Source organism: Stenotrophomonas sp. PE591 (assembly GCF_018320795.1).
Lineage (GTDB): Bacteria > Pseudomonadota > Gammaproteobacteria > Xanthomonadales > Xanthomonadaceae > Stenotrophomonas > Stenotrophomonas maltophilia.
In genome coordinates this window covers 111,522-224,056 of record NZ_JAAOKO010000006.1, presented here as the reverse complement: position 1 = coordinate 224,056, position 112,535 = coordinate 111,522, and the positions used below count along the sequence as shown (strand labels likewise).

Annotated in this window: 98 protein-coding genes, 1 other RNA gene and 1 pseudogene (2 of these 100 cut by a window edge); 58 read left to right on the top strand and 42 right to left on the bottom strand. The window is 66.6% G+C overall.

The genetic code is table 11. From position 1 onward, the window contains the following. Window positions 1-511, top strand: the 3' portion of a protein-coding gene (locus tag JLDANKMP_RS15835; protein WP_005409106.1) for an OmpA family lipoprotein. 185 nt of this gene lie to the left of the window's left edge; the window shows 511 of its 696 coding nt (coding positions 186-696); its start codon lies off the left edge, out of view; it ends in the stop codon at window positions 509-511. A 220-nt stretch (window positions 512-731) separates the two neighbouring features. On the opposite strand, the gene JLDANKMP_RS15830 is transcribed toward JLDANKMP_RS15835, so the two are convergent. Then, entirely contained in the window at window positions 732-1,763 is a 1,032-nt protein-coding gene (locus tag JLDANKMP_RS15830; protein WP_005409107.1) for a LysR family transcriptional regulator, read from the bottom strand. A 147-nt stretch (window positions 1,764-1,910) separates the two neighbouring features. Here JLDANKMP_RS15830 and JLDANKMP_RS15825 point away from each other — a divergent pair, with 147 nt between their 5' ends. The 6 genes from JLDANKMP_RS15825 to JLDANKMP_RS15800 all read left to right on the top strand — a co-directional run bounded on the left by JLDANKMP_RS15825 (window position 1,911) and on the right by JLDANKMP_RS15800 (window position 9,720). Then, entirely contained in the window at window positions 1,911-2,138 is a 228-nt protein-coding gene (locus JLDANKMP_RS15825) for a hypothetical protein (protein ID WP_005409108.1), read from the top strand. Beyond that, window positions 2,135-2,905 (top strand): SDR family oxidoreductase, encoded by a 771-nt coding sequence (locus tag JLDANKMP_RS15820; protein ID WP_212561608.1) that lies wholly within the window; start codon window positions 2,135-2,137, stop codon window positions 2,903-2,905. Before JLDANKMP_RS15825 ends, JLDANKMP_RS15820 begins: the two co-directional genes overlap by 4 nt. A gap of 91 nt (window positions 2,906-2,996) precedes the next feature. Further along, complete coding sequence (locus JLDANKMP_RS15815) at window positions 2,997-4,220, top strand: efflux RND transporter periplasmic adaptor subunit (RefSeq protein ID WP_005409110.1); 1,224 nt, start codon at window positions 2,997-2,999, stop codon at window positions 4,218-4,220. A 112-nt stretch (window positions 4,221-4,332) separates the two neighbouring features. Then, window positions 4,333-7,503, top strand: a complete 3,171-nt coding sequence (locus JLDANKMP_RS15810) for a multidrug efflux RND transporter permease subunit (RefSeq protein WP_005409111.1) — start codon at window positions 4,333-4,335, stop codon at window positions 7,501-7,503. 64 nt (window positions 7,504-7,567) lie between these two features. Continuing rightward, entirely contained in the window at window positions 7,568-8,305 is a 738-nt protein-coding gene (locus tag JLDANKMP_RS15805; RefSeq protein ID WP_005409112.1) for an SDR family oxidoreductase, read from the top strand. After that, window positions 8,299-9,720, top strand: a complete 1,422-nt coding sequence (locus JLDANKMP_RS15800) for an efflux transporter outer membrane subunit (protein WP_043035475.1) — start codon at window positions 8,299-8,301, stop codon at window positions 9,718-9,720. The genes JLDANKMP_RS15805 and JLDANKMP_RS15800 overlap by 7 nt, the downstream gene beginning before the upstream one ends. Before the next feature lie 41 nt (window positions 9,721-9,761). Here JLDANKMP_RS15800 and JLDANKMP_RS15795 read toward each other — a convergent pair whose 3' ends face one another. Beyond that, complete coding sequence (locus JLDANKMP_RS15795; protein WP_005409114.1) at window positions 9,762-10,139, bottom strand: VOC family protein; 378 nt, start codon at window positions 10,137-10,139, stop codon at window positions 9,762-9,764. A 139-nt stretch (window positions 10,140-10,278) separates the two neighbouring features. On the opposite strand from JLDANKMP_RS15795, the gene JLDANKMP_RS15790 reads away from it, so the two are divergent. Continuing rightward, window positions 10,279-10,542, top strand: a complete 264-nt coding sequence (locus JLDANKMP_RS15790) for a hypothetical protein (RefSeq protein WP_005409115.1) — start codon at window positions 10,279-10,281, stop codon at window positions 10,540-10,542. A gap of 19 nt (window positions 10,543-10,561) precedes the next feature. On the opposite strand, the gene JLDANKMP_RS15785 is transcribed toward JLDANKMP_RS15790, so the two are convergent. The 6 genes from JLDANKMP_RS15785 to JLDANKMP_RS15760 form a co-directional block, all read right to left on the bottom strand. Then, the gene (locus JLDANKMP_RS15785; RefSeq protein WP_212561607.1) at window positions 10,562-11,416 is read right to left on the bottom strand and encodes an endonuclease/exonuclease/phosphatase family protein; all 855 of its coding nucleotides are present in this window, start codon (window positions 11,414-11,416) and stop codon (window positions 10,562-10,564) included. A gap of 138 nt (window positions 11,417-11,554) precedes the next feature. Further along, window positions 11,555-11,782, bottom strand: a complete 228-nt coding sequence (locus JLDANKMP_RS15780) for a hypothetical protein (protein WP_249336955.1) — start codon at window positions 11,780-11,782, stop codon at window positions 11,555-11,557. 59 nt (window positions 11,783-11,841) lie between these two features. Beyond that, window positions 11,842-12,078, bottom strand: a complete 237-nt coding sequence (locus tag JLDANKMP_RS15775; protein WP_024956430.1) for a hypothetical protein — start codon at window positions 12,076-12,078, stop codon at window positions 11,842-11,844. An 86-nt stretch (window positions 12,079-12,164) separates the two neighbouring features. Continuing rightward, window positions 12,165-12,869: a PA1136 family autoinducer-binding transcriptional regulator gene (locus JLDANKMP_RS15770; protein WP_212561605.1), complete on the bottom strand. Its 705-nt coding sequence runs from the start codon at window positions 12,867-12,869 to the stop codon at window positions 12,165-12,167. Window positions 12,870-12,874: 5 nt separating this feature from the next. After that, the gene (hchA, locus tag JLDANKMP_RS15765; RefSeq protein ID WP_212561604.1) at window positions 12,875-13,747 is read right to left on the bottom strand and encodes a glyoxalase III HchA; all 873 of its coding nucleotides are present in this window, start codon (window positions 13,745-13,747) and stop codon (window positions 12,875-12,877) included. Window positions 13,748-13,831: 84 nt separating this feature from the next. Then, on the bottom strand, window positions 13,832-15,853 hold the full coding sequence (locus JLDANKMP_RS15760; protein WP_049397840.1) for an alpha/beta fold hydrolase: 2,022 nt from the start codon (window positions 15,851-15,853) through the stop codon (window positions 13,832-13,834). A 157-nt stretch (window positions 15,854-16,010) separates the two neighbouring features. Here JLDANKMP_RS15760 and JLDANKMP_RS15755 point away from each other — a divergent pair, with 157 nt between their 5' ends. Continuing rightward, entirely contained in the window at window positions 16,011-16,472 is a 462-nt protein-coding gene (locus JLDANKMP_RS15755; protein WP_043035469.1) for an isoprenylcysteine carboxylmethyltransferase family protein, read from the top strand. 13 nt (window positions 16,473-16,485) lie between these two features. On the opposite strand, the gene JLDANKMP_RS15750 is transcribed toward JLDANKMP_RS15755, so the two are convergent. Further along, a complete protein-coding gene (locus JLDANKMP_RS15750) occupies window positions 16,486-16,968 on the bottom strand; it encodes a hypothetical protein (RefSeq protein WP_212561603.1) in 483 nt (160 codons plus the stop codon). A 154-nt stretch (window positions 16,969-17,122) separates the two neighbouring features. Beyond that, window positions 17,123-17,476, bottom strand: a transfer-messenger RNA (tmRNA) gene (ssrA, locus tag JLDANKMP_RS15745). 219 nt (window positions 17,477-17,695) lie between these two features. Here ssrA and JLDANKMP_RS15740 point away from each other — a divergent pair. Then, window positions 17,696-18,268: a hypothetical protein gene (locus JLDANKMP_RS15740; RefSeq protein ID WP_005409230.1), complete on the top strand. Its 573-nt coding sequence runs from the start codon at window positions 17,696-17,698 to the stop codon at window positions 18,266-18,268. Between the two features lie 125 nt (window positions 18,269-18,393). On the opposite strand, the gene smpB is transcribed toward JLDANKMP_RS15740, so the two are convergent. Further along, window positions 18,394-18,897: an SsrA-binding protein SmpB gene (gene smpB, locus JLDANKMP_RS15735; protein ID WP_005409231.1), complete on the bottom strand. Its 504-nt coding sequence runs from the start codon at window positions 18,895-18,897 to the stop codon at window positions 18,394-18,396. A 57-nt stretch (window positions 18,898-18,954) separates the two neighbouring features. On the opposite strand from smpB, the gene JLDANKMP_RS15730 reads away from it, so the two are divergent. Next, the gene (locus JLDANKMP_RS15730; RefSeq protein ID WP_005409232.1) at window positions 18,955-19,380 is read left to right on the top strand and encodes a type II toxin-antitoxin system RatA family toxin; all 426 of its coding nucleotides are present in this window, start codon (window positions 18,955-18,957) and stop codon (window positions 19,378-19,380) included. Window positions 19,381-19,383: 3 nt separating this feature from the next. Then, the gene (locus JLDANKMP_RS15725; RefSeq protein ID WP_005409233.1) at window positions 19,384-19,641 is read left to right on the top strand and encodes an RnfH family protein; all 258 of its coding nucleotides are present in this window, start codon (window positions 19,384-19,386) and stop codon (window positions 19,639-19,641) included. 36 nt (window positions 19,642-19,677) lie between these two features. Here the strand turns inward: JLDANKMP_RS15725 and bamE are convergent, their stop codons facing one another. Beyond that, window positions 19,678-20,070, bottom strand: coding sequence for an outer membrane protein assembly factor BamE (bamE, locus tag JLDANKMP_RS15720; RefSeq protein ID WP_005409234.1), 393 nt, complete (start codon window positions 20,068-20,070; stop codon window positions 19,678-19,680). 103 nt (window positions 20,071-20,173) lie between these two features. Here bamE and fur point away from each other — a divergent pair, with 103 nt between their 5' ends. Beyond that, the gene (gene fur, locus JLDANKMP_RS15715; protein ID WP_005409235.1) at window positions 20,174-20,581 is read left to right on the top strand and encodes a ferric iron uptake transcriptional regulator; all 408 of its coding nucleotides are present in this window, start codon (window positions 20,174-20,176) and stop codon (window positions 20,579-20,581) included. 63 nt (window positions 20,582-20,644) lie between these two features. Here the strand turns inward: fur and JLDANKMP_RS15710 are convergent, their stop codons facing one another. Continuing rightward, a complete protein-coding gene (locus JLDANKMP_RS15710) occupies window positions 20,645-21,910 on the bottom strand; it encodes an SGNH/GDSL hydrolase family protein (RefSeq protein ID WP_212561602.1) in 1,266 nt (421 codons plus the stop codon). 97 nt (window positions 21,911-22,007) lie between these two features. On the opposite strand from JLDANKMP_RS15710, the gene JLDANKMP_RS15705 reads away from it, so the two are divergent. After that, the gene (locus tag JLDANKMP_RS15705; protein ID WP_033834401.1) at window positions 22,008-22,925 is read left to right on the top strand and encodes a LysR family transcriptional regulator; all 918 of its coding nucleotides are present in this window, start codon (window positions 22,008-22,010) and stop codon (window positions 22,923-22,925) included. A 109-nt stretch (window positions 22,926-23,034) separates the two neighbouring features. Here the strand turns inward: JLDANKMP_RS15705 and recN are convergent, their stop codons facing one another. Continuing rightward, window positions 23,035-24,696, bottom strand: coding sequence for a DNA repair protein RecN (gene recN / locus JLDANKMP_RS15700; protein WP_043035463.1), 1,662 nt, complete (start codon window positions 24,694-24,696; stop codon window positions 23,035-23,037). Window positions 24,697-24,811: 115 nt separating this feature from the next. Here recN and hrcA point away from each other — a divergent pair, with 115 nt between their 5' ends. The 4 genes from hrcA to dnaJ all read left to right on the top strand — a co-directional run bounded on the left by hrcA (window position 24,812) and on the right by dnaJ (window position 29,839). Beyond that, a complete protein-coding gene (gene hrcA / locus JLDANKMP_RS15695) occupies window positions 24,812-25,876 on the top strand; it encodes a heat-inducible transcriptional repressor HrcA (protein WP_005409239.1) in 1,065 nt (354 codons plus the stop codon). 63 nt (window positions 25,877-25,939) lie between these two features. Then, window positions 25,940-26,455, top strand: coding sequence for a nucleotide exchange factor GrpE (gene grpE / locus JLDANKMP_RS15690; RefSeq protein ID WP_005409240.1), 516 nt, complete (start codon window positions 25,940-25,942; stop codon window positions 26,453-26,455). A 182-nt stretch (window positions 26,456-26,637) separates the two neighbouring features. Next, the gene (dnaK, locus tag JLDANKMP_RS15685; RefSeq protein ID WP_005409241.1) at window positions 26,638-28,560 is read left to right on the top strand and encodes a molecular chaperone DnaK; all 1,923 of its coding nucleotides are present in this window, start codon (window positions 26,638-26,640) and stop codon (window positions 28,558-28,560) included. 154 nt (window positions 28,561-28,714) lie between these two features. Beyond that, window positions 28,715-29,839 carry a molecular chaperone DnaJ gene (dnaJ, locus tag JLDANKMP_RS15680; RefSeq protein WP_005409242.1) on the top strand — a complete coding sequence of 375 codons (1,125 nt, stop codon included), beginning with the start codon at window positions 28,715-28,717 and terminating at the stop codon, window positions 29,837-29,839. A 60-nt stretch (window positions 29,840-29,899) separates the two neighbouring features. Here dnaJ and JLDANKMP_RS15675 read toward each other — a convergent pair whose 3' ends face one another. After that, window positions 29,900-30,697 carry a helix-turn-helix transcriptional regulator gene (locus JLDANKMP_RS15675; RefSeq protein WP_043035461.1) on the bottom strand — a complete coding sequence of 266 codons (798 nt, stop codon included), beginning with the start codon at window positions 30,695-30,697 and terminating at the stop codon, window positions 29,900-29,902. Window positions 30,698-30,769: 72 nt separating this feature from the next. Here JLDANKMP_RS15675 and JLDANKMP_RS15670 point away from each other — a divergent pair, with 72 nt between their 5' ends. From JLDANKMP_RS15670 to JLDANKMP_RS15660, 3 genes are all read left to right on the top strand, one after another. After that, the gene (locus JLDANKMP_RS15670) at window positions 30,770-31,969 is read left to right on the top strand and encodes an MFS transporter (RefSeq protein WP_032966631.1); all 1,200 of its coding nucleotides are present in this window, start codon (window positions 30,770-30,772) and stop codon (window positions 31,967-31,969) included. Between the two features lie 569 nt (window positions 31,970-32,538). Then, window positions 32,539-33,447, top strand: a complete 909-nt coding sequence (pdxY, locus tag JLDANKMP_RS15665; RefSeq protein WP_212561601.1) for a pyridoxal kinase — start codon at window positions 32,539-32,541, stop codon at window positions 33,445-33,447. Beyond that, window positions 33,444-34,577 carry a prephenate dehydrogenase gene (locus tag JLDANKMP_RS15660; RefSeq protein ID WP_212561600.1) on the top strand — a complete coding sequence of 378 codons (1,134 nt, stop codon included), beginning with the start codon at window positions 33,444-33,446 and terminating at the stop codon, window positions 34,575-34,577. The genes pdxY and JLDANKMP_RS15660 overlap by 4 nt, the downstream gene beginning before the upstream one ends. A 230-nt stretch (window positions 34,578-34,807) precedes the next feature. Here the strand turns inward: JLDANKMP_RS15660 and JLDANKMP_RS15655 are convergent, their stop codons facing one another. The 5 genes from JLDANKMP_RS15655 to JLDANKMP_RS15635 all read right to left on the bottom strand — a co-directional run bounded on the left by JLDANKMP_RS15655 (window position 34,808) and on the right by JLDANKMP_RS15635 (window position 38,994). Next, a complete protein-coding gene (locus JLDANKMP_RS15655) occupies window positions 34,808-35,002 on the bottom strand; it encodes a hypothetical protein (protein WP_212561599.1) in 195 nt (64 codons plus the stop codon). A 70-nt stretch (window positions 35,003-35,072) separates the two neighbouring features. Next, on the bottom strand, window positions 35,073-36,845 hold the full coding sequence (locus tag JLDANKMP_RS15650; RefSeq protein ID WP_212561598.1) for an ABC transporter transmembrane domain-containing protein: 1,773 nt from the start codon (window positions 36,843-36,845) through the stop codon (window positions 35,073-35,075). Further along, entirely contained in the window at window positions 36,838-37,434 is a 597-nt protein-coding gene (locus JLDANKMP_RS15645) for a YigZ family protein (protein ID WP_024958288.1), read from the bottom strand. The genes JLDANKMP_RS15650 and JLDANKMP_RS15645 overlap by 8 nt, the downstream gene beginning before the upstream one ends. A gap of 40 nt (window positions 37,435-37,474) precedes the next feature. Continuing rightward, window positions 37,475-38,479 carry a hypothetical protein gene (locus JLDANKMP_RS15640; protein WP_212561597.1) on the bottom strand — a complete coding sequence of 335 codons (1,005 nt, stop codon included), beginning with the start codon at window positions 38,477-38,479 and terminating at the stop codon, window positions 37,475-37,477. Then, complete coding sequence (locus tag JLDANKMP_RS15635; RefSeq protein ID WP_229295586.1) at window positions 38,476-38,994, bottom strand: RNA polymerase sigma factor; 519 nt, start codon at window positions 38,992-38,994, stop codon at window positions 38,476-38,478. Before JLDANKMP_RS15635 ends, JLDANKMP_RS15640 begins: the two co-directional genes overlap by 4 nt. Before the next feature lie 292 nt (window positions 38,995-39,286). Here JLDANKMP_RS15635 and JLDANKMP_RS15630 point away from each other — a divergent pair, with 292 nt between their 5' ends. Next, entirely contained in the window at window positions 39,287-42,085 is a 2,799-nt protein-coding gene (locus tag JLDANKMP_RS15630; protein ID WP_343237747.1) for an EAL domain-containing protein, read from the top strand. A gap of 19 nt (window positions 42,086-42,104) precedes the next feature. Here the strand turns inward: JLDANKMP_RS15630 and JLDANKMP_RS15625 are convergent, their stop codons facing one another. Beyond that, entirely contained in the window at window positions 42,105-42,698 is a 594-nt protein-coding gene (locus JLDANKMP_RS15625) for a TIGR00730 family Rossman fold protein (RefSeq protein WP_005409253.1), read from the bottom strand. 183 nt (window positions 42,699-42,881) lie between these two features. Next, window positions 42,882-44,378, bottom strand: a complete 1,497-nt coding sequence (locus tag JLDANKMP_RS15620; protein WP_212561595.1) for an aminotransferase class III-fold pyridoxal phosphate-dependent enzyme — start codon at window positions 44,376-44,378, stop codon at window positions 42,882-42,884. 210 nt (window positions 44,379-44,588) lie between these two features. Between JLDANKMP_RS15620 and queA the strand changes: the two genes are divergently transcribed. The 6 genes from queA to fabV all read left to right on the top strand — a co-directional run bounded on the left by queA (window position 44,589) and on the right by fabV (window position 52,395). Continuing rightward, window positions 44,589-45,656, top strand: coding sequence for a tRNA preQ1(34) S-adenosylmethionine ribosyltransferase-isomerase QueA (gene queA, locus JLDANKMP_RS15615; protein WP_212561594.1), 1,068 nt, complete (start codon window positions 44,589-44,591; stop codon window positions 45,654-45,656). Between the two features lie 177 nt (window positions 45,657-45,833). Further along, window positions 45,834-46,964 (top strand): tRNA guanosine(34) transglycosylase Tgt, encoded by a 1,131-nt coding sequence (gene tgt, locus JLDANKMP_RS15610; RefSeq protein WP_111111629.1) that lies wholly within the window; start codon window positions 45,834-45,836, stop codon window positions 46,962-46,964. Window positions 46,965-47,098: 134 nt separating this feature from the next. Continuing rightward, window positions 47,099-47,443, top strand: a complete 345-nt coding sequence (gene yajC, locus JLDANKMP_RS15605) for a preprotein translocase subunit YajC (protein WP_005409257.1) — start codon at window positions 47,099-47,101, stop codon at window positions 47,441-47,443. 61 nt (window positions 47,444-47,504) lie between these two features. Next, window positions 47,505-49,361: a protein translocase subunit SecD gene (secD, locus tag JLDANKMP_RS15600; RefSeq protein ID WP_005409258.1), complete on the top strand. Its 1,857-nt coding sequence runs from the start codon at window positions 47,505-47,507 to the stop codon at window positions 49,359-49,361. A 16-nt stretch (window positions 49,362-49,377) separates the two neighbouring features. Further along, window positions 49,378-50,358 carry a protein translocase subunit SecF gene (gene secF, locus JLDANKMP_RS15595; protein ID WP_005409259.1) on the top strand — a complete coding sequence of 327 codons (981 nt, stop codon included), beginning with the start codon at window positions 49,378-49,380 and terminating at the stop codon, window positions 50,356-50,358. A gap of 777 nt (window positions 50,359-51,135) precedes the next feature. After that, window positions 51,136-52,395 (top strand): enoyl-ACP reductase FabV, encoded by a 1,260-nt coding sequence (fabV, locus tag JLDANKMP_RS15590; RefSeq protein WP_212561593.1) that lies wholly within the window; start codon window positions 51,136-51,138, stop codon window positions 52,393-52,395. Window positions 52,396-52,470: 75 nt separating this feature from the next. Here the strand turns inward: fabV and JLDANKMP_RS15585 are convergent, their stop codons facing one another. From JLDANKMP_RS15585 to JLDANKMP_RS15575, 3 genes are all read right to left on the bottom strand, one after another. Next, window positions 52,471-54,540: an EAL domain-containing protein gene (locus JLDANKMP_RS15585; RefSeq protein WP_212561592.1), complete on the bottom strand. Its 2,070-nt coding sequence runs from the start codon at window positions 54,538-54,540 to the stop codon at window positions 52,471-52,473. 91 nt (window positions 54,541-54,631) lie between these two features. Then, the gene (locus JLDANKMP_RS15580) at window positions 54,632-55,816 is read right to left on the bottom strand and encodes an NAD(P)/FAD-dependent oxidoreductase (protein WP_212561591.1); all 1,185 of its coding nucleotides are present in this window, start codon (window positions 55,814-55,816) and stop codon (window positions 54,632-54,634) included. Then, window positions 55,813-56,361: a YaeQ family protein gene (locus tag JLDANKMP_RS15575; protein WP_212561590.1), complete on the bottom strand. Its 549-nt coding sequence runs from the start codon at window positions 56,359-56,361 to the stop codon at window positions 55,813-55,815. The genes JLDANKMP_RS15580 and JLDANKMP_RS15575 overlap by 4 nt, the downstream gene beginning before the upstream one ends. Window positions 56,362-56,486: 125 nt before the next feature. Here JLDANKMP_RS15575 and JLDANKMP_RS15570 point away from each other — a divergent pair, with 125 nt between their 5' ends. After that, complete coding sequence (locus JLDANKMP_RS15570; RefSeq protein WP_212561589.1) at window positions 56,487-57,365, top strand: pseudouridine synthase; 879 nt, start codon at window positions 56,487-56,489, stop codon at window positions 57,363-57,365. Between the two features lie 6 nt (window positions 57,366-57,371). On the opposite strand, the gene JLDANKMP_RS15565 is transcribed toward JLDANKMP_RS15570, so the two are convergent. Next, complete coding sequence (locus JLDANKMP_RS15565; RefSeq protein ID WP_024958678.1) at window positions 57,372-57,860, bottom strand: YaiI/YqxD family protein; 489 nt, start codon at window positions 57,858-57,860, stop codon at window positions 57,372-57,374. Window positions 57,861-58,161: 301 nt separating this feature from the next. Here JLDANKMP_RS15565 and JLDANKMP_RS15560 point away from each other — a divergent pair, with 301 nt between their 5' ends. From JLDANKMP_RS15560 to JLDANKMP_RS15545, 4 genes are all read left to right on the top strand, one after another. Then, complete coding sequence (locus tag JLDANKMP_RS15560; protein ID WP_004153307.1) at window positions 58,162-58,371, top strand: cold-shock protein; 210 nt, start codon at window positions 58,162-58,164, stop codon at window positions 58,369-58,371. 183 nt (window positions 58,372-58,554) lie between these two features. Beyond that, entirely contained in the window at window positions 58,555-59,244 is a 690-nt protein-coding gene (locus JLDANKMP_RS15555) for a glutathione S-transferase (RefSeq protein WP_212561588.1), read from the top strand. A gap of 32 nt (window positions 59,245-59,276) precedes the next feature. Continuing rightward, window positions 59,277-60,842 carry a YdiU family protein gene (locus JLDANKMP_RS15550; RefSeq protein ID WP_212561587.1) on the top strand — a complete coding sequence of 522 codons (1,566 nt, stop codon included), beginning with the start codon at window positions 59,277-59,279 and terminating at the stop codon, window positions 60,840-60,842. A gap of 591 nt (window positions 60,843-61,433) precedes the next feature. Next, window positions 61,434-61,970, top strand: coding sequence for an adenine phosphoribosyltransferase (locus tag JLDANKMP_RS15545; RefSeq protein ID WP_087803547.1), 537 nt, complete (start codon window positions 61,434-61,436; stop codon window positions 61,968-61,970). A 92-nt stretch (window positions 61,971-62,062) separates the two neighbouring features. Here the strand turns inward: JLDANKMP_RS15545 and dbpA are convergent, their stop codons facing one another. Then, on the bottom strand, window positions 62,063-63,439 hold the full coding sequence (dbpA, locus tag JLDANKMP_RS15540; protein WP_005413029.1) for an ATP-dependent RNA helicase DbpA: 1,377 nt from the start codon (window positions 63,437-63,439) through the stop codon (window positions 62,063-62,065). Window positions 63,440-63,622: 183 nt separating this feature from the next. Next, window positions 63,623-64,702: a YeiH family protein gene (locus tag JLDANKMP_RS15535; protein ID WP_212561586.1), complete on the bottom strand. Its 1,080-nt coding sequence runs from the start codon at window positions 64,700-64,702 to the stop codon at window positions 63,623-63,625. Between the two features lie 102 nt (window positions 64,703-64,804). Here JLDANKMP_RS15535 and JLDANKMP_RS15530 point away from each other — a divergent pair, with 102 nt between their 5' ends. Together JLDANKMP_RS15530 and JLDANKMP_RS15525 are read left to right on the top strand one after the other, a co-directional pair. Next, window positions 64,805-65,680 (top strand): LysR family transcriptional regulator, encoded by an 876-nt coding sequence (locus JLDANKMP_RS15530; protein WP_212561585.1) that lies wholly within the window; start codon window positions 64,805-64,807, stop codon window positions 65,678-65,680. A 285-nt stretch (window positions 65,681-65,965) separates the two neighbouring features. Next, a complete protein-coding gene (locus JLDANKMP_RS15525) occupies window positions 65,966-67,846 on the top strand; it encodes an ATP-binding cassette domain-containing protein (RefSeq protein WP_212561584.1) in 1,881 nt (626 codons plus the stop codon). A 182-nt stretch (window positions 67,847-68,028) separates the two neighbouring features. Here JLDANKMP_RS15525 and JLDANKMP_RS15520 read toward each other — a convergent pair whose 3' ends face one another. Beyond that, complete coding sequence (locus tag JLDANKMP_RS15520; protein WP_212561583.1) at window positions 68,029-68,490, bottom strand: cytochrome c; 462 nt, start codon at window positions 68,488-68,490, stop codon at window positions 68,029-68,031. A gap of 9 nt (window positions 68,491-68,499) precedes the next feature. Further along, window positions 68,500-68,889, bottom strand: coding sequence for a c-type cytochrome (locus tag JLDANKMP_RS15515; protein WP_005413034.1), 390 nt, complete (start codon window positions 68,887-68,889; stop codon window positions 68,500-68,502). Window positions 68,890-69,094: 205 nt separating this feature from the next. Between JLDANKMP_RS15515 and JLDANKMP_RS15510 the strand changes: the two genes are divergently transcribed. The 3 genes and pseudogenes from JLDANKMP_RS15510 (at window position 69,095) to JLDANKMP_RS15500 (ending at window position 76,847) form a co-directional block, all read left to right on the top strand. Beyond that, complete coding sequence (locus JLDANKMP_RS15510; protein WP_021204157.1) at window positions 69,095-70,246, top strand: MexH family multidrug efflux RND transporter periplasmic adaptor subunit; 1,152 nt, start codon at window positions 69,095-69,097, stop codon at window positions 70,244-70,246. Window positions 70,247-70,308: 62 nt separating this feature from the next. Further along, window positions 70,309-73,764: pseudogene (locus JLDANKMP_RS15505) on the top strand (efflux RND transporter permease subunit); the annotation flags it as partial. Continuing rightward, the gene (locus JLDANKMP_RS15500; protein WP_005409277.1) at window positions 73,761-76,847 is read left to right on the top strand and encodes an efflux RND transporter permease subunit; all 3,087 of its coding nucleotides are present in this window, start codon (window positions 73,761-73,763) and stop codon (window positions 76,845-76,847) included. The pseudogene JLDANKMP_RS15505 and the gene JLDANKMP_RS15500, both read left to right, overlap by 4 nt. A gap of 140 nt (window positions 76,848-76,987) precedes the next feature. On the opposite strand, the gene JLDANKMP_RS15495 is transcribed toward JLDANKMP_RS15500, so the two are convergent. From JLDANKMP_RS15495 to ykgO, 6 genes are all read right to left on the bottom strand, one after another. Further along, window positions 76,988-78,220 (bottom strand): TraB/GumN family protein, encoded by a 1,233-nt coding sequence (locus JLDANKMP_RS15495; protein ID WP_010484557.1) that lies wholly within the window; start codon window positions 78,218-78,220, stop codon window positions 76,988-76,990. After that, complete coding sequence (locus tag JLDANKMP_RS15490) at window positions 78,213-78,743, bottom strand: GNAT family N-acetyltransferase (RefSeq protein ID WP_005409279.1); 531 nt, start codon at window positions 78,741-78,743, stop codon at window positions 78,213-78,215. The genes JLDANKMP_RS15495 and JLDANKMP_RS15490 overlap by 8 nt, the downstream gene beginning before the upstream one ends. A gap of 14 nt (window positions 78,744-78,757) precedes the next feature. Then, window positions 78,758-79,645 (bottom strand): carbon-nitrogen hydrolase, encoded by an 888-nt coding sequence (locus JLDANKMP_RS15485; protein ID WP_049397762.1) that lies wholly within the window; start codon window positions 79,643-79,645, stop codon window positions 78,758-78,760. A 161-nt stretch (window positions 79,646-79,806) separates the two neighbouring features. Continuing rightward, window positions 79,807-80,844: an agmatine deiminase family protein gene (locus JLDANKMP_RS15480; protein WP_212561582.1), complete on the bottom strand. Its 1,038-nt coding sequence runs from the start codon at window positions 80,842-80,844 to the stop codon at window positions 79,807-79,809. Window positions 80,845-80,883: 39 nt separating this feature from the next. After that, window positions 80,884-81,213 (bottom strand): hypothetical protein, encoded by a 330-nt coding sequence (locus JLDANKMP_RS15475; protein WP_005416228.1) that lies wholly within the window; start codon window positions 81,211-81,213, stop codon window positions 80,884-80,886. 146 nt (window positions 81,214-81,359) lie between these two features. Beyond that, complete coding sequence (gene ykgO, locus JLDANKMP_RS15470) at window positions 81,360-81,485, bottom strand: type B 50S ribosomal protein L36 (RefSeq protein WP_005409283.1); 126 nt, start codon at window positions 81,483-81,485, stop codon at window positions 81,360-81,362. A 197-nt stretch (window positions 81,486-81,682) separates the two neighbouring features. Between ykgO and cmk the strand changes: the two genes are divergently transcribed. From cmk to galU, 8 genes are all read left to right on the top strand, one after another. Further along, complete coding sequence (gene cmk / locus JLDANKMP_RS15465) at window positions 81,683-82,360, top strand: (d)CMP kinase (protein WP_212561581.1); 678 nt, start codon at window positions 81,683-81,685, stop codon at window positions 82,358-82,360. Window positions 82,361-82,558: 198 nt separating this feature from the next. Further along, window positions 82,559-84,244 (top strand): 30S ribosomal protein S1, encoded by a 1,686-nt coding sequence (gene rpsA / locus JLDANKMP_RS15460; protein ID WP_005409285.1) that lies wholly within the window; start codon window positions 82,559-82,561, stop codon window positions 84,242-84,244. 88 nt (window positions 84,245-84,332) lie between these two features. Further along, window positions 84,333-84,638, top strand: a complete 306-nt coding sequence (locus JLDANKMP_RS15455; protein ID WP_005409286.1) for an integration host factor subunit beta — start codon at window positions 84,333-84,335, stop codon at window positions 84,636-84,638. Window positions 84,639-84,714: 76 nt separating this feature from the next. Further along, window positions 84,715-84,999 carry a lipopolysaccharide assembly protein LapA domain-containing protein gene (locus tag JLDANKMP_RS15450; RefSeq protein WP_005409287.1) on the top strand — a complete coding sequence of 95 codons (285 nt, stop codon included), beginning with the start codon at window positions 84,715-84,717 and terminating at the stop codon, window positions 84,997-84,999. Window positions 85,000-85,005: 6 nt separating this feature from the next. Continuing rightward, complete coding sequence (lapB, locus tag JLDANKMP_RS15445) at window positions 85,006-86,184, top strand: lipopolysaccharide assembly protein LapB (RefSeq protein WP_005409288.1); 1,179 nt, start codon at window positions 85,006-85,008, stop codon at window positions 86,182-86,184. Window positions 86,185-86,187: 3 nt separating this feature from the next. Then, window positions 86,188-87,177 carry a glycosyltransferase family 4 protein gene (locus JLDANKMP_RS15440; protein WP_212561580.1) on the top strand — a complete coding sequence of 330 codons (990 nt, stop codon included), beginning with the start codon at window positions 86,188-86,190 and terminating at the stop codon, window positions 87,175-87,177. Between the two features lie 3 nt (window positions 87,178-87,180). Next, window positions 87,181-89,094: a nucleoside-diphosphate sugar epimerase/dehydratase gene (locus JLDANKMP_RS15435; RefSeq protein ID WP_005413043.1), complete on the top strand. Its 1,914-nt coding sequence runs from the start codon at window positions 87,181-87,183 to the stop codon at window positions 89,092-89,094. Continuing rightward, window positions 89,091-89,969 (top strand): UTP--glucose-1-phosphate uridylyltransferase GalU, encoded by an 879-nt coding sequence (gene galU / locus JLDANKMP_RS15430; RefSeq protein WP_005409291.1) that lies wholly within the window; start codon window positions 89,091-89,093, stop codon window positions 89,967-89,969. Before JLDANKMP_RS15435 ends, galU begins: the two co-directional genes overlap by 4 nt. A 481-nt stretch (window positions 89,970-90,450) precedes the next feature. Here the strand turns inward: galU and JLDANKMP_RS15425 are convergent, their stop codons facing one another. The 3 genes from JLDANKMP_RS15425 to JLDANKMP_RS15415 form a co-directional block, all read right to left on the bottom strand. After that, window positions 90,451-91,659 (bottom strand): acetyl-CoA C-acyltransferase, encoded by a 1,209-nt coding sequence (locus JLDANKMP_RS15425; protein ID WP_005409292.1) that lies wholly within the window; start codon window positions 91,657-91,659, stop codon window positions 90,451-90,453. Window positions 91,660-91,758: 99 nt separating this feature from the next. Next, complete coding sequence (locus JLDANKMP_RS15420) at window positions 91,759-94,131, bottom strand: 3-hydroxyacyl-CoA dehydrogenase/enoyl-CoA hydratase family protein (protein WP_212561579.1); 2,373 nt, start codon at window positions 94,129-94,131, stop codon at window positions 91,759-91,761. A 39-nt stretch (window positions 94,132-94,170) separates the two neighbouring features. Further along, on the bottom strand, window positions 94,171-94,824 hold the full coding sequence (locus JLDANKMP_RS15415) for a TetR family transcriptional regulator (RefSeq protein ID WP_005409294.1): 654 nt from the start codon (window positions 94,822-94,824) through the stop codon (window positions 94,171-94,173). Window positions 94,825-95,137: 313 nt separating this feature from the next. On the opposite strand from JLDANKMP_RS15415, the gene ndk reads away from it, so the two are divergent. The 7 genes from ndk to der all read left to right on the top strand — a co-directional run bounded on the left by ndk (window position 95,138) and on the right by der (window position 101,769). Further along, window positions 95,138-95,563 (top strand): nucleoside-diphosphate kinase, encoded by a 426-nt coding sequence (ndk, locus tag JLDANKMP_RS15410; RefSeq protein ID WP_005409295.1) that lies wholly within the window; start codon window positions 95,138-95,140, stop codon window positions 95,561-95,563. 10 nt (window positions 95,564-95,573) lie between these two features. Further along, window positions 95,574-96,779 (top strand): 23S rRNA (adenine(2503)-C(2))-methyltransferase RlmN, encoded by a 1,206-nt coding sequence (gene rlmN, locus JLDANKMP_RS15405; protein ID WP_005409296.1) that lies wholly within the window; start codon window positions 95,574-95,576, stop codon window positions 96,777-96,779. Then, entirely contained in the window at window positions 96,766-97,551 is a 786-nt protein-coding gene (locus JLDANKMP_RS15400) for a tetratricopeptide repeat protein (protein WP_212561578.1), read from the top strand. Before rlmN ends, JLDANKMP_RS15400 begins: the two co-directional genes overlap by 14 nt. Before the next feature lie 18 nt (window positions 97,552-97,569). Beyond that, on the top strand, window positions 97,570-98,442 hold the full coding sequence (locus JLDANKMP_RS15395) for a RodZ domain-containing protein (RefSeq protein WP_005409298.1): 873 nt from the start codon (window positions 97,570-97,572) through the stop codon (window positions 98,440-98,442). Window positions 98,443-98,507: 65 nt separating this feature from the next. Continuing rightward, the gene (locus tag JLDANKMP_RS15390) at window positions 98,508-99,146 is read left to right on the top strand and encodes a tetratricopeptide repeat protein (protein ID WP_212561577.1); all 639 of its coding nucleotides are present in this window, start codon (window positions 98,508-98,510) and stop codon (window positions 99,144-99,146) included. Next, window positions 99,146-100,354 carry an outer membrane protein assembly factor BamB gene (gene bamB / locus JLDANKMP_RS15385; RefSeq protein WP_005409300.1) on the top strand — a complete coding sequence of 403 codons (1,209 nt, stop codon included), beginning with the start codon at window positions 99,146-99,148 and terminating at the stop codon, window positions 100,352-100,354. Before JLDANKMP_RS15390 ends, bamB begins: the two co-directional genes overlap by 1 nt. A gap of 17 nt (window positions 100,355-100,371) precedes the next feature. Beyond that, window positions 100,372-101,769 (top strand): ribosome biogenesis GTPase Der, encoded by a 1,398-nt coding sequence (gene der, locus JLDANKMP_RS15380; protein WP_005413118.1) that lies wholly within the window; start codon window positions 100,372-100,374, stop codon window positions 101,767-101,769. A gap of 138 nt (window positions 101,770-101,907) precedes the next feature. Here der and JLDANKMP_RS15375 read toward each other — a convergent pair whose 3' ends face one another. The 3 genes from JLDANKMP_RS15375 to JLDANKMP_RS15365 form a co-directional block, all read right to left on the bottom strand. Then, on the bottom strand, window positions 101,908-102,657 hold the full coding sequence (locus JLDANKMP_RS15375; RefSeq protein ID WP_212561576.1) for a lysine transporter LysE: 750 nt from the start codon (window positions 102,655-102,657) through the stop codon (window positions 101,908-101,910). Between the two features lie 94 nt (window positions 102,658-102,751). Next, window positions 102,752-103,387 carry a LysE family transporter gene (locus JLDANKMP_RS15370; RefSeq protein ID WP_212561575.1) on the bottom strand — a complete coding sequence of 212 codons (636 nt, stop codon included), beginning with the start codon at window positions 103,385-103,387 and terminating at the stop codon, window positions 102,752-102,754. Window positions 103,388-103,461: 74 nt separating this feature from the next. Beyond that, window positions 103,462-104,277 carry an AraC family transcriptional regulator gene (locus JLDANKMP_RS15365; protein ID WP_212561574.1) on the bottom strand — a complete coding sequence of 272 codons (816 nt, stop codon included), beginning with the start codon at window positions 104,275-104,277 and terminating at the stop codon, window positions 103,462-103,464. Window positions 104,278-104,366: 89 nt separating this feature from the next. Here JLDANKMP_RS15365 and moeB point away from each other — a divergent pair, with 89 nt between their 5' ends. The 5 genes from moeB to guaA form a co-directional block, all read left to right on the top strand. Then, window positions 104,367-105,503 (top strand): molybdopterin-synthase adenylyltransferase MoeB, encoded by a 1,137-nt coding sequence (gene moeB, locus JLDANKMP_RS15360; RefSeq protein WP_212561573.1) that lies wholly within the window; start codon window positions 104,367-104,369, stop codon window positions 105,501-105,503. Between the two features lie 248 nt (window positions 105,504-105,751). Beyond that, the gene (locus JLDANKMP_RS15355; protein WP_099561356.1) at window positions 105,752-107,584 is read left to right on the top strand and encodes a monovalent cation:proton antiporter-2 (CPA2) family protein; all 1,833 of its coding nucleotides are present in this window, start codon (window positions 105,752-105,754) and stop codon (window positions 107,582-107,584) included. A gap of 482 nt (window positions 107,585-108,066) precedes the next feature. Beyond that, window positions 108,067-108,945, top strand: a complete 879-nt coding sequence (gene folD, locus JLDANKMP_RS15350) for a bifunctional methylenetetrahydrofolate dehydrogenase/methenyltetrahydrofolate cyclohydrolase FolD (RefSeq protein ID WP_005413112.1) — start codon at window positions 108,067-108,069, stop codon at window positions 108,943-108,945. Window positions 108,946-109,436: 491 nt separating this feature from the next. Next, on the top strand, window positions 109,437-110,894 hold the full coding sequence (guaB, locus tag JLDANKMP_RS15345; RefSeq protein ID WP_212561572.1) for an IMP dehydrogenase: 1,458 nt from the start codon (window positions 109,437-109,439) through the stop codon (window positions 110,892-110,894). Between the two features lie 103 nt (window positions 110,895-110,997). Further along, window positions 110,998-112,535: the 5' portion of a glutamine-hydrolyzing GMP synthase gene (gene guaA / locus JLDANKMP_RS15340; protein WP_212561571.1), read on the top strand. 28 nt of this gene lie beyond the right edge of the window; the window shows 1,538 of its 1,566 coding nt (coding positions 1-1,538); its start codon is at window positions 110,998-111,000; the stop codon falls past the right edge of the window.

Sequence of the window (112,535 nt, the reverse complement as noted above, 5' to 3'; positions counted from 1 at the left end):
CGGCGACAGCGCCACCGAGCGCCGCCAGCATGCCCTGATCGGCGCCGGTATCGGTGCGCTCAGCGGCGCCGCCGTCGGCCAGTACCAGGATCGCCAGGAACGCGCACTGCGCGAGCGCACTGCCAACACCGGCATCGATGTGCAGCGCCAGGGCGACAACATCATGCTGAACCTGCCGGACGGCATCACTTTCGACTTCGGCAAGTCGACCCTGAAGCCGCAGTTCTACGGCGCGCTCAATGGCGTGGCAGGCACCCTGCGTGACTACAACCAGACCATGATCGAAGTGGTCGGCCACACCGACAGCATCGGCAGCGATGCGGTCAACAACCGCCTGTCGAAGGAACGTGCCGACTCGGTCGCGCAGTACCTGATCGGCCAGGGCGTGCAGAGCGTGCGCATCGAAACGCTGGGCGCCGGCAAGTCGTACCCGATTGCCGACAACAGCACCGATGCCGGCCGCGCCAAGAACCGCCGCGTCGAGATTCGGGTGATTCCGCTCAAGCAATAACGCGTAGCGTTACTGCTTGAGCCGGTCCGGCCATCGGCCGGAACGAAAATGCCGCCCTTGCAGGCGGCATTTTTGTGGGTGCCGAGCGTTGCTCGGCACGCCGACAGCGTTCCCGTTCGAGGCTTCTCCGAACGGCGCCGACCAAGGTCGGCATCTACCGGAAGCCTTGGTCGGCGTCGTTCCAACCGCAGTCGAGCATGGCTCGACTCTACAAACCCGGCTACGCCGCCGAAGCGGCCACCTTCTCCAGGATCCGCTTGCCGCTGCTTTCCAGAGCGGCGTCTTCCTTTTCCTTCTGCTGCTGCGCCAGCTTCGCACCCGGGCACTGCGCCAGCATGTAATTGGCGTCGAAGTTGAGCTTTTCGACAAGGAAGTCGACGAACGCACGCACCTTTGGCGAGACCAGGCGGCCGCCGGCGAACACGGCGTTGAAGTCCACTTCCGGGCCGGTCCAGCCGGCCAGCACGCGGCGCACCATGCCCGATTCAACGAACGGCTTGGCCATCACGTCGCCGGTCAGCAGCAGGCCTTCACCACAGACCAATGCACCATTCAACGCAGACATGTCGTTGGCGGTCATCAGCGGGGTAACCGGGAAGTCACGCAGCTCGCCGCCGTTCTCGCCCAGCTGCCAGGTGAAGCGCGGCGAATTGCCGGTGTGGTACGGCTTGCGCATCGCCAGGATGCGATGGAACTGCAGCTCCTCCGGATGCAGCGGCTCGCCATAGCGTTCGATGTAGGCCGGGCTGGCGAACACCTGCGTGCGCAGGCTGCCGAGCTTGCGCGCGACCAGGTTCGAATCGGGCAGGGCACCCACGCGCAGCGCAAGGTCCGCTTCACCTGCAATCAGGTCCAGCTTCTCGTTGCCCATGTGCATGTCCAGGCGGATTTCCGGGTACTGCGCATGGAACTGGCCCAGCAGCGGGGCGATCCAGGTGATGCCGATCGAATAGGGCACGGTGAAGCGCAGCCAGCCGCGCGGGCCGGACTGCAGCTGGCTCACCGCGCTCTCGGCCTCTTCCAGTTCGCGCGCGATGCGCTGGCAATGTTCGTGGTAGATCGAACCGGCTTCGGTCAGGCCGAGGCGGCGCGTGGTCCGGTGCAGCAGGCGCGCGCCCAGGCGCGTTTCCAGCTCCTGCACTTTGCGGCTGACCGTGGTCTTGGGCAGGCCGAGCGATTTGGCAGCGGCAATGAAGCTGCCTTGCTCGACCACTTTGACGAAGATCAGCGTCTCGTTGAGATCGTGGGACATGGTCGGGGATCCTGGACGTCGGGGATGGGACAATCGTGACAGAACGATTGGACCGGGAGCGGGATGATTATTCCCCTTAATCAGGACTAATCAAGTAAAGGTTTGAGGTCTATCGTGGCGCCATTCGTTAATTGGAGCCCGTCCGCCATGAGCCTGCGCAACATTCTTGCCCGACTCCGGAACGCCGGCCAGAACACCCTGGACCTGGCGATGACCGTCGAAGCCCGTCCGAGTTCCTTGGTACACAAGGACTTTCGTGAGTTTACCGCGCCCATGCGTCAGCAGCGTGGCGGTGCCATCCGCCTGGCCCCTCACAAGGGTGACCGCCTGCGCCGAATCGGGACTATCCCGGATTTGGGAGGAAATGTCCCGTGAATGGGATGCTGACGCCTGAAGTCCTGGTCCTGGGCGGCACCGGTGCCGTCGGCCAGGGTGTGGTTGGCGCGCTTCTGGAGGCCGGCAGCGCGGTACTGGTTGTCGGCCGCGATCCGGGCCGGCTGGCGGCGCTGCACGAGCAGTTCGCTGACGAGCCGGGCCTGGAGACGCTGCTGGGGTCGCTCAGCGACGACGGATCGGCGCGCGCGCTGGCCGAACGCATCGCGCAGCGCCCGCGCCCGTTGGCGGCGGTGATCGCCGCAATGGGTGGACCGTACCGCCGCGGTCGCGTGGTCGACCGCAACGGTGACGAACTGATGGGCGCGATGCAGGCCGATCTGATGCCGCACGTGCACGCGGTGCGTCACCTGCTGCCGCTGCTGCAGGACAACGTGCATGCGCGCCGCTACGTGATGATCGGCAGCCCGGCCAACGCCAAGCCATGGGCGGGCTACGGCGAGACCTCGATCACCACCGCCGCGCTGCGCATGTACGCGCAGGTCGTGCACCAGGAAGCGCAGGCGCTGGGCGTGCGCGCGCAGATGCTGGAAGTCTGCAGCCCGGTGTGCACCCCGGCCAATGCGGCCAATGCCTGCATCGAGTGGCCCAGCTCGCTGCTGGTGGGGCGCCGCGTTGTGTCGCTGCTGGATGGTTGCCGCGACAACCGTGCCATCGTCCGCTGTGACAGCAGCGATGCCGAACTGCCGCGCGGCCTCCTGCACCTGGAAGTTCCCCCTTTGTGGCGCGATACCGCAGGCGTTGCTTGACCTCGACCATGGTTGAGGTCGCAGGATACGCCGCCGATTTTTGCAACACGTTCTCATATAGCTGTACCACCCCTCCGTACGGATGCATGCCATGACTTCCCCCAATACCACCCCACATCGTTTCGGCCATCGCATTGCGATGGTCGGCGTGTCGATCCTCGCCGCAGCCGTGCTTGCGGCCTGCAGCGGCGGCCACGCCGAAGAAGCCGGTGCACCGCCGCCGCCGCAGGTCAGCGCCGCGCCGGTACTGGTCAAGCAGGTCAGCCAGTGGGACGAGTTCAGCGGCCGCGTCGAAGCGGTGCAGAGCGTTGAACTGCGCCCGCGCGTGTCCGGCTACATCGACAAGGTCAACTACGTCGAAGGCCAGGAAGTGAAGAAGGGCGAAGTGCTCTTCACCATCGACGCGCGCAGCTACCAGGCCGAGTACGATCGAGCGGCTGCCGAGCTGGCCCGCGCCCGCACCCAGGCCACGCTGGCCCGCAGCGAGTCCGAGCGCGCCAAGCGACTGTCCGAGCAGCAGGCGATCTCCACCGAGACCGCCGAACAGCGTCGCGCGGCCGCCGACCAGTCCGGTGCCGCCGTGCAGGCCGCGCAGGCTGCGCTGGACGCGGCCCGGCTCAACCTGGAGTTCACCAAGGTGCGTGCACCGATCGACGGCCGTGCCGGTCGCGCGATGGTCACCGCCGGCAACCTGGTCACCGCCGGCGACAGTGCCAGCGTGCTGACCACGCTGGTCTCGCTGGATACCGTCTTTGTCTACTTCGATGCCGACGAAAGCACCTTCCTGCGCTACGCCCAGATGGCACGCAAGGGCGAGCGCCCGAGCGAGCGTGACAGCGAACTGCCGGTGAAGGTTGGCCTGTCCGGCGAAGAGGGCTACCCGCACTCGGGCAAGGTCGACTTCCTCGACAACCAGGTCGCCCGCAGCACCGGCACCATCCGCGTCCGCGCACTGCTGGACAACGCCGACCGCCAGTTCACGCCGGGCCTGTTCGCCCGCGTGCAGCTGCTCGGCAGCGGCCAGTTCCAGGCGCTGCTGATCGATGACAAGGCCGTGCTGACCGACCAGGACCGCAAGTATGTCTACGTGGTCGACAAGGATGGCAAGGCCCAGCGCCGCGACATCCAGCTCGGTCGCACCGCTGATGGCCTGCGCATTGTCGAACACGGCCTGGCCGCGGGCGACAAGGTGATCATCGACGGCGTGCAGAAGGTCTTCATGCCGGGCATGCCGGTGCAGGCCAAGGCGGTGGCGATGCAGCCACAGCCGGCGCCGGCACCGGGCCGCGATGCCACCGCCGCCCTGAAGCACTGATCCGCGTCCCCGCTTAGCTGCCGGCGCCAGCGGCAGCCTTCCCTGCCTTCGTCATTTCGGCGAGGGGCAGGGTGGCTGTTGCCCGCCGAATGCCTTTCCCAGGAATTCCTCCATGGACTTTTCCCGTTTCTTCATCGACAGGCCGATCTTCGCGGCGGTGCTGTCGATCGTGATCTTTGCCGCAGGCCTGATCACGATTCCAATCCTGCCGATCAGCGAGTACCCGGAAGTGGTGCCGCCGTCGGTGGTCGTGCGCACGGTCTATCCGGGCGCCAACCCCAAGGTCATCGCCGAGACCGTCGCCACGCCGCTTGAAGAAGCCATCAACGGCGTCGAAGGCATGATGTACCTGAAGTCGGTCGCCGGTTCCGACGGCGTGCTGCAGATGACCGTCACCTTCCGCCCGGGCACCGACCCGGACGCAGCGGCGGTGAAGGTGCAGAACCGCGTGGCGCAGGCGCAGGCGCGCCTGCCCGAGGACGTGCGCCGGCAGGGCGTGACCACGCAGAAGCAGTCGCCGACCTTCCTGATGGTGGTGCACCTGACCTCCCCGCAAGGCAAGTACGACACCCTGTACCTGCGCAACTACGCCCGCCTGCACGTCAAGGATGCACTGGCGCGCATTCCGGGCGTCGGTGATGCGCAGATCTTCGGTGGTGGCGACTACGCCATGCGCGCCTGGCTGGATCCGGACAAGGTGGCTTCGCGCGGCCTGACCGCCAGCGACGTGGTGCGCGCCATGCGCGAGCAGAACGTGCAGGTGTCAGCCGGCCAGCTCGGCGCCGAACCGCTGCCGGACAGCAAGTTCCTGACCCTGATCAATGCCCAGGGCCGGCTGAAGACCGAAAAGGAATTCGGCGACATCGTGCTCAAGAGCGGCACCGATGGCGAGATCGTGCGCCTGTCCGACGTGGCCCGCCTGGAACTGGGTGCGGGTGACTACACCCTGCGCTCACAGCTGGACGGCAAGAACGCGGTCGGTATCGGCATCTTCCAGTCGCCGGGTGCGAACGCGCTGGAAATCCGTGACCAGGTCATCTCGACGATGGACGAGATGCAGAAGACCATGCCGGCCGACGTGAAGTACGAAGCGGTGTATGACACCACCATCTTCGTGCGTGACTCGATCAAGGCCGTGGTCTCCACGCTGCTGGAAGCGATCGCGCTGGTGGTGCTGGTGGTGATCCTGTTCCTGCAGACCTGGCGTGCCTCGATCATCCCGTTGATCGCCGTGCCGGTGTCGGTGGTGGGTACCTTCGCCGCGCTGTACCTGCTGGGCTTCTCGATCAATACGCTGAGCCTGTTCGGCCTGGTGCTGGCGATCGGCATCGTGGTCGACGACGCGATCGTGGTGGTGGAGAACGTCGAGCGCAACATCGAGGAAGGCCTGTCGCCCACCGCCGCGGCCCACCAGGCCATGCGCGAAGTGTCCGGCCCGATCGTGGCGATCGCGCTGGTGCTGTGTGCCGTGTTCGTGCCGATGGCGTTCCTGTCCGGTGTCACCGGCCAGTTCTACAAGCAGTTCGCGGTCACCATCGCCATCTCCACGGTGATCTCGGCGATCAACTCGCTGACCCTGTCGCCGGCCCTGGCCGCGCGCCTGCTGAAGGCCCACGGCGCACCGAAGGATGGCCCGAGCCGCCTGATCGACCGCCTGTTCGGCTGGGTGTTCCGCCCGTTCAACCGCTTCTTCAAGTCCAGCTCGGAGAAGTACGAGCGTGGCGTGGCCCGCATCCTCGGCCGTCGTGGCGCGGTGTTCGTGGTCTACGCGATCCTGCTGGTCGGTACCGGCGTGATCTTCAAGCTGGTGCCGCCGGGCTTCATCCCGACCCAGGACAAGCTGTACCTGATCGCCGGTGTGAAGCTGCCGGAAGGTTCGTCGATCGCGCGTACCGATGAAATGCTGCGCAAGGTGGCCAAGATCGCCCAGGAAACCGATGGCGTGGCCCACACCATCTCGTTCCCGGGCCTGAACGCGCTGCAGTTCACCAATACGCCCAATACCGGTGTGGCGTTCATTCCGCTCAAGCCCTTCGCCGAGCGTCATGGCCGTACCGCTGCGCAGATCAATGCCGAGATCAACCAGAAGATCGCCGGCCTGCAGGAAGGCTTCGCCTTCGCGATGATGCCGCCGCCGATCCTCGGCCTGGGCAACGGCAACGGCTACCAGATGTTCATCGAGGACCGCGGCAACCTGGGCTACGGCGCGCTGCAGAATGCGGTGCAGGCGATGCAGGGCACCGTGGCGCAGACGCCGGGCATGGCCTTCCCGATTTCCAGCTACCAGGCCAACGTGCCGCAGCTGGATGCCGAGGTCGACCGCGTCAAGGCCAAGGCACAGGGCGTGCAGCTCACCGAACTGTTCGACACCCTGCAGACCTACCTGGGTTCGGCCTACGTCAACGACTTCAACCAGTTCGGCCGTACCTGGCAGGTGATCGCCCAGGCAGACGGTCCGTTCCGCGAGACGGTCGAGGACATCGGCAAGCTGCGTACCCGCAACGACCGCGGCGAGATGGTGCCGATCGGTTCGATGGTCACCATCAAGCAGACCTTCGGCCCGGACCCGGTGCTGCGCTTCAATGGCTACCCGGCAGCGGACCTGGCCGGTGAAGCCGACCCGCGCCTGCTGTCCTCGGCCGAGGCGATGACCAAGCTGACCGAGATCGCCGGCAAGGTGCTGCCGGTGGGCATGACCACCGAATGGACCGACCTGAGCTACCAGCAGGCGACCCAGGGCAAAGCCGCCTTCATCGTGTTCCCGGTGGCGATCATGCTGGCCTTCCTGGTGCTGGCCGCGCTGTACGAGAGCTGGTCGCTGCCGCTGGCGGTGATCCTGATCGTGCCGATGACCCTGCTGTCCGCGCTGTTCGGCGTCTGGCTGACCGGCGGTGACAACAACGTGTTCGTGCAGGTCGGCCTGGTGGTGCTGATGGGCCTGGCGTGCAAGAACGCGATCCTGATCGTCGAGTTCGCCAGAGAACTGGAGATGGGCGGCAAGGGAATCGTTGAAGCTGCGCTGGAAGCCTGCCGTCTGCGCCTGCGCCCGATCGTGATGACCTCCATCGCGTTCATCGCCGGCACCGTGCCGCTGGTGCTGTCGCACGGTGCAGGTGCCGAGGTGCGCTCGGTGACCGGTATCACCGTGTTCGCCGGCATGCTGGGCGTGACCCTGTTCGGCCTGTTCCTCACCCCGGTGTTCTACGTGGCCCTGCGCAAGTTCGTCACCCGCAACGGTGGTGGCCAGCTGGTGCAGCACGGCGAGCCGACCATCCACCACTGACATGGAACCCCGTCGCCGCCGGTCAATGGCCGGCGGCGGCTTCCCCCTCACAAGGCATGCATCCATGAATACCCATCAGAACAAGATCGCGCTGGTCACCGGCGCCACCCGTGGCATCGGCCTGGAAACCGTGCGCCAGCTGGCCCAGGCGGGCGTGCACACGCTGCTGGCCGGCCGCAAGCGTGAGACCGCCGTGGAGCTGGCGCTGAAGCTGCAGGCTGAAGGCCTGCCGGTTGAAGCCCTGCAACTGGACGTGACCGACGCGGCCAGCATCGCCGAAGCGGTCGAGCAGGTACGCCAGCGCCATGGCCGCCTCGACATCCTGGTCAACAATGCCGGCATCATGATCGAGAATCCCGCACAGGCGCCGTCGGAGCAATCGCTCGAGACCTGGAAGCGCACCTTCGATACCAACGTGTATGCGCTGGTGGCGGTCACCCAGGCATTCCTGCCGCTGGTCAAGCAGGCCAAGTCCGGTCGCATCGTCAATGTGTCCAGCATGCTCGGCTCGCAGACCCTGCACGCGGATCCCTCCTCGGGCATCTATGACTTCAAGATTCCGGCGTACAACGCCTCCAAGGCCGCGGTGAACAGCTGGACCCTGAGTCTGGCCTACGAACTGCGCAACACGCCGATCAAGGTCAATACCGTGCATCCGGGTTACGTGAAGACCGACATGAACGGCGGCAACGGCGAGATCGAAATCAGCGAAGGCGCGCGTTCCAGCGTGGAAATGGCACTCATCGGTGAATCCGGTGCCAGCGGCAGCTTCACCTACCTGGGCGAGGTGCTGCCATGGTGATCCGCACGTTGGCGATGGCCGTCTCCAGCCTGGTGCTGGCGGGCTGTGTCAGCGTCGGCCCGAACTACAAGGCGCCGGTGCAGGAACCGGTGGTGCTGCAGGGGGCGCAGCAGCCGGTGTTCAGCACTACCTCGCCGGTGGCCAGCTGGTGGGCGCAGTTCGATGATCCGGTGCTGGAGGAACTGGTGCACGGTGCACTGTCGGATAACCTGGACCTGCGCGTGGCCGTGGCCCGCGTCAGCCAGGCCCGTGCGGTGTTCGTCGAAAGCCGCTTCGACCAGGCCCCGCACATCACCGCGGGCGGCAGCTACGACCGCCGCAAGCAACCCGATCCGCAGCTGGGTGGGCAGCGGGTGTTCAGTGAAAGCTACCAGCTCGGCTTCGATGCCGGCTGGGAGCTGGATCTGTTCGGCCGCAAGCGCCGTGCAGCAGAAGCCGCGCGCGCCGACCTGGACGCCGAGCAGGCCAACCTGGCCGATGCGCAGGTGCTGGTCGCCGCCGAAGTGGCACGCAACTACTTCGAGCTGCGCGGTACGCAGAAGCGCATCGCGGTGGCCCAGCACACCCTGGTCAACCTGCGCGATACGCAGAAGCTGACCGAGGCGCGCTGGGAGCTGGGCGCCGGCAGCGAGCTGGACGTGCAGAGCAGTCGCGCCCGGCTGAAGGCGATCGAGGCCGATATCCCGCTGCTGGAAGTGGCCGAAACGCAGTCGCGCAATCGCCTGGCGGTTCTGCTGGGCCAGCGTCCGGAAACGCTGACCGCCATGCTTGCGCCGCACGATGTGCCGGCATTTGCCAAGGCGCTGCCGCTGGGCGATACCCGCGAGCTGCTGCGCCAACGCGCCGACGTGCGCGTGGCCGAGCGTCGCCTGGCCGCTGCCACCGCGCGGGTGGGCGTGGCCACTGCGGACCTGTTCCCGCGGCTGTCACTGTCCGGTTTCGTCGGCTTCCTTGGCGGCGACGCCAGTGGCCTGGTCAATGGCAACAACAAGGCCTGGTCGCTGACGCCGTCGCTGAGCTGGGCCGCGTTCGACTTCGGCACCGTGCGTGCACGCCTGCGTGCCAGCAAGGCTGAAGCCGAGGGTGTGGCTGCGCAGTATGAGCAGGCCGTGCTGCTGGCGCTGGAAGACACCGAGAACGCGCTGACCCGCTATTCCAAGCAGCAGGCGCGGCTGGCGATCGTGGTCGAGCAGGCGCAGGCGGCACGCCGGGCTGAGTCGCTGGCGCAGATCCGCTACCGCGAGGGCTCGGAAGACTTCCTGACCCTGCTGGATGCGCAGCGCACGCAGCTGGCGGCCGACGATGCGTTGGCGGCGGCTGAGTCCGAGGTCAATGTCAGCGTGGTGGGCGTGTACAAGGCGCTGGGTGGCTGGGGGCAATCGCCGCAGCAACCCAGCGTGGCGCAGGTGCAGTAAGCGCAAGGGACGGAAGCAGTGGCTTCCGTCCCTTTCTTCTGTCAGGGCCAGTGATTGGCCGGTGTGTCGCGCTCGCGCATGCGCACGATGCAGAAGCGATGGCCGGTGGGTGCTTCCATCACCCACCAGCGTTTGACGAAGCCGATCCGGCGCGCGCCGAGTTTTTCCAGTCGATCTGCCTCGGCATCGATGTCGTCGCTCTCGATGTCCAGGTGCACCCGTGAGGGGTGAGCGACACGTTGCACTTCCACGTTCAGGCCCGCGGGTGCGCCCTGCAGGTCGGCGTACTCGGCGCCATCTTCGCCATACGATGGCTGCGCCTGCAGACCGAGGGCGGCCGCCCAGAAGCGTGCGCCTTCGTCAGCGGGCGTGTCCTGGCAGTCGATGATGAATCCGGCCAGACGGCTCTGGTGCGCCATGACGTCCTCCGCAGATCGGGAATGGAGGGAGGGTAGCGCGTCGCTTGCTGTGGACGTTGTCACAGTCATGACGTTTCTGACTCTGCCAGAACCGGGGCCTGCGGTGTAACTAGTGGGGCAGATTCCGGGAGGGATGGCGATGAGCGACGACAAACGTGATACCCAGCGCATGCTGTTTGGTGATCCGGGACCGCCTGGCGCAGGGCTGTCGGTAGCGGTCGTAGTGCTGATGGTGTTGGCTACCATGGCGGCTGCGATCGGCTTCATGCGCCTGCCGGACCAGATGCTGGGGCTGGGCCTGATCGGCATCTCCGTGTTTCTGGCGGTCGGTGCCCGCATCTGCCAGGCACGCAACCAGCATCAGGCGCTGTACCGGCTGATGTCGCGACAGCCGCCGCCGTAGCTGCGGCTGCCGTACAGGTTCAGTGCTTCGGCCAGTCCAGCTCGACCACCAGCGGGAAATGATCCGACGGCAGCACGCCGTCGATGCGACGGTCATCGGTCAGGAAGCTGCGTGCATGGAAGCCACGCACCAGCACCCAGTCCAGCTGCACGGTGGCCTTGCCGGTGAAATCGTGGAAGGTCAGGCGTGGCCCCTGCGGAACCTTCACCTGGGTACGGGTGTCCTGCAGCAGGCGGGTGAATGCCTTGTAGGTGTCACCACCGGGCTCGCTGTTGAAGTCACCCGTCAGGACCACCGGCAGATCGGCCGGCAGGGCTTCCACGCGCTTGCCGATCAGCTCGGCACCCTTCACCCGGCGCGGTTCATCCTCGTCGCGGTAGGGCAGGTGGGTGTTCATGAAATAGAAACGACGGCCATCGTCCAGGCGGCGGAACAGGGCCCAGGTGAGCATGCGCGGGTACAGGTTGCCCCAGGTGATGCTGCCGGGTACGTCGGGCGTATCGGACAACCAGAAGTTGCCGGACTCCTCGATGGCCAGCACCTTGCTGTCGTAGAACACGCCCATGTGTTCGTCACCGCTGCCACCGCGGCGGCCTTCGCCGAACCAGCGGTAGCCGGGCAGGTGTTCGGACAGGTAGTCGGCCTGCTCCTTCACCAGTTCCTGGGTGCCGATCACAGCCGGGTGCGCATCGAGGATGACCTTGACCATGGCATCGCGGCGGTCGGGCCAGCGCTTGCCCGGTTCGGTATCGGCCGGGGTGCGTACGTTGAAGGACATTACTTTCAGTGGCGCCGGTGCAGCAGCCCAGGCGACGGCAGGCAGCGCAAGCACCAGCAGCGCACACAGCGCGGGGCGACGGAAACGCGACAACATCGTGGAATCCCTCCATTCCATGAAAACGGTTTCATGGAGCATGCCATGGAAGGTGGGGGCAGCGGTATGCCGGGATGGGCGACTGGGAGATGCCGGACGGGCGCTGGACGCTCCGCCCGGCAGATGCCCCTTGCCCGATCAGGGGTCGTAGATCATCCCGTTCTCGTCGCGGTTGTAGTGGTCGCTGACTACGCGGGTGCCGTCGTCATGGACCACGTACAGCGTGCAACGCTGGTGGAACACGTTGCCGCTGATGCGGAAGGGCACGCACTCCTCCTGCAGGGCGACCTCTTCGGCTGCATTCGCCGGCGGCGAGGGCACCAGGGCAGCAAGTGCAACTACTGCAGCGAAAGAAAAAGCGGTCATTCGATTGTGCAGCGTCATTGATCACACTCCTTGGAGTCGTAGTCGGTGTCCGATGCAGATCAGTCTGCCGGGAGGTACCATTGACCGTTCTCGTCTATCCAGTACACCGACGTGAGAACGGTGCCGTCTGCCAGAGTGCGGGTGACGGTGCAGCGCTGATGCACGAGGTTGGGCCCAAGTCTTACGGGCACGCAATCGGTCGTCGATCCGGGGGACCCGGCCGCGTGGCCGGTTGCCGGTACCACACTACCCAATGCCAACATCAATGCAGCCATCGCGGCCAGTTGCAGTTTCATAAGCATCATCCTTGCTTCTGCAATCGCGCACATGCGCATGGCGTGTGTAACACGCGAACCAGGCCGCCGGAAGTGTCTCGCCGTGATCAGTCTTCGATCTCGCCGCGACGGCTGGCAGCACGCACTGCCTGCGCGGTGGTCGCCACACCCAGCCGTTGCCGCGCGTGGCGCAGGTGGTTCTCCACGGTGCGCGTGGAAAGCCCAAGCGTGGCCGTGATCTCAGCTTGGCGACGGCCAGCGGCGACCCAGCGCAGCACTTCGCGCTCGCGGTTGCTCAGTGCGCTTCCCGAAAGCTCGGCAGGCGATTCGGCCAGATGGCGAGCGGCACGGAATGCTGCAGCTGCAGCAGCTTCCAGCTGCAGGCGCGCGCTGGCCGATGCATCGATCGCTGTCCCGGCAAAACTGATCGCGCCTTCCAGGCCGGTGGTGCCGAACACCGGCACCTGCAGACCGTGCAGGCCTTCACCACGTGGCTGCTTCACCACCTGATAGCGTTCGCCGCGAACACCCTGGCGCTTGCTCCAGAAGAACGGCGCGTCACTGTCCAGTACGTGCCGATTGACCGGGCAGGCGTGCAGGTAGCGCGCGAGGTCGGTACTGCCGCCGTCGCCGAACCAGTCGCCCTCGATCCAGTACACGCGCTGTGTACCGCGCTCCAACCCCGTGCCGGTGGCGAACACCAGCACGCGGTCGTAGCCGAGCGGTGCAGAGATGCTGCGTAGTACGGCGCCCACCGCACTCAGTGAGCGGGCGCGTTCCAGTTCCAGCAACGCCTGCACCAATTCGCTCATCCGGGTCAGCGCCCGGCCAGGTCGTCGAGCAGCGTGCGCGCGGCCAGCTTGCCCAGCGCATTACCGGCCAGCGGGCTGTCGCCGGTCAGCAGCAGGCGGTCCCGCAGCACGCTGCCATCGATGCCGTCATTGACGATCTGCACGCCCTGCTGCGCGAGGCGCTCACCGAAGAACCACGGCAGCTGCCCGGGCATGTAGCCGATCTCCGGCGTCTGCCGGTCCATCGCATCGGGGAAGGCACAGATGCGGTAGCCGCGGAACAGCGAACCACCATCGGCCTCGTCAACGCCTGCGGCCAGCAATGCGGCCGGGCCGTGGCAAAGGGTGATGATGTGACGTTGCTCGGCCATCGCCCAGTGCAGGGCCGCCTTTACCGCGCGACTCTGCGGCAGTCCGATAAGTGCGCCATGGCCACCGGGGATGAACACGGCTGCATAATCCGATGCGGCATCGAGGCCTGCCACCACCTCATCCAACTGCAGTGGCTGGCGGAAGCGGGCTTCGTAGCGGTCGTACAGTCCGCCGATCTCCGTGTCCTCACGCGGGAACGCCCACCACTCGAACTTGGCGGCGTTGCCGGACAGCGTGGCCACATCGATGTCGAAGCCGGCCTTGTCCAGGTGGTACATCGGCAGCAGGGTTTCCACCGGATGGTTGCCGGTGGAGAACAGGTGGCCGTTGGCAGTGGGCAGATAGCGCTCGTCCGCAGCGATCATCAACACCTTCCAGCGGCCATCGCGGCGCGCGTCCGGATAGTCGGCACCTGACAGGTTGCTCTTGGGCGATGTGAACTGCGACAGCGAGTAGGGCGACGGGAAGAAGGCATCGCGCTCGGCCGGGTCGGGGCTGGGCTGGCGGCTGGGCTCTTGCGTGTTCATGCGGACCTCCAGTGGGGTGGTGGGATCCAGCATAGAAGGGCTGATGCGTACGTGCGATGAGGGTTTTCCCTCAGCCACGCGCAGCTACTTCACCGTGGCCGAATGCTGCTGCATGTCTTCATGCAGGATCCGCCGCAGTTCGACGATGGCCGGCGTGGCTTCCTGCACGCTGTGCCCGGATACGATCACCTTCTCCGAATCCGCGTGCGGCAGGTGCGAGCTCCAGTAGGGCACCAGCCCGTCGTCGGTCTTTTCCAGCGGACCATCGGCCTTGGCGCGCGCGATGATCGAGTGGTAGTGCACCTTCGGCGACATCGGCAGGTCGGCCACCGCGCGGACGAAGGGATCATCCTTGTCCAGGTTCTGGATGCTGTTCATCTGGTAGCCGTGCTTGCCGTCATTGCGGTCGATCTGACCATCGTTGGCAATGGTGGCCACGTCTTCCAGCACGGTCAGCGGCAACCGCACCAGGCGACCGATCCAGCGGCCCAGGCGGGTGCCCGCCACGTCGGTGCCGCGGTGTGGCGTGGCGATGAATACCACGCGCGATACTTCCGGTTCCGGCAGGAAAGTCAGCACCGGTGCGCCCTTGGTACGCAGCAGTTCACGCTGTGCCGGCGTCATCTGCGCGGTCTCCAGCAGGGTGTCGACCAGATGATCGCCGGAAGAGGAGATCATCAGCCGCGCGATCACGCCACCCATGCTGTGCCCGACCAGCACCATGTCATGCGAAGCCTGCGCCTTGCCGCTGGGGTCGAAATGCTTGAGCACTTCGGACAGTGTATGACGCATCGCATCGTGGCTCATCGCGATGGGCATGTTGGTCGGGTAGTAGAACTGCCAGACCTGGAAGTCCTGGCGGATCTCGTCGTCGCGCATCAGTTCGTTGGCGACGTTCACCCAGGCTTCCGGGCTGCTGGCCAGGCCATGGATCATCAGCAGCACGCGGCGGTTGGGATCGTAGGGCTGCATCATGTACAGGTGCGGCGTGTCGATGCCGCCCTTCCCACCGAACAGCGAGCGCAGTGACTGGTGGCTGAAGTTGGAACGGGCCAGCCACAACGCATAGCCGGCGGTGAAGTTCGCGGCCAGCGGAACCTGTTGGCCATGCAGGGTGACTTCCGTGACCTGGTAGGGATCGTGGATCTCCAGCTCAGGCTCGTCGTCGTGCAGCACTTCCCACAGGTTCTTTCCCGAGAAGCGCAGCAGCACCGTCATTGAAGGGGAGGGCATCTCGCTCCAGCTCTGCGCGGCCGAGGTGCTTGCCTGCGCGGCGGGCGTCGCTGCCGAAGGCGGGGTGGCCGTGCTGCCAGCCGGATCGTTCATCACCGCCACCAGCTCGGCACCGAAGCCATCGCGGCGATGCACGCTGCGCAGCGTGCCAGTGAACGACAGCGAGGCCGCCGGTACCAGTTCGGTAGGGGTACGCGTATCCAGCGGTGATGCTTCGCCTGAAGGGGCCAGCACGAAGGTCCAGCGGCCCAGCTGGAAGTGGCTGGCCTGGCCGTGCACGCGGCCCGTGGCATAGGCGTCGTACAGCTGTACCGAGGCTTCCTGCACGGCCAGGTTGTAATAGTCGCGCACCTGGGTCTGGCGATCTTCGAAGCCGCGCTGGTTGGCAGTGCGCTCGGTGAAGAACAGATAGGCATAGGCCTGGCGCGCGACCTGCATCCACGCATCCAGGCGCGGTTGAAAATCGGCATCCAGCTCGGTGATCGCGCTCTTGGCGCGGCCGGATGCCGAGTACTCACGCTTCGGCGCCGGCAGGGTCATCGCATACTGCAGCCACAACTCGGCCAGGCTGGAGCGTTTGTCTTCCTCGCGCACCACGATGCTGCTTTCCATCGCCTCGATGCAGGGCAGGCCCGGTTTGGCGCATACGCCTTCATCGAGGCCGGCCACCCGCAAGGTCTCCGTGGTCGCCGCGCTGAGCTTGCCGGAAGTGAGGATGTCACCGCGCTTGAGCGCGATGTACTGGCCGGGCGTGACCGAGGCCACCTGCACCGACGGCCCGAACTGGCGCAACGTGGCGCAGCCGCCCAGGGTGAGCAGCACAGTGATGATGAGGGTCGTGCGGCCGATGAAGCCCAAGCCCGTGGTTGCCATACGATCCTCCTGCGCGGTGGCGCCACTCTAGCGGTCGGCCTGTCAAAGCGGAAGATACCGGGCGGTCGGTTTGGGGGGGGGGCTCAGGCGCTGCCATCCAAGCGATTCAGCCGGTTCCGTGTGACACTGGGGTGAATGCAGAGATGCAGAGACTGCGATGACGTGGCTTGAGACCCGGATCCCGCCGCCGCTGGTGATGCTGCTGTGCGCGGGGATCGGCTGGCTGGGGAGCCGACTGTGGCCGGAGGCGGTGTTGCCCCTGCCGATGCGGGCGCTGATGTCAGGCGGGGTGATGGCGATCGGTGTGGCGCTGAACCTGCTGCCGAAGCTTGCGTTCCAGCGGGCGCGCACCACGGTCAATCCGCTGCGCCCTTCGGCATCAAGCGCGCTGGTCACGCGCGGCATGTACCGTTACACGCGCAATCCGATGTATCTGGGCCAGGCAACGATCCTCACTGGCGCAATGTTGTATCTGCAGAACACGATCGCGTTGCTGGCTGTGCCGTTGTTCGTGCTCTACATCACCTGGTTGCAGATCATGCCGGAAGAGCGGGCGTTGCTGGCCCGCTTCCCCGATGTGTATCCGATGTTCCGCCAACGTGTGCGGCGTTGGCTGTAGCGGGCATCACCCGTTATCGCGAGATCTGGCACTTCACGGCAGCGGAATAGCCTTCGTAGTCATCGCCTGCGATCACGTGCAGGGTGTGGCGCTTGTCGATGGTCTTCACGTATGAAGGTTCCTGCGTGTTGGCGTGTTCGTTGACCGTGTTCACTGACCACGCTTTGGCCAGATGCGTGGCGTCAACGCCGTTCAAGTAGACGAAGAGGCTCTTCTCGCCCTCGGCCACGTTCACATCGGCACTGGTGACGGTGCCGCCGAACAGGGCGACCGGCTTGTCCTCCGGCTCGAAGGTGCCACCCGGTTTCCTGGCCAGGCCAGCGGCCTGGAGTGCATCGATGGCGTCGGCCTCGCTGAAGTCCGAGCCGGCCTTGCAGGCCAGCAGGGCTTCCAGCGTGGCGGTGCCGGGGGGCGCGATGGCCGGTGCCGCGGCGTGCGTGGCTGGGGCGGCGGCGAAGGCGGTGAGGAGCACGGAAATCGTGAGGGCAGCTTTCATGGCAGTTCCTTCTGGCGGTCGCGGGGTGGGGCTGCAGTGTGGAGGTGTCATCCCGATTATGCGCCACGCGTCCTGCGCCACGTGCAGGCACAAAAAAGCCGGAACTCCATTGACGGGAGATCCGGCTTCTTGCGGCCTCGACAGGCCATACAGATGGTGGAGGTGGGCGGAATTGAACCGCCGTCCGAAGGCACTCCATCCCCAGCACTACATGCTTAGCTCACCGTTGGATCTCGTCCCCGAACAGCACGGCGTGCAAAGCGCATCCGGGAACCAGCCTGTTGTGTTCTAGTGCCGGACTGACAGGCAGCCACCCAGCGCGATTCCATGATAGTGACTCTACACCGCGAGCATGGACACAAGCGGTTTCGAGGCTTAGGCCTTAAGCGGCCAGAGCGTAGTTGTCGTCGTTGGCAACTAGAGTTTTGCAGCTGGATTTACGAGGAAAGCTACCCCCTCGGCATGCGCCAGGCGACTTCACAACCCCCGTCGAAACCAATGCACCCCCGGTTTCTACAGTGCTGCAAGGTACAGGGCCGATCCCGCGTTGCCACGGTCAGGGCCTGCCCAACGGTTGCAATGCTACGGCAAAACAGCTGAACAGTCACCTTTGCAATCCGCAACACGTTGTAGAGCCACCGTCATAGCGGATTGGTAACGTCATTGGCACGAATTTGCGACACACTGGCGACGACCATCCGAGCCAGGACAGACACGGAGACTGTGGGTGACCGATGCAAGCCAACAACGCAGCCTGCGACAGCTGATCGGGCCGGTCGGTGCCGACTATCAGCGGCGCGCGTTGCCGCCCGGCTGGGTCTGGGCCGTGCTGGCGGTGCTGCTGGCGGCCACCTGGGTGACGGAGTTGCCGGCCACGGCCGCGGCGGCACTGGTCGCCAGCGCGGTGGTGGTGCACTGGTCGCAGCGCGGTCGCATCCATTGGCTCGGCTGGCGCCTACCGGGCCTGGCCGTACTGGCGGCCCTGCTGTGGGGGCCGGAAGTGCTGTCGCAGTGGTTCGAGCACGGGCTGGCCGTCGTCCTGATGTCGCTGGCCAGTCTCAGTATTGGCGTGCACGTGTGGCAGTCGCGGCAGTTGGCGCGCCAGCTGCAGGGCGCCGCCGATGCGCTGGATGATGCCCAGTTGCTGTCGTTGCTGCCCGATGATGCCGCGCAGCTGGCCCAGCAGTGGCGGGAAGGCGATGACCGCTACGCGCCGGAACTGGCGGTGGTGATGCACCTGGCGGTGATGCACGCGGCGCTGGCGCCGCGCATGCGCGGGCAGGGCATGCTGGCGGGGTGACCCGCCTTTTGTAGCGTCGAGCCATGCTCGACTGCTTTTCTTACCGAAGCCGAGCATGGCTCGGCTCTACAGAAAACCAAGGCAGCCGAGCATGGCTCGGCTTTACAGGGTGATGCGCAGCGGCCTTACGCGTCGCGGTTGCCGCGACGCATCACGCGCTGCTTCTCGATCGCCCAGTCGCGGTCCTTGGCGGCATCGCGCTTGTCGTGGGTCTGCTTGCCCTTGGCCAGCGCGACTTCGAGCTTGATCTTGTTCTTGCTCCAGTACATCGCGGTGGGCACGATCGTGTAGCCATCGCGCTCGACCTTGCCGACCAGCTTGTCGATCTCGCTCCGGTGCAGCAGCAGCTTGCGCTCGCGCCGGTCGTTGGCCACCACGTGGGTGGAGGCCTGGATCAACGGGGTGATCTGGGCGCCGATCAGGAAGATCTCGCCGTGCTTCACGTAGGCGTAGGCATCGATGATGTTGCCGCGGCCAGCGCGGATCGACTTCACCTCCCAGCCCTGCAGTGCCAGGCCGGCCTCGAAGCGTTCTTCGATGTGGTACTCGTGGCGGGCACGCTTGTTCAACGCGATGGTCTTGTTGGCCGTCGCGCTCTTTGCTTTATCCTTGCCGCTGTTCTTGCTCATTTCCGTATTGTCTCCGATTCGGGCCCGCCCGGTCGATTGCCGAAACGTCCTGTATTCATGCCTACTATCCGCCGCAGCGCCCTGGTCGAACATTCGTCCGCGCGCATGTTCGACCTGGTCAACGATGTCCAGGCCTATCCGCGCCGCTTCCGCTGGTGCTCGGCTGCCCAGATCCTGGAGCAGGGCGAGGACCGGCTGGTGGCGCGCCTGGACCTGGGCCTGGGTTCGTTCAGCACCTGGTTCCAGACCGAAAACACCCTGCAGCGCCCGCACAGCATCGACATGCAGCTGCGCGATGGCCCGTTCAAGCAGTTGCACGGCCGCTGGGAATTCCATGCGCTGGCCGAGGACGCCTGCAAGGTCACCCTGACCCTGGAGTTCGAGCCCAGCTCACGCCTGCTGGGGCCGGCCCTGGCGATCGGCTTCCAGGGTCTGGCCGATCGGATGGTCAATGATTTCGTCCGCGTCGCCGACGAGGCCTGAGCGATGATCGAGGTCGAGGTGGTGCTGGCCTGGCCGCAGCAGGTGCTGTCGCGCCGGCTGCAGCTGGACGAGGGCGCAACCGTGGCCGATGCCATTGCCGCCGCCGCGCTGGAAGGCAGTGACCGATGCCCGGCCGTGGCCGTGCATGGCGTACTGGCGCGCCCGCAGCAGGTGTTGCTGGAGGGTGACCGCATTGAGCTGCTACGCCCGTTGCTGGCCGACCCCAAGGACAACCGCCGGCGCCGCGCGCTCGGCGGTTGATGCCCGCAACCCGTCCGTGGGGACGGGCAGGGGGCCTCAGCGGCCCTTCTTCTTCTTGTCCTTCGGCAGGTTGCGGCCGAACTGGCGCACGGTCTGCTGGGCCAGGGCCTTGTCGTTGCCCGGGAAGTAATCACCTTCCCAACGGGTCACGGTGTCATTCTCGAAGAACACCACGAAGTTCTTCACTTCAGTACGTCCCAGGCGGTTCACCCGCTGGCTGGAGGTGTAGTCCCAGCGCTGGGCGTGGAACGGATCGGGAATGGACGGGGTGCCCAGCAGCGCGGTGACCTGCTGCTTGCTCTGCCCGACCTGCAGCTTGGCCACGGCATCTTCCCGGATCAGGTTGCCCTGATAGATGGGTTGCTTGTAGATGATGCCGCACCCGGTGGTGGACAGGGCGACGGCGGCGACCAACAGGAGATTGCGCATCGGGACTGGCGGTTGGGGAAATCAAACCGATGATACACTCCCGGCGTGCCACCGCGACCCAATCCGAGGCAGCTGGCGCTAAATCGCCAATGAACGGAGACCTATGGAAACCCACGACCTGCGTAAAGTCGGCCTGAAGGTGACCCATCCGCGGATGCGGATCCTGGCGCTGCTCGAGCAGCGCAATGCCCAGCACCACATGACCGCCGAAGACATCTACCGCCAGCTGCTGGAGCATGGCGACGAGATCGGCCTGGCGACGGTGTACCGGGTGCTGACCCAGTTCGAGGCCGCCGGCCTCGTGCTCAAGCACAATTTCGAGGGCGGCCAGGCGGTCTACGAGCTTGACCGTGGCGGCCATCACGACCACATGGTCGACGTGGACAGCGGCAAGATCATCGAGTTCGAGAGCCATGAGATCGAGGAGCTGCAGCGCAAGATCGCAGCCGACCACGGCTACGAACTGGAAGAGCACTCGCTGGTGCTGTACGTGCGCAAGAAGCGCAAGTAAGCCGATCCAGCCAGCCAGATGCGACGAAACCCCGGGCCTGCCCGGGGTTTTTCGTTGCTGGGGTCAGGGCCTGTTCCCTTCAGGAAAGGGCCCTGACCCCGGGCGACCCAGGAGGATCTCCAGATCCACCGCCTCGGCCATCGCCCGGTTCCCCGCATCACCCGGATGCAGGTGATCGCCGGAGTCGTAGGCAGCGGCCATCCGTGACGGATCGGCCGGATCGCGCAGGGCCGCGTCCAGGTCGATCACCGCGTCGAACGGCCCGTCGGTGCGCAGCCAGGCATTGAGCTGGCGGCGCAGGGCGTCCTTGTCCGGGTGGTAGTAGTCGTCCAGCGGCGTGCCGGGCAGGGCGCCGGCGAACGGCATCAGGGTGGCGCCGAGGATGCGTAGACCCCGCCGATGGGCCTGTTCGGCCAGGGCGCGGTAGCCTGCCTGCAGCTCGGCAAGCGTGGGCCGCGCCTGCTTGCGGGCGAAGGCGGTGCCGGGCCAGCTGATGTCGTTGATGCCGATCAGCACGATCACGCTGGACACGCCAGGCTGATCCAGCACATCGCGTTGGAAGCGCGCCGGCGCGGATTCCCCCATGCCGTCGCGCAAGAGGCGGCCACCCGAGATGCCGGCATTGACCACCGCCGCCCCGTACCGGACCAAACGTGCGGCCAGATGGTCGGTCCAGCGCTGGTCCTGGTCGAGGCTGGCGGTGGCGCCGTCGGTGATCGAATCGCCTATCACCACCACGCTGCGTGCGCTGGTCGGCGCCTCGACCTCGATGCCGGCCAGGAACAGGCGGGCCGTGGTGCTGCTGGCCCCGCTCAGTGCCTGGGCCCGGCTCTGGTCGCCAGGCGCAATCCAACTGGTCTGCCTGCCCTCCCAATGGAACGTCTGTACCGGCATCGGCCCCGGCACGAAGACGCTGACCTGCAGCGCCTGCCGGTCAGCCGTGGCCAGTGGCAGCGGATCGCTCAGCCGTTCCTGCCCGGGGCCGATCAGCACTCCGGGCTGGCCTTCGAAACTGAGCGGCTGCGGGGTGTCCCCCGCCCGGGCGGCCACGCTCGCCGCCCCGATCCGCAGTGGTTGAGTGCCGTAGGCATTGCTCAGCCGCACCCGCAGCCGAGACCCGCCCAGGCTGATACGTGCCGTCTGGCGGAAGGTCTGGTCCTGCAGTGCGGCTGGGACCAGGGTCGGAAACAGGAATTCCGCGCCCCAGACCGGTTGCGGGCTGGCCTGCCAGCTGGCGACCCAGTGCGGCGCAGGGGCGGCGCTGGCGGCGCTGGCGGCACTGGACAGGCCGATCAATGCGGTGGTGACGAGCTGGCTGAAACGATTCATCGGGCAATCCCAGGTGGAGGGAAGGCCATGGTGATTCCGTACTCATCTGTGAACTAGACTGCGCATGGACAATCATCTGTGAACTGGATTCATTGCCATGGCGCGCTCCGACATCAACCGATCCGGCGAACTGGAAGTGTTCGTGCGGGTGATCGAGACCGGGGGCTTTTCCGCAGCCGCCCGAACGTTGGAGATGACCCCGTCGGCGGTCAGCAAGCTGGTGGCGAGGCTGGAACAACGGCTGGGGACGCGCCTGCTGCAGCGTTCCACCCGCCAGCTGCAGCTGACTCCCGAGGGCTGCGCGTTCTACGAGCGCGGCCTGCGCGTGCTGGCCGATCTGGACGAGGCCGAGCGCTGTGCCAGTGCTCACGCCGAGCCGCGTGGACGCCTGCGGGTCAATTCCAACGTGCCGTTCGGCCAGCATTTCCTGTTGCCGTTGCTGCCAGCGTTCCTGCAGCGCAATCCGCAGGTAGGCGTGGACCTGACCCTCAACGACGAGGTGATCGACCTGCTGGAGCAGCGCACCGACGTGGCGGTGCGGGCCGGTCCGCTGAAGAGCTCGAGCCTGGTGGCGCGGCGGCTGGGCGCGACGCGGATGATGATCGTGGCTGCGCCCGCCTACGCGCAGCGGCATGGACTGCCGCGCAACGCCGAGGAGATGCAGTCGCACAACCGGCTGGATATCGGCCATGCGCGCGCGATGCAGGGCTGGCCGTTGCTGCAGGACGGGCGCGAACGCATGCTGCTGCCCAGTGGCAACGCGCGCGCCAGCAACGGCGATGCGCTGCGCCAGCTGGTGCTGGGTGGGTTGGGCATGGCGCGGCTGGCAGCATTCCAGGTGCAGCAGGATATTGCCGCCGGGCGCCTGCTGCCGGTACTGGAAGAGGCCAACCCCGGTGACCTGGAAGAGGTGCACGCGGTGTTCCTGGGGCAGGGCGGCTACCTGCCGCTGCGGGTGCGCGCGTTTCTTGATTTCCTGGTGGAGAACGTCGACCTGACGCAGCCACGGGGGTAGTGCCGGCCGCTGGCCGGCAACCTCACGATCTTCGACCCCTCGCATCGGTTGCCGGCCAGCGGCCGGCACTACCATGCGGAAGCTGGGCCCACGCTCTGCTCTGCCGGCCTCAGGCCTGCAGCAGCTTGCGCGCGGCGGCGCGCGCTTCCTTGCTCACTTCCACGCCGCCGAGCATGCGCGCCAGCTCTTCCTCGCGCGCCTTGCTGTCCAGCTTTTCCACGGCGCTCTGGGTCATGCCTTCCACCGGGGCCTTGCTGACCCGGTAATGGGCATGGCCCTTGGAGGCAACCTGCGGCAGGTGGGTCACGCACAGCACCTGGCGCTTCTCGCCGAGCGCGCGCAGCTTCTGGCCGACGATGTCGGCTACCGCGCCGCCGATGCCGGAGTCGACTTCGTCGAACACCATGGTCGGCACTGCATCCAGGTCCAGCGCGGCCACTTCGATGGCCAGCGAGATGCGTGACAGTTCGCCGCCGGAGGCCACCTTGCGCAGGGCGCGCGGCGGCTGGCCGGCATTGGCTGCGACCAGGAATTCCACGCGCTCGGCACCCTGCGGGTCGGGCTTGGCGGCGTCCTGCGGTTCCAGCTCGATCAGGAACTGGCCGCCGCCCATGCCCAGCTCGGCGATGATGCCAGTGGTGGTGGCCGACAGCTCGGCAGCAGCGCTGCGACGGCTGGCGGTCAGCACTTCGGCCTGTGCGCGCCAGGCGGCGGCGGCCTTGTCGATCTCGCCGGCCAGGCGCTGCAGGCGTTCGTCGGCGCCGCGCAGCTGTTCCACTTCGGCGTGCATGCGCTCGCGCTGCGCACCCAGCTCGTCCATCGGCACGCGGTGCTTGCGGGCCAGGTCGTGCAGACGGCCGAGGCGGCGCTCGTTCTCCTCGAACTGTTCCGGGTCGGCGTCGAGGTCGTCATGCACCCGATCCAGCAGCGACAGGGCTTCGTGCAGCTGGATCGAAGCGTTCTCGATCAGGCCATCCACCTCGCCCAGGCGCGGGTCGTGCTCGATCAGGCGCGACAGCTCGTGGCGCACCTGCTGCAGCAGGTCCAGCGCGGAGCTGCCGTCGTCGCCGTTGAGCTGGTTGCTGGCGGCCTGGCAGGCGCTCAGCAGGGCGCTGGCATGGGCCTGGCGGCGGTGGCTGGCGCCGAGTGCGGCAATCGACTCCGGCTCCAGGTCTTCACGGTCCAGCTCGCGCAGCTGGTGCTCCAGGAAGCCGATCCGGTCACTGACGTCGCCCTGTTGCGACAGCGCCAGCGATTCATCGACCAATGCCTGCCAGGCCGCGGCGGCACGTCGCACCTGGCGGCGTTCGTTCTCGTTGCGCGCATAGGCGTCGAGCAGGGCCAGCTGCGACGGGCGCGTCAGCAGGGCCTGCTGTTCGTGCTGTCCGTGGATCTCCACCAGCAGCGAGGCCAGGTCGCCCAGCTGCGCCAGGGTCACCGGGCGGCCGTTGATCCAGGCCCGCGAACCGCCATCGGCGCGGATGACCCGGCGCAGCTGGCACTGCTCCTCGTCGTCCAGCTCGTTGTCGGCCAGCCACTGGCGTGCAGCCTGCAGCTGCTCCAGCGCAAACTCGGCCGAAAGCTCGGCGCGCGCCGCGCCGTGGCGGACCACGCCGCTGTCGGCGCGCAGGCCGGACAGGAAGCCCAGCGCGTCGACCATCAGCGACTTGCCGGCGCCGGTCTCGCCTGAAACCACGGTCATGCCTGGCCCGAACTCCAGTTCGGTGGCGCGGACGACGGCGAAATCCTTGATCGAAAGATGTCTGAGCATGGGTAAGGGGGTATCAGCAGCCGCGCAACGCTAGCACGCGGGCGAGGGAGGTCCAATGACTTGCCAAGGTGATGCGCCGCCATTATCTAGTGTCCGTGTCTCACAGGTTGATTCCATGCACGGTTCTCCCGACCAGCTTGCCCCGCGTGCGCGCCATCTGCTGCGCACGCTGATCGCGCGTTACATCCAGGACGGCGAGCCGGTCGGCTCGCAGACGCTGGCGCGCGTGGCCGGGCTGGAGGTCAGTCCGGCGACCATACGCAACATCCTGGGTGACCTGGAAGACCTGGGGCTGCTGGCCTCGCCGCACACCTCCGCCGGGCGCGTCCCGACCGCACATGGCTACCGGGTCTTCGTCGACAGCCTGCTGCAGATGCAGCCGCCGGGCGAAGGCGAGCTGGCCCGGTTGCGGCAGGAACTGGCTGGCGGCGGCAGCACCCAGGCCCTGCTCGGCAGCGCCTCGGAGCTGTTGTCGGCGATGAGCCACTTCGTCGGCGTGGTCAGCGCACCACGACGCGAGCAGTTCGCCTTCCGCCAGATCGATTTCGTGGCGCTGGACGGGCGCCGGGTGCTGGCGATCCTGGTGTTTGCCGACAACGAGGTGCAGAACCGCGTCATCGAGACCCGGCAGGAGTTCGCGCCGGGCCAGCTGGAGCAGGTGGCCAACTATCTCAATGCCCATTTCGCCGGCCTGCCGATGGCCGAGATCCGCACCCGACTGCTGCTGGAACTGCGCGATGCCCGCTCCGAGCTGGAACAGCTGCTGGCGCACAGCATCGAGCTGGCCGAACAGGCCCTGCAGCCGGCTGCCGACGACATGCTGGTGGCCGGCCAGACCCGCCTGATGGGGGTGCAGGACCTGTCCGACCTGGAGCGGCTGCGCGAGCTGTTCGAGCTGTTCTCCAGCAAGCGGGAGATCCTGCAGCTGCTGGAGCGGACCATCCAGGCGCCCGGCGTGCGCATCTTCATCGGCGAGGAAACCGGGATGATGCCGCTGCAGGGCGTCTCGCTGGTCACTGCCCCTTACACGGCCAATGGCCAGGTGCTGGGCGTGCTGGGGGTGATCGGCCCCAAGCGGATGGCCTACGACCGCGTGATCCCGCTGGTCCAGGCTACCGCCGATGTACTGGGCGCGGCGTTTTCGCCAGCCGGCCGCCCGCCGGGAACATCCGACGCTTGAAACGCAGCATCCCGCCCACACTAGGGTGGGTGGAGGCGGAGATTGACCGCCAGGGACCCAGACATGAACCACGAACAGCCAGATATCGAATCCCAGCAGAGTGCCGCCGATGCGGCCGCCACCGCCGGCGTCAACGACGAAGTCGAGCGCCTGCGCGCCGAAATCGAACAGGTCAAGGCCGATGCCCTGCGTGAGCGCGCCGACTTGGAGAACCAGCGCAAGCGCGTTGCCCGTGACATCGAACAGGCCCGCAAGTTCGCCAACGAGAAGCTGCTGGGCGATCTGCTCCCCGTGTTCGACAGCCTGGATGCCGGCCTGAAGGCCGCCGGCGACGACCCGCACCCGCTGCGCGAAGGCCTGGAGCTGACCTACAAGCAGCTGCTGAAGGTGGCCGCCGACAACGGACTGGTCCTGCTGGACCCGATCGGCCAGCCGTTCAACCCGGAACACCACCAGGCCATCAGCCAGGTGCCGACGCCGGGCGCCGCCCCGGGCAGCGTGGTGACCGTGTTCCAGAAGGGCTACCTGCTCAACGAGCGCCTGCTGCGGCCGGCGCTGGTGGTGGTGGCCGCCGATTGATGGACCAGGCCGGGCTTTGCCCGGTCCCGGTTGTGCCAGGCCATGCCTGGCAAGGTTTTCCAGGCGCTGAACACAGCGTTCGGGAGATGGCTTGAATGTTCCACGAGCCTCCCCCACATCGTATTCATCCACCGGCCGAACGGCCGGACTGACACCAACAAGTATCCTCAGGAGTCTCCCCCATGGGCAAGATCATTGGTATCGACCTCGGCACCACCAACTCGTGCGTGGCGATCATGGACGGCGGCAAGGCCCGCGTCATCGAGAATTCGGAAGGCGATCGCACCACTCCGTCGATCGTCGCCTACACCAAGGACGGCGAAGTCCTGGTCGGTGCCTCGGCCAAGCGCCAGGCCGTGACCAACCCGAAGAACACCTTCTACGCGGTGAAGCGCCTGATCGGCCGCAAGTTCACCGACGCCGAAGTGCAGAAGGACATCGCGCACGTCCCGTACAGCATCCTGGCCCATGACAATGGCGACGCCTGGGTGGCCACCAGCGACGGCAAGAAGATGGCTCCGCAGGAAATCTCGGCCAAGGTGCTGGAAAAGATGAAGAAGACCGCCGAGGACTTCCTCGGTGAGAAGGTCACCGAAGCGGTCATCACCGTGCCGGCCTACTTCAACGACAGCCAGCGCCAGGCAACCAAGGACGCCGGCCGCATCGCCGGCCTGGACGTCAAGCGCATCATCAACGAGCCGACCGCGGCCGCGCTGGCCTATGGCCTGGACAAGGGCGACAACAAGGATCGCAAGATCGTGGTGTACGACCTGGGCGGCGGCACCTTCGACGTCTCGGTGATCGAGATCGCCAACGTCGACGGTGAAAAGCAGTTCGAAGTGCTGGCCACCAACGGCGACACGTTCCTGGGTGGCGAAGACTTCGACAACCGCGTCATCGAGTACCTGGTTGAAGAGTTCAACAAGGACCAGGGCATCGACCTGCGCAAGGATCCGCTGGCCCTGCAGCGCCTGAAGGATGCTGCCGAGCGCGCCAAGATCGAGCTGTCCAGCGCCCAGCAGACCGAAGTGAACCTGCCGTACGTCACCGCTGACGCGTCGGGTCCGAAGCACCTGAACATCAAGCTGACCCGCGCCAAGCTGGAAGCCCTGGTGGACGACCTGATCAAGAAGTCGATCGAGCCGTGCCGCGTCGCCCTGAACGATGCCGGCCTGCGTTCGAGCGACATCAGCGAAGTGATCCTGGTCGGCGGCCAGACCCGCATGCCGAAGGTGCAGCAGGCGGTGACCGAGTTCTTCGGCAAGGAACCGCGCAAGGACGTCAACCCGGACGAAGCCGTGGCACTGGGTGCGGCGATCCAGGGCGGCGTGCTCGGCGGCGACGTCAAGGACGTGCTGCTGCTGGACGTGACCCCGCTGTCGCTGGGCATCGAGACCATGGGCGGCGTGTTCACCAAGATCATCGAGAAGAACACCACCATCCCGACCAAGGCCTCGCAGGTGTTCTCCACCGCCGAGGACAACCAGTCGGCCGTGACCGTGCACGTGCTGCAGGGTGAGCGCGAACAGGCCCGCTTCAACAAGTCGCTGGCCAAGTTCGACCTGTCCGGCATCGAGCCGGCCCCGCGTGGCCTGCCGCAGGTGGAAGTGTCCTTCGACATCGACGCCAACGGCATCCTGCACGTGTCGGCCAAGGACAAGAAGACCAACAAGGAACAGAAGGTCGAGATCAAGGCCGGTTCGGGCCTGTCCGAGGAAGAGATCGCACGCATGGTCGCCGACGCGGAAGCCAACCGCGAAGAAGACAAGAAGTTCCAGGAACTGGTGCAGGCCCGCAACCAGGCCGACGCCCTGATCCACGGCACCCGCAGCGCCATCACCGAGCACGGCAGCAAGGTCGGTGGCGATGTCATCGGCAAGGTCGAGGCGGCCCTGGCCGACCTGGAAACCGCGATGAAGGGTGACGACAAGGCACAGATCGAAGCCAAGTCGAAGGCGCTGGAAGAAGCTGGCCAGTCGCTGTTCGCCGCTGCTTCGGCCGACCAGGGCGGTGCCCCGGGTGCCGACGCCGGCAATGCCGGCAAGGCGCAGGACGACGTGGTCGACGCCGAGTTCACCGAAGTCAAGGACGACAAGAAGTCCTGATCCGGACCGACACGGGACGCTGGCCACCAGCGTCCCGTTGTCGCATCAGGGTCCTGACCGCCCACCGGCGTGTCGGGGCGCCCGACGCAAGAGCGGACCTGGTTCCGCTCTTCCGCTTTGACGAATCCCGACTTTCCGGAACCAGATCCACGATATGAGCAAGCGCGATTATTACGAAGTGCTGGGCGTTGCCCGCACCGCCACCGACGACGAGCTGAAGAAGGCGTACCGTCGCTGCGCGATGAAGTTCCACCCGGACCGCAACCCGGGTGATGCGGCGGCCGAAGCCTCCTTCAAGGAGTGCAAGGAAGCCTACGAAGTGCTGTCCGACGGCAACAAGCGCCGCATGTACGACAGCCATGGCCACGCGGCGTTCGAGCACGGCATGGGCGGCGGCGGGCCGGGCGGCCCGGACATGAACGATATCTTCGGCGATATCTTCGGCAACATCTTTGGCGGCGGTGGCGGTGGTCCGCGCCAGGCGCGTCGCGGCGCCGATATCGGCTACGTGATGGAGCTGGACCTGGAAGAAGCCGTGCGCGGCGTCGAGCGCCGCATCGAGATTCCGACCCTGGCCGAGTGCGGCGACTGCGATGGCAGTGGCTCGGAAGACGGCAAGGTCGAAACCTGCAATGTGTGCCATGGCCGCGGCCAGGTGCGCATCCAGCGCGGCATCTTCGCCATGCAGCAGGCGTGCCACAACTGCGGCGGCCGTGGCCAGATCATCGCCAAGCCCTGCAAGACCTGCCACGGCAACGGCCGTGTCGAGGAAGACAAGGTGCTGTCGGTGAAGGTGCCGGCCGGCGTCGATACCGGCGACCGCATCCGCCTGCAGGGCGAGGGCGAAGCCGGTCCGGCCGGTACGCCACCGGGCGACCTGTACGTGGAAGTGCGCGTGCGCGAGCATGCGATCTTCCAGCGCGATGGCGACGACCTGCACTGCGAAGTGCCGATCCGCATCTCGCAGGCGGCACTGGGTGACACCGTGCGCGTGGCGACCCTCGGCGGCGAAGCGGAGATCCGCATTCCGGCCGAGACCCAGACCGGCAAGCTGTTCCGCCTGCGCGGCAAGGGCGTGCGTTCGGTGCGCAGCCGCAGCGAGGGCGACCTGTACTGCCGCGTGGTGGTGGAGACTCCGGTCAACCTCACCCCTGAGCAGCGCAAGCTGCTGGAACAGTTCGAAGCCACCTTCGTCGGCGAGGAAGCACGCAAGCATTCGCCGAAGTCGGCCACCTTCATGGATGGCGTGAAGGGCTTCTGGGACCGGATGACGTCCTGAGTCTTTCAACCGAAGCGTTGAGCGGCAGCGCCGGGCCATGCCCGGCGTTTTCGTTTGCGATCAGCGGAAAAACGCCGCCGGCGTCTGCCCCAGCTGGCGCTTGAACATGCTGGTGAACGCGCTGGGGCTGTCGTAGCCCATCGCCAGCGCGACATCGATGACCTTGTCGCCGACCGCCAGCCGCTCCAATGCGGCCAGCAGTCGCGCCTGCTGTCGCCACTGGCCGAAGGTCATGCCCAGCTCGTGGGCGAAGTGGCGCTGGATGGTTTTCACGTCCACTTCCAGCGCCTGTGCCCAGTCCTGCAGCGTGGCGTCGTCGCCGGGGTGCTTCTGGATGTGCTGGCAGATCCGCTGCAGGCGCGGGTCGGTGGGCGAGGGCAGGTGCAGCGGCAGTACGTCCATGCGATGCAGTTCGTCCAGCAGCAGGCGCACCACGCGGCCATCGCGGCTGTCTTCGATGTGCTCGCCCTTGATCAGGGTGGCTGCCTGCAGCAGTTCGCGCAGCAGCGGTGCCACCTGTACCGCGAACGGTTCGGCCGGCAACTGCGGGGCGAACGACGGATCGATGTACAGGCTGCGCATGTGCACGGCGGCAATGCAGTCCACCGCGTGCACCATGCCCGCCGGCATCCAGATCGCACGGGTGGAGGGCACGACCCAGCGACCGACTTCCGAGCGCACCACCATCAGCCCCGAGATGGCATAGACCAGCTGGTGGCGCTGGTGCTTGTGGCCTGCGATATGGGTGCCTGCCGGGTACTGGGTAACCCGGTAGGTGACCGGGCGATGCAGTGGCACATCACGCCACGGCGCAGCCGGGTCGACATCGCCGGCAATGTCCTTTTTGCGATAGGCCATGACCCGAACGCGGCAGAAGGGAGGGGAGGGCAACCGTAGCATGCGTGGCTCGCCCCCAACCTGACTGCGTCCATGTCCGCCTTGGCTTCTCCCGCAACGACCTCACGTCCGGTGGCTCCCGGTGTGCTGGCAGCTATTTCCACCTCGCATGTCGTCAACGACATGATGCAGTCGCTGATCCTGGCCATCTATCCAGTGATCAAGGGCGGCTTCAACCTGAGCTTCACCCAGATCGGCCTGATCACGCTGACCTACCAGCTGACCGCTTCGATCTTCCAGCCACTGGTTGGCGCCGCCACCGACCGTCGCCCGGCGCCGTACTCGCTGCCGATCGGCATGGCCTCGACCCTGTGCGGCATGCTGCTGCTCGGCTTCGCGCCGAACTATGCGGTGGTGCTGATGGCTGCGGCGATGGTCGGCATTGGTTCGGCCATTTTCCATCCGGAAGCATCGCGCATTGCGCGGCTGGCCTCGGGTGGCCGCCATGGCTTCGCGCAGTCGGTGTTCCAGGTGGGTGGCAATTTCGGTACCGCGCTCGGTCCACTGATTGCTGCAGCCGTGATCGTGCCGCATGGCCAGCATGCCGCGTCGTGGTTTGCCGGCGCCGCGCTGATCGGCATTGCACTGCTGACCTATGTCGGCCGCTGGTACGCGCTGCACCTGGGCACCCCGCGCCCGGCCAGCACCGCCTCGATGGCGCCGCGCCATCCCCCGCGCACCGTGGCCAAGGTGCTGGCGATCCTGCTGGTGCTGATCTTCAGCAAATACTTCTACATGGCCAGCATCGGCAGCTACTTCACCTTCTACCTGATCCACCACTTCGGCATTCCGGTGGCACAGGCGCAGCTGCACCTGTTCGCGTTCCTGGTGGCGTCGGCCGCCGGTGGTTTCCTCGGCGGTCCGCTGGGCGATCGCATCGGCCGCAAGCCGATCATCTGGACCTCGATCCTGGGCGTTGCGCCGTTCGCACTGATGCTGCCGCATGCCGATCTGTTCTGGACCACGGTGCTGGCGGTGCTGATCGGTTTCGTGTTGTCGTCGGCGTTCTCGGCGATTGTGGTGTACGCACAGGAAATGATGCCGCATCGCATCGGCATGGTGTCCGGCCTGTTCTTCGGCTTCGCCTTCGGGATGGGCGGGCTGGGTGCTGCCGTGCTCGGCCTGCTGGCGGACAAGACCAGCATCGAGTACGTCTACCAGTTGACTGCGTTCCTGCCGCTGCTCGGCATCGTGGCGGCGTGGCTGCCGCCGTCGCGGCCTGCTGTTCACTGAGGGGTGCTTCTTTTTGCAGGGCTGCGCCCTGCACCCGCAGAGGCAACGGCAAAAGCCAAAGCGCGCTATCCGTGGGTTGGCGGGGTGGGGTCGGTTGAGGGGGACACTGCAAGTACGTCCATGTAGCTCGGTCGCGCCGTTTTCCGCGATCTGTCGGAACAGCGTTCTGCTTTGGTGGGTGCCGACCGTTGGTCGGCACGGGGTCGGATATCGATATTTGACAGACGTGTCGATCAACGGACGACACCTACCAACAGCCGCAGTTGCCAGTAGAGCCACGCCATGCGTGGACGAATTCATTCGGTATCCGACAGATGTGCCGACCAACGGTCGGCACCCACCAGCAGCTGTCGGCCAACTGTCGAAGGCGGGGCGGTGTCGGCGTGCGGGGTGTCAGCGGCATGGATGCCGCTGCCAAGCCTACAAGGACGTACTTGCGGCGTCCCCGCACGCCGACACCGCCCCGCCATCCCACGGATAGCCCGCTCTGGCTTTTGATGTTGACGTTGATTCTGCAGGTGCAGGGCTGCAAGCCCTGCCGAAAACCCCCTTGAGCGTAGAATGCGGCCATGAGCGAATCCCTTGATAACCACCTGGTCCACGGCCGCCGCCAGCGGCCCGACGGCCCGTCGCCGATCGATGTCATCTCGGTCCAGTCGCAACTTGTCTACGGCCACGCCGGCAACAGCGCCGCCGTGCCGCCGATGCGCGCTCTCGGCGTGCGCGTAGCAGAAATTCCGACCGTGTTGCTCAGCAACGCGCCGTTCTACGACACCACGCGCGGTCGCGTGCTGCCCGCCGACTGGTTCGCCGACCTGCTGCTGGGCACCCACGAGCGCGGCCTGCCGCAGCGGGCGAAGATGCTGGTGTCCGGCTACTTCGGCAGCACCGCCAACGGTGCGGCCTTCGCCGACTGGCTGGATGACATCCTGCCGGCCTGCCCGCAGCTGCGTTACTGCCTGGATCCGGTGATTGGTGATACCCACACCGGCCCCTACGTGGAACCGGGCCTGGAAGCGATCTTCGCCGAGCGCCTGCTGCCGCATGCCTGGCTGGTGACCCCGAACGCCTTTGAACTCAATCGCCTCACCGGCATGCCGGCGCTCGCCGAGGCCGATGCCATCGCCGCCGCACGCACGCTGCTGGATCGTGGCCCGCACTGGGTGATCGCGCACAGCGTGGGCGGCACCCCGGGTGAACTGGTGACCCTGGCTGTCGGCCGCGAGGAGACCTGGCGCTGGACCTCGCCCCTGCTGCCGGTGGACGTGGCTGGTACGGGTGATGTGCTGATGTCGCTGGTGGTGTCGTTCCTGCTGCGCGGCGAATCGATGCAGCAGGCGATCTCGCGTGCGATTGCCGGCACCCACGCGGCCCTGGAGGCGACCCTGGACAACGGCTTCGAAGAATTCGACGTGATCGCTGCAGCGCCTGCCGCGTTGGCCGAGGGGACGCGCTTCCGCGCCGAGCGCGTGGTATGAGCGGCCTGCTCGAACGCACGCCGCGCACGCCGCGCACGGTCGGCATCGTCGGCAGTGCCGGCGCCTACGGGCGCTGGCTGACCCGCTTCTTCCAGCAGCACATGCAGCTGCGGGTAATCGGCCATGATCCGGCTGATCCGGGCTCGCATACGTCGGAACAGCTGCTCGCGCAGGCCGACGTGCTGGTGTTCTCGGCGCCGATCCGGCATACGCCGGCGTTGATCGCCGAGTACGTGCGGCAGTCGGCCGGCCGCGAGCAGGACCGCCTGTGGCTGGATGTGACCTCGGTGAAGGAGGCGCCGGTGCAGGCGATGCTGGCCTCGCAGGCCGAGGTGGTCGGGCTGCACCCGATGACCGCGCCACCGAAAGCGCCGACCCTGAAGGGTCGGGTGATGGTGGTCTGCGAAGCGCGGCTGCGGCACTGGCAGCCATGGGTCGATTCGCTGTGCACGGCGCTGCAGGCTGAGTGCGTGCGGGCCACGCCGCAGCATCACGACCAGATGATGGCGCTGGTACAGGCGATGGTGCATGCCACCCACCTGGCCCAGGCCGGCGTGCTGCGCCAGTACCAGCCGCAGCTGGGCGACCTGGCCGCGATGATGCCGTACCGGTCGGCATCGTTCGAACTGGATACGGCGATCATCTCGCGCATCCTGTCGCTGAACCCCGCGATCTACGAGGACATCCAGTTCGGCAATCCGTACGTGGCGCCAATGCTGGAGCGCTTGGTCGGCCAGCTGCAGGCCCTGCAGGCCCAGGTCGGGCAGGGCGACGACACTGCACGCGATGCATTCCGTGAGGGGCTGCTGTCGGCCAACCGCAGTGCCTTCGGCGAGCAGGCACTGGCCGCGGGCAACTACACCTTTGAACGCGTGGGCTATCTGCTGGCTGACCTGACCGAGCGCAATGCGTTGTCGGTGCACCTGCCGGAAGACCGGCCGGGCTCACTGCGTGAGCTGCTGAATGTGTTCGAGCAGCACCGCATCAGCCTGGCCTCGATCCATTCCTCGCGCACGCCTGGCGGCGAAGTGCATTTCCGGATCGGGTTCGTGGCCGGCAGCGATCCGGGGGCGATCAGTCGCGCGGCCGCCGAAGTGGACGCCAGCGGCATCGGGCGGGTGCTGGGCTGAGCACATTCATCCACAGGCGGTGTGGATGGTTTCTGAGCAAAGGTGTGGATAACCTCGCTCAGCCCTTGGTAGTAAAGGCTGTCAAGATGCTTGGTCAAAAATTGATCACGCTTTTTGTAGGGTCGAGTCATGCTCGACCGCCTTTGGCAAAAAGCGTGTCGACCAAGGTCGACACCCACCAGAGCGGAGCGGTACGAAATCCGGTGGCGCCGGGCCATGCCCGGCAAACCTCAGATCGTCAGCCTCAGCTCACCGCCACTGGTGGTGAACTCGCGGCCGTCGCGTACCAGCGGCCGTCCATCATCCAGCTCGTAGCGTGGCGTGGCTTCGGAATGGCGCCCGCTGCCATTCGCCTCGGGCTTGAACTCGATGATGATGTGGCTTTCGCCGTTGCTGTCGACGGCGGGGAACTGACGGAACGACATCGTGCACCTCCTTCAGCGGATGCTGCTGTTGCGCGGCCAGCTTGGCCGCGCCGATGTTAGGCGGACGTCATCAATCGATGAACTGCAGGCTTGCAAGTTCAGCGTACAGTCCGCCTTCGGCCAGCAGCTGCGCGTGCGTGCCCTCGGCGACGATGCGGCCCTGGTCCATCACCACGATGCGGTCGGCCTTGAGCACGGTGGCCAGGCGGTGGGCAATGACCAGCGTGGTGCGGCCCGCCATCAGCCGCTCCAGCGCCTGCTGCACGCTGTGCTCGCTCTGCGCGTCCAACGCGCTGGTGGCTTCGTCCAGCAGCAGGATCGGCGCATCCTTCAGCAGTGCGCGGGCAATCGCCACACGCTGCTGCTGGCCACCGGACAGGCGGGCGCCGCGCTCGCCCAGCTCACTGTCATAGCCCTGCGGCAACGCGCGCAGGAATCCGTCCGCCTCGGCGGCGCGTGCGGCATCTTCCACCTCGCTGTCGCTGGCCTGCAGGCGGCCATAGCGGATGTTGTCGCGCGCGCTGGCGGCAAACAGCGTCGGCTGCTGCGGAACCAGCGCCAGCTGTCCGCGCAGTTCGGCCGGGTCGACCTGGCGCACGTCGATGCCATCCACGCAGATGCGGCCACTGGCCGGATCGTGGAAGCGCAGCAGCATCGACAGCACCGTGCTCTTGCCTGCGCCTGACGGGCCAACCAGGGCCACGGTCTCGCCCGGGCGCACGTGCAGGTTGAAATGGTCCAGCGCCGCCTGGTCTGGCCGCTGCGGGTAATGGAACACCACGTCGTCGAACCGGATCTCGCCCCGCAGCGGCTGCGGCAGCACGTGCGGCTGCGCCGGCGCGCGGATCTCGATGTCTTCCTGCAGCAGTTCGCCGATGCGGCCCATGCCGCCGGCCGCGCGCTGCAGTTCGTTCCAGACTTCGGCCAGCGCACCGACCGAGCCACCACCGATCAGCGCGTACAGCACGAACTGGCCAAGGGTGCCTGCGCTGAGGCGGCCGTCGATGACATCGTGCGCGCCCAGCCACAGCACGCCGACGATGGCGCCGAACACCAGCAGGATGGCGCTGGCGGTGACCAGCGACTGCGCACCGATGCGGCGGCGGGCGGCGTTGATGGCATCGCCCAGTGCATGGTCGAAGCGGCCGCGCTCGTAGGGTTCGCGTGCATGCGCCTGTACCGTCCTTACGGCGCCCAGGGTCTCGCTGGCCAGGCTGTTCGCATCGGCGATGCGGTCCTGGCTGCTGCGCGCGACGGTGCGCAGCTTGCGCGCACCGATGATGATCGGCAGTACCGCAAGCGGAATGCCCAGCAGCGACCACGCCGCCAGCCGCGGGCTGGTGACGAACAGCATCGCCAGGCTGCCGACCACCGTGACGCTGCTGCGCAATGCCACCGACATGGTCGAGCCGACCACGCTGCGCAGCAGCTCACTGTCGGCGGTCAGGCGCGAGACCAGCTCACCGCTGCGGCTGCGGTCATGGAAGCCGGCACCGAGCTGGATGAGGTGTGCGTAGAGGCGGCTGCGCAGGTCAGCCACGACCTTTTCGCCCAGCAGCGACACGAAGTAGAAGCGCGCGGCCGTGGCCAGGGCCAGCACCACGGCCACCAGCATCAGCAGGGCGAAGGCACGGTTGATCTGGCCGCCGCTGCTGAAGCCATGGTCGATCATCTGCTTGACCGCCGGCGGCAGGCTCAGCGTGGCCGCCGAAGACACCGCCAGGGCCATCAGCCAGGCGGTGAACAGGCCACTGTGGCGGCGCACGAACGGCCATAGCGTGCGCAGGCTGCCAAGGCGGCGCAGCGGCGGGGGCGAGGCGGGGGCGCCGTCCTTGTCAGTCATCCTGGTGGTCGTCTTCTATGCGGATACGGTCACGAGTGGCGTCGCGCAGGCGGATTTTCAATGCGTCGACCTGATCGGCCGGCAATTCGACCCGCAGGCACACCCCGTTCGCGTCGAACTGTTCATCGCGCTTCTCCGCGCCGAATGCCGGCAGGGCCGCATGCAGGGTGCCCAGGTCTTCGAAGCCGGCCTGCAGCTGCAGCCGTGCCATGGCGACCAGCGCCAGCCGCGGCGCGGTGCGCAGGCATTCTGCGGCGGCGCCGCCGTACGCCCGGACCAGGCCGCCGGCGCCGAGCTTGATGCCACCGAACCAGCGCGTCACCACCACCATCACCCGGTCGAAGCCCTGCCCGTCGATCGCGGCCAGGATCGGCCGCCCGGCGGTGCCTGCCGGCTCGCCATCATCGCTGGAGCGGTAGTCCTGGCCATGCCGGTAGGCCCAGCAGTTGTGCGTGGCGTCGGCCACGGCAACCTGTTGCAGGAACGCCAGCGCTGCGGGGGCGCCGTCGATCGGCGCGGCATGGGCGATGAAACGGCTGTGTTTGACTTCCAGCGTGTGGCTGACGGGCTGGGCGAGGGTATCGAGCATTCCCGCCATTCTACGGTGTTGCCGGGTACCCCCGCCCGTTTCAGTCGTGCAGCAGCGGGCGCAGGTCGCGCGGCAGGCGCGCTTCCGGATACTGCTGGATGTAGCGTTCCAGGCTGGCGCGGGCGAGGTCGCGCTGGTCCTGGTCACGGCGCTCGCGGATTTTCTGCAGCCACTGCCGGCGTGGCAGGCGCGCGTCGGCGTCCACCTCGGCCTGCACGGTATCCGCGCTCAGGCCCGCATCGCTGCCGCGGCGCATGATGCCCGGAGCCGAACGGCTGGGAGCCTCACGCTTCATCGAGGTGATCTCCACCCGATCCAGCGCCTCCGCCCGCTCGACCTCGGCGGCATTGGCTGCTGGTGCCGGTGCAGGTGCCGCGGCCGTGCGTGCTTTCAGTGCCCCGGACGCTGCCGGCGCGAATGCCGGTGCCGGTGCCGAGTAGGCGGCGGGTGCCGGTGGCGCAGGCGGCGCTGCTGCCGTCGGCGCTGGCGGGAGGGCCGCAAAGGAGGTATCGGCGGCCGCATCCGCAGCCATCGATCGTGCAGCCTGGGCCGGCGCTTCAGCGGTTAAGGCCGGCGCCGGCTCGGGCGCGCGTGCGATGGCCGGTGCCGGGGCAGCGGCAACAGGGGCGGCCTCGGGTGCTGCGGGCGCAGCGCTTGGTTGGGCGGCCGCCACAGCGCTGTCGGCTGCACTGCGGTCAGCGGCCTGATCGGCAGCCGCAACGTCTTCTGCCGCTGCCGGTGCCGCAGCAACAGCGGCCTCACCGGCCGGAACCGGCGGCGGTTCCGGACGCAGCTGCCAGGCGACGCCGATGGCAAACACCATCGAGGCGGCGATGCCGAACACCGCCGGCCAACGCGGACGTGTGCGCTGCGTGCGCGGCGCCTCGGGAGAGGCGACCGCATCGGCGGCCGGCGCGTCCACGGCAGCGCGGGCCGCGGCCAGGATGGCAGCGTCCAGTGCGGCGGGCGGAGCCTGCTCGGCGCGACGGCCGAGCAGCCGGGCCAGCTCGCGTTCTTCCGGCGTCAGCGGTTCGTCTCGGTTCATGCGTTCAATCCCGCACGCAGCTTGTCCATCGCATAGCGCAGCCGCGATTTCACGGTTTCCCGGCCTACGCCGGTGATCTGGCCGATCTCCTCCAGGCTCAGTTCCTGATCCAGCCGCAGTTGCAGCACTTCGCGCTGCTCAGGCGGCAGTTGTTCCATCGCCAGCTGGATGCGGCGACGTTGTTCGAATTCGGAAAGCTCGCCTTCCGGGGTCTGCCCATCCTCGATCGCGGCCAGGCGCAGATCGGCATCGGCCGGGGCAGCCGGGCGGTGGCGGGCGGCGCGCCAATGGTCGTTCAGGCGGTTGTGGGCGATGCGGAACAGCCAGGTGCTGAACGCCGCGTCCGGTTGCCACCCGGCACGGGCGCTGATCACCCGCTGCCAGACGTCCTGGAAGATCTCCTCGGCCAGCGCGGTGTCGCGCAGTTGTCGCAGCAGGAAGCCGAACAGGCGCTTGCGGTGGCGCCCATACAGGCTTTCGAACGCGCGCAGGTCGCCACCGGCCCAGGCCAGCATCAAGGCTTCATCGGTTGGCAGTGCGCTGGCTTCCACGGCGTACAGGGTAAGGCCTGCAGGCGGTGGCGCATAGCCGGTGGCAGGGGCGGGCAGGGCGAGGTTCATGGCATGGAAGCAGCTACGGACAGCACGAAAAACGTACGGGCGCACGATTCGGGGTTTACGGGCTTCCATTGCCCCCCGGGTGGCGCGCTATGCTCGGCGGCTCAGGGGAGGCGACGCACAGACGGCGCCAAGAGATTGTCATTTGTCCACGCATGCTGAATCGGCGGAAGAGCCACTACACGAGGCCGTGTTGAGCACGGCGCTGGTGCGCGCGTTGCATGCGCTTTTGCCGGAAACGGCCGTGGTCCGCGTTGGCTGGGACGACCCGCAGCTGGGGAGTGGCCGAGGGGGCTGGCCCTTGCCTGCGATTGACAGCGCTGCGTCCGTGGAGCCCGCCACCGGCGATGGCCAGCACGGCTGGGAGTATGACGGTGCGCGGCTGCTGCTGTCGGTTGCGGGCGCGGTGCCTTCACCCGCGTGGTGGGGGCTGGCCCGGCAGGCGATGGAGCTGGCGCTGCAGCGCGGCCGCCAGGCCGGCCAGATCAAGGCACTGGAAGAGGCCGAACGGCTGCAGCAGGCCCTGTTCCAGATTGCAGATCTGGCCGGTGCCGACCTGGAAATGCCCGAGATGCTGCGCCACGTGCATGGTGTGCTGGGCACGCTGATGTATGCCGAGAACTGCTACATCGTGGAATACGACGATGTGCGCGACCAGATCCGCTTCCTGTACTTCGCCGATCAGCTCGATGACTTCGTCGCCGATCCCGCGCAGAGCCATGACGCCAGCGAGATGCCGCGCAGCCTGACCGTGGCGCTGTTGCGCCATGGCAAGCCGCTCAGTGGTCCCTCGCGCAGACTGCTGGCGCAGGTGATGGAACAGGAGCACGACCCGCAGCGTGGGCCCGAAAGCCTGGACTGGCTGGGCGTGCCGATGCTGCGCGACGGCCGCGTCTGCGGCGCCATCGTGGTTCAGAGCTATGAACAGGCGGCCCGCTATGGCGAGGCCGAGCGCGCATTGCTGGGCTTCGTTGCGCAGCACGTACAGACCGCGATGGACCGGCGCCAGGCGCAGGTGCGGCTGGAGCAGCAGGTGGCGCGGCGCACCCAGGAACTGCAGCGCGCCAACCGCAGCCTGCAGGATGAGGTGGCCGAGCGTCGCCGTGCCGAACAGTTGCAGATCGCGCTGTACAACATCGCCGAGATGGCGATGTCAGCCGACAGCCTGGACCAGTTCTATGGTCAGGTGCATGGGGTGGTCGGGCGCCTGCTCGACGCACGCAATTTCTACATCGCCCTGGTCAACCCGGCCGGCAACGGCCTGGACTTCGTGTATTCGGTGGACGAGCACAATGCCAGCCGCGCGCCACGGCCGTTCAGCCGGGGCCTGACCGAATACGTGGTGCGCAACCGGCGCCCGCTGCTGGCGTCACGCGCGCAGATCGATGCGCTGCTCGCCAGTGGTGAAGTGCGCGAGTCCGGCGCGCGCTCGCATTGCTGGCTGGGCGTGCCGTTGCTGCGCGACGATGAGGTGGTGGGTGCGATCGTGGTGCAGAGCTACAGCGAGAACAGCACGTTCAGCGTGCACGATCAGCGGCTGCTGACCTTCGTTGCGCAGAACATCGGAACCGGGCTTGCGCGCCAGCGCGACCAGCAGCGGCTGCGTTCGGCACATGCCGAGCTGGAAAAGCGCGTTGAGGAACGCACCCGCGAACTGGCCGAGGTCAACGAAAAGCTGCTTGGGCAGATCGGTGAGCGCCTGCGTGCCGAGCAGCGCCTGACCCACCAGGCCATGCACGATGCGCTGACCGGCCTGCCCAACCGCCTGCACCTGCTGGATCGCCTGCAGGATTCACTGGCGCTGGCCAAGCGTGAGGGCGGACCGGTGTTCGCCGTGCTGTTCCTCGATCTGGACCGCTTCAAGCTGGTCAACGACAGCATCGGCCATGCCGCCGGCGACCGCATGCTGGTGGAAGTGGCCAAGCGCATCGTGTCGATGGCAGGTACCGAAGATGTGGTGGCACGGCTCGGCGGTGATGAGTTTGCTGTTCTGCTGCAGTGCCCGCAGGGCTTGGCGCAGGCACTGGATTTCGGCCAGCGGCTGCTGCTGGCGTTGCAGGAATCGATGTGGATTGCCGGGCGCGAACTGTTTCCGTCCGGCAGCCTGGGCATTGCCCTGTGGAATCCGCGCTACCGCACCGGAGAAGAGCTGCTGCGCGATGCGGATGCGGCCATGTACCGGGCCAAGGCGCAGGGCCATGACCGCTGTGCGATCTTCGACGAGGACATGCGCGAAGAAGCCATGCGCAGCCTGGACCTGGAAGCCGATCTGCGCCGTGCGATCAACAACCGCGATTTCGTACCGTTCTACCAGCCGATCGTGCGCTTGTCCGACGGCGAAGTGGTCGGTCACGAGGCGCTGCTGCGCTGGCAGCATGAGCGCCGTGGCCTGCTGCTGCCCGGCGCGTTCCTGGAGCTGGGTGAAGAGAGCGGCCTGATCGAACAGGTGGACTGGCTGATCTACGAGCAGGTCATCGCGGGGCTGGCACGGGGAGGCGAAGGCTACGTCTCGGTGAACGTATCGCCCCGGCATTTCCGCTCGGCAGAGTTCAGTGATCGCCTGTTCGGCCTGCTCGACAGCTGTGGTGCCGATCCGCGCCGGCTGCGCCTGGAAATCACCGAGGTGGCGTTGCTGGACGACGGCCCGCACACGCTGCGCATCCTGCAGGGCCTGCGCGAGCGCGGCATCCAGGTACAGCTGGACGATTTCGGTACCGGGTTCTCCGCGCTGTCCTACCTGCACCGTTTCCCGATCAGCACGCTGAAGATCGACCAGAGCTTCATCGCCGGCCTGCACGGCCCGGAAGTGCAGAGTACGCGGGCGCTGGTGGAAGGCGTGCTGTCGCTGGCGCGCACGCTGGGCATTGAGACCATCGGCGAAGGCATCGAGACCGACGCGCAGCGGCAGACCCTGCGTGAACTGGGCTGCGACTACGGCCAGGGCTACCTGCTGGGGCGGCCCGCGCCGTGGGCGCACGCGGCGGACTGAGCCACCGCGTGCAGCTGCATCATCGCAGGGCGGCGCGGCGCTTCTCGTCGATCCACTTCGAGGCCTGGGCCGGCTGGTAGTTCTTCATCCACTCCAGCATCTCCTCGATGTCCGAGCCGTACCACAGGTCCTGGCGCTGGTCCGGATGCAGGAAGCGTTCTTCCACCATGCGATCGATCATGCCGATCAGCGGGGCGTAGAAGCCGTCCACATCGAGGAATGCGCATGGCTTGTTGCCGATGCCCAGCTGGCGCCAGGTCAGCATCTCGAAGATCTCTTCCATGGTGCCGAAGCCGCCGGGCAGGGCGACGAAACCGTCGGCAAGATCGAACATGCGCGACTTGCGCTCATGCATCGAACCGACGATCTCCAGTTCGGTCAGGCCACGGTGGGCCACTTCCCAGTCGGCCAGCTGGCGCGGGATCACGCCGGTCACCTCGCCGCCAGCGGCGAGCACGGCATTGGCCACGGTTCCCATCAGGCCGACGTTGCCGCCGCCATACACCAGGCGCAGGCCGTCGCGGGCGATGCGGTCACCCAGGGCAATGGCGCGTTCGGTGTAGGCCGGCTTGCTGCCAGCGTTGGAACCACAGTACACACAGATCGATTTCATGGATCTTCCTGTCTCTTGGCCGGAAACGAAAACGCCCCGTCGCCAACCGCAGGGCGGTCGGGGACGGGGTGTCCTTGGATTATGAGCCCTTCTGTAGAGCCGAGCCATGCTCGGCTGCTCTTCGTTCAGATCGCGGCAAAGGCCGAGTCGAGCACGGCTCGACTCTACAAACGCCAAGCAGGCTTACGCGGCAGCGGCCTGCTCGCGGCGCGGGCCTTCACGCAGGGCGCGGCCGACCATGCCCACCAGCAGGTCCAGCTCCTCGCTGTCCATGCCGAAGTGCGGGGTGAAGCGCAGCGAGTTCTCGCCGCCGTGGATCACGTTGATGCCGTGCTGGCGCAGCCATTCCTCGGTGGAGTTGGCGCCGTAGCACTTGAACTGCGGGGCCAGCTCGCAGGAGAACAGCAGACCGGTGCCCTGCACCTTGGTGATCAGCCCGCCCAGCTCGTTCTTCAGCTGTTCAAGCTTGCGCACGGCCTCGGCACCACGCTCGGCGATGTTGGCGCGAACCTGCGGGGTCAGCTGGGCCAGGGTGGCGCAGGCCACATCCAGCGCACGCGGGTTGCTGGTCATGGTGTTGCCATAGATGCCCTTGCGGTACAGCTGCGCGGCATGCTCGGTCACCGCCAGCACCGACAGCGGGTACTGCGCGGCGTTGAGGGCCTTGGAATAGGTCTCCATGTCCGGCGGGTCGAGGCCTTCGAAGCCCGGGTAATCGACCACCGACAGCACGCCATGCGCGCGCAGGCCGGCCTGGATCGAGTCGAGCAGCAGCAGGCTGCCGTGGGCACGGGTCAGTTCGCGGGCCACGGCATAGAACGACGGCGGCACCGAACGCCCCGGATCGCCTTCGCCCATCACCGGTTCCAGGAACACCGCTTCGATGAACCACTGGTTGCGTGCGGCGTCCTCGAACACCTTGCGCAGGCCGGCTTCGTCGTACGGCGCCACGGTGATCACCGAGTCCTCGCCACGGTAGCTGGCCAGGTGCTGCATGTAGCTCTTGCGGCTGGAATCGGAATACAGGGCAGGGCGGTCGGTACGGCCATGGAAGCTGCCCTTGACCACCACGCGCTTGATCGCAGCGCCAGCGTGGCGCGCACCCGGGTCGGTCTGCAGCTTGGCGTTGACGTCGGCGATGCGCGCGGCCAGGCCAACCGCTTCGGAACCGGAATTCAGGCACATGAAACGGGCGAACGGGCAGCCGCCACGGCGGTGGCCGATCTCGGCGCGCAGGGCGGTGATGAAGCGCTGCTGCGACAGGCTGGGGGTCATGATGTTGGCCATCACCTGCGGGCGGGCCATCGCCTCCAGCACGGCGTCAGGGGTGTGCCCGAAGCCGAGCATGCCGTAGCCGCCGGCGTCGTACAGCACGGCGCCCTTCAGGGTGACCACCCACGGGCCGCGCGCGGCCAGCGCCACGTACGGGGTCACTGCATCATCGGCATAGAAATTGACGAAGCCGTCCTGCATCGCGTCGATCTGCGCCTGTTCGTCCTGCGCCAGCAGCGGCCCCAGGTCGGCCTGCACGCGCGCGAACTCTTCGGCGGCGGCATCCACCGCGGCGACCAGCTGCGGGTGGCGGGCGGACAGGGCGGTCAGGGTGGCATCGTCCAGGCCGGAGGTGAGGCGGGTGCCGGGCTGGGTGCGCAGGGGGGCGAGGCGTTCGATGAAGCTCATTGCAGATCTCCTGAAACAATGGGTCGCACGGGTCTTCAAAAGCAAAACGCGCGTCATCACGCGCGCTTGGGGCAGGCTCGTGCAGCGGACTTCCGACTCGATGCTAGCACTTGTTTTTTTGCGCGATAACCCCGCAGAAACCTGCTGCATAGCAGCATTTTGCGCGACGTTCGCCGCGAAGCGCGCCGGCTCGCAGACGCTGGACGTACAATGCGCGCCATTGTCGACCTGTTGCCGCCCACTGCCTTGAAGAAGTCCGATTTCCATTACGACCTGCCGGCTGAATTGATCGCGCAGGCTCCCCTGGCCGAACGTTCCGCCAGCCGCCTGATGCTGGTGCCGGCCGCACCTGCGACCTTCACCGATCTGCAGGTGCGCGACCTGCCGTCCCTGCTGCAGCCGGGCGACCTGCTGGTGTTCAACGACACCCGCGTGATCCCGGCGCGCCTGTTCGGGCAGAAGGCCAGCGGCGGCCGCGTCGAGATCCTGATCGAGCGCCTGCTCGGTGGCCAGCAGGCCCGTGCCCAGGTGGGCGCCAGCAAGTCGCCGAAGGCCGGCAGCCGCATCGCGCTGGATGCCGGTGGTGAAGCCGAGGTGCTGGGCCGCGATGGCGAGTTCTACGTGCTGCAGTTCCATGTGCCGGAATCGCTGGAACAGTGGCTGCTGCACGCCGGTCGCCTGCCGCTGCCACCCTACATCCAGCGCGAGCCGGGCGTGGACGACCGCGAGCGCTACCAGACTGTGTTCGCGCGCGAAGTGGGGGCGGTGGCGGCGCCGACCGCCGGCCTGCATTTCGACGAACCGCTGCTGGCCGCACTGAAGGACAAGGGCGTGGAGTTCGGGCACGTCACCCTGCACGTGGGTGCAGGCACCTTCCAGCCGGTGCGTGCCGATGACCTGAAGGACCACGTGATGCACCGCGAGTGGCTGAACGTCGGCGCCGAGCTGGTGCAGCAGGTGCGGCGCACGCGCGCCGCCGGCGGCCGGGTGATCGGCGTCGGCACCACCGTGGTGCGCGCGCTGGAAAGCGCGATGCGTGATGGCGAACTGCTGCCGTTTGCCGGTGAAACGCAGATCTTCATCACCCCGGGCTACCGCATCCGCAGCGTCGACGCGATGGTGACCAACTTCCACCTGCCGGAAAGCACGCTGCTGATGATGATCTCCGCGTTCGCCGGCAAGGAACGCGTGTTCGAGGCCTACCAGCACGCGATCGAGCAGCGCTACCGCTTCTTCAGCTACGGCGACGCGATGCTGCTGTTCCCGCAGGCGGGGTAGGGGGCTGACCTCTGCCTGATAGTGGTGGGTGCGCACCGTTGGTGCGCACTTGCAGGTGCCTGGAGACCAGGAAAGCCACGCATGGCGTGGCTCTACTGCCGTGCCGTTCCGGCCTGCATGGGCGGCCGGCCCGGTTTTGGGAGACAATAGGCAACTATTTGCCCGAATGACCGCTCCATGTCCCGACTGCAGTTCCAGCTCAAGACCCGCGACGGCCGTGCCCGCCGTGGCCGCCTGACCTTCCCGCGTGGCACGGTGGAAACACCGGCCTTCATGCCGGTCGGGACCTATGGCTCGGTCAAGGGCATCCTGCCGGACCAGGTGCGTGCGCTGGGCGCCGAGATCATCCTCGGCAACACCTTCCACCTGTACCTGCGCCCGGGCCTGGACATCATCGCCGACCACGGCGGCCTGCACGGCTTCTGCCGCTGGGACGGCCCGATCCTGACCGACTCCGGTGGCTTCCAGGTGTTCTCGCTGGCCCACCGCCGCAAGATCACCGAGCAGGGCGTGACCTTTGCCTCGCCCACCGACGGCGCCCGTGTGTTCCTGGGCCCGGAAGAGAGCATGAAGATCCAGAAGGTGCTCGATTCGGACGTGGTGATGATCTTCGACGAGTGCACCCCGTACCCGGCCACCGAGGATGTGGCGCGCCGGTCGATGGAGCTGAGCCTGCGCTGGGCCCAGCGCAGCCGCAACGCGCATGACGAGCTGGGCAATGACGCGGCCCTGTTCGGCATCGTCCAGGGCGGCGTGCACACCGACCTGCGCAGCCGCTCGGCCGAGGCCCTGCAGGCGATCGGTTTCGACGGCTATGCCATCGGCGGCCTGGCCGTGGGCGAGCCGGAGCACGAGCGCAACGCCATGCTCGACCACCTGGACCCGGAGCTGCCAAGCGACCGTCCGCGCTACCTGATGGGTGTGGGCCGGCCGGAGGACCTGGTCGAGGGTGTCGCACGTGGCGTGGACATGTTCGACTGCGTGATGCCCACCCGTAACGCCCGCAACGGCCACTATTTCACCTCGTTCGGCACCGTCCGCATCCGCAACTCCCAGTACGCGCGCGACATGGACCCGATCGAGCCGGGCTGCGGCTGCGTGGCCTGCACCGGCGGCTACACCCGTTCCTACCTGCGCCACCTGGACCGCTGCAACGAGATGCTGGCGCCGATGCTGGGCACGCTACACAACCTGTTCTATTACGAAAAGCTCATGGCCGACATCCGTGCGGCCATCGAAGCGGGAACCTTCCTGGCCTTCCGTGAGTCTTTCTACGCGGCACGCGGGGCGGTAGCGCCGCCCCTGTAACCCGAACACCCCCTGCCAAACGGCCCAAGGACGAACGCCCGGGGCCGTGGCATACTTCAAGGCTGACCCAGATCCGCGGTCGACACCTCGTGCCCGTGAAAGGGCCGAAGCGCCGCCCAACCAAAGGACCAACGATGAACCTGCTTGCTTTCCTGATTCCCGCCGCCCACGCCCAGGCCGCCGGCGGCCAACCGCAGGGCATGGGCCTGACCACGCTGCTGTTCCCGGTCATCCTGATCGCCATCATGTACTTCCTGATGATCCGCCCGCAGATGAAGCGGCAGAAGGAGCACAAGGCCATGCTGGAGAAGATCAAGCGTGGCGATGAAGTGCTGACCAACGGCGGCATCGCCGGCATCGTCACCGACATCGGCGACAACTTCATCACCATTGAAGTGGCTGACAACGTGCGCATCCGCGTGCAGAAGGGCGCTGTCGGCAACGTGCTGCCGGCCGGTACCCTGAAGTCGGCCCAGTAAGCCACTCCCTTTCCGATGCACAACCGCGGCGCCGGGGATGGCGCCGCGCGGGACCCAAGCAATGCTCGAATTTCCACGCTGGAAGTACGTCGTCATCCTGATCGTACTGGCGCTCAGCGCGCTGTACGCGCTGCCCAACATCTACCAGAAGGACCCGGCCCTCCAGATCACCGCCAACCGTGGCGGGCAGATCGACGATGCGCTGCGCGACCGTGTGCTGGCCGACCTGAAGACGGCCGGAGTCACCCCCGTCGGTGTCGAGAAGGAAGGGGAAAGCCTGATTGTCCGCCTGCCGGACCTGAAGGCGCAGTCCGCTGCCAGCGACGCCCTGCGCGACACCGTCGGCGAAAAGTACACCGTGGCCCTGAACCTGGCCTCGACCGTGCCGGACTGGCTGGCCAACCTCGGCGGTCGCCCGATGGTGCTGGGCCTGGACCTGCAGGGTGGTGTGCACTTCGTGCTGCAGGTCGACCAGAAGGCCGCCCTCGACAAGCGCCTGGACGCCTACACCGAAGACGTGCGCAGCACCCTGCGTGACGCGCGCATCGCGTACCAGTCGGTGGAGCGTCGCGCGGACAACAGCATCGTGGCCAACCTGAGCCCGTCCGCCGGTGATGACGCCGCACAGCGTGCCCGTGCGGCGCTGGTGAAGGCGCAGCCGACGCTCGGCTACGACGTCAGCGGCAACCGAATCACGGTGACCGTGCCGGAGACCGAGATCGCGCAGATCGCCAATGGCGCCATCGAGCAGAACATCAACACCCTGCGCAACCGCGTGAACCAGCTCGGCGTCGCCGAGCCGATCATCCAGCGCCAGGGTGCCGACCGCGTGGTCGTGCAGCTGCCCGGCGTGCAGGACACTGCCGAAGCCAAGCGCATGATCGGCGCCACCGCCACCCTGGAATACCGCGCGGTGGTCGAGGGCAATGCCCAGGACGCCATCGACTCCGGCCGCATCCCGCCGGAAGCGAAGGTCTATCAGCGCCGTGACGGCGGCGGTCCGATCCTGCTGAACAAGCGCGTGATCGTCACCGGCGACCAGATGGTCGGCGCGCAGGCGGTGACCGACTCCACCAGCGGTGCCCCGGCGGTCAGCGTGACGCTGAACAACGTCGGCGGCCAGCGCATGTTCGACTTCACCAGCGCCAACGTGAACAAGCCGATGGCGGTGGTGTATACCGAACGCGTGCCGACCGTGACCCTGGTTGACGGCCAAGAAGTGCGTGGCTTCAAGGTCAACGAGGAAGTGATCTCGGTGGCCAACATCAACGGCGTGTTCGGCAAGAACTTCCAGACCACCGGCCTGCAGAAGAAGGAAGCCGACGACCTGGCCAAGCTGCTGAAGTCCGGCTCGCTGGCCGCGCCGATGGACTTCGTCGAAGAGCGTGTGGTCGGCCCGAGCCTCGGCGCCGAGAACGTCAAGAACGGCATGCGCGCAGTGGTGTTCGCGTTCCTGTTCACCCTGGTGTTCTTCAGCGTGTACTACCGCATGTTCGGCGTGATCACCTCGGCAGCGATGCTGTTCAACCTGCTGATCGTGGTGGCGGTGATGTCGCTGTTTGGCGCGACCATGACCCTACCGGGCTTCGCCGGCCTGGCGTTGTCGGTGGGCCTGTCGGTGGACGCCAACGTGCTGATCAACGAGCGTATCCGTGAAGAGCTGCGTGCCGGCGTGCCGGGCAAGACCGCGATCGTGACCGGTTACGAGCGTGCCTCGGGCACCATTCTCGACGCCAACCTGACCGGCCTGATCGTCGGTGTGGCGCTGTTCGCATTCGGTACCGGTCCGCTGAAGGGCTTCGCACTGACCATGATCATCGGTATTTTCGCCTCCATGTTCACCGCGATCACCGTGTCGCGTGCGCTGGCGACGCTGATCTACGGCCGTCGCAAGAAGCTCCAGAACGTGGCCATCTGACGGGACGACACGCACAATGAAACTGTTTCCGCTGCACATCCTCCCGAACGACACCAAGATCGACTTCATGCGCTGGCGCCATGTCGCCATGGCAGTCACCATCGTGGTGTTCCTGGCCTCGGTCGCCATCATCGGCATCAAGGGCTTCAACTACGCGCTGGACTTCACCGGCGGCACCCTGATCGAAGCCCGCTTCGACAAGCCGGTGGACGTCGAGCAGGTCCGCAACAAGCTCGAGCAGAGTGGCTTCGAAGGCGCCCAGGTCCAGAGCGTCGGTGGCAACACCGACCTGCTGATCCGCCTGGCCCCGCACGGTGAGCATGCGCCGGGTACCGGTGACGCCGCCGCCGAGGACAAGGCCACCGCTGCCGCCGTGGTGAAGGCGCTGTCTTCTGCCGACAACCAGGCCACCGTGCTGCGCAACGAGTTCGTCGGCCCGCAGATCGGCAAGGACCTGGCGATGAATGGCCTGTACGCGACCATCTTCATGCTGGCCGGCTTCCTGATCTACATCGCGGTGCGCTTCGAGTGGAAGTTCGCGGTCACCGCCAGCATCGTGGCGATGTTCGACCTGATCGTGACGGTCGCATACGTGTCCCTGCTGGGTCGTGAGTTCGACCTGACCGTGCTGGCCGGCCTGCTGTCGGTGATGGGCTTTGCGATCAACGACATCATCGTGGTCTTCGACCGCGTCCGCGAGAACTTCCGCAGCCTGCGCGTGGACTCGATGGAAGTGCTGAACCGTTCGATCAACCAGACGCTGTCGCGTACGGTGATCACCGCGGTGATGTTCTTCCTGTCGGCGCTGGCGCTGTACATGTACGGCGGCAGCTCGATGGAAGGCCTGGCCGAGACGCACATGATCGGTGCGGTGATCGTTGTGCTGTCCTCGATCCTGGTGGCGGTGCCGATGCTGACGATCGGTTTCCTGCGTGTCAGCAAGCAGGACCTGCTGCCGAAGGCGAAGGACGTCGAGGCCCTGGCCCGTCGCCCGTAATTGCCTGCTGCCCGCAGCACACAGAGAACCCCGCGCAAGCGGGGTTTTTTGTGTGCAGGGCTTGCAGCCCTGCACCCGCGGTAGTGCCGGCCGCTGGCCGGCAACAGCAACAGCGTGCATTCCGTGATTGGGCGGGGCGGTGCCGGAGTGCGGGGACGCCGCAAGTACGTCCGTGTAGGCTTGGCAGCCGCATCCATGCGGCTGACACCCCGCACTCCGACACCGCCCCACCTCTGACAGATTCAGGCGGCTGTTGGTAGGTGTCGACCTTGGTCGACACATCTGTCAGATATCGAATGAATTCATCCGTGTCGACCAAGGTCGACACCTACCAGAGGTGGACACCGTTCCGACAGATCGCGGAAATCTGTCGAAGGCGGGGTGGGTCCGGTTGAGGGGGCGTGAGCCGCATGGATGCGGCGACCGAGCTTACATGGGTGAGGGCGCTTTGCTTGCGAAGCACTGCTTCGCAAGCGCCCGAACGCACAGCCGCCAGCGGCTGGGCCGGGCCCCGGAGGGGGACTTGCAGCGTCCCCCTCAACCGGACCCACCCCGCCCACCCCCAGGAACCCAGCTTTTGACGTTGCTCTGGCTCTGGCCGTTGCTCAGGCCTCTGCGGGTGCAGGGTGCAACCCTGCAAAAGAAACACCACCCTACGCCAGCGTCGGTTGTGCATTCGGCCCCCGCGCACTACGATCCTGCGGTTCGCGCGCGCAGGCGCGCAGCCGTATTCCTGCTGAGCGCCCCGTGCGCCGCATCTGCCAACCCGAGGTATCCATGGTCATCAAACCGCGCGTCCGCGGCTTCATCTGCGTCACCACCCACCCGACCGGCTGCGAGGCCGCGGTCAAGCAGCAGATCGACTACATCCGCGCGCGTCCGCCGATCCAGAACGGCCCCAAGCGCGTGCTGGTGATCGGCGCCTCCACCGGCTACGGCCTGGCTGCGCGTATCACCGCTGCCTTCGGCAGCGGCGCCGCGACCCTGGGCATCTTCTTCGAGCGCCCGGGCAGCGAGAGCAAGCCGGGCACCGCGGGCTGGTACAACTCGGCCGCGTTCCACAAGTACGCCGACGAAGCCGGCCTGTACGCCAAGAGCATCAACGGCGATGCCTTCTCCGATGAAGTGAAGGCGAAGACCATCGAGATGATCAAGGCCGATCTCGGCCAGGTCGACCAGGTCGTCTACAGCCTGGCGGCGCCGCGTCGCAAGCACCCCAAGACCGGTGAAGTCATCAGCTCCACGCTGAAGCCGATCGGCGAGCCGATCACCCTGCGCGGCCTGGATACCGACAAGGAAGTAATCACGGAAACCACCCTGCAGCCGGCGACCCCGGAAGAGATCGCTGGCACCGTCGCGGTGATGGGTGGCGAAGACTGGCAGATGTGGATCGACGCGCTGGCCGACGCCGGCGTGCTGGCCAACGGCTGCACCACCACGGCCTTCACCTACGTGGGCGAAGAGATCACCCAGGCGATTTACTGGAACGGCTCGATCGGCGCCGCCAAGAAGGACCTGGACACCAAGGTGCTGGGCCTGCGCGAGAAGCTGGCGAAAATCGGCGGCGACGCGCGCGTGTCGGTGCTGAAGGCCGTGGTCACCCAGGCCAGCTCGGCCATTCCGACCATGCCGCTCTACCTGTCGCTCCTGTTCAAGGTGATGAAGGAAAAGGGCACCCACGAAGGCTGCATCGAGCAGCTGGACGTGCTGTACGACATCCTCTACGGCGGCAAGGCCGACGGCGTGGCGATCGATCGCCTGCGCCACGATCTGGTCAATGGCGATGGCCATACCGTCGCGCTGGTCGACGAGGAAGGCCGCCTGCGTGCCGACTACAAGGAAATGGCGGCAGACGTGCAGGGCAAGGTGGTCGCGCTGTGGCCGCAGGTCACCAATGAGAACCTGTACGAGATCAGCGACCTGGCCGGCTACAAGGCCGACTTCCTGCGCCTGTTCGGTTTTGGCGTGGAGGGTGTCGACTACGAGGCCGACGTCAATCCGGACGTGAAGATCGACAATCTGGTCGACATGACCTGATCTTTTGGTGGGGCCGGCCGCTGGCCGGCAACCCTGGGGACCAAGGACGCCGGCCAGCGGCCGGCACTACCGCGGTCACCCGAACTCGAACCCCATCTCCGGCAGCGCCGGGCCGACGAAGTCGCCCTGCACGTAATCCACGCCGGCACTGAACAGCAGGGTCATCGAATTGGCGTCGCTGACGAACTCGGCGATGGTGCGGATGCCGGCCTCCTGCGCGCGTGCGGTGATCTGGCTGATGCGGTCGATGTTCTCGCGGGTGGCCGCCAGATCGCTGGTGAAACCGCGGTCCAGCTTGAGGAACTGCGGCTGGAAGTGGGCGAGCAGCTGGAACGAGTCCAATCCCGAACCGAACTGCTCCAGCCCGATGCGGCAGCCCAGTGGCGCCACTTCGGCAAGGAACTGCTGCGCACTGCGCAGGTGGGTGAACACCTTCGCTTCCGGCGCATGCAGCCACAGCCGTTCGCCGGGCACGCCCTGCGCCTGCAGCTCGCGCCGCAGGGTGGCGATCATCTCTGGGTCGTCGAACGATTCCGGCGTCACCTTCACCAGTACCTGGGTGGCGTGGCCCTGGCGTGCGCGCTGACCCAGTACGGCGATGGCCTGCGAAACCACCCAGCGGTTGATCTCCGCCAGCAGGCCGTACTCCTCGGCGATGCCCAGGAACGCGGTCGGGCTCAGCAGTTCGCCGTTGTGCTCCAGGCGCAGGTAGGCCTCGTACAGCTCCAGCGGCTCGCCCTGCAGGTTCAGCACCGGCTGGTAGTGCAGCTGGAAGCCGTCGCCGGCCAGTGCTTCACGGATACGGGTGACCCAGCGCAGAACGCGTTCTTCCTCGACGCGGTCGGCCGCAGCCGGGTCGAAGATGCGGCAGGTATTGCCCAGTTCGGCGGCGGCATGCGTGCACTCGCTGGCGCGTGCGAGCACCTGGCCGATGCTGGCGATCTTCTCGCCCACCTGTACGCCACCGATGCTGACCGTCACCGTGGCCGAGCGCGCGCCGATGCTGAACACATGCGCTGCATACGCTTCGCGGATGCGCTCGGCCAGTGCCACGGTCTGCGCGTAGGGCCCGGCCTGCAGCACGGCGAAATTGTGTTCGCCGAAACGGGCCAGCTGCGCGTCCTCGCCAACGACCTCGGCCAGCAGGCCGGCAAGGGCGCCGATCAGCGCGTCGGCCGAGGCTAGGCCGATGTCCGGCAGCAGGCGCGCGTAGTGGTCCGGCTCGATCAGCAGCAGGCCGAACTGGCCTTCGCTGCGCCCGGCCTGTGCCACTGCGCTTTCCAGCTGCAGCATGAAGGTCGGGCGGTTGAGCAGGCCCGTGACCTGATCGCGCTGGCGCAGGTCCTCGACCTCGCGGGCCAGCTCCGGATCGAACTCCATGCGGCGGCGAAGCACCACCTGCAGGCAGGATTCGCCTTCGTAGGTGGCGGCGGTGAATTCCATGGTTGCCGCGAACGTACTGCCATCCTCGTGGCGGGCATCGAGCTGGTACTGCGGCGGCGGCGCCTCGCCACGGCCCAGGCCCTTCAGCAGCTGCTTGAAGCCTTCCACATGCTGCGCGGCGACCATGTCCAGCAGCGAGATGCCTTCGATGTCGTCGAACTGCTCGTAGCCGAACATTTCCAGGTAGGCATCGTTGGCGCGGATGTGCATGCCTTCGTGCACGTAGGCGATGGGATCGCGCGAAGAGGCGATCAGCGCATCGCAGCGGCGCTCGGTCTCGCGCATCTGCGCTTCGATGCGGCGCAGGCCGCGACGGGCCTGCAGGTCCACCCATTGGTCGCGGACCACGGCCAACAGATGCTCGGAGCGCTGGCGCAGGGCGAGGGCACGGATGCCGTGGCTGCTGGCCTGCACCAGCTCGTCCTCGTCGATGCGATCGGCCAGCAGCACCAGCGGAATGTCCTTGCCGCTGGCGGCGATGTGCTGGGCCACCAGCGGCAGCGGGATGCCCTGCGAGGGGGACGCCAGCACCAGGTCGATGGCCTGGCTGGACAGCACCTGGGACAGCTCGGCCGCATCCTGCGGACGCCAAGGGCGCACCGCGATGCCGCTGTTGCGCAGCGTGCTGACGATGGCTTCGGCATTCTCGCCGCTGTCATCGACGATCAGCAGGCGGATGGTGATGTCGTTCGCGTTCTGCATGCACTGCTCCCCAATCTGCGAATCTAGATACACGATGCGCGGCGAACCGTCCATGCGCGCGCCCCTTGCACGCATCGAACGGCGATCTGGTTCACACCACGCCACCGGCCGCGTGGCCGCTGGCCCAGGCCCACTGGAAGTTGTAGCCGCCCAGCCAGCCGGTCACATCCAGCACCTCGCCGACGAAATGCAGACCGGGTACGCGCTTGGATTCCATCGTCGAGGACGACACCTCAGCGGTATCCACGCCGCCCAGGGTGACTTCGGCGGTGCGATAGCCCTCGGTGCCGCTGGCCACCAGCGGGAACGCGCCCAGCAGCTGCGCGGCCTGGCGCAGCACCGGCTCGTCCAGCTGGCGCACGGGCCGGTCGGGCAGCCAGTGCTCGCACAGGCGCTGCGCCAGCCGCTTCGGCAGTACCTCGGCCAGCACCGTGCGCAGCTCGGCGGCCGGGCGCTCGCGCTTCATCTGGCGCAGCCACTCGCCGGCATCCTGGCCGGGCAGCAGGTCCAGCTCCAGCGCATCGCCGGGTTGCCAGAACGAGGAGATCTGCAGGATCGCCGGGCCGCTCACGCCGCGATGGGTCAGCAGCATGAAGTTCTGGAAGCTCTTTCCGTTGCAGCGCGCCTCGACGGGGAGAGCGACGCCGCTGAGATCGGCCAGCCGTTCCTGGTGCTTGCCGCTGAGCGTCAGCGGCACCAGCCCGGCGCGGGTCGGCAGCACCTGATGGCCGAACTGGCGGGCAATCTCGTAGCCAAAGCCGGTGGCGCCCATGCTCGGAATCGACAGGCCGCCGGTGGCAACCACCAGCGAGGCGCAGTGGAACAGGCCCTGCGTGGTGTGCACGCGGAACCCGTCGCTGCCGTGCTCGATGCGCTGCACGCTGCATTCGGTGCGGATCTGGGCACCGGCCGCCTGGCATTCGTCCACCAGCATCTTCACGATCTGCTTGGACGAGATGTCGCAGAACAGCTGGCCAAGCTCCTTTTCGTGATAGGCGATGCCGTGCTTGCTGACCAGCTCGATGAAGTGCCAGGGCGTGTAGCGCGCCAGCGCCGATTTGCAGAAGTGCGGGTTGGCCGACAGGAAGTTGGCCGGGGTGGTGCCGGTGTTGGTGAAGTTGCAGCGGCCACCGCCGGACATCAGGATCTTCTTGCCGACCTTGTTGGCATGGTCGATCACCTGCACCTGGCGGCCGCGCTGGCCAGCCGTGATCGCGGTCATCAGCCCGGCCGCGCCGGCGCCGATGACCACCACGTCGCAACGGATCGTGCTCATGCCTTGGCGCGCTTGCGCCAGTCCGGGACCACGTCGAGCTGCATCTGATCGTTGAGCAGCTGCACTTCACCGTCCTGGATCAGCACGCTCCAGCGCATCGCGCGCTGGATCTGCTGGCCCCACAGTTCGACGAAGGAACCATCGAGGTCAACCACCGACAGGTTGTCGAAGCGCGCCAGGCCCTTGCCCTGCTTGCCCCACCAGATCTCCGAGGCGTTGCCGCCGTAATTGACCACCTGCACCTGTCGGCTGCGGTTGCTGGCCTTGCGGATGCGGGATTCGTCGGGATGGCCCAGGTCGATCCATTGCAGGATGTCGCCGGTGTAGTCGTGTTCCCACAGGTCCGGCTCATCGTCGGTACTCAGGCCGCGGCCGAATTCCAGGCGGTCGCCGGCGTTCAGCGCGAAGGCGAGCAGGCGCACCATCAATCGTTCGTCGGTCTCGGACGGGTGCTGGGCCAGGGTCAGGTTGTGGGTCGCGTAGTAGCCGCGATCCATGTCGCTGATCTGCAGTTCGGCCTTGCGGATGGTGGCGGTAAGAGCCATGGGGGATCCGTGGACTAAAGACGTCAATGATAGAGGTTTGCTCCAAGGGTGTCCGTTGCCGGGCTGTCTGCGCAGTGTCAACGGTGGCACTCTTGGCGCTCTTTCCCATGGCCGGAATGGACGCCATGACCCTGCCCAGCCACCTGCAGCTGCCCCCCGGCCACTGGCCCAGCCTGCTCGACGGCCTGTGCGCGCGTTTCCCGCGCATCGGTCGCGCGCAATGGCAGGACCGCTTCGCCCGAGGCCGTGTGCAGGATGCGCAGGGCAGGGCACTGGCGCCGGACATGCCCTGGCAGGTGGGGCTAGAAATCCGGTACTTCCGCGAGGTTGCCGACGAGCCGGTGATTCCCTTCGCCGAGACCATCCTGCATCTGGATGCGCACCTGCTGGTGGCCGACAAGCCGCACTTCCTTCCGGTAACGCCGGCCGGTGGGTATGTGCGCGAAACCCTGCTGTCGCGCCTGGTCGCACGCACCGGCAACACCGAACTGGCGCCGTTGCACCGCCTGGACCGGCTGACCGCCGGCCTGGTGCTGTTCTCGACCCAGGCGGCCACGCGTGATGCCTATCAGCGGCTGTTCCGCGAGCGGCGCATCGAGAAGACCTATGAGGCGCTGGCACCGGCGCTGCCCGGGCTGGCGTTTCCGTTGCAGCGGGACAGCCGTCTGGTGCCGGGGGAGCCGTTCTTCCGCATGGCCGAAGTGCCGGGCGAGCCCAATGCGCGCAGCCTGATCGAGCCGATCGAGGCCGAAGGGCCGATCTGGCGCTACCGGCTGAAGCCGGAAACCGGTCGCAAGCACCAGCTGCGCGTGCACATGGCCGCGCTGGGCGCACCGATCGAGGGCGACGACCTTTACCCGCAGCTGAGGCCGCGCCGGGATGACACGTTCGAGTCGCCCCTGCAGCTGCTGGCGCAGGGGCTGGCCTTCGATGACCCGTTGACCGGGGAACCGCGGCGGTTCAGCAGCCAGCGCCGCCTGCGCCGAAGGGGGCGGGGCGGCTAGCGCGGGTCAGCGGGCCGGGCGCCGCGCCAGCCAGCGGTCCAGCTCGGCGGCGAACAGCTGCCGGTCGCGCTGGCCCAGCGGCGGCGGGCCGCCGGTCTGGACCCCGGCGCCGCGCAGTTCTTCCATGAAATTGCGCATCGACAGCCGCTCGGCCATGTTGTTCGGCGTGTACAGCTGGCCGCGCGGGTTCAGCGCCACGGCCTTCTTCTCCAGCACCAGCGCGGCCAGCGGGATGTCCTGGGTGACGACCAGGTCTCCGGCAGCGACCCGTTCGACGATGGCGCTGTCGGCCACGTCCAGGCCCTGGGGCACCTGGATCGAACGCAGCCAGCGTGAGGGCGGGGTCCGGATCCACTGGTTGGCAACTAGGGTCAGCTCGATGCCAACGCGTTCAGCGGCACGGAACAGGATGTCGCGAATGACGGTGGGGCAGGCGTCCGCGTCCACCCAGATGCGGGGGAGGGCGGGTTCAGCTTGGGTTTCAGCTTCAGTCATTTACCCAGTGTAGGGTAGGAAAATCCTGAATGGGGACTCGGGGTTAGCCTCGATCGGCTGCCAGCCCTTGTCACGTCTAGCGGGCGGGGCCAGCCGATGAACGTCCGGGCTATCGCTTTTTGCAGAAAACACGCGTATCGTTCGTCCCACTGTGTTTGCTAGGGTCACCGTGAATCGTGGCCTGGTGCAGTTGATCTCACGATCCGCTCATCGATCCGCTTTACCAACGCCTGCAACTCAGTCTCGGCCCCGATACCCGGTGGCTGCGATTTTTTCAACATGTGTTTCAGGAGTTAGTCAAATGTCTGATCGTCAGACCGGCACCGTCAAGTGGTTCAACGACGCCAAGGGCTTCGGCTTCATCACCCCGGAAAGCGGCCCGGACCTGTTTGTGCACTTCCGTGCCATCCAGGGCACCGGCTTCAAGACCCTGCAGGAAGGCCAGAAGGTTACCTTCATCGCCGTCCAGGGCCAGAAGGGTATGCAGGCTGACCAGGTGCAGGCGGTCTAATCCGTCTGCTACCGTTTGGTAGCCAGAACGCCGGAAGCGAAAGCTTCCGGCGTTTTTTATTGCCTGCCGCTTTGTAGAGTCGAGCGTGCTCGACTGTCTCTGGAAAGCAGTCGAGCACGCTCGACTCTACAAAGGGCATGCAGCTGGCGCGGTACGATGCAGGCCTCCCCAAGGATCATCCCCATGCGCATCGTCCACCACCTGGAAAACTCCCGTTCCCTGCGTGTGCTGTGGATGCTGGAGGAGTTGGGGCTGGACTACGAACTGCGCCGTTATCCCCGCGATCCGAAGACGCTGCTGGCACCGCCCGAACTGCGCAACGTGCATCCGCTGGGCAAGTCGCCGGTGCTGCAGGATGGCGAGCTGGTACTGGCCGAGTCCGGCGCGATCCTCGACTACCTCGCAGACCGCTACGACACCCAACGCCAGCTGTCGCCGTCACCGATGCCGGCCGATGGCGCCGAGCGCATTGCCTACCGCTATTGGCTGCACTACGCCGAAGGCTCGGCGATGCCGCCGCTGCTGCTGACCCTGGTGATGGGCCGCATCCGCAACGCGCCGATGCCGTTCTTTGCCCGTCCGATCGCGCGCAGCATTGCCGACAAGGCCGAGCGTGGCTTCATCGGCCCGCAGCGACGACTGCACCTGGACTGGATGGAGCGCCGCCTGTCCGAAAGCCCGTGGTTCGCGGGTGAGCGGTTCAGCGCAGCCGACATCCAGATGAGCTTCCCGATCCAGGCTGCGGTCGCACGGGGTGGTGGCCTCGACGACAAGCCGGCGCTGCGTGGCTTTCTCAAGCGCATCAGCGAGCGGCCGGCCTATCAGCGCGCCGAAGCCCACGGCGGGCATCTGCAGGCGCTCAGCGGCAATTGAGGCGGGCGGCGGTCGCCCCCATCTCCAATCCCATGGATACCGACAGCCCCCGTTTCGACAACCGACTGCTGCATGCCCTGCCGGGCGACCCCGAATCCGGCCCGCGCCGCCGCGAAGTGCTGGGCGCGGCCTGGTCGCCGGTGATGCCGACTCCAGTGGCGGCGCCCACGCTGCTGGCCTGGGCGCCGGACGTCGCCGCGATGCTTGGCTTCGATACCGCTGAAGTCGAAAGCGAAGGCTTCGCGCAGGTGTTCGGCGGCAATGCGCTGTACGCCGGCATGCAGCCGTGGGCGGCCAATTACGGTGGCCATCAGTTCGGCCACTGGGCGGGCCAGCTCGGCGACGGCCGCGCGATCTCGCTGGGCGAACTGGTCGCACCGGATGGCCGTCATTGGGAACTGCAGCTGAAGGGTGCCGGTCCCACGCCGTATTCGCGGGGTGCTGATGGCCGCGCAGTGCTGCGCTCATCCATCCGTGAATTCCTGTGCAGCGAAGCGATGCATCACCTGGGCGTACCGACCACGCGCGCGCTGTCGCTGGTCGGCACCGGCGAAGACGTGGTACGCGACATGTTCTACGACGGCCACCCGCGTGCCGAGCCCGGCGCCATCGTGTGCCGGGTATCGCCCTCGTTCCTGCGCTTTGGTTCATTCGAACTGCCAGCGTCACGCGGCGAAACTGCCTTGTTGCGGCAGCTGGTCGACGCGTGCATCGCCCGCGACTTTCCGGAGCTCGAAGGGCAGGGTGAGGCGCTGTACGGCGACTGGTTCGCGCAGATCGCGGTGCGCACTGCCGAGATGATTGCGCACTGGATGCGCGTCGGTTTCGTGCATGGCGTGATGAACACCGACAACCTGTCCGTGCTCGGCCTCACGCTCGATTACGGTCCTTACGGCTGGGTCGAGGACTTCGACCCGGACTGGACGCCGAACACCACCGACGCGCAGGGCCGCCGTTATCGTTTCGGTACCCAGCCGCAGGTGGCGTACTGGAACCTGAGCCGGTTGGCGCAGGCGCTGTCGCCGTTGTTTGCCGATGTGGCGCCGCTGCAGGCCGGTCTGGCGGCCTACCAGTCCACCTTCGTGGCCTGCACCCGACGCGATGCCGCAGCCAAGCTGGGCCTGGCTGCCGCCGACGATGACGACCTGGGGCTCTACCGGCGCTGGCAGCAGCTGATGCAGGACGGCGGCATGGATATGACCCTGGCCTGGCGTGCGCTGATGCGGGTTGATCCAGCGGCGCCAGACGTGGGCGTGCTGGATGCGGTGTACTACGACGAGTCGCGCCAGCAGGCGGTGCAGGCGCCGTTGCAGCAGTGGCTGCAGGACTACGCGGCGCGGTTGCAGGCCGATCCACTTTCGGCCAGTGAGCGCGCGGCGAAGATGGCCAAAACCAATCCGCTGTATGTGCTGCGAAACTGGCTGGCCCAGGAGGCGATCGACCGCGCAGAGCAGGGTGACCTCGGCGGTGTTCACGCACTGCAGGACGTGCTGCGCGATCCATACACCGAGCGTGCGGGGCTGGAACACTTCGCCGGCAAGCGCCCGGCGTGGGCAGACAACCGCGCTGGCTGCTCTATGCTGTCCTGCAGTTCCTGAGGCTGGGTTTCGGCAGGGGTGCGCCCTGCACCTGCAGAGGCCAGATCAAAAACCAGAGCAAAAGCGGATTCCGTGGTTTGGCGGGGCGGTGTCGGAGTGCGGGGACGCCGCAAGTACGTCCCTGTAGGCTTGGCAGCCGCATCCATGCGGCTGACACCCCGCACTCCGACACCGCCCCACCTCTGACAGATGTCTACGGCTGTTGGTGGGTGTCGACCTTGGTCGACACGGTAGATCCACGCCATGCGTGGATGCTCTTCGTTCAATTCTCGAAATATTCGATTTCGATAGAGATTCATCCACGCATGGCGTGGATCTACGACAGATCGCAGAAATCTGTCGAAGGCGGGGTGGGTCCGGTTGCGGGGGCGTGAGCCGCATGGATGCGGCGACCGAGCTTACATGGACGTACTTGCAGCGCCCCCCGCAACCGGACCCACCCCGCCATCCCTCGGAATGCGGCTTTTGCTTTCGCTTTTGCTTGCGCGGTGGCCTCTGCAGGTGCCGGGCGCAGCCCGGCCGAACACCCCCCAACAGGCAGGGGGCGCCCGGAACAGGTACCCTATGCCGCCATCAGATAGCCAATGTGACATGACCGACGCCATCGTCGCTCCGCAGTGGGCCTCCCGCCTGCGCGACATCGCCGACTTCCCCAAGCCCGGCATCCTCTTCAAGGACATCATGCCGCTGCTCGCCCATGGCGAGGACTTCCGCGGTGCCATCACCGCGATGGCCGACCGTTGGCGCGACCAGAAGCTGGACGCGGTGATCGGTATCGAATCGCGTGGCTTCATCCTCGGCGCCGCGATGGCGCTGGAACTGGGCGTGGGCTTCGTGCCGGTGCGCAAGCCGGGCAAGCTGCCGGGCCAGGTGCTGCGCGAGGAATACACGCTGGAATACCGCAGTGACTGCATCGAAGTGCACGCCGACGCGCTGCCGGCCGGGGCCCGCGTGGCGATCATCGACGACGTGCTGGCTACTGGCGGCACGCTGGTCGCTGCGCTGTCGCTGGTGCGCCGCCTGGGCGTTGACGTGGTCGGTGCCGGCGTACTGGTCGAACTGGACGGCCTGGGTGGTCGCGCCCGCTGGGAATCGGATCTGCCACTGCACACCGAACTGGTGTTCTGATCGAAGGGCAGGTGCCAACCAAGGTTGGCATCTACCAGAGCGAATGGCCGGGAACCGGTAGTTGCCAACCTTGGTTGGCAACGCTGCTTCAATCACATCATCCGCACGCGGAAACGACGGCCCTTGATCTTGCCGGCTTCCAGCTTGGCCACGGCCTTGTTGGCCTGCTCACGGGCGATCGCCACGTAGGAGCGGGTCGGGAAGATCGCGATCTTGCCGATGAACTTGCTCGACAGGCCGGCATCACCGGTCAGCGCACCGAGGATGTCGCCTGGGCGCAGCTTGTCGGTCTTGCCACCGTCGATCCGCAGCGTGCGCATCGCGGCCTGCGGCAGTTCGGCCGGGCGCGAGGTTGCCAGCGGCGTCTTCTGCCAGTCCAGCGGCTGCCCCATCTGCGCTTCGATGGCTTCGGCGCGGGTCTTCTCGCGGCCGGCCACCAGGCTGATCGCCAGGCCACTGGCACCGGCACGGCCGGTACGGCCGACGCGGTGCTGGTAGCTTTCCACGTCGGTCGGCAGCTCGTAGTTGATCACCGCCGCCAGCTCTTCCACGTCCAGGCCACGTGCGGCCACGTCGCTGGCCACCAGCACGTTGCAGCTGCGGTTGGCCAGCAGCAACAGCACTTCCTCGCGGTCGCGCTGTTCCATGTCGCCATGCAGGGCCAGTGCGGAGAAGCCGAACTGCTGCAGCGAGTTGGCAACTTCGTCCACGTCCTTGCGGGTGTTGCAGAACACCACCGCCGATTCCGGGGTGTACTTCAGCAGCAGGCCGGCCAGCGCCTTCTGGCGATGCGCCGGTTCCACCTCGCAGAACAGGTGGCGGATGGCCGGTGCCTGGTCGGCGCCTTCCACGGTCACTTCCACCGCATCGCGCAGCAGGTCACGCGCCATGGCGCGGATGCTGTCGGGGAAGGTGGCCGAGAACAGCAGGCTCTGGCGGTCCTTGTGGGTGCGGCCGGCGATCTCGCGGATCGGCTCCTCGAAGCCCATGTCGAGCATGCGGTCGGCCTCGTCCAGCACCAGCGTGCGCACCGCGCCAAGATTCAGCGCGCGCTTGCGTGCCAGCTCCTGCACGCGGCCGGGCGTGCCGACCACCACGTGCGGGTCATGGCCTTCCAGCGAGGCCAGCTGCGGACCCAGCGGCACGCCGCCGACCAGCAGCAACAGCTTCAGGTTGGGGATGCCGGTGGCCAGCTTGCGGATCTGCTTGCCGACCTGGTCGGCCAGTTCGCGGGTCGGGCACAGCACCAGCGCCTGCACGCGGATCAGGCTGGGGTCGATGGACTGCAGCAGGCCCAGGCCGAAGGCGGCGGTCTTGCCGCTGCCGGTGGGTGCCTGTGCGATTACATCGCGGCCATCCAGGATGGCCGGCAGGCTCTGCGCCTGCACGGGGGTGAGGGTGGTATAGCCGAGGGCATCCAGGCCGGGCTGCAGGGCCGGGCTCAGCGGCAGGGTCGAGAAGTCAGTCATGGCGCATTGTACCTGCCTGCACGGCCGGTCCCGCCTAATGGGGTGGGGACGGATCCCTTTCCGCAGGAAAGGGCTCTGACCCCATCGGAGTCGTCATCCACGCACTGGGTGAATACACCGGGGGGCATCCACGCATGGCGTGGATCTACTGGCAGGTGCCGACCCTGGTCGGCACGCGCCTGATCAGCCCAGCACCGCCAGCACACCCTGGTGGATTGCCAGGCCGCCGAACAGCAGCCAAGCGAACAGGATCAGCGCCAGCAGCAGCGGCTTCAGGCCTGCCTGGCGCAGCGCCGAGACGTGGGTAGTCAGGCCCAGCGCGGCCATCGCCATCGCCAACAGCACCGTGTCCAGCTGCACCAGCCCGGCCTGCAGGCCGGCCGGCAGCAGATGCAGCGAGTTGAAACCGGCCACGGCCACGAATCCGAACGCGAACCACGGCACCACGATGCGCGCCTTGCTGCCATCGGCGCTGGCCTTGCCGCCACGGGCCAGCCACAGTGACAGCGCGATCAGGAACGGCGCCAGCAGCATCACCCGCACCATCTTGGTGATCACCGCCGTGTCAGCTGCCGCTTCGTTGACCGCACGGCCGGCCGCCACCACCTGTGCCACTTCGTGCACCGTCGCACCGGTGAACAGGCCGTACTGCCGCGCGTCCATTGCCAGCCAGCCGTGCGACTGCACCAGTGCATACAGCGCCGGGTACAGGAACATCGCCAGCGTGCCGAACACCACCACCGTCGAGACCGCGACGGTGACATGCGCAGCGCGGCCACGCACCACCGGCTCGGCGGCCATCACCGCTGCCGCACCGCAGATCGCGCTGCCCGCGCCGATCAGCATGGCTGCCTCGCGCTCCATCTTGAACACGCGCACGCCCAGCCAGCAGGCCAGGCCGAAGGTGCTGGCAACCACCAGCACGTCCATCAGCACGCCAGTGACGCCGACATGGCCGATGTCCTGGAAGGTCAGGCGCAGCCCGTACAGCACGATGCCGGCGCGCAGCAGCCAGTGCTTGGAAAAGGCGACACCGGCCGCGCTGCCCGGTGCCAGCCGCGGGTAGAAGGTGTTGCCGACCACGATGCCGGCGACGATCGCCACGGTCAGCGCGCTCAAGCCGTGCGCCTGGAGCCACGGAAGCTCGGCCAGATACAGCGACGCCGCCGCGATCAGGCCTACCAGCACGAGGCCGGGCAGACGCGGCTGCCAGCGCTGGCGCAGGGCGGGCAGAGACCAGGGGGAGAGAGCGGGGGCGTTCATGGCAGGGGCAGGGCTGGAGTGATGGGGCAAGCGTGCGCCCGGAACGATGACCTGTAAAACGAATAATATGGGTGAAACCTACCCATCAAGAAGGTAAGTGCCATGCGCCTGACCTTGCGCCAGCTGCAGGTTTTCGTCGCCATCGCCGACCATGGCAGCACCACCGCTGCCGGCCAGGCCATTGCGCTCTCGCAGTCGGCCAGCAGCGCCGCCCTGCAGGAACTGGAGGCGCACTTCGGCACCCCGCTGTTCGACCGCATCGGCCGCCGTCTGGCGCTGAACGGGCATGGCCGCGCACTGCTGGAGCCGGCGCGCACCTTGCTGGTCAACGCCGCCGACCTGGAGCGTCAGCTGGCCGCCGGCGGCGACCCGTCGCAGGGGGCACCGCTGCGGCTGGTGCTGGCCGCCAGTACCACCATCGGCAATTACCTGCTGCCGCCACGCATCGCCGAACTGCTGCGCCAAGCGCCACAGGCTGAGGTTGATCTACGCATCGACAACAGTGCCGGCGTGGTCGCCGCCGTGCAGCGCCTGGACGTCGACGCTGGCCTGATCGAAGGCCCGTGCCACGAGCGCGGCCTGCAGGTGACCGCCTGGCAGCAGGACCCGCTGGTGATCGTGGCTGCCGCCGATGCCCCCGCCCGCTGGTCGCTGGACGAACTGCGCGGCGCACGCTGGCTGCTGCGCGAGCCCGGCTCCGGCACCCGCGAAGCCGTCGAACAGGCGCTGCTGCCGCACCTGCGTGGCTTCGCCCAGACCCTGCAGCTGGGCAATACCGAAGCAATCAAGCAGGCCGCCATCGCCGGCCTCGGCCTGGCCTGTCTTTCGCGTCACGCGCTGGAAGAGCCATTGGCCCTGGGCCGCCTGCGCGTGCTCGAGACGCCGCTGCCGGCCCTGCAGCGCACGCTGTGGCTGGTACGGCATCCCGGCAAGCAGTGGCTGCCGGGGTTGCAGGCGTTGCTGGGGGACGTGGAGTAGCAGGGATCGGTCTTGCACTGCACGAATTCCACGAAGGGGTCAGAGCCCGTTGCGCAGCAACGGGATCCGACCCCGACAGATCGACAGGCCTTGCAGCGCTCATCCACGCATGGCGTGGATCTACCGTGTCGACCAAGGTCGACACCCACCAGAGCAGAATGCCGCCCCGGCATCCCTCAGGAAACCAGCTTTTGACGTTGCCGTTGAAGTTGCCGGCCAGCGGCCGGCACTACTGCGGGTGCCGGGTGCAACCCGGCCGACGCCCCCAACCCGTACAATATCCGGATGCCTCTGATTACTCTGCAGAACGTCGACTTCAGCGTCGGCGGCCCGTTGTTGCTGGAAAAGGCCGAACTGTCGATCGAGCCGGGCGAACGCATCGCCCTGATCGGCCGCAACGGCGCCGGCAAATCCACCCTGCTCAAGCTGCTGTCCGGCGACCACAAGCCCGATGACGGCGAAGTCCGCGTGCAGCAGGGCGTGCGCGTCACCCGCCTGGAGCAGGAAGTGCCGCACGGCGCGGCCGGCTCGGTGTTCGACGTCGTCGCCGACGGCCTTGGCGAGCTGGGCCAGTGGCTGGCCGAATTCCACCACCTCAGCCATGCCGAAGTCTTCGATGGCGAAGCCCTCGGCAACGTGCAGGCCAAGATCGATGCCGCCAACGGCTGGGGCCTGGACCAGCGCGTCGGCGAAACCCTGACCAAGCTCGACCTGGATGGCGAGGCCGAGTTCGGCCGCCTGTCCGGCGGCATGAAGCGCCGCGTGCTGCTCGCCCGCGCGCTGGTGTCCAGCCCCGATGTGCTGCTGCTGGACGAACCGACCAACCACCTGGACATCGAAGCCATCGACTGGCTCGAAGCGTTCCTGAAGGGCTGGAGCGGCAGCGTGGTGTTCGTCACCCATGACCGTCGCTTCCTGCGTGCCCTGGCCACCCGCATCGTCGAGATCGACCGCGGCCAGGTCACCAGCTGGCCAGGCGACTGGGCCAACTACGAGCGCCGCCGCGAGGAACGCCTCAATGCGCAGGCGCAGGAGAACGCCCGCTTCGACAAGCTGCTGGCGCAGGAAGAAGTCTGGATCCGGCAGGGCATCAAGGCCCGTCGCACCCGCGACGAAGGCCGCGTGCGCCGCCTGAAGGCGATGCGCGTGGAGCGTTCGCAGCGCCGCGACCTCAGCGGCAACGTCAAGATGGAAGCCGCACAGGGCGTCAGTTCCGGCAAGAAGGTCATCGACGTCAAGGACATTTCGTTCGCCTTCGGCGAGCGCACCATGGTCCGCGATTTCACCACCACCATCATGCGCGGCGACCGCATCGGCCTGATCGGTCCCAACGGCAGCGGCAAAACCACGCTGCTCAAGCTGCTGCTGGGCGAACTGCAGCCGGCCAAGGGCGAAGTCAACGCCGGCACCAACCTGCAGATCGCGTATTTCGACCAGTACCGCGCCGTGCTGCGCGAAGACTGGAGCGCGATCGAGAACGTCGCCGAAGGCCGCGATTTCCTCGAGTTCAACGGCAAGCGCAAGCATGTGCATGCCTATCTGCAGGACTTCATGTTCACCCCTGAACGTGCGCGTGCGCCGATTACCCGCCTGTCCGGTGGCGAGCGCAACCGCCTGCTGCTGGCCAAGCTGTTCGCGCAGCCGTCCAACCTGCTGGTGATGGACGAACCGACCAACGACCTGGACGTGGAAACCCTGGAGCTGCTGGAAGAGCTGCTGGGCGAGTACACCGGTACGCTGCTGCTGGTCAGCCACGACCGTGACTTCATCGACAACGTGGTGACCTCCACGCTGGTGATGGAAGGCGACGGCGTGATCGGCGAGTACGTCGGGGGCTACAGCGACTGGCAGCGTTATGCGGCCAGCATCGCAGCGCCTGCCGCGGCCCCTGCGGCCAAGCCGGCGGCCAAGCCGGCCACCCCGGCTACCGCAGCTCCGGCCGCACCCAAGCGCAAGCTGGCCTACAAGGAAGCGCGCGAACTGGAGCAGCTGCCGAAGACCATCGAGAAGCTGGAAGGCGATGTCGAAGGCCTGACCTCGGCGATGAACGACCCGTCGTTCTACACCCGCAGCAGCGCCGAAGTGACCGCGCACACCCAGCAGCTGGCCAAGGTGCAGGCCGAGCTGGATGCCGCTTACGCGCGCTGGGAAGAGCTGGAAGGCTGAGTATCGGTCGGCGCCAGCAGTGCGCCGATTGATCGAGTCGAGAATCAGTAGATCCACGCCATGCGTGGATGGTGGCATCAGTGCGGACCAAGGTCCGCACCCACCGAAGCCGGTTACACCTCTGTACGGACCAACGGTCCGCACCTACCAATCAACGATCCGCACCCACCGGGGGCCTGCGGTCATTTGACCCCGTGCAGATCCCGCAGCTGGCTCGGCCGGCTGCCGAAATACGCCGCCAGATCGGCGATGTCCTGATCACTCAGGTCCTTCGCCTGTGGCGTCATCAACATGTGCTGGCGGTCACCGGCGCGGTAGGCCTGCAGCGCATGCGCCAGGTAGTCACCGTACTGCCCACCCAGCTTCGGATAGGTCGGATCGATCGGCGCATTGCCATCGGCCCCGTGGCAGTCGATGCAGCTCTGGTTGGTGGCCTTGCCCTTCACCTTGGCGCGGGCTTCACCGGCGGCCTCGCGACCTGCAGGCAGGCCAGCCGAAGAAGAAGAGCCGTGTTCGCCACTGGCATGGCCCGGGTTGGCGGCGGATGTCTCGCTGTTTTCCACCTGCGACTGTGAACAGGCCGCCAGCAGCAGGGCAACGGACAGGGCGATGGCGTGACGCAGCGGATGCGCGGCTTTCGACATGGGCGGGCCTTACTTGACGGTGGACAGGTAAACAGAGAGATCGGCGATCTCCTGTTCGCTGAAACTCATCGACTGCGCCTGCATCGTCGGATGCCGGCGCTTGCCCTGGCGGTACTCGGTCAGGGCCTGGGCCAGGTACTGCTGGGTCTGGCCGCCGATCTTCGGCACCCGGTAGCTGGGGTAGGCGTTCTTGTAGCCGGTGATGCCGTGGCACCCCTGGCAGGTGTAGGCCAGCACGCGGCCATTGTCGAAGTTGCCGGTGGGCGCGGCAGGCGCCGGCGCGGCGGCAGGAGCCGGGGCCGGAGCGGGTGTGGCAGGAGCAGGAGCGGGCTGTGCGGCGGCCCCAAGGGGCAGGAGGACGGCCAGAGCGAGACAAGCGGCGAGCGGCTGCGGGCGCATGGTGTCGTTTCCGGGGATTCGGGTCTGGTCGTTCCGGCGTGGGGTACGGAACGCCCCGAGTATAGCCCTAGGTTTCATCTAGCTGAAATGGGGTCGGGCCGACCAGCGGCGTGAAGACACCATGACCTTTGGGATATGGTGTTGCCGTGAAGTGGTGCATTACTTTGCTACCACACCTGTCCACGCATCCTCCAGGGACCTGACGATGTCGCACCCAACCTTCCTGTCCGGCCGTCGCAGCGGAATCTGCGCTGCCGCACTGCTGATCTCCACCTCCCTGCTGCTGGGCGGTTGCGCCGCAGGGCCCAATTCCGAAGCCAAGGCCGCCGAGACCAAGGAGGAGAAGAAGGTCGATGCGGTCCCGGTCGAAGTGGCCGTGGCCAGCCATCGCGCGGTCGCGGCCAGTTACACAGGCACCGCCGCGCTGGAACCGCGCGCCGAGTCGCAGGTGGTGGCCAAGACCTCCGGTGTGGCGCTGGCGGTGCTGGTCGAGGAAGGCCAGCGGGTCACCGCCGGCCAGCCGCTGGTGCGCCTGGACCCGGACCGCGCACGCTTGGCCGTAGCCCAGAGCGAAGCGCAGATGCGCAAACTGGAAAACAACTACCAGCGTGCACAGAAACTGGTTGGTCAGCAGATGGTCAGTGCTGCCGATGTCGACCAGCTGCGCTTTGATCTGGAAAACGTCCGTGCGCAGTACCGTCTGGCGACGCTGGAGCTGTCCTACACCACCGTCGTGGCGCCGATTTCCGGTGTGATCGCATCGCGCTCGATCAAGACCGGCAACTTCGTGCAGATCAACACGCCGATCTTCCGCATCGTCGACAACTCGCGCCTGGAAGCCACCCTCAACGTGCCCGAACGCGAGCTGGCCACGCTGCGTGCCGGCCAGCCGGTGACGTTGGCCGCCGATGCGCTGCCGGGCCAGAGCTTCACCGGCACCGTTGATCGCATCGCGCCGGTGGTGGATTCGGGCAGCGGCACGTTTCGCGTGGTCAGCGCCTTCGATGGCGCCGCGCACGCGCTGCAGCCCGGCATGTTCGGGCGCATCCGCATCGATTACGACCAGCGTGCCGATGCGCTCGTGGTGCCGCGCCTGGCGCTGCTCGACGACGGTGAGCCGGCGGTGTTCCGGGTGCGCGAAGGCAAGGTCGCACGCGTTCCGGTCAAGCTGGGTTACGCCGAGGGCCCGTGGGTGGAGATCCGTGATGGCCTGGCGGCCGGTGATCAGGTGGTCACCGCCGGCAAGGTCGCGCTGCGCGACGGTACCGCGGTGCAGGTGATCGCCGATCCGAAGGCAAAGGCGAAGACGGTCGCAGCGGCCGCCAAGCCGGCAGACAAGGCCGGGAGCAAGCAATGACCGCCCCGGGCCACGACCACGGTGCCTCGCCGGCGAGCGATGGCGCCGCCGCCGGCATGCGCGGCGGCCTGGTGGAATTCGCCACCCGCCGCCGCGTGACCATCGCCATGTGCACGGTCACCCTGCTGCTGTTCGGCCTGATCGCGCTGGGCAACCTCAAGGTCAACCTGTTGCCCGACCTGAGCTACCCGACGCTGACCGTGCGCACCGAGTACACCGGTTCGGCGCCGACCGAAATCGAAACCCTGATCACCCAGCCGGTCGAAGAGGCCGTCGGCGTGGTCAAGAACCTGCGCAAGCTGAAGTCGGTCTCGCGCACCGGCCAGAGCGACGTGGTGCTGGAGTTCGCCTGGGGCACCAACATGGACCAGGCCAGCCTGGAGGTGCGTGACAAGATGGAAGCGCTGAACCTGCCACTGGAGGCCAAGGCCCCGGTGCTGCTGCGCTTCAATCCGTCCACCGAGCCGATCATGCGCCTGGTGCTGTCGAACAAGGTGGCGCCGACCAGCGATGCCGATGCGGTCCGCGAGCTGACCGGCCTGCGCCGCTATGCCGATGAAGACCTGAAGAAGAAGCTGGAGCCGGTTGCCGGCGTGGCAGCGGTCAAGGTCGGTGGCGGTCTGGAAGATGAAATCCAGGTCGACATCGACCAGCAGAAGCTGGCCCAGCTGAACCTGCCGATCGACACCGTCATCAAGCGCCTGAAGGACGAGAACATCAACATCTCCGGCGGTCGCCTGGAGGAGGGGTCGCAGCGCTTCCTGGTGCGCACCGTCAACCAGTTCGCCGACCTGGAGGAGATCCGCAACCTGCTGGTCACCACCCAGGGTTCGAACGGAAGTGCAGCCGACTCGGCATTGCAGCAGATGTTCAACATCGCCGCGTCGACCGGTTCGGCCGCGGCCATCGCAGCGGCCTCGGCGGCGCAGAGCGCATCGTCCGGTGCTGGCTCCAGCGTGGTCGCCAATGGCGTGCCGGTACGCCTGAAGGACGTGGCCACCGTTCGCCAGGGTTACAAGGAACGCGAAGCGGTGATCCGCCTGGGCGGCAAGGAATCGGTTGAACTGGCCATCTACAAGGAAGGCGACGCCAACACCGTGTCCACCGCCGAAGCGCTGCGCAAGCGCCTGGAGCAGATCAAGGGCACGTTCCCGTCCGACGTCGAGATGACCACCATCGAGGACCAGTCGCGCTTCATCGAGCACGCCATCGCCGACGTCAAGAAGGATGCGGTGATCGGTGGCCTGCTGGCGATCCTGATCATCTTCCTGTTCCTGCGTGATGGCTGGAGCACGTTCGTGATCAGCCTGTCCTTGCCGGTCTCGATCATCGCCACGTTCTTCTTCATGGGCCAGCTCGGCCTCAGCTTGAACGTGATGTCGCTGGGCGGCCTGGCATTGGCCACCGGCCTGGTGGTGGACGACTCGATCGTGGTGCTGGAGAGCATTGCCAAGGCCCGCGAGCGTGGCCTGGGCATCCTGCAGGCAGCGATCGTCGGTACCCGCGAAGTGAGCATGGCGGTGGTCGCCTCGACCCTGACCACCATCGCGGTGTTCCTGCCGCTGGTGTTCGTCGATGGCATCGCCGGCCAGCTGTTCCGCGACCAGGCATTGACCGTGGCGATCGCCATCGCGATCTCGCTGCTGGTATCGATGACGCTGATTCCGATGCTGAGCTCGCTGAAGGGCCGGCCGCCGCTGGCATTCCCGGAAGAGGCGCCGAACGAACCGTGGCAGCCGCAGAACCGCTGGCAGAAGCCGGTGGCGCTGGGCCGTCGTGGTGCCGTCGCAACCGCGCGCTGGAGTTTCTATGCGCTGGCCTGGCTGGTCGTACGTGCGTGGCGGGGCGTCGTGGCCGTGGTCGGCCCGGTGATGCGCAAGGCCAGCGACCTGGCAATGAAGCCCTACGCCGGTGCCGAGCGCGGCTATCTGCGCCTGTTGCCGAGCGCGCTGGCCCATCCGGGCAAGGTGCTCGGCGTGGCCACGATCATCTTCGTGGCGACCATGGCGCTGGTGCCGATGCTCGGTGCCGACCTGATCCCGCAGCTGGCGCAGGACCGTTTCGAGATGACGGTGAAGCTGCCGGCCGGCACACCGCTCAAGCAGACCGATGCGCTGGTGCGTGAGCTGCAGCTGGCCCACGGCAACGGCGAGGGCGTGGCCTCGCTGTACGGTGTCAGTGGCAGCGGCACTCGCCTGGATGCCAGCCCGACCGAGAGCGGCGAGAACATCGGCAAGCTGACCGTGGTGATGGAAGGCGGTGGCAATGCACGCACTGAAGCCGAGATCACCGAGCGCCTGCGTGACAGCATGGGCCAGCATCCGGGGGCACAGGTCGACTTCGCGCGGCCGGCGTTGTTCAGCTTCTCCACGCCGCTGGAAATCGAGCTGCGCGGGCAGGACATGGCGACGTTGGAAGTGGCTGGCCAGCGCCTGGCGGCGATGCTGCGTGGCAATGCGCACTACGCCGACGTGAAGTCCACAGTGGAAGAGGGCTTCCCGGAAATCCAGATACGCTTCGACCAGGAACGTGCCGGTGCGCTGGGCCTGACCACCCGCCAGATCGCCGACGTGGTGGTGAAGAAGGTGCGCGGCGACGTGGCCACCCGCTACAGCTTCCGCGACCGCAAGATCGACGTGCTGGTGCGTGCCCAGGAAGGCGACCGCGCCAGCGTGGAGAGCATCCGCCGGTTGATCGTCAATCCGGGCAGCACCCGGCCGGTCACGCTGGATGCGGTGGCCGACGTGGTTGCCACCACCGGCCCCAGCGAGATCCATCGCGCCGACCAGACCCGCGTTGCGGTGGTCTCGGCCAACCTGCGCGACATCGACCTGGGCGCTGCCATGCGTGAAGTGCAGCAGATGGTGGCCGAACAGCCGCTGGGCGCGGGTGTCGGCCTGCACATCGGTGGCCAGGGCGAGGAGCTGGCGCAGGCGGCGAAGTCGCTGATCTTCGCCTTCGGCCTGGCGATCTTCCTGGTCTACCTGGTGATGGCCTCGCAGTTCGAATCGCTGCTGCATCCGTTCGTGATCCTGTTCACCATCCCGCTGGCGCTGGTCGGCGCGATCCTGGCACTGATGCTGACCGGCAAGCCCATCTCGGTGGTGGTGTTCATCGGCCTGATCCTGCTGGTCGGCCTGGTCACCAAGAACGCGATCATCCTGATCGACAAGGTCAACCAGCTGCGCGAGGCCGGCGTGGCCAAGCACGAGGCCCTGGTGGAAGGTGCACGTTCGCGCCTGCGGCCGATCATCATGACCACGCTGTGCACGCTGTTCGGCTTCCTGCCGCTGGCGGTGGCGATGGGCGAGGGCGCCGAAGTACGCGCGCCGATGGCGATCACTGTGATCGGTGGCCTGCTGGTGTCGACCCTGCTGACCCTGCTGGTGATCCCGGTGGTCTACGACCTGATGGACCGCCGTGGTGACGCCTACTACCGCGAGCGTGGCCGCAAGCACGCCGGCGAGATCGAGCCGGGCGCAGCAGGCAGCGCGGCGGGTGCGGAGGAGCCGGCATGAGTGTTGCCGAGTTCTCCATCCGCCGCCCGGTCACCACCATCATGTGCTTCGTGTCACTGGTGGTGATCGGCCTGATCGCCTCGTTCCGGTTGCCGCTGGAAGCGTTGCCGGACATTTCCGCGCCCTTCCTGTTCGTGCAGATTCCGTACACCGGTTCAACCCCGGAGGAAGTGGAGCGGACCATCATCCGCCCGGTGGAGGAATCGCTGGCGACGATGACCGGCATCAAGCGCATGCGCTCGTCGGCCACCTCCGAGGCGGCGCTGATCTTCATCGAGTTCAGCGACTGGGACCGCGACATCGCCATCGCCGCCTCCGATGCACGCGAACGCATCGACGCGATCCGCAGCGATCTGCCGGACGACCTGCAGCGCTACAACGTGTTCAAGTGGTCCAGCAGCGACCAGCCGGTGCTGAAGGTGCGCCTGGCCAGCACCACCGACCTGACCACCGCTTACGACATGCTCGACCGCGAGTTCAAGCGGCGCATCGAGCGTATTCCCGGCGTGGCCCGCGTCGACATCACCGGCGCGCCGCCGAACGAGGTGGAGATCGCCATTGATCCGAACCGGCTCAACGCGCATGGGCTGAGCATCAACGAACTGAGTGACCGCCTGCGCACGCTGAACTTCTCGATCTCGGCCGGGCAGATCGACGACAACGGCCAGCGCGTGCGCGTGCAGCCGGTGGGCGAGATCACCGACCTGCAGGAAATGCGCGACCTGGTGATCAACGCCAAGGGCCTGCGCCTGGGCGACATCGCCGACGTGCGCCTGAAGCCGGCGCGGATGAACTACGGGCGCCGCCTGGACGGCAACCCGGCGGTCGGGCTGGATATCTTCAAGGAGCGCAGTGCCAACCTGGTGGAGGTGTCGCGCGCGGCGCTGGCCGAGGTTGAAGCGATCCGTGCCGAAGCGTCGATGCGCGACGTGCAGATCAAGGTGATCGACAACCAGGGCAAGGCGGTGACCTCCTCGCTGCTGGAACTGGCCGAGGCCGGTGCGGTCGGCCTGATCCTGTCGATCACGGTGCTGTTCTTCTTCCTGCGCCATTGGCCGTCCACGCTGATGGTGACCCTGGCCATTCCGATCTGCTTCACCATCACCCTGGGTTTCATGTACTTCGTCGGGGTGACGCTGAACATCCTGACCATGATGGGCCTGCTGTTGGCGGTGGGCATGCTGGTCGACAACGCCGTGGTGGTGGTGGAGAGCATCTACCAGGAGCGCGAGCGCATGCCGGGACAGCCGCGCCTGGCCTCGATCATCGGCACCCGCAACGTGGCCATCGCGCTCAGCGCTGGCACCTTGTGCCACTGCATCGTGTTCGTGCCGAACCTGTTTGGCGAGACCAACAACATCAGCATCTTCATGGCGCAGATCGCGATCACCATCTCGGTCTCGCTGCTGGCCTCGTGGCTGGTCGCGGTCAGCCTGATCCCGATGCTGTCCGCGCGCATGGCCACGCCCAAGCTGGTGCACTCGCAGACCGGCCTGATCGCGCGGCTGCAGCGCCGCTACGCCAGGCTGCTGGACTGGTCGCTGCACCATCGCGGCTGGAGCCTGCTCGGCATCGTGCTGGTGGTGCTGGTCAGCCTGGTGCCGATGAAGCTGACCAAGGTCGACATGTTCGGAGGGGATGGCGGCAAGGACATCTTCATCGGCTACATGTGGAAGGGCGCCTACACCTATCGGCAGATGTCCGAGGAAGTGGCGCGCGTGGAGAACTGGATCGACGCCAACCGCGAGCGCCTGCACGTCAAGCAGGTGTACTCCTGGTACAGCGAGCAGGAAGGCAGCTCGACCGTGGTCACCCTGGACGAGAAGTACGCCAAGGACATCAAGGCGCTGCAGGAAGAGCTGCGCAAGGGCCTGCCGAAGTCGGCCCGCACCGACTACTTCGTTGGCAACCAGGGCGGTGATGGCGGCGGTGGCGGCAACCAGGGCGTGCAGGTGCAGCTGGTGGGCGACTCCAGTTCGATGCTGCAGGAGATCGGCCAGGAAGTGGTGCCGCTGCTGGCCCAGCGTGCCGAGCTGCGCGACGTGCGCATCGACAACGGCGAGAAGGGCGGCGAGCTGAAGGTGCGCGTCGACCGCGAGCGTGCCGCCGCATTCGGCTTCAATGCCGAGCAGGTCGCCAGCTTCGTCGGCCTGGCCCTGCGCGGTGCGCCGATGCGCGAGTTCCGCCGCGGCGACAATGAAGTACCGGTATGGGTGCGCTTCGCTGGCGCCGAGCAGAGCAGCCCGGAAGACCTGGCCGGCTTCAGCGTGCGCACCGGCGACGGTCGCAGCGTGCCACTGCTGAGCCTGGTCACCGTTGACGTCGGTTCATCGGCGACCCAGATCGGTCGTACCAACCGCCAGACCACGCTCACCATCAAGGCCAACCTGGCCGAGAAGGTCACCGCGCCCGATGGCCGCAAGGCGATGGAATCGGTGCTCAAGCCGATGAACTTCCCGGCCGGCTATGGCTTCACCTTCGATGGCGGCGACTACGGCAACGACGACGAAGCGATGCAGCAGATGGTGTTCAACCTGCTGATCGCGCTGGTGATGATCTACGTGGTGATGGCGGCGGTGTTCGAGTCGCTGCTGTTCCCGGCGGCGATCATGAGCGGCGTGCTGTTCTCGATCTTCGGTGTGTTCTGGCTGTTCTGGATCACCGGCACCTCGTTCGGGATCATGTCCTTCATCGGCATCCTGGTGCTGATGGGCGTGGTGGTGAACAACGGCATCGTGATGATCGAGCACATCAACAACCTGCGGCGCGGCGGCATGGGACGCACGCAGGCGCTGGTGGAGGGCTCACGCGAGCGATTGCGCCCGATCATGATGACGATGGGCACGGCGATCCTGGCGATGGTGCCGATCTCGCTGACCAACACGCAGATGTTCGGCAATGGCCCGGAGTACGCGCCGATGGCGCGCGCGATTGCCGGCGGCCTGGCCTTCTCGACCGTGGTGAGCCTGCTGTTCCTGCCGACCATCTATGCGGTGCTGGATGACCTGCGCAATGCCGTGACGCGGTTGATCCGCCGCGCGCGTGGAGTGGAAATGGTAGAGCCCGGCGCTGCCCGGCTGTAATGCACATCAACGTGTTGTGGTGTGGGGGAGGCCGGTCGTAGTGGGGCGGCCTCCCCCTTTTTTTGCCGGGCATGGCGTGCCAACCAAGGTTGGCACCTACCAGAGCGCAGTCGAGCTTGGCTCGACGCTACACGGAACCATCAACCCGCCACCTTGCCCCACACCTTGAACGTGGTCAGCCACAGGCCGAGCATGCTGCCGATGTTGGTCAGCATGAACGTCAGCACCACGCGCGTGACCCGATTGCGGTACCAGCCCTTCAGGCTCTGCGCGTCGTCGCGCAGCTTGAGGAAGTCTTCGTACGCCGGCTTGCGCAGGCGCGCTTCCACCAACGCCGAGAATGCGCCGGTCGGGATGCTCAGGCGGAACGGCTTGAACGGGGCCACCGCGATCGCGGTGAGGATGCTCAGCGGGTGACCGCCTGCCAGCAGGCAGCCCAGGCCCGCCAGGCCGCCGGTATACATCGCCCAGGTCGCCAGCAGTTCGGTGCCCACGCCCAGACCACCGCGGTAGAAGCCCACGCCGATGCCGGTCGCCACGATGGCCAGGATGCCCAGCGTGAACCACGGAATGTTGCGCTTCTTCGGCACCGCCTCCAGCTCGGCGCGCAGCGGTGCCGGTGCCTCGGTGTCGGTTTCCAGGTAACGCGCCAGGCCTGCCAGGTGACCCGCACCGACAACCGCCAGCACTTCACGCTGCTGCGGGTTGTGTTCCTCGCGCAGGCGCGTGGCCATGTAGCGGTCGCGCTCGCCGATGATGGTCTCGTACAGTGCCGGGCTCTCGCTGGCGAACTCGCCGAAGCTCGATTCCAGCATGTCGCCCTGCTTGAGCTTCTCGATCTCGTTCTCGCCCACCTCCTCGGACGAGAACAGACCGGCGCCGAGACCGGCAACCAGCTTCAGCTTGCCGAAGAAACCCAGCCGTTGCGAGGCGCGGCGGAAGGTCAGGCCGACCTCGCGGTCGATCAGGTGCACCGGCAGGTCGCGTTCGCGCGCAAGTTCCACCGCGCGTTTCAGTTCCGCGCCCGGCTCGATGTCGAGCTGTTCGGCCAGGCGGCGCTGGTAGGCGGACAGGGCCAGGTTGGCGGCGAACAGGGCGACGCGGCCCTTGCGGATCACCTCGACCAGGTCGAGCTTGGCCAGCGTGTCCGGGTCGCTCAGCGCCTGCAGGCGCTGCGGGTCCAGTTCAACGGCCACGGCGTCGAAGCGACCGCTGTCGATGGCTTTCTCCACCGCCTCGACGCTGGCGCGTGAGACATGGGCGGTGCCCAGCAGGGTGTAGCGCACGCCGTCGCGTTCAACAACGCGTACCGGCTGGCCGGCGAACAGGTCGTCGCCGGTCTCGGGAAGGGTTTCGGTCATGGGTTCATTCATTGGAAGGTGCAGTGTCGGCGCCATCGCCGAGCGCGCGCTGCATCTGCACGGTATCCAGCCAACGGCCATGCTTGCGGCCGAGGCCACGGAACACGCCGACCAGCTCGAAGCCGAAGCGTTCGTGCAGCTTGATTGAAGCGGTATTGGTCGGTTCGCCGATGACCGCCACCATCTGCCGGTAGCCACGCGCCACGCAGGCGTCGATCAACGCCTGCAGCAGGCCGGTGCCGACGCCCTTGCCCTGGAACGCGGCATCGACGTAGACCGAGTTTTCCACGGTCCACTGGTAGGCAACGCGGGTGCGGTAGGTGTTGGCGTAGGCATAGCCGGCCACCTGGCCGTCAATCTCGGCGACCAGGTAGGGGAAGCCGCGGTCGATGATGTCGCGCATGCGGCGCAGCATCTCGGACGCGTCCGGGATGTCGTACTCGTAAGTGTTGACGAAGTCGGTCACTTCCACCGCGTAGATCGCGGTGATCGCGGCGATGTCGGCCGGGCCGGCATCACGGATGAGGACGGCCATGCGCGGGCTCCGGCTCAGTCGATGTAGCGCTTGAGCAGGTCGCCGTAGGCATCGATGCGGCGGTCGCGCAGGAACGGCCAGATGCGGCGCACATGCTCGCTGCGCTGCAGGTCGACATCGCACAGCAGAACCGTGGCATCGGTGCCGGCTTCGGCCAGGAATTCGCCCTGCGGGCCCAGCACGTGGCTGTTGCCCCAGAACTGGATGCCGGAGGCGCCCAGCGGCGAGGCCTCGTGGCCGACGCGGTTGCAGCTCAGCACCGGCAGGCCGTTGGCCACGGCGTGGCCGCGGTGGCTCAGCACCCAGGCGTCGCGCTGGCGGGTCTTCTCGTCCTGCACGTCGTCCGGGTCCCAGCCGATCGCGGTCGGGTAGAGCAGCAGTTCGGCACCGGCCAGCGCCATCAGGCGCGCCGCTTCCGGGTACCACTGGTCCCAGCACACCAGGACGCCAAGGCGACCCACCGAGGTATCGATCGGCTTGAAGCCGATGTCGCCCGGGGTGAAGTAGAACTTCTCGTAGAAGCCCGGATCGTCCGGAATGTGCATCTTGCGGTACTTGCCGAGCAGCGTGCCGTCCTTCTCGAACACCACGGCGGTGTTGTGGTACAGGCCGGCGGCGCGGCGCTCGAACAGCGAGCCGACCAGCACCACGCCATGCTGCTTCGCCAGCGCGCCCAGGCGCTCGGTGCTGGGGCCCGGAATCGGCTCGGCCAGGTCGAATTCGTCCACCGATTCGTGCTGGCAGAAGTACGGACCGTTATGCAGTTCCTGCAGCAGCACCAGCTTGGCACCCTGCGCAGCCGCCTCGGCCACGCGTGCTTCGATCACCGCCAGGTTGGCGGCGGCATCACCGTGGTTGCGCTCCTGGATCAGGGCGACGGTAAGGGGGCTGCGCGAGTTCATGCGGGGCGTTCCTGCGGGGGAAAACCAGCATGTTAGCGCGGATGGACGGCGACGGCGTGTCGCGCGCTGAATGGGTGCGATCGGTAGTGCCGGCCGCTGGCCGGCAATCCCGTGGATCCATCAGGCAGTGCAGGGTTGCCGGCCAGCGGCCGGCACCACCGTCAGACCTTCAACAGCCCTTCCGGCAGCTGCATGGTGATGCAGTGCAGGCTGCCGTTCTGCCAGATCAGCGAGCGGCAGGGCACCTGCACGATCTCGCGGCCCGGGTGCGCCTGGGCCAGCACATCGCGGGCCAGGTCGTCGGCCGGGTCGCCATAGGCCGGCATCAGCACCGCACCATTGACGATCAGGTAGTTGGCGTACGACGCAGCCAGGCGGCGGCCTTCGTCGATCACCGGCTGTGCCCACGGCAGCGGGAACAGGCGGTACGGCTGGCCATCCTTGGTGCGCAGTGCGGCCAGCTCGTTGCCCATCGCCTGCAGTTCGGCGAAGTGCGAGTCGCTCTCGTCGTCACAGGCCTGGTAGACGATGCTGTCGACCGAGGCGAAGCGGGCGAGGGTGTCGATATGCGCGTCGGTGTCGTCGCCTTCCAGGTAGCCGTGGTCCAGCCACAGCACGCGGTCCTGCTGCAGCCAGTCGGCCAGGTCGGCACTCAGGCTGGCGCGGTCGCGGTCCGGATGGCGCTCGTGCAGGCACTTCCAGGTGGTCAGCAGGGTGCCTTCGCCATCGGTCTCGATGCCGCCGCCTTCCAGCGCGAACGGGATGCTGCGCACCGGCGCGTCGTTGAACACGCCGGCCTGGTCCAGCACGCCCACCAGCTGGTCATCCAGGGTGGCGTCGAACTTGCCGCCCCAACCGGTGAAGCGGAAATCCAGCAGCTGGAAACCGCCGTCGGCACGGCGCAGGGTGATCGGGCCGGAGTCGCGCAGCCAGGTATCGTCGTAGGCGGCCGTGGTGAAGTGGACCTTGTCCATGTCGATGCGGTTGGAGCGCAGTCGCATTTCGGCATAGGTCTCCACATCGTCGTCGGCCACGCAGATCAGCACCGGCTGGAAGCGGGTGATGGCCGCGACCAGGGCGATGTAGGTCTCTTCCACCTGGCCCAGGCGGTCGGCCCAGTCGGTGTCGGCGGTGGGCCAGGCAATCAGGACGCCGCTCTGGGCTTCCCACTCGGCAGGAAAACGAAGGGTCTGGTTCATGGTCTCGCTACACAGGCCCGCCCATGGCGGGTAAAGGGATCAACGGATCGGCGGTTTCGGGCCGATTTCGTTCGGGTCCGCCTGGTTGGCCACCACGTCGATCACCTTCTGCTTCTCGAAGTAGACGGTGAACTGCGGGTACACCCAGCGGTTGATGGTCGGCCATTGCCGCTTCTGCCCGCCACGCGGCTGCAGCTGTTCGCTCGGCGCGCCGAACTGCGCCTGTACCTGCTGCATGCTCTGGCCGCGCACGGGCAGGGCACCGGCCGGCTTCTCGCGGGCGCGGTCGACAAGCAGGGTATCGGCCAGCGCCGGTGTGGCGGCGGCCAGGGTGGCCATCACGGCCAGGGCGGACAGGTAACGCTTCATCTCGATCTACTCCCCAGTGGTCAAGAAAGGCGATTACAGCAAAATCAGCAGGAAAAAGCCGCATAAACAAAAAACCGCCCGAAGGCGGTTTCTTGCATCGGGTCGGCCCCGCGCAGGGCCAGCCGCAGCCGTGAAGGCTGTTGGGCTTAGCGCTGACGCGCCTTGAAACGCGGGTTCGACTTGCAGATGACGAAGATCTTGCCGCGACGACGGACGACCTTGCAGTCGCGGTGACGGGCCTTCGCCGACTTCAGGGAGGACAGGACTTTCATGGCATACCTCGGCGTAAACAGTAGTTGTTCGGGTGGAGCGTGGCCGCGATATGCGAAAGACAATCGGCAGTTGACGCTCGTTCAAGCCCGCCATTCTACCGGGCTTTTCCTCGTGGTTTCAAGTGGTTGCACAAAAGATCCCGCTGGGGGTGTCTGGCAGGGGCTAGAATGGCCCCTTCACACGCTCTGGGAACCCCATGAATCCACTCGCTCCCGTCCTGACCATCGACGGCCCTTCCGGGGCCGGCAAGGGTACCATCAGCCGCATCATCGCGCGCCGGATGGGCTGGCATTACCTGGATTCGGGGGCGCTGTACCGCGCGGTGGGCGTGGCCGCGAGCTGGGCCGACATCGACACCTCCGACGCCTCTGCGCTGGTGCGCTGCACCTTCGATACCCATGTTCAGTTTGTTGAACAGGGCGAGTCGATGCGGATCATGGTCAACGGCACCGATGCCACCGACGAGCTGCGCCTGGAGACCACCGGCGCGCTGGCTTCTGCCATCGCCGCCATTCCCGAGGTGCGCGCCGCGCTGAAGGAGCGCCAGCGCGCATTCAGGGAGCTGCCCGGCCTGGTCGCCGATGGCCGCGACATGGGTACGGTGATCTTCAAGGACGCCCCCTACAAGGTCTTCCTGACCGCCAGTGCCGAGGAGCGCGCCGAGCGCCGGCATAAGCAGTTGAAAGACAAGGGGGTTTCTGTTAACTTTGATGACCTCCTGCGCGAGATCATGGCCCGCGACGCCCGTGATGCCCAGCGTACCGTGGCGCCCCTGAAGCCGGCAGACGATGCTGTCCTCATCGACACCACAGGCATCGGCATCGATGATGTCGTTGCCCGAGTGATGGATCTGCTTCCGGTTCCGGCTGCCTGATCCGTTCGCGCGGGAGCACTGCCAGCTGCATCGGTGGTGGTCGCGCAAAGCAGTGCTGTACCAGCTCCGTCGCGCAATGATGCGTGGCGGTTTTCCTACTACACACGACCTGCGTTTCCGGGGTCGACCAACAGGCGGGCGGTCGCCATTCCCCTGAAGGGGACGCCACCGACCCATGTGTCCAACAGAGTAAATCTAATGACCGAATCATTTGCCGAACTGTTTGAAGCCAGCCAGGCCAACCTGGCCAAGCTGAAGCCGGGCGCCATCGTCAGCGGTACCGTTGTTGAAGTCCGCGGCGACGTCGTGGTGATCAACGCTGGCCTGAAGTCCGAAGGCATCGTGCCGATCGAACAGTTCCGTAACGACGCTGGCGAAATCGACGTCGCCGAAGGCGACATCGTCAAGGTCGCCCTCGACTCGATCGAGAACGGCTTCGGCGAAACCGTCCTGTCGCGCGAGAAGGCCAAGCGCGCGATGGTGTGGGACGAGCTGGAAGAAGCGTTGGAAAAGAACGAAACCATCACCGGCCGCATCAGCGGCAAGGTCAAGGGTGGTTTCACCGTGGACATCAAGGATGTCCGCGCCTTCCTGCCGGGTTCCCTGGTCGATGTGCGCCCGGTGCGCGATCCGGCCTACCTGGAAGGCAAGGAACTCGAGTTCAAGCTCATCAAGCTGGACCGCAAGCGTAACAACGTCGTGGTCTCGCGCCGCGCTGTCGTCGAAAGTGAGCACTCGGAAGAGCGCGAGCAGCTGATGGACAAGCTGCAGGAAGGCGCGATCCTGAAGGGTGTCGTCAAGAACCTGACCGATTACGGCGCGTTCGTGGACCTGGGCGGCATCGACGGCCTGCTGCACATCACCGACATGGCGTGGAAGCGCGTGCGTCACCCGTCGGAAGTCGTGAACGTCGGCGACGAGCTGGACGTCCGCGTGCTGAAGTTCGACCGCGAGCGCAACCGCGTTTCGCTGGGCCTGAAGCAGCTGGGCGAGGATCCGTGGGACAACATCGGCCGTCGTTACCCGGCCAACAGCCGCGTCTTCGGCAAGGTCTCCAACGTCACCGATTACGGTGCGTTCGTTGAGATCGAGCCGGGCGTCGAAGGCCTGGTGCACGTCTCCGAGATGGATTGGACCAACAAGAACGTCAACCCGTCCAAGGTTGTGCAGGTTGGTGATGAAGTCGAAGTGATGGTGCTGGACGTCGATGAAGAGCGTCGCCGTATCTCGCTGGGCATGAAGCAGGTTGCCGCCAATCCGTGGGAAACCTTCGCTGCCACCCACAAGAAGGGTGACAAGGTGTCGGGCCAGATCAAGTCGATCACCGACTTCGGCATCTTCATCGGCCTGGACGGCGGCATCGACGGCCTGGTCCACCTGTCCGACATCAGCTGGAACACCACCGGCGAAGACGTCGTTCGCAACTTCAAGAAGGGCGATACCCTGGACGCCGTCGTCCTGGCTGTCGATCCGGAGCGCGAGCGCATCTCCCTGGGCGTGAAGCAGCTGGAGCAGGATCCGTTCGGCCAGTACATGGCTGCCAATCCGAAGGGCTCCAAGGTCGAAGGCGTGGTGAAGGAAGTCGACGCCAAGGGCGCGATCATCGAGCTGGCTGACGGCATCGAGGGTTACGTTTCGGCTCGCGACATCGCCAACGAGCGCGTTGACGACGCCACCCAGCACCTGAAGGTCGGCGACAAGATCGAAGCCAAGTTCGTGGGAATGGACCGCAAGGGCCGCACCCTGCAGCTGTCGATCAAGGCCAAGGACGACGCGGAAATGCGCGAAGTGCTGGAGGAATACCAGTCCTCTTCGGCTTCCAGCGGCACCACCCAGCTGGGCGCGCTGCTGCGTGCACAGCTGAACGGCAACAAGTCCGAGTAATCGGCCTTACGCTGTTTGTTGTTTCCTGGACGGCCCGGGCTTCTGCCCGGGCCGTTTCAGGCTGAGATGCCCCTGATGTGAGCCGGTAATGACCAAATCCGAACTGATCGAAATCCTTGCGCGCCGCCAGGCGCACCTGAAGGCCGATGATGTCGATCTGGCGGTGAAGTCGTTGCTGGAAATGATGGGCGGATCGCTGTCCGCCGGGGATCGCATCGAAATCCGTGGTTTTGGCAGCTTCTCGCTGCACTATCGTCCGCCGCGCCTGGGTCGCAACCCGAAGACCGGCGAATCGGTTGCCCTGCCGGGCAAGCACGTCCCCCATTTCAAGCCGGGCAAGGAACTGCGCGAGCGGGTCAGCAGTGTGCTGCCGCTGGACGCCGATCCGGCCTGAGCCCCCGTCGCGCCACCGCGTGCGAATCCAGCCGCGGGTCGGATAAGCTACGGACTCCTGCCACTGGAGCTGTCGCATGAAGGTCTTTCGTCTGCTGGTCCTGCTGGCGGTCCTGATCCTTGGGCTGATCATTGGTGCGGTCAACATGACCGCGATGTCGATCAACCTGCTTTTCACTCAATTGCACACCTCGGTGGGCGTGGCGCTGATCGCTGCACTGCTGGTGGGTGTCGTGGTCGGTGCCGGCCTGGTACTGGTGAGCGTGGTCATTCCGCTCTACAGCCAGCTGCGCCGTGCCAACAAGTCCGTGGCGGCAACGCCGGCCGCGGGTGTTTCCCCCCAATCTTTTGATGGACGCTGATCGAAGATGGATTTCGTCACCGAGTGGCTGTGGTTTTTCCTGTTCGTTCCGCTGGCCGCACTGGCCGGGTGGGTGATCGGCCGGCGCGGTGGCCAGCGCCACGGTGACAACCAGGTCAGCCGCCTGTCCAGCACCTACTTCCGTGGCCTGAATTACCTGCTCAACGAGCAGCCGGACAAGGCCATCGAACTGTTCCTGCACATCGCCGAGCTGGACAAGGAAACCTTCGAGACCCAGGTCGCGCTGGGCCACCTGTTCCGCCGCCGCGGTGAAGTCGACCGCGCCATCCGCCTGCACCAGGGGCTGGTCAACCGCCACGACCTGAGCGACGCGCAGCGCGTGCAGGCCCTGCTGGCACTGGGCGAGGACTATATGAAGTCCGGCCTGCTGGACCGTGCAGAGACCGTGTTCACCGAGCTGGCGCAGCTGGACCAGCGTGCCCCGCAGGCGCTCAAGCACCTGATCGGCATCTACCAGGCCGAGCGTGACTGGGAAAAGGCGATCGACAACGCCACCCGCTTCGAAGACGTCACCGGCGAGCCGATGGGCAAGCTGATCGGGCAGTTCGAGTGCGAACTGGCCGAACGCTTCCGCGGCGCCGGCAAGCTGGAAGAGGCGAGGGCAGCGATCGCACGCGCCTACCAAGCCGATGCGATGTCGGTGCGTGCCGGCATCATTGAAGGTCGCCTGGAAACCGATGCCGGCAATCCGGAAGCGGCCGTGCGCGCCTTCGAGCGCGCTGCGCGCAACGATCCGGAGTACCTGCCAGAGCTGCTGCCCGCGCTGATGCAGAACTATCGCAAGGTGGGCGATCTGGCAGGCGCACGTGCGTTCCTGTCGGAAATGACCGAGCACTACCGTGGCATCGCCCCGGTGCTGGCCCTGACCCGGCTGATGGAAGAGCAGGAGGGCGTGGCTCCGGCCCGAGCCTACCTTGGCCGCCAGCTCAAGGATCGTCCGTCGGTGCGTGGCGAATCGGCGCTGATCGACCTGACCCTGGCCGAGGGCGCCGATTCCACAGCGACCCTGCATGACCTCAAGCACATCACCGACCAGCTGCTGGTGCGCAATCCCGCTTATCGCTGCACCCGTTGCGGGTTCGGTGCACGCACCCACCACTGGCAGTGCCCGAGCTGCAAGGAATGGGGCACGGTCAAGCCACTGCTGAACTACGCGGTGCTCTGATCCATGCCGTGGCTCGTGATGGGCGCGCTGCTGGGGCTGGCCCTGCTGAGTGCGGGGTTGACCTGGGCGGCACGGGGTTATGCCCTGCGCCAGCAACTGGTGGACCACCCCGGCGAGCGTCGCAGCCATAGCGTGGCAACGCCGCGCGGTGGTGGCATCGCCATCGTCATCACCCTGCTGGTCACCGCCGGTGCAGCGATGTGGGTCTGGCCTGAATCGACACCGAGCCTGCTGGTGGCCAGCGTGGGCCTGGTGCTGGTGGCGGGCATCGGCTGGTGGGACGACCACCGGCCGTTGCCGGCCATGCGCCGCCTGCTGGTGCACTTCATTGCCGCCGCGCTGCTGGCCGCCCTGGTCAAGGTGCATGGTGGAAGCTGGTTGCTGGCCGGGCTGGTGCTGGTATTCACCGCCTCGTTGATCAACATCTGGAACTTCATGGATGGCATCAACGGTATTGCCGCCAGCCAGGCCATTGTTGTTGCGCTGGGCCTGGCGCCGGTGCTGCCGTGGCCGTATTCGCTGGCCGCGGTGGCGCTTGGCCTGGCCTGCCTGGGCTTCCTGCCGTTCAATTTCCCACGGGCCCGGATCTTCATGGGTGATGTCGGAAGTGGCGCGCTGGGCTATGCAGTCGCCGTCGTCCTGGCCATCGCTGCGGTGCGTACCGATATCAACTGGATCCTGCTGCTGGTGCCGGCTTCGGCGTTCCTCGTGGACGCGGGCTTCACACTGGCGGCGCGCATCATCTCCGGACAACGCTGGATGGAACCCCATACCCAGCACGTCTACCAGCGGGCGGTGCAGGCAGGAGCCAGCCACGCCCAGGTGACAGGGATGTACTTTGCTTTGGGCCTGTTCAGTATTACAGTGCTTAATGTCTGCTCCAATTTGCAGCCGAGGTGGGAGGCTGTCCTGGCGGTCGCGTGGTTTCTCGCGCTGAGCGTCCTCTGGATCCTCCTGCGCAATGGATTGCGTCACCGACAAGGAAATACCTGACTTATGGCTTCACCCTGGCGGGACAGAATCCTCGGCCTGATGCCGCGTTCGGCCATCGTCTGCCACGACCTGTTCATGGTCTGGGCATGCTGGCAGCTGCTCCACGCCGGGCGGTACTCGATCCTCCCCAACGCGCCCTCGCTTCCGCTGTGGAATGTCGACACCACCCTGGTGCTGCTGCTGCAGGGCCTGGTGTTCTGGCGCGTGGGCCTGTATCGCGGGCTGTGGCGTTTCGCCAGCGTCAGCGACCTGCTGAACATCTTCAAGGCCAGCTTCATCGGCCTGGTCGGCATCGTGCTGGTGCTGATGTGGAAGCGTTTCGACGGCGTGCCGATGTCGGTGCTGGTGATCTATCCGTTCGCGCTGTCGGCGTTGCTGGGCGCGCCGCGCCTGCTGTACCGGGCCTGGAAGGATTACCAGGCACTGCAGTCGGATTCGAGCGCGCGCCGCGTGCTGATCCTCGGTGCGGGGCAAGCCGCCGAGACGCTGGTCCGCGATCTGCGCCGCTCCGGCAACTTCGAACCGGTCGGCCTGCTGGACGACGCACCGCACCTGCGCGGCGCCAAGCTGCAGGGCCTGCCGATCCTGGGCAGCCTCGATGATGCCCCGGCCGTGGTCCGCGAGACTGCGGCCAAGTTGCTGGTGATCGCCATGCCCTCGCTGGATGCCGCAGGCATGCAGCGGGTGGTCGCCATCTGCGAAAGCACCGGCGTGCCGTTCCGCACCGTGCCCAAGCTGAGCGACATCCTGCAGGGGCAGTCGCTGCCCGGCCAACTGAAGGAAGTGGCGATCGAGGACCTGCTCGGCCGCAAGCCGATCACCCCGGACTGGAACCTGATCCGTGGCTGGTTGGGCGGGCGCACCGTGATGGTTACCGGTGCCGGTGGCTCGATCGGCTCGGAGCTGTGCCGCCAGTGCGCGCGCCACGGTGCCGGCCGCATCATCCTGCTGGAGATCAGCGAACTGCTGCTGCTGACCATCGAGGGTGAGCTGCGTCGCAGCTTCCCCGATATCGAGATCGAAGCGGTGCTGGGCGACTGTGGCGATCCTGCGGTGATCCGCCATGCGCTGTCGCTGCATCCGGTCGACACCGCGTTCCATGCCGCAGCGTACAAGCATGTACCGGTGCTGGAACGGCAGCTGCGCGAAGCTGTGCGCAACAACATCCTGGCGACCGAGAACGTGGCCCGCGCCTGCCTGGAAGCGCGCGTCGAGCATTTCGTGTTCATCTCCACCGACAAGGCGGTCGATCCGGTCAACGCGCTGGGTGCCAGCAAGCGCTATGCCGAGATGATCTGCCAGAGCCTGGACCAGAAGTCCACGCACACCCGTTTCGTTACCGTGCGCTTCGGCAACGTGCTGGCCTCGGCCGGCAGCGTGGTGCCGCTGTTCCGCGAGCAGATCCTGCGCGGTGGTCCGGTCACGGTCACCGATCCGGAAGTCACCCGCTACTTCATGACCATCCCCGAGGCCTGCCAGTTGATCCTGCAGGCCGCGGCCTCGGCCTCGCACGGTGCGATCTACACGCTCGACATGGGCGAGCCGGTGCCGATCCGGCTGCTGGCCGAGCAGATGATCCGTCTGGCGGGCAAGCAGCCGTACAAGGATGTGCAGATCATCTATACCGGCCTGCGTCCGGGCGAGAAGCTGCACGAGACGCTGTTCTATTCGGACGAGGACTACCGCGCAACCGCGCATCCGAAGGTCCTCGAGGCCGGCGTGCGCATGTTCTCGCGCGATCTGGTGCTGGGCAACGTCCCGCGCCTGCGCGAGGCGGTGTGCAGCTATGACACCGAAACCATCAAGGAAGTCCTGTTCGCGACGATGCCCGAGTTCTCGCCAATCGAACAGGATGCTTACATTTCATCCGCTAAAGTCGTGCCCTTTCCCGCACGCGAGGCCAACAGGCACCAATGAGCAAGCGAATTCGCAAAGCAGTTTTCCCCGTAGCGGGTTTGGGGACGCGTTTTTTGCCAGCAACCAAGACCGTGCCGAAGGAGATGCTGCCGATCATTGACCGGCCGCTGATCCAGTACGCAGTGGATGAAGCAATCGAGGCCGGCTGTGACACGCTGGTGTTCATCACCAACCGCTACAAGCACGCGGTCGCCGACTACTTCGACAAGGCCTACGAGCTGGAGCAGAAGCTCGAGCGCGCCGGCAAGCAGGAGCAGCTGGAGCTGATCCGTCACGTGCTGCCCAATGGCGTGCGCGCGATCTTCGTGACCCAGGCCGAGGCGCTGGGCCTGGGCCATGCGGTGCTGTGTGCCAAGGCCGTGATCGGTGACGAGCCGTTCGCGGTACTGCTGCCGGACGACCTGATCTGGAACCGCGGCGACAGCGCGCTGAAGCAGATGGCCGATCTCAACGAAGCCAGTGGCGCCAGCGTCATTGCCGTTGAAGATGTGCCGCACGACAAGACCGCCAGTTACGGCATCGTCGCGACCGAGGCCTTCGATGGCCGCAAGGGCCGTATTTCGCAGATCGTGGAGAAGCCGAAGCCGGAGGACGCGCCGAGCGACCTGGCCGTGGTCGGCCGCTACGTGCTGAGCCCGAAGATCTTCGAGCTGCTGGAGCAGACCGGCAGCGGTGCCGGCGGCGAGATCCAGCTGACCGATGCGATCGCGCAGCTGCTGAAGACCGAAGAGGTGGATGCCTACCGTTTCGAGGGCACTCGTTTCGACTGCGGTACGCACCTGGGGCTGGTGGAAGCGACGATCCGCTTCGCGCTGGACAACCCGAAGCTGGCAGGGCCGGCGCGGGAGAAGCTGACGGCGATGTTGGCGGAATAAGGTTTTCAAGCGTTCCGTTCGCGGCGCCTTGATTGATACGTGATGGGCGGGACGGGTGGGCCGTTGCAGGACACGCCGTAAACCCGTCCATGGGGGCTCGATGGCGCCATCCATGGCGCCAACGGTCCTGCAACGGCCCACCCGTCCCGCCTGTCAGGTTTCCTGCGGGCGCGGACGGGAAGGGCGGAATCAAGGGCGGGAGCACAATCAAAAAAGGCAGCCTATGGCTGCCTTTTTTGATTGTTGGGGTCAGATCCCTTTGCGTAGCAAAGGGCTCTGACCCCAGCTTTTGACCTTGCTTTTGCTAAACCCTCCGCCGCGCGGAATGTTGGGTGGCGCGGGTGGGTGAGGCTGACCGGGACTGTCAGCGGCATGGATGCCGCTGCCAAGCCCCCAGGGACGGGTTTACGGCGTGTCCCGGGCAGCCTCACCCACCCGGGCCCCACAGCCAACCAACAATCAGCCGGCAACGCCTTGATCCTTACAGCGCCTCGAAAATACCCGCCGCGCCCATGCCGGTGCCGATGCACATGGTCACCATGCCGTACTTCTGCTGGCGACGACGCAGGCCGTGCAGCAGGGTGGCGGTACGGATCGCGCCGGTCGCACCCAGCGGGTGGCCCAGGGCAATCGCGCCACCCAGCGGGTTCACCTTGCTCGGGTCCAGGCCGCAATCGCGGATCACCGCCAGCGACTGCGCGGCGAACGCTTCGTTCAGTTCAATCCAATCCAGCTGGTCCTGGGTCAGGCCGGCCTGCTTCAGTGCCTTCGGGATCGCGGCGATCGGGCCGATGCCCATCACTTCCGGGCGCACGCCGGCCACCGAGAAGCTGACGAAACGGGCCAGCGGGGTCAGGCCGTAGTCCTTGATCGCCTGTTCCGAGGCCAGCAGCACGGCACCGGCGCCGTCGCTCATCTGCGACGAGTTACCGGCGGTGACGGTGCCGCCGAACTGGCCGTTGCGGAACACCGGGCGCAGCTTGGCCAGGCCTTCAGCCGAGGAATCCGGGCGCGGGCCTTCGTCGGTGTCGGCGATCTTGTTGCGGGTGATGATGCGCTGGCCGTCGGCCAGGTCCGGCAGGTGCGAGACGATCTCGTACGGGCTGATCTCGTCCTTGAACTCGCCGTTCTGGATCGCGGCCATGGCCTTCTGGTGCGAGGCGAGGGCGAAGGCGTCCTGGTCTTCGCGCGAGACCTTCCACTCTTCGGCGACCTTCTCGGCAGTGATGCCCATGCCGTAGGCGATGGCCACGTGGTCGTTGTCGAACACGCTCGGCGCCATGGCGATCTTGTTGCCCATCATCGGCACCATCGACATCGACTCGGTGCCACCGGCCAGCATCAGGTCGGCGTTGCCCAGGCGGATCGCGTCGGCGGCCTGCGCCACGGCCTGCAGGCCGGAGGAGCAGAAGCGGTTCACGGTCTGTGCGGCGATGGTGTTGGGCAGGCCGGCCAGCAGCACGCCGATGCGCGCCACGTTCATGCCCTGCTCGGCTTCCGGCATGGCGCAGCCGATGATCGCGTCATCGATGCGGTTGACGTCCACGCCCGGGGCCTGGGCGACGACGCTGCGCAGCACGTGCGCAAGCATGTCGTCGGGGCGGGTGTTGCGGAACATGCCCTTGGGCGCCTTGCCGACCGGGGTGCGGGTGGCGGCGACGATGTAGGCGTCCTGGATTTGCTTGGTCATTGCAGTGATCTCTCGAATTTTTTAGCCGGGGTGCCGACCAACGGTCGGCACCCACCAGAGGCAGAGGAGTGCCAACCAGGGGTCGGCACCCGCCATCAATCAGTTACGCAGCGGCTTGCCGGTCTTCAGCATGTGCGCGATGCGGGCCTGGGTCTTTTCCTGCTGGGCCAGTTCGACGAAGTGCTTGCGCTCCAGGGTCAGCAGCCACTCTTCGTCCACCAGGGTGCCGCGGTCGACCTTGCCACCGCACAGCACGGTGGCGATGCGTTCGGCGATCTCGTAGTCGTACGGGCTGATGAAACGGCCTTCCAGCATGTTGACCAGCATCATCTTGAAGGTGGCGATGCCCACGTCACCGGCCACCTGGATGCGGCGTGCCGGCAGCGGCGGACGGTAGCCCGCTTCGGCCAGTGCACGGGCTTCGGCCTTGGCGATGTGCAGGGCCTCGTAGCTGTTGAACACCACCTTGTCGGTACTGCGCAGCAGGCCCAGTTCCTTGGCGTTGACCGCCGAGTTGGACACCTTGGCCATCGCCACGGTCTCGAAGGTCTTCTTCAGTTCGGCGAACACGTCGCCACCCGGGCCCGCGGCCTGCGAGGCACGCACGGCCAGTTCCTTCAGGCCGCCACCGGCTGGCAGCAGGCCGACACCGGCCTCGACCAGGCCGATGTAGCTTTCCAGGAAGGCCACGGTCTTGGCGCTGTGCATCTGGAACTCGCAGCCGCCGCCCAGGGCCAGGCCACGCACCGCTGCCACCACCGGCACCAGCGAGTACTTGATGCGCTGGCTGGTGCGCTGGAAGTTGGCGACCATTTCCTCGAACTGGTCGACCTTGCCGGCCTGCAGCAGGCCCAGTGCACCGGCCAGGTCGGCACCGGCGGAGAAGGGTTCCTTCTGCTGCCAGATCACCAGGCCCTGGAAGTCCTTCTCGGCGCGGCTCACGCATTCCTGCAGGCCGTCCAGCACCTGGTCGGACACGGTGTTCATCTTGGTCTTGAAGCTGACCACGGCGATGCCATCACCGTCGTGCCACATGCGCAGGCCGTCGTTCTCGAACACGGTCTCGCCCGGCGCGAACTTCTCGCCCAGCAGCGGATCCGGGAAACGCTGGCGCTGGTACACCGGCAGCGACGAGCGCGGCAGCTTGGCGTTGCGCGACGGGCTGTAGCTGCCCTCGGCGGCGTGCACGCCGTCGCGGCCGTCGAAGACCCAATCCGGCAGCGGGGCATTGCTCATGCTCTTGCCGGCGACGATGTCATCGGCGATCCACTGCGCGACCTGCTTCCAGCCGGCGGCCTGCCAGGTTTCGAACGGGCCCAGCGACCAGCCGTAGCCCCAGCGGATGGCCAGGTCGACATCGCGCGCGGTCTCGGCGATGTCGGCCAGGTGGTAGGCGCTGTAGTGGAACAGGTCGCGGAAGGTCGCCCACAGGAACTGCGCCTGCGGGTGCTGGCTCTCGCGCAGCTTGGCGAACTTCTCGGCCGGGTTCTTGATCTTCAGGATCTCGACCACTTCCGGTGCGGCGGTGCGGTCGGCCGGACGGTAGTCCTGCTTCTCCAGATCCAGTACCCCGATGTCCTTGCCGACCTTGCGGAAGATGCCGGCGCCGGTCTTCTGGCCCAGCGCGCCCTTGGAAATCAGCGCGTCCAGCCACTTCGGCGACTTGAAGAATTCATGCCACGGGTCATTCGGCAGGGTGTCGCCCATGGTCTTGATGACGTGGGCCATGGTGTCCAGGCCGACCACGTCGGAGGTGCGGTAGGTGGCCGACTTCGGGCGGCCGACCAGCGGGCCGGTCAGGCCGTCCACTTCATCGAAGCCCAGGCCGAACTGCTGGGTGTGGTGGATGGTGGACAGGATCGAGAACACGCCGATGCGGTTGCCGATGAAGTTCGGGGTGTCCTTGGCGTACACCACGCCCTTGCCCAGGGTGGTGACCAGGAATGCTTCCAGGCCCTCCAGCACGGCGGCATCGGTGGTGGTGGCCGGGATCAGCTCGGCCAGGTGCATGTAGCGCGGCGGGTTGAAGAAGTGCACGCCGCAGAAGCGGTGGCGCAGCTGCTCAGGCAGCACGTCGGCCAGCTTGTTGATGCCCAGGCCCGAGGTATTGGAGGCCAGCACCGCGTGGTCGGCCACGAACGGGGCGATCTTCTTGTACAGGTCCTGCTTCCAGTCCATGCGCTCGGCGATGGCCTCGATGATCAGGTCGCAGTCCTTCAGCTGCTCCAGGCCGGACTCGTAGTTGGCCGGGGTGATGGCTTCGGCCAGCGACTTGCTGGCCAGCGGCGCCGGGCTCAGCTTGCCCAGGTTGGCAATCGCCTTCAGTACGATGCCGTCGGCCGGACCTTCCTTGGCAGGCAGGTCGAACAGCACGGTGTCGACGCCAGCGTTGGTGAGGTGGGCGGCGATCTGGGCACCCATGACGCCGGCACCCAGCACAGCGGCGCGGCGGACTAGCAGGGAATTGGACATGGTGTAGGGCCTTTGTTGGTCAGCAGTTACTGGGTGGAATCAAAGGGAAGCGGGCAGGGCGCTGGCGCGTGCGGCGGCGCGGAACCCGGCTTCGGCGAAATGGATCAGTTCGTGGGCGGCATGGGCACGATGCGCCGCTTCGGTGACACCGGCGGGACGCTTGATCAGCCCGAAGTCGGCCATCGCATAGGTCAGCGAGCCGGCCAGGAAGTCGAGGCGCCAGTACAGCTCCTCCTTGCTCAGGTCCGGCACGCATTCGCCGATGGCCTTGCCGAACGCACGCAGCACGTGGCCGTAGTGGTCGGACAGGAACTTGCGCAGGTTGTCGTTCTTCTCGGCGTAGGCGCGGGCGATCACGCGCACGAAGGCGCCGCCGTTCTGGCGGTCCTGGGCCAGCGCCAGGGCCGGCTCGACGAAGGCAGCCAGCACCGGGCGCAGTTCACCCGGGTGCTCGGCGCGGGCGCGCTCGAGCTGCGACAGGCGGGCACCGGTCATCTCGTCCATGCGGCGGCGGAACACCTCGTTGACCAGGTTTTCCTTGGAGCCGAAGTGGTAGTTGACCGCGGCGATGTTGACGTCGGCCTGGCTGGTCACCTGGCGCAGCGAGGTGCCGGCGAAGCCGTGCTGGGCGAACAGCTCCTCGGCCGCGCCGAGGATCCGGTCCTTGGTCGAGAAGTGGGCGGGCTTGGCCATCGGTGGGCGGACCTTAATCAAACGATTGTTTGATACTAGGACCAGACGGTGCCGTATGGCATTTTGCAGTGCAGCAAAATCGGCCGATCCGGTCAGATTTCACTCAGGTGGGTGAATGGGGTAGTGCCGGCCGCTGGCCGGCAGCCCCGAGGTTGAATGGCGCCCAATGCCGGCCAGCGGCCGGCACTACCATGCCGCCGCTTTATCTTTTACAATTCGCCTACGTTTATCAGGCTAAGCCCGCGTCCCGACGCGGGTTTTTTTCATGTTACCCTTCGGGCCATCAGCGGCCCGATTCCATTGGAGACATCCCATGGCGCTGGAGCGCACCCTTTCGATCATCAAGCCGGACGCCGTTGCCAAGAACGTCATCGGCGAAATCTACGCCCGCTTCGAGAAGGCCGGCCTGAAGGTCGTGGCCGCCAAGTACAAGCAGCTGTCGCGTCGTGAAGCCGAAGGCTTCTACGCCGTGCACCGCGAGCGTCCGTTCTTCAACGCGCTGGTCGAGTTCATGATCTCCGGCCCGGTGATGATCCAGGCCCTGGAAGGCGAGAACGCCGTCCTGGCCCACCGCGACCTGCTGGGCGCCACCAACCCGAAGGAAGCCGCGCCGGGCACCATCCGCGCCGACTTCGCCGAATCCATCGATGCCAACGCCGCCCACGGCTCGGACTCGGTCGAGAATGCCGCGATTGAAATCGCCTACTTCTTCGCCGCCACCGAAGTCGTTTCGCGCTGAGAGTAATGCCGTGAACGAGGTCGTACAGTCCCCCGCCATCCAGCCGCTGCCGAAGTCGGCACCCACGGCTGGCAAGCAGAACCTGCTCGACCTCGATCGCGCGGGCCTGGAGAAGTTTTTCGTCGAGGTTCTCGGCGAAAAGAAGTTCCGTGCCCATCAGGTGATGAAGTGGATCCACCATCGCTACGTCACCGACTTCGATGAAATGACCGACCTCGGCAAGGTCCTGCGCGCCAAGCTGCAGGCCCATGCCGAGGTGCTGGTTCCCAACATCGTGTTCGACAAGCCCTCCGCCGACGGCACCCACAAGTGGCTGCTGGCGATGGGCGTGGATGGCAAGAACGCCATCGAGACCGTGTACATCCCGGACAAGACCCGCGGCACGCTGTGCGTGTCCTCGCAGGTCGGTTGCGGCCTGAACTGCACGTTCTGCTCCACTGCTACCCAGGGCTTCAACCGCAACCTGACCACCGCCGAGATCATCGGCCAGGTGTGGGTTGCCGCGCGCCACCTGGGCAACGTGCCGCACCAGATGCGCCGCCTCACCAACGTGGTGATGATGGGCATGGGTGAGCCGCTGATGAATTTCGACAACGTCGTGCGCGCCATGAGCGTGATGCGCGACGACCTGGGCTACGGCCTTGCCAACAAGCGCGTGACCCTGTCGACCTCCGGCCTGGTGCCGCAGATCGACCGCCTGTCTGCCGAAAGCGACGTGTCGCTGGCGGTGTCGCTGCATGCGCCGAACGACGCGCTGCGCGAGACCCTGGTGCCGCTCAACAAGAAGTACCCGATCGCCGAGCTGATGGCCTCGTGCGCACGCTACCTGCGCGCCAACAAGCGCCGCGAATCGGTCACCTTCGAATACACCCTGATGAAGGGCATCAACGACAAGCCCGAGCATGCCCGCGAGCTGGCCCGCCTGATGCGCCAGTTCGACAACGCGGTGCAGGCCAAGGATTCGGGCAAGGTCAACCTGATCCCCTTCAACCCGTTCCCGGGTACCCGCTACGAGCGTTCGGAAGAGGCGCACATCCGCGCCTTCCAGAAGATCCTGCTCGACAGCAACGTGCTGACCATGGTCCGCCGTACCCGTGGCGACGACATCGACGCCGCCTGTGGCCAGCTCAAGGGCCAGGTGATGGACCGCACCCGCCGCCAGGCGGAGTTCAACAAGACGCTGCAGGCGGGGAAGGGGAGCGATGCCGCGGCCTGACCGCCTCTGGCTGGTTCTGCTCGCAGGCACGCTGGCCCTCGCGGTCGGCGGCTGCAAATCCCATCCCAAGGCCAAGCTTGGCCCGAGCGAGGCGCCGGTCTACTCCGTCCGTGATCCGGAAGGGGTGCGGCAGCAGGTGCGCTGGCAGGAGTTGCTGACCCTGGCCGGCCGCGACATCCAGGGCGGCAATCTCGATGCTGCCGAGCGAAAGGCGCGCGAAGCCCAGAAGCTGGTGCCGACGGCCCCCGACGGCCTGGTCCTGCTTGCGGGCATCGACGAGCGTCGCGGTCGCAGCCAGCAGGCCGGCGAGAACTTCCGCAAGGCCGCCGAGCTGGCGCCGCAACGTGGCGACGTGCTCAACAACTATGGTGCCTGGCTGTGCCAGCAGGGCCTAGCGGCCGAATCGCTGGTGTGGTTCGATCGTGCCCAGCGGGCGCCGGGCAATCCCGCCGTCGCCGAAGCGCAGTCCAATGCCGGCAGCTGTGCGCTGGATGCGGGCCAGTTCGAGCGTGCCGAGCGCGACCTGCGCGCGGCGCTGTCGGCGCTGCCGGGAAACCCGGTCGCGCTGGAGGCCATGGCCCAGCTCAGCTTCCGCCAGGGCCGCTACATGGAGGCCCGGGCCTTCGCCGAACGTAGGATTGCGGCTGCACCCGCAACGCGTTCCGTGTTACAACTTGCGTCTCAAATCGAAGCGCGGCTGGGTGATCGGGCGGCATCTGACCGCTATCTTCAGCGCATTCGACAGGAATTTCCGCAGGAAGCGGGCTCCTAACTCCAGGGTTGATGCATTGTGATTGATGACCAGACTGTGAGCGCTCTCGAGACTGCGGCCGGCTGCGGCACCCGCCTGCGCCAGGCCCGTGAAGCGGCCGGACTGACCCTTGAGGATGTCGGCTCGCGCCTGCGCATGCCGGTCCAGGTGGTCAGGTCGCTGGAGGAAGAGCAGTGGCAGAAGCTGGGCGCGCCAGTCTTCGTGCGCGGCCAGTTGCGCAGCTACGCGCGCCTGCTCGACGTCGATGTGAGCCAGCTGCTGGAGCAGGCCCAGGTGGGTCCTGTCGTGCCGCCCACCCTGGTCAGCCATACCCATACCCCGCGTGCGCGCCGCATTGCCGAGAATCTCGGCCGGCGCGTGCTGTACGTCGGCATCACCGCCGTACTGGCCGTGCCGGTGTGGTTCGCCACCCGCGGCCATTTCGATGGCAGCGCCACGCCGTCGCCGAACACGGCCTCGCTGGACGCGATCCCGGCCGCTGTGCCGGTGGCCCCGTCCGCTGCGGGTGTCGAGCCGGCAGCCCCGGCTGAAGTCGCGAGTGCCCCGGCCAGCAAGCCGGCCGCAACCCCGTATGTCGCTTCGCTGTCCCCGGTGCCGCGTTCGGCACCCGCTGCGCCCGCAGCCGCCAATACGCTGGAGATGCAGTTCAGCGGCGACAGCTGGGTCGATATCGGTGGTCCGGACGGCGCCACGGTCGAAAAGGCGCTGATCAAGTCCGGCGAGAGCCGCAGCTTCACGCCGGGCCAGGTGACCCGGGTGACCCTGGGCAACGCCTCGGCGGTCCAGGTTCAGCAGAACGGCGCTATCGTCGATCTGACCCCCTACCAGCGAGCCAACGTGGCACGCTTTCAGGTATCCTCTGAAGGCTCCGTAGTCCCGGTTTCGCACTGAGGCGCGGTTTCACCACCTTCGATTAAACCCAATGGTCCCTCCCGATGGGCGGGGCGAGAGTACGCATGGCGATCGACGATCTGCTCGACGAGCACGAACAAAGTGAACGCGTCCGCAGCTGGCTGCGGAAGAATGGCGCCAGCATCCTCGGTGGCGTAGCCATCGCGATCGGTGCCATTGCCGGCTGGCAGTGGTACCAGAAGGATCAGGGCGGCAAGCTGGCCTCGGCCAACGTGGAATACCAGAAGGCCCTGGTCGGTCTTCAGCAGAACAAGCTCGACGACGCTGCCAAGGCAGTGAAGGCGCTCGAAGCGGGCCCGTCCAGCATCTATGGCGACCTCGCGGCGCTGCAGCTGGCCAAGGCCCAGGTCGACGCCGGCAAGAACGAAGAAGCGCTGGCCACCCTGCGCGCCGTGAAGGTCGAAGGCGACCTGCAGCGCGTGGTCGACCAGCGTGTGGCCCGCCTGCTGGTGGCCACCGGCAAGAGCGACGAGGCGATCAAGCTGCTGGGCAGCGCCACTGACAGCAGCAGCCTGGAAATCCATGGCGATGCGCTGATGGCGCAGGGCAAGCGCGATGACGCCCGCGCACAGTACGAGAAGGCGCTGAAGTCGCTGGACGTGGCAGCGCCGCAGCGGCGCCTGCTGGAAACCAAGGTTATGGATGCCGGCGGCACGGTCGCCGCCCCTGCGGAGTCGGTTTGATGAGTCAGAAGGTCATGATCACCCGCGTCGCCACCGTGCTCCTGATGGGCATGGCCCTGACCGGCTGCAGCACCATGAAGGGCTGGTTCGCCGGCAAGGACGCGGCAGCGAAGAAGGCCCAGGAGCCGGCTGAGCTGGTCAAGTTCGAGCCGAGCGTCAAGGTCAACAAGGCCTGGTCGGTCAACCTCGGCAAGGGCGAGCGCCGCATCGGCGTGCGCCAGGGCCCGGCCGTTGCCAATGGCCATGTGTTCGCTGCGGCGATCACCGGCGGCGTGCACGCCATCGACCTGCAGACCGGCAAGAAGGTCTGGACCTGGGAGCCGCAGAAGGAAAAGAAGAAGCCGAAGCTGCGCCTGTCCGGCGGCCCGGGTGTCGGTGAGAACCTGGTCGTGATCGGCACGCTTGATGGCCAGGTCATCGCCCTGGACATCAATGACGGCAGCGAGAAGTGGCGCGCCCGTGTTCCGGGTGAGGTCATTGCTGCGCCAGCCGTGGCCCAGGGCCTGGTGTTCGTGCGCAGCAACGACGGCCGCGTCACCGCGTTCGATGCCGGCAACGGCACGCAGAAGTGGTTCAACCCGAGCGAACTGCCGGCGCTGACCGTGCGCGGCAACGCGCCGGTGGTCACCGGTCCGGGCGTGTTGTTCATCGGCAAGGACGAAGGCGCGGTTGCCGCGCTGGCCATGCAGGATGGGCGTACCCTGTGGGAACAGAACCTTGGCAACGGCGAAGGCCGTACCGAGCTGGACCGCATGGCCGATGTCGACGGTGCTCCGGTGCTGGAGGGCAACACCCTCTTCGTGAGCAGCTTCAAGAACCAGACCATGGCCATCGAAGGCCCGACCGGTCGCCCGCTGTGGGCGCGCGACCATGGCGGTGCAGGTGGTGTGGCGGTGTCGTCGGGCAATGTGTTCGTCACCGACAACAAGGGTGGCGTGTTCGGCCTGGACAAGGCGACCGGCGCTGCCATGTGGTCGCAGACCGAGCTGGCCCGTCGTTCGCTGACCGGCCCGGCGCTGCACGGTGATTACGTGGTCGTCGGCGACTACAAGGGATACGTGCACTGGTTGAAGACCTCCGATGGTGCGATGGCGGCACGGGCGAAGAGCGGCGGTGACGCCCTGCTGGCCCAGCCGGTCGTCGTCGACGGGGTGCTGCTGGTGCAGAACGTGGATGGCAAGCTGACCGCCTTCCGGTTGGCAAATTAAAAATTGGAGTAATCGCGATGCTGCCTTTGGTCGCCCTGGTTGGACGGCCGAATGTCGGCAAGTCGACTATTTTCAATGCGCTTACGCGCACCCGCGACGCGCTGGTCCATGACCAGCCCGGCGTCACCCGTGACCGCAACTACGGCGTCTGTCGCCTCGACGAGGACAACCATTTCCTCGTCGTGGATACCGGCGGTATTGCCGGGGAAGACGAAGGCCTGGCGGGTGCCACCACGCGCCAGGCCCGGGCTGCGGCGGCCGAAGCCGATCTGATCCTGTTCGTCGTCGACGCCCGCGAGGGCACCTCGGCGCTGGACGACGAGATCCTGGCCTGGCTGCGCAAGCTGTCGCGCCCGACGCTGCTGCTGATCAACAAGATCGACGGCACCGACGAGGACAGCGTGCGTTCGGAATTCGCCCGTTACGGCTTCGGCGAGATGCTGACCGTGTCGGCCGCGCACCGCCAGGGTCTGGACGACCTGCTTGACGAAGTGATCCAGCGCCTGCCGGAAGAAGGCAGCGGCGAAGAACTGGACAACGATCCGAACCGTATCCGCATCGCCTTCGTCGGACGTCCGAACGTGGGCAAGTCGACCCTGGTCAACCGCATCCTCGGCGAGGAGCGCATGATCGCCTCCGACGTGCCGGGCACCACCCGCGACTCGATCGCGGTGGACCTGGAGCGCGATGGACGTGAGTACCGCCTGATCGACACCGCCGGCCTGCGCCGCCGTTCGCGCGTGGACGAGGTCGTCGAGAAGTTCTCGGTGGTCAAGACCATGCAGTCGATCGAGCAGTGCCAGGTCGCCGTGCTGATGCTGGACGCCACCGAAGGCGTGACCGACCAGGACGCTACCGTGCTCGGTGCCGTGCTCGACGCCGGCCGCGCGCTGGTGATTGCCATCAACAAGTGGGATGGCCTGACCGAGTACCAGCGCGAGCAGGCCGAAACCATGCTGTCGCTGAAGCTGGGCTTCGTGCCGTGGGCCGAATCGGTGCGCATCTCGGCCAAGCATGGCTCGGGCCTGCGCGAGCTGTTCCGTGCGGTGCACCGCGCGCACGAATCGGCGAACAAGACCTTCACCACCAGCGAAGTGAACAAGGCGCTGGAAGTGGCGTACGAGACCAATCCGCCCCCGACCATCCGCGGCCACGTCTCCAAGCTGCGCTACGTGCACCCGGCCGGTTCCAACCCGCCGACCTTCATCGTGCACGGCACCCGCCTGAAGGAACTGCAGGAGTCGTACAAGCGCTACCTGGAGAACTTCTTCCGCAAGCGCTTCAAGCTGATCGGTACGCCGGTGAGCTTCATCTTCCGCGAGGGCACCAACCCGTACGAGGGCAAGAAGAACGTCCTCACCGAGCGGCAGGTCAAGGCCAAGCGGCGCTTGATGAAGCACGTCAAGGGCAAGTGATTCACGGGAAGGCGGCCGCAGGGCCGCCTTTCTTGTGTGTGGTCGTGCCGGCCGCTGGCCGGCAACCCGATGATGCCTGGTGTGTTCACGAGGTTGCCGGCCAGCGGCCGGCACTACCCCTACGTCTACAGTCCTCGATCATGGCGAACTGTTGCGACGAGCGCGGCAATGCGGCAACGCGCATGGGGCACTGCGGGGCGCGGCCATCATCGATTCGGGCAGCTGCGCCTGCCCCGTGAGGCTCGCCCAGACCAGGGTGGTACCCAGTACCCCTGCCAGGTACGCCACCGACACCGCGCCGATCACCAGACCCGCGGCATGCTCCAGCCACGGAAGCAATCGGCAACACCCCTGTGCCCAGCGCGGATGGCTGCCGAGCCACGCCATCAGCAGGCCGAGCGACAGCGCGACGCCGCCCAGGCAGGCCACGTAAGCGGCCTTTGTATCCATGTCGGCAACGAGGCCGCTGACCAGGGCTGCAACCGCGAGCTGCAGCGTCCAGTTGTTGATGCTGGCGAGCGCCAACAGGCATCCAGCCTCGGCGTGCGGCCAACGGGAGCGGGCCTTCAGGCCCCGGGGCATCTGCAGGGAAAGCGGAGAGAGGGGGATCAGCCCGGCGTCGCGCAGGCACATGCCCGCCAAGCGCAGCAGCAGCAGGCAGCCCGCGCACTCCATCGCCAGCGTCCACAGGCCGCGGTTTCCCAGCATGCCCGCCGCAACGAAGGCCGTGGCGCAGATGATGCCCGTACCGATGGCGATACCGAACGATGCGGCCATGGCGGCGCGCCCGCCCGCGCCCATCGCGGTGCGCAGGATCTTCGCGTGATTCGACGCAGGCAGGAGCAGGGCGAAGCCGTACAGCACCGCGACGATGAAGAACTGCTGCACGAAAACCTGCCACCAAACTACAGAAAGTGCCGAGTGTGGGCTGCGCTGGACGCGCCGTATTGAACGCTATTGCGACAGGCGCGAATTACCGGCATCAGCCCAGCCACAGCGACACGGCGATCCAGAGCGCCAGCGCAATCATCAGCAGCCCTGCGGCCCGTTCCAGCCAGGGCAGGGCACGCGCGAATCGACCCAGCACCCATGGGTGGCCGACCAGCGCGGCAACCAGCAGATCCCATAGCAGGACGATGCCGAACATCCACGCGCCATAGAAGAACTTCGTTGCGGCGCTGGCCTGCGGACCGTTGAGCATCGCCGCCAGCGTTGCGTAGAACAGCGCATTCTTCGGGTTCAGCAGCGCAGACAGGGCACCCAGCGCTGCCGCCCTCCACCATCCCTGGGCCCCACCCGCTCGCGATCCGTCGGCAGCTTCAGCTGCCTGCAACGTCGTCGAACCCGCATGGCGCAGGAACAGCGTGCCGAGGTACAGCAGGAACCCGCAGCCCGCCAACTGCACCGCAATGAACCCTGCGCTGCCTGGGCGCAGCATGGCCGTTCCGGTGAAAGCGGCCACGATGAAGACGCCATTGCCGACGGCGATGCCTGCGCAGGCACCACTGGCAGTGCGCCATCCCGAGGTGATCGCGGTGCGTGCAACGAGGAAGAAGTCGGGGCCGGGTGAGAGCAGGGCGAGAAAATGTACGGTGGCGATGACCAGGAACTGTTCCATCGGATCCGGCGGCGGCTGGCTGGGGCGCCAGTCTGCGGATGCGCCGCGCGATGGTATTGAACGTTATTGCAGGCTCAGCGCCGGTATTGGCCCGGGGTCGCACCGGCGTGGGCCTTGAAGACCCGCTGGAAATGGCTCTGGTCGGCAAAACCCAGTGCATGCGCGACCACGGCCAGTGCCTGCCCTTCGCACAGCCGGCGGCGGGCCTCCTGGATGCGCTGGTCGATCTGCCAGGCGTGCGGGGTCAGGCCCGTGGCGCGTCGGAAGGCACGGATCAGCTGGTAGCGGCTCATGCCTGCCAGCGATGCCAGCTCCTGCAGGGCCGGGGTGTGTTCGAGCCGCTGGCGCAGGACGTCCATCACCGGCTGCAAGCGCTGCTGTAACGCGGCATCTTCAAGCGGGCCGGCGACGGCTACACCATCGTGTTCATCCAGATCGCCGACGAACACGATCAGGGCCGCTTCCTTGACGCTGACCGGGTCGTCGGAGAACAGCGTCTCGTTGAGCTGGCAGTACTGCTGGTAGCGCGGGCGATGGTTGGAAATCCGGATCGGTTCCTGCTGCCAGTCGGGTTCGGGCAGGTCGTCATACTCGGCGCGGACCTCGGCCATCCAGCGCGGGTCCAGATGCAGCATCTGGTAGCTCCAGAGCTGGCCGGGCAGGGGGTTGCAGGCGTGCACGCGGCCTGCGGGCACGCCGACCAGACTGCCGGGCTTCAGCAGGCGCGGTCCTTCCGCGGCGCCGGTGAACACGCTGCTGCCGGCGTCGACGGCGCCGATCGAGAAGGTGTCATGGCTGTGCGGGCGATGGCAGGCGCGGCTGTCGCACGCCCGTCGGCTTTCGACGAAGGGGATGCGCGGGTCACGCCAGAATTCGGTGGCAGAGCGCATGCAGCGGTTCCGGGGTGCAGGGGGCAACGCCCGCATGGTGCCATGTTCGGGGCAGGGCGCGTCGAGGGTGTCTGCGCGATAATGCGGCCATGAGCATCCAAGAGCTTTCCCCCGCGCAGGCGCGCGAGCGCCTGGCCCATGGCGCGGTGCTGATCGATGTGCGCGAGGCGCACGAACGGGCCGGCGGGATGGCCGAAGGCGCGCGCGGCGTGGCCAAGGGCGAGCTGCAGGCCGACCCGACCGCACACCTGCCGCGGCACGACCAGGAGATCCTGCTGATCTGCCAGAGCGGCAAGCGCTCGGCCGATGCCGCGCAGTTCCTGCTGCAGGCCGGCTACACTCACGTCGCTTCCGTGACCGGCGGTACCGTGGCCTGGCGCGAGCAGTCGCTGCCGCTGGTGCAGCCGCTGTCCAGCGCCGCCGACCGTGATTTCTACGATCGCTATTCGCGCCACCTGCTGTTGCCGCAGGTGGGCGAGGCCGGCCAGCGCCGGCTGCAGCAGTCGCGCGTGCTGGTGCTGGGCGCGGGTGGGCTGGGCGCACCGGCTGGGTTCTACCTGGCTGCCGCCGGGGTGGGGCACCTGCGCTTCGCCGACCACGATCGCGTGGAACGCAGCAACCTGCACCGGCAGATCGTGCATACCGAAGCCAGCGTGGGCCAGCTCAAGGTCGATTCGGCGCGCGAGCGGCTGCTGGCGCTGAACCCGTCGATCGAGGTGGAGGCCGTGCCGGAGCGGGTCACCTCCGAGAACGTGGATGCGCTGTTGGACGGCGTGGACGTGGTGCTGGATGGCTCGGACAACTTTCCGCTGCGCTACCTGCTCAACGACGCCTGCATCAAGCACGCGATACCGATGGTGTACGCCGCCATCGAGCGCTTTGATGGCCAGGTAAGCGTGTTTGACGCCGGCCGCCAGCGTGGCGTGGCGCCGTGCTACCGCTGCCTGTTCCCGGAGCCACCGCCGCCGGAGTTCGCGCCGAACTGTTCCGAGGCCGGTGTGCTGGGCGTGCTGCCGGGATTGGCTGGTGTGCTGCAGGCCACCGAAGTGCTGAAGCTGCTGCTGGGCATCGGCGAGCCGCTGGTCGGCCGCCTACTGCGCTTCGACGCGCTGGGCATGCGCTTCCGCGAGACCGGCATCCGGCCGGACCCGCACTGCCCGGTGTGCGCGCCGGACGTGCCATTCCCGGGGTATATCGATTACGCCGCGTTCTGCCGGGGTGGGTGAGGCTGGCCGGGGAATGCCTTGGTAGATGCCGACCTTGGTCGGCGTTTTCGTGCCAACCAAGGTTGGCACCTACCGAAGCGGGCGCATGGTGGCACCCACCGACGCGGATGCATGGTTTCGGGATGATGCTGGGGTAGCTCCCTACATCGTTCCACCTCCAAGACAATCCGGCGCAACATGCGTGCTATTGCCGTCATCGGCATTGCTCTATTGTTGAACCCGATTCTGGATCTTGGGGAACACACCGCATGGCGGTAGAAGCAGCGACCAGCGAGCTGGTCAAGGTCGTCGCCCTGTTGGGCGCGGCGGTGGTGATGGTGCCTTTGTTCCGCCGGGCCGGCCTGGGCTCGGTGCTGGGCTACTTCGCCGCTGGCCTGGCGATCGGACCGTTCGGGCTGGGCTGGTTCTCCGACCCGCAGGCCATCCTGCATACCGCCGAGCTCGGCGTGGTGATGTTCCTGTTCGTGATCGGCCTGGAAATGCGGCCTTCGCACCTGTGGAGCCTGCGCAAGGAGATCTTCGGGCTGGGCACGCTGCAGATCGTCACTTGTGCGCTGGTGCTGACCAGCATTGCCAAGTTGTTCGGCCTGCCCTGGCAGGTGGCCTTCATCGGTGCCACCGGCTTCGTGCTCACCTCCACCGCAGTGGTGATGCAGTTGCTGGCCGAGCGCGGCGACATCGCGCTGCCATCGGGGCAGAAGATCGTTTCGATCCTGCTGTTCGAAGACCTGCTGATCGTGCCGCTGCTGGCGCTGGTGGCGTGGATGGGCCCGAGCGCCGGCAGTGCCGACGGCGAGGGTTCGCGCTGGCTATCGGTGGCGATCGGTGTGGGTGCCATCGTCGGCCTGGTGCTGGTCGGCCGCTTCCTGCTCAACCCACTGTTCCGCGTGCTGGCCGAGTCGAAGGCGCGCGAGGTGATGACCGCCGCCGCGCTGCTGGTGGTGCTGGGTGCGGCGCTGCTGATGCAGCTGTCCGGCCTGTCGATGGCGATGGGCGCGTTCCTGGCCGGCGTGCTGCTGAGCGAATCGACCTTCCGCCACCAGATCGAAGCGGACATCGAACCGTTCCGCGGCATCCTGCTTGGCCTGTTCTTCCTCAGCGTGGGCATGGCGCTGGACCTGGGCGTGGTGGCTGGCAACTGGCAGCTGATCCTCGGCCTGGTGCTGGCGTTGATGGCGGCCAAGGCGCTGTGCATCTACGTGGTCGCGCGCATCATGGGCAGCGACCACGCGCAGGCGCTGGATCGCGGCGTGCTGATGGCGCAGGGCGGCGAGTTCGCCTTCGTGCTGTTCTCGGCCGCCGCATCGGCCGGCGTGATCAATCTGGAGATCAATGCCAACTTCACCGCCGTGGTGGTGCTGTCGATGGCGCTGACCCCGCTGGTGGTGCTGCTCTACAAGCGCGTGGCGCCGAAGCCGACGGTGAACATGGACGGCGTGGACGAGGCCGATGGCCTGTCCGGCAGCGTGCTGCTGATCGGCTTCGGTCGCTTCGGCCAGGTCGCCAGCCAGTCGCTGCTGGCGCGCGACGTGGACGTGACCATCATCGACAACGATGTGGAGATGATCCAGAGCGCGGCGCGGTTCGGCTTCAAGATCTACTACGGCGATGGCACCCGTCTGGACGTGCTGCATGCCTCGGGCGCGGCGACTGCACGTGCGATTGCGGTGTGCGTGGACAAGGCCGAGGCCGCCGACCGCATCGTTGAACTGGTGGCACACGAGTTCCCCCAGGCCAAGCTGATGGTGCGCTCGTTCGACCGCGAGCATTCGCTGCGGCTGATCCATGCCGGTGTCGATTTCCAGATCCGCGAGACGTTTGAGTCGGCGGTGCTGTTCGGCCAGGCCGCATTGGTGGAGCTGGGTGCGGATGAAGACGATGCGATCGAGATCGCCGAGCAGATCCGGCGCCGCGATGCCGAGCGTTTCGAGCTGGAGATTGCCGGTGGTGGTCTGAATGCCGGCGCCAAGATGGTGTTTGGCAACTCCGGCCAGGGCGTACCGACGCCGACGCCGTTCACCGCGCCGAAGCGGGCAAGCAAGACGTTGAACCCGCAGGACGTGCCGGAAGAGGAAGAGTAAAGCCCGGTAGTGCCGGCCGCTGGCCGGCAGATACGGAAACGTTCCGACGTCNTGAGGTTGCCGGCCAGCGGCCGGCACTACCCGTGTGGGGAATTGCCGAAGCCGGTGGTTGGTAGTGCCGGCCGCTGGCCGGCAGATACGGAAACGTTCCGACGTCNTGGGTTGCCGGCCAGCGGCCGGCACTACCGTGNGGGGAATTGCCGNAGCCNGNGGTTGGTANTGCCGGCCGCTGGCCGGCAGATNCGNAAACGTTCNGACGTCATGNGGTTGCCGGCCAGCGGCCGGCACTACCCGCGCGGGGAATTGCCGAAGCCGGTGATTGGTAGTGCCGGCCGCTGGCCGGCAGATACGGAAACGTTCCGACGTCATGAGGTTGCCGGCCAGCGGCCGGCACTACCGGTGCGCGGTGTCGGCGCGCGGCGGTGGGCGAGGGGGCCTGAATCAGGGACAATAGCGTCCCCGCCGCCCCACGCCCGCTCCCGATGACCGATTCCGCCTCCCAGCATCCTGCCCGCATCCTTGATGGCCGCCGTATCGCCGAGGACCTGCTCGACAGCCTGAAGGTGCGCGTCGACGCCCGCGTCGCCGCTGGCGGCAGCCGTCCAGGCCTGGCTGTGGTGCTGGTCGGTGGCGACCCGGCCTCGACGGTGTACGTGCGCAACAAGCGCCGTGCCGCCGAGAAGGTCGGCATCGAAGCGCATGACTACGATCTGCCGGCCGGTACCACCGAAGCCGAGCTGCTCGACCTGATCGACCAGCTCAACGCCGATCCGAAGATCAACGGCATCCTGATCCAGCTGCCGCTGCCGGGCATCCCCGATGCGCGCCGGCTGATCCAGCGCATCGACCCGCGCAAGGACGTGGACGGCTTCCACCCGGAAAACGTCGGCCACCTGGCCCTGCGCGAGTTCGGCCTGCGCCCCTGCACCCCGCGCGGCATCACCACGCTGCTGGGCCACACCGACCAGCCGGTGCGTGGCCGCAACGCCACCATCGTGGGCGTGAGCAACCACGTCGGCCGCCCGATGGGCCTGGAGCTGCTGATCGCCGGCTGCACCGTGACCAGCTGCCACAAGTTCACCCCCAAGGACGTGCTGGAACAGGCCGTGCGCAACGCCGACATCCTGGTGGTGGCGGTGGGCCGCCCGGGCATCGTGCCGGGCGAGTGGGTGAAGCCGGGCGCGGTGGTGATCGACGTCGGCATCAACCGGTTGGACGACGGCCGGCTGGTGGGCGACGTCGGGTTTGAAGCGGCCGCCCAGCGGGCCAGCTGGATCACCCCGGTGCCGGGTGGCGTGGGCCCGATGACCGTGGCCACGCTGATGCAGAACACCCTGGAAGCGGCGGAAGCGCTGAGCTGACCTGCGATTGGGGAGATCTGCTGTTGGTGGGTGCCGACCGTTGGTCGGCACAATGCCGGGGCAGGGTGATGCCCTGCTCCTGGTAGGTGCCAACCTTGGTTGGCATGATCCGTCCGGCACCTGGACCCGAGGTGGGGTGAAGGCCTCTGGCTGTTTGTGCCAACCAAGGTTGGCACCTACCAAAGGCGCTCCAGGGCTGGCCCGAGTGATCCTCTTAAGGTGGGTGCCGACCGTTGGTCGGCACAATGCAGGAGACACAGGTGTCTGAAGGGTAGTGCGGACCAACGGTCCGCACCCACCAAAGGCAGGCCGGTGACTCGCTCCTGGTAGGCGCCAACCAAGGTTGGCACTTACCAAAGGCAGTATGCCGCCGGCCCGGATGGCCCCCTGAACCAATCGCCGCCCGCGCGACACTGCGTCGCATCTACCCCCTGCCACGCGGCGCGAAAAAGGGGTAAAATGTCGCGCTTCCCCACATCTCGGGTATGCCGATGCTGCGCATCCAGGCTGAAGCACTCACTTACGACGACGTCTCGCTCGTCCCCGCCCACTCGACCATCCTGCCGAAGGACGTCAACCTCGAAACGCGGTTGACTCGCGACCTGAAGCTGAAGCTTCCGATCCTGTCCGCAGCCATGGATACCGTCACCGAAGCCCGCCTGGCCATCGCCATGGCCCAGCTCGGCGGCATGGGCATCATCCACAAGAATCTCAGCCTGGAACAGCAGGCCGCGGAAGTGGCCAAGGTCAAGAAGTTCGAGGCCGGTGTCATCCGCGACCCGATCACCGTCGGTCCGGAAACCACCATCCGCGACGTGCTGGCCCTGACCCAGGCGCACAACATCTCCGGCGTGCCGGTGGTGGGCAGCGACGGCCTGCTGGCCGGCATCGTGACCCACCGCGACATGCGCTTCGAGACCGAGCTGGACGATCCGGTCCGCCACATCATGACCAAGAAGGATCGCCTGATCACGGTCAAGGAAGGCGCCGCCTCCGACGAAGTGCTGCAGCTGCTGCACCGCAACCGCATCGAAAAGGTGCTGGTGGTCAATGATTCGTTCGAACTGCGTGGCCTGATCACCGTTAAGGACATCCAGAAGAACACCGACTTCCCGAACGCTGCCAAGGATCTGTCGACCCGCCTGCTGGTGGGCGCTGCCGTAGGCGTAGGTGGCGATACCGATCGCCGCGTGGAAGCGCTGGTCGCCGCCGGCGTGGACGTGGTCGTGGTTGATACCGCACACGGCCACTCGCAGGGCGTGCTGGACCGCGTCAGCTGGGTCAAGAAGAACTTCCCGAACGTGCAGGTCATCGGTGGCAACATCTGCACCGGCGAAGCCGCACTGGCGCTGCTGGACAGCGGCGCGGACGCAGTGAAGGTCGGCATCGGCCCGGGCTCGATCTGCACCACCCGCGTCGTCGCCGGCGTCGGCGTGCCGCAGGTCACCGCCATTGATCTGGTGGCCGAAGCGCTGCAGGACCGCATCCCGCTGATCGCCGACGGTGGCATCCGCTACTCGGGCGACATCGGCAAGGCGCTGGCCGCTGGTGCCTCGACCATCATGGTCGGTGGCCTGCTGGCCGGTACCGAGGAGTCGCCGGGCGAGACCGAGCTGTACCAGGGCCGTTCGTACAAGAGCTACCGCGGCATGGGTTCGCTGGCTGCGATGGAGAAGGGGTCGAAGGACCGCTACTTCCAGGACGCCGCCACCGCCGACAAGCTGGTGCCGGAAGGCATCGAAGGCCGCGTGCCGTACCGCGGCCCGGTGGGCGGCATCATCCACCAGCTGATGGGCGGTCTGCGCGCCACCATGGGCTACGTGGGCTGCGCCACCATCGAAGACATGCGCAGCAAGCCCAAGTTCGTGAAGATCAGCGGCGCCGGCCAGCGTGAGAGCCACGTCCACGACGTGACCATCACCAAAGAGCCGCCGAACTACCGCGCCTGATGCGGGCCGAGCAAAGAGGAACGGGGAAGCACTTCCCGTTCCTCTTTCTCCATCTGCCGCCGTAAATCTGATTTCGTTTTCCCTACTGCATTGCCGGGGCGCCATGACCAATATCCATAACGACAAGATCCTCATCCTCGATTTCGGCGCGCAGTACACGCAGCTGATCGCCCGCCGCATCCGCGAGCTGGGCGTCTACTGCGAAATCTGGGCATGGGACCACAACCCGGCCGAGATCGCCGCATTTGGCGCCAAGGGCATCATCCTGTCCGGTGGCCCGGAATCGACCACGCTGCCGGGTGCACCGGCCGCGCCGCAGGAAGTGTTCGACAGCGGCCTGCCGATCTTCGGCATCTGCTACGGCATGCAGACCCTGGCCGCGCAGCTGGGCGGTGCCACCGAAGCCGCTGACCAGCGCGAATTCGGCCACGCCGAAGTGAACGTGATCAACCCGGATGCGCTGTTCAAGGGCCTGAGCGACCACGGCGGCGAGCCGAAGCTGAATGTCTGGATGAGCCACGGCGACCACGTCTCCGTCGCGCCGCCGGGCTTCACCATCACCGCCACCACCGACCGCATTCCGGTGGCCGCCATGGCCAACGAAGAAAAGCGCTGGTACGGCGTGCAGTTCCATCCGGAAGTGACCCACACGCTGCAGGGCCAGGCGCTGCTGCGCCGCTTCGTGGTGGATGTGTGCGGCTGCCAGACCCTGTGGACCGCCGCCAACATCATCGACGATCAGATCGCCCGCGTGCGCGAGCAGGTGGGCGATGACGAAGTGATCCTGGGCCTGTCCGGCGGCGTCGATTCGTCCGTAGTGGCCGCGCTGCTGCACAAGGCCATCGGCGAAAAGCTGACCTGCGTGTTCGTGGATACCGGCCTGCTGCGCTGGCAGGAAGGCGACCAGGTGATGGCGATGTTCGCCGAGCACATGGGCGTGAAGGTGGTGCGCGTGAACGCCGCCGACCGTTACTTCGCCGCGCTGGAAGGCGTGAACGACCCGGAAGCCAAGCGCAAGATCATCGGCAACCTGTTCGTTGAGATCTTCGACGAAGAGTCGAACAAGCTGAGCAACGCCAAGTGGCTGGCGCAGGGCACCATCTACCCGGACGTGATCGAGTCGGCCGGCAGCAAGACCGGCAAGGCGCATGTGATCAAGAGCCACCACAACGTGGGCGGCCTGCCGGAGCACATGAAGCTGGGCCTGGTGGAGCCGCTGCGCGAGCTGTTCAAGGACGAAGTGCGCCGCCTGGGCGTTGAGCTGGGCCTGCCGCGCACCATGGTCTACCGCCACCCGTTCCCGGGCCCGGGCCTGGGCGTGCGTATCTTGGGCGAAGTGAAGCGCGAATACGCCGAACTGCTGGCCAAGGCCGATGCCATCTTCATTGATGAGCTGCGTAAGGCCGACCTGTACGACAAGACCAGCCAGGCATTTGCCGTGTTCCTGCCGGTGAAGTCGGTGGGCGTGGTGGGTGACGCGCGGGCTTATGAGTGGGTGATTGCGCTAAGGGCCGTGGAAACGATTGACTTCATGACGGCGCATTGGGCGCACCTGCCGTATGGGTTCCTGGGTACGGTGAGCAACCGGATCATCAATGAGTTGCGGGGGGTGTCACGGGTGGTATATGACATCTCGGGGAA

Bases quoted from the DNA above. Each gene is read 5' to 3' on its own strand.
- JLDANKMP_RS15800 (WP_043035475.1), top strand. From the start codon at position 8,299: ATGGTGATCCGCACGTTGGCGATGGCCGTCTCCAGCCTGGTGCTGGCG.
- JLDANKMP_RS15545 (WP_087803547.1), top strand. From the start codon at position 61,434: ATGACCGACGCCATCGTCGCTCCGCAGTGGGCCTCCCGCCTGCGCGAC.
- JLDANKMP_RS15575 (WP_212561590.1), bottom strand. From the start codon at position 56,361: ATGGCTCTTACCGCCACCATCCGCAAGGCCGAACTGCAGATCAGCGAC.
- JLDANKMP_RS15780 (WP_249336955.1), bottom strand. From the start codon at position 11,782: ATGACCGCTTTTTCTTTCGCTGCAGTAGTTGCACTTGCTGCCCTGGTG.
- JLDANKMP_RS15535 (WP_212561586.1), bottom strand. From the start codon at position 64,702: ATGAACGCCCCCGCTCTCTCCCCCTGGTCTCTGCCCGCCCTGCGCCAG.
- JLDANKMP_RS15415 (WP_005409294.1), bottom strand. From the start codon at position 94,824: ATGGCCAAGCCCGCCCACTTCTCGACCAAGGACCGGATCCTCGGCGCG.
- JLDANKMP_RS15560 (WP_004153307.1), top strand. From the start codon at position 58,162: ATGTCTGATCGTCAGACCGGCACCGTCAAGTGGTTCAACGACGCCAAG.
- queA (WP_212561594.1), top strand. From the start codon at position 44,589: ATGCGCGCCATTGTCGACCTGTTGCCGCCCACTGCCTTGAAGAAGTCC.
- galU (WP_005409291.1), top strand. From the start codon at position 89,091: ATGAGCAAGCGAATTCGCAAAGCAGTTTTCCCCGTAGCGGGTTTGGGG.
- dnaK (WP_005409241.1), top strand. From the start codon at position 26,638: ATGGGCAAGATCATTGGTATCGACCTCGGCACCACCAACTCGTGCGTG.
- JLDANKMP_RS15670 (WP_032966631.1), top strand. From the start codon at position 30,770: ATGTCCGCCTTGGCTTCTCCCGCAACGACCTCACGTCCGGTGGCTCCC.
- JLDANKMP_RS15440 (WP_212561580.1), top strand. From the start codon at position 86,188: ATGCCGTGGCTCGTGATGGGCGCGCTGCTGGGGCTGGCCCTGCTGAGT.
- JLDANKMP_RS15370 (WP_212561575.1), bottom strand. From the start codon at position 103,387: ATGGAACAGTTCCTGGTCATCGCCACCGTACATTTTCTCGCCCTGCTC.
- JLDANKMP_RS15725 (WP_005409233.1), top strand. From the start codon at position 19,384: ATGATCGAGGTCGAGGTGGTGCTGGCCTGGCCGCAGCAGGTGCTGTCG.
- ykgO (WP_005409283.1), bottom strand. From the start codon at position 81,485: ATGAAAGTCCTGTCCTCCCTGAAGTCGGCGAAGGCCCGTCACCGCGAC.
- JLDANKMP_RS15750 (WP_212561603.1), bottom strand. From the start codon at position 16,968: ATGAAAGCTGCCCTCACGATTTCCGTGCTCCTCACCGCCTTCGCCGCC.
- bamB (WP_005409300.1), top strand. From the start codon at position 99,146: ATGAGTCAGAAGGTCATGATCACCCGCGTCGCCACCGTGCTCCTGATG.
- JLDANKMP_RS15705 (WP_033834401.1), top strand. From the start codon at position 22,008: ATGGCGCGCTCCGACATCAACCGATCCGGCGAACTGGAAGTGTTCGTG.
- JLDANKMP_RS15500 (WP_005409277.1), top strand. From the start codon at position 73,761: ATGAGTGTTGCCGAGTTCTCCATCCGCCGCCCGGTCACCACCATCATG.
- fur (WP_005409235.1), top strand. From the start codon at position 20,174: ATGGAAACCCACGACCTGCGTAAAGTCGGCCTGAAGGTGACCCATCCG.
- JLDANKMP_RS15525 (WP_212561584.1), top strand. From the start codon at position 65,966: ATGCCTCTGATTACTCTGCAGAACGTCGACTTCAGCGTCGGCGGCCCG.
- JLDANKMP_RS15485 (WP_049397762.1), bottom strand. From the start codon at position 79,645: ATGAACTCGCGCAGCCCCCTTACCGTCGCCCTGATCCAGGAGCGCAAC.
- JLDANKMP_RS15480 (WP_212561582.1), bottom strand. From the start codon at position 80,844: ATGAACCAGACCCTTCGTTTTCCTGCCGAGTGGGAAGCCCAGAGCGGC.
- rpsA (WP_005409285.1), top strand. From the start codon at position 82,559: ATGACCGAATCATTTGCCGAACTGTTTGAAGCCAGCCAGGCCAACCTG.
- grpE (WP_005409240.1), top strand. From the start codon at position 25,940: ATGAACCACGAACAGCCAGATATCGAATCCCAGCAGAGTGCCGCCGAT.
- ndk (WP_005409295.1), top strand. From the start codon at position 95,138: ATGGCGCTGGAGCGCACCCTTTCGATCATCAAGCCGGACGCCGTTGCC.
- JLDANKMP_RS15795 (WP_005409114.1), bottom strand. From the start codon at position 10,139: ATGGCGCACCAGAGCCGTCTGGCCGGATTCATCATCGACTGCCAGGAC.
- JLDANKMP_RS15635 (WP_229295586.1), bottom strand. From the start codon at position 38,994: ATGCTGGCCTGGGCCGGTGGCGACCTGCGCGCGTTCGAAAGCCTGTAT.
- JLDANKMP_RS15640 (WP_212561597.1), bottom strand. From the start codon at position 38,479: ATGAACCGAGACGAACCGCTGACGCCGGAAGAACGCGAGCTGGCCCGG.
- moeB (WP_212561573.1), top strand. From the start codon at position 104,367: ATGAGCATCCAAGAGCTTTCCCCCGCGCAGGCGCGCGAGCGCCTGGCC.
- JLDANKMP_RS15490 (WP_005409279.1), bottom strand. From the start codon at position 78,743: ATGGCCGTCCTCATCCGTGATGCCGGCCCGGCCGACATCGCCGCGATC.
- JLDANKMP_RS15770 (WP_212561605.1), bottom strand. From the start codon at position 12,869: ATGAGCGAATTGGTGCAGGCGTTGCTGGAACTGGAACGCGCCCGCTCA.
- cmk (WP_212561581.1), top strand. From the start codon at position 81,683: ATGAATCCACTCGCTCCCGTCCTGACCATCGACGGCCCTTCCGGGGCC.
- JLDANKMP_RS15660 (WP_212561600.1), top strand. From the start codon at position 33,444: ATGAGCGGCCTGCTCGAACGCACGCCGCGCACGCCGCGCACGGTCGGC.
- JLDANKMP_RS15625 (WP_005409253.1), bottom strand. From the start codon at position 42,698: ATGAAATCGATCTGTGTGTACTGTGGTTCCAACGCTGGCAGCAAGCCG.
- smpB (WP_005409231.1), bottom strand. From the start codon at position 18,897: ATGAGCAAGAACAGCGGCAAGGATAAAGCAAAGAGCGCGACGGCCAAC.
- JLDANKMP_RS15825 (WP_005409108.1), top strand. From the start codon at position 1,911: ATGAGCCTGCGCAACATTCTTGCCCGACTCCGGAACGCCGGCCAGAAC.
- JLDANKMP_RS15585 (WP_212561592.1), bottom strand. From the start codon at position 54,540: ATGCAGAACGCGAACGACATCACCATCCGCCTGCTGATCGTCGATGAC.
- JLDANKMP_RS15390 (WP_212561577.1), top strand. From the start codon at position 98,508: ATGGCGATCGACGATCTGCTCGACGAGCACGAACAAAGTGAACGCGTC.
- JLDANKMP_RS15785 (WP_212561607.1), bottom strand. From the start codon at position 11,416: ATGTTGTCGCGTTTCCGTCGCCCCGCGCTGTGTGCGCTGCTGGTGCTT.
- JLDANKMP_RS15565 (WP_024958678.1), bottom strand. From the start codon at position 57,860: ATGACTGAAGCTGAAACCCAAGCTGAACCCGCCCTCCCCCGCATCTGG.
- JLDANKMP_RS15425 (WP_005409292.1), bottom strand. From the start codon at position 91,659: ATGACCAAGCAAATCCAGGACGCCTACATCGTCGCCGCCACCCGCACC.
- JLDANKMP_RS15450 (WP_005409287.1), top strand. From the start codon at position 84,715: ATGAAGGTCTTTCGTCTGCTGGTCCTGCTGGCGGTCCTGATCCTTGGG.
- JLDANKMP_RS15580 (WP_212561591.1), bottom strand. From the start codon at position 55,816: ATGAGCACGATCCGTTGCGACGTGGTGGTCATCGGCGCCGGCGCGGCC.
- JLDANKMP_RS15495 (WP_010484557.1), bottom strand. From the start codon at position 78,220: ATGAATGAACCCATGACCGAAACCCTTCCCGAGACCGGCGACGACCTG.
- JLDANKMP_RS15400 (WP_212561578.1), top strand. From the start codon at position 96,766: ATGCCGCGGCCTGACCGCCTCTGGCTGGTTCTGCTCGCAGGCACGCTG.
- guaB (WP_212561572.1), top strand. From the start codon at position 109,437: ATGCTGCGCATCCAGGCTGAAGCACTCACTTACGACGACGTCTCGCTC.
- JLDANKMP_RS15815 (WP_005409110.1), top strand. From the start codon at position 2,997: ATGACTTCCCCCAATACCACCCCACATCGTTTCGGCCATCGCATTGCG.
- JLDANKMP_RS15420 (WP_212561579.1), bottom strand. From the start codon at position 94,131: ATGTCCAATTCCCTGCTAGTCCGCCGCGCCGCTGTGCTGGGTGCCGGC.
- JLDANKMP_RS15515 (WP_005413034.1), bottom strand. From the start codon at position 68,889: ATGCGCCCGCAGCCGCTCGCCGCTTGTCTCGCTCTGGCCGTCCTCCTG.
- JLDANKMP_RS15790 (WP_005409115.1), top strand. From the start codon at position 10,279: ATGAGCGACGACAAACGTGATACCCAGCGCATGCTGTTTGGTGATCCG.
- JLDANKMP_RS15530 (WP_212561585.1), top strand. From the start codon at position 64,805: ATGCGCCTGACCTTGCGCCAGCTGCAGGTTTTCGTCGCCATCGCCGAC.
- yajC (WP_005409257.1), top strand. From the start codon at position 47,099: ATGAACCTGCTTGCTTTCCTGATTCCCGCCGCCCACGCCCAGGCCGCC.
- JLDANKMP_RS15550 (WP_212561587.1), top strand. From the start codon at position 59,277: ATGGATACCGACAGCCCCCGTTTCGACAACCGACTGCTGCATGCCCTG.
- JLDANKMP_RS15520 (WP_212561583.1), bottom strand. From the start codon at position 68,490: ATGTCGAAAGCCGCGCATCCGCTGCGTCACGCCATCGCCCTGTCCGTT.
- JLDANKMP_RS15810 (WP_005409111.1), top strand. From the start codon at position 4,333: ATGGACTTTTCCCGTTTCTTCATCGACAGGCCGATCTTCGCGGCGGTG.
- lapB (WP_005409288.1), top strand. From the start codon at position 85,006: ATGGATTTCGTCACCGAGTGGCTGTGGTTTTTCCTGTTCGTTCCGCTG.
- JLDANKMP_RS15555 (WP_212561588.1), top strand. From the start codon at position 58,555: ATGCGCATCGTCCACCACCTGGAAAACTCCCGTTCCCTGCGTGTGCTG.
- JLDANKMP_RS15655 (WP_212561599.1), bottom strand. From the start codon at position 35,002: ATGTCGTTCCGTCAGTTCCCCGCCGTCGACAGCAACGGCGAAAGCCAC.
- JLDANKMP_RS15755 (WP_043035469.1), top strand. From the start codon at position 16,011: ATGACGTGGCTTGAGACCCGGATCCCGCCGCCGCTGGTGATGCTGCTG.
- recN (WP_043035463.1), bottom strand. From the start codon at position 24,696: ATGCTCAGACATCTTTCGATCAAGGATTTCGCCGTCGTCCGCGCCACC.
- secF (WP_005409259.1), top strand. From the start codon at position 49,378: ATGAAACTGTTTCCGCTGCACATCCTCCCGAACGACACCAAGATCGAC.
- JLDANKMP_RS15620 (WP_212561595.1), bottom strand. From the start codon at position 44,378: ATGAGCTTCATCGAACGCCTCGCCCCCCTGCGCACCCAGCCCGGCACC.
- hrcA (WP_005409239.1), top strand. From the start codon at position 24,812: ATGCACGGTTCTCCCGACCAGCTTGCCCCGCGTGCGCGCCATCTGCTG.
- JLDANKMP_RS15830 (WP_005409107.1), bottom strand. From the start codon at position 1,763: ATGTCCCACGATCTCAACGAGACGCTGATCTTCGTCAAAGTGGTCGAG.
- dbpA (WP_005413029.1), bottom strand. From the start codon at position 63,439: ATGACTGACTTCTCGACCCTGCCGCTGAGCCCGGCCCTGCAGCCCGGC.
- dnaJ (WP_005409242.1), top strand. From the start codon at position 28,715: ATGAGCAAGCGCGATTATTACGAAGTGCTGGGCGTTGCCCGCACCGCC.
- hchA (WP_212561604.1), bottom strand. From the start codon at position 13,747: ATGAACACGCAAGAGCCCAGCCGCCAGCCCAGCCCCGACCCGGCCGAG.
- JLDANKMP_RS15805 (WP_005409112.1), top strand. From the start codon at position 7,568: ATGAATACCCATCAGAACAAGATCGCGCTGGTCACCGGCGCCACCCGT.
- JLDANKMP_RS15675 (WP_043035461.1), bottom strand. From the start codon at position 30,697: ATGGCCTATCGCAAAAAGGACATTGCCGGCGATGTCGACCCGGCTGCG.
- der (WP_005413118.1), top strand. From the start codon at position 100,372: ATGCTGCCTTTGGTCGCCCTGGTTGGACGGCCGAATGTCGGCAAGTCG.
- JLDANKMP_RS15775 (WP_024956430.1), bottom strand. From the start codon at position 12,078: ATGAAACTGCAACTGGCCGCGATGGCTGCATTGATGTTGGCATTGGGT.
- bamE (WP_005409234.1), bottom strand. From the start codon at position 20,070: ATGCGCAATCTCCTGTTGGTCGCCGCCGTCGCCCTGTCCACCACCGGG.
- folD (WP_005413112.1), top strand. From the start codon at position 108,067: ATGACCGATTCCGCCTCCCAGCATCCTGCCCGCATCCTTGATGGCCGC.
- JLDANKMP_RS15355 (WP_099561356.1), top strand. From the start codon at position 105,752: ATGGCGGTAGAAGCAGCGACCAGCGAGCTGGTCAAGGTCGTCGCCCTG.
- fabV (WP_212561593.1), top strand. From the start codon at position 51,136: ATGGTCATCAAACCGCGCGTCCGCGGCTTCATCTGCGTCACCACCCAC.
- JLDANKMP_RS15710 (WP_212561602.1), bottom strand. From the start codon at position 21,910: ATGAATCGTTTCAGCCAGCTCGTCACCACCGCATTGATCGGCCTGTCC.
- JLDANKMP_RS15760 (WP_049397840.1), bottom strand. From the start codon at position 15,853: ATGGCAACCACGGGCTTGGGCTTCATCGGCCGCACGACCCTCATCATC.
- JLDANKMP_RS15650 (WP_212561598.1), bottom strand. From the start codon at position 36,845: ATGACTGACAAGGACGGCGCCCCCGCCTCGCCCCCGCCGCTGCGCCGC.
- JLDANKMP_RS15435 (WP_005413043.1), top strand. From the start codon at position 87,181: ATGGCTTCACCCTGGCGGGACAGAATCCTCGGCCTGATGCCGCGTTCG.
- JLDANKMP_RS15455 (WP_005409286.1), top strand. From the start codon at position 84,333: ATGACCAAATCCGAACTGATCGAAATCCTTGCGCGCCGCCAGGCGCAC.
- JLDANKMP_RS15365 (WP_212561574.1), bottom strand. From the start codon at position 104,277: ATGCGCTCTGCCACCGAATTCTGGCGTGACCCGCGCATCCCCTTCGTC.
- secD (WP_005409258.1), top strand. From the start codon at position 47,505: ATGCTCGAATTTCCACGCTGGAAGTACGTCGTCATCCTGATCGTACTG.
- JLDANKMP_RS15645 (WP_024958288.1), bottom strand. From the start codon at position 37,434: ATGCTCGATACCCTCGCCCAGCCCGTCAGCCACACGCTGGAAGTCAAA.
- tgt (WP_111111629.1), top strand. From the start codon at position 45,834: ATGTCCCGACTGCAGTTCCAGCTCAAGACCCGCGACGGCCGTGCCCGC.
- pdxY (WP_212561601.1), top strand. From the start codon at position 32,539: ATGAGCGAATCCCTTGATAACCACCTGGTCCACGGCCGCCGCCAGCGG.
- JLDANKMP_RS15730 (WP_005409232.1), top strand. From the start codon at position 18,955: ATGCCTACTATCCGCCGCAGCGCCCTGGTCGAACATTCGTCCGCGCGC.
- JLDANKMP_RS15510 (WP_021204157.1), top strand. From the start codon at position 69,095: ATGTCGCACCCAACCTTCCTGTCCGGCCGTCGCAGCGGAATCTGCGCT.
- JLDANKMP_RS15475 (WP_005416228.1), bottom strand. From the start codon at position 81,213: ATGAAGCGTTACCTGTCCGCCCTGGCCGTGATGGCCACCCTGGCCGCC.
- JLDANKMP_RS15570 (WP_212561589.1), top strand. From the start codon at position 56,487: ATGACCCTGCCCAGCCACCTGCAGCTGCCCCCCGGCCACTGGCCCAGC.